Source organism: Pannus brasiliensis CCIBt3594 (assembly GCF_036688125.1).
Taxonomy (GTDB): domain Bacteria; phylum Cyanobacteriota; class Cyanobacteriia; order Cyanobacteriales; family Microcystaceae; genus Pannus; species Pannus brasiliensis.
On the sequence record NZ_JBAFSM010000011.1, the window covers coordinates 1 to 115,343 of the forward strand.

Consider the following 115,343-nt stretch of genomic DNA (forward strand, 5'->3'; position numbering starts at 1 on the left):
GACTCCTGACTCCCGACTCCCGACTCCTGACTCCCGACTCCCGACTCCTGACTCCTGACTCCTGACTCCTGACTCCTGACTCCTGACTCCTGACTCCCGACACCCGACAACTCAATCCCGCGCTTCACGGATTACCTACCGGGAGTAGGATAGAATGGATCGAGCCGATAGGTATCGATCGCCGATTCCCCCTGTTTTCGATCCTCGTCTACTAAATCCGATGACTTCAGAAGACTTTAACGTTTTACCCCCGAAAATGCCGTCAGAACCCGTGGAATCTCTCGCCGACCCTTTCACTTTCGACGAGCTTTGGGATGATAAGCCCGCGGAAAAAGCTGACGAACCCGAGAACGCGGCTACGGACGAACCGGTTCCCCCGCCGGAAGTAGAAACGGCGCGAGGGGAAATCGCGGATCTAGAGAGCCAGAAACAGACCCTGATCGCCGAGATCGCCGCTTTGAAAGCGGAAAAAGAGCGGTTAATCGCCGAAGACGTGGCGGATATCAAGGCGCACATCGAGCGGATGATCGGGGAGGGGGTGAAGGAACTGGAAGGACGAAAACAGACGTTAGAAGCCTCGATCGAACAGTTAGAACGCCGAAGAGAGCGAATCCGTCAGGAAATGCGAACCTCTTTCGCGGGAGTCTCTCAGGATCTCGCGGTTCGGGTACAGGGATTTAAAGATTATCTGGTCGGTAGTTTACAGGATCTAGCGGCCGCCGCCGAACAGTTAGAACTCTCCCGTTTCGAGGGCGATCGATCGCCCCGTCCACCGATCCCGTCGGAAACCGTTTCCCCCCGTTCCTACCGTTCCGGAGAAGACGGGGAAAGAACGAGCCGAACCGAACCCCGTTCCTACCGCTCTAGTGAAGAGAGCGAACAACGGAACCGAACCGAACCCCGCTCCTACCGCTCTAGTGAAGAGAGCGAGCGACCGGCGAGACAACCCGGCGAACCCCGTTCCTACCGCTCTAGTGAAGAGAGCGAATCCCGGAATCGGAGCGATTTCACCCCCCGTTCTTACCGATCGCGCGAGGAGAGCGAACGACCGAACCGCGAGCGCGGGGAATCGCGTTCCTACCGTCCCGGTGAAGATACGGGCAGATCGGGTCGATCGAACTACGAGGCGGAACCCGCGCGGACGGGCGCGCCGGAACGGGGATTCCAAGACCAGAAACAGAGAATTCAGGCGTTACTCGATCGCTATCGTACCCGTCCCGATTACTACGGCCCCCCGTGGCAATTACGGCGCACTTTCGAGCCGATTCACGCCGAACGCGTGCAACAGTGGTTCTTCAAACAGGGAGGCCGGGGCGCGATCCGCGGCATGGGTAGCCGCTTACAGAATATTCTCGTGGCTTCGGCCATTATTTCCGTTCTCGCGGAACTGCAAGGCGATCGCTTCCGTTCTCTCGTTCTCGCCAACAGTCCCGAACGCTTAGGAGAATGGCGACGGGGATTACAGGATTGTCTGGGCATCTCCCGCGCCGATTTCGGACCCGATCGCGGCGTGGTTCTGTTCGAGTCCCCGGAGGCATTGATCCAACGGGCCGATCGATTGATCGAGGAAGGTTTCTCCCCTCTAATCATTATCGATGACACCGAGGAACGCCTGAATTTCGCCCTCCTTCAATTCCCCTACTGGCTCGCTTTCACCCCCGATCCCCAGCAGGGTTCGAGTTATTGGTATTAGGGCAGGAGATGGGGAGATGGGGAGGTAAGAAATTCTATACCGTCTCCTGTCTCCTGCCTCCTGACTCCTGTCTCCTGCCTCCTGACTCCTGACTCCTGACTCCTGACTCCTGACTCCTGACTCCTGTCCCGACGAGAGATTTTTGATGTCTGCCAGAGGTCTATGGATATTGTCAACGCGATCGGCATCGTGGCCGGAACCTTGACCACCCTTTCTTTTCTGCCGCAGGTGGTGAAAACGTGGCGGGAGCGATCGGCGAAAGACCTCTCGCTGTCGATGTTTCTCGTTTTCTGCGCGGGGGTTTTCCTGTGGATTATCTACGGCTTTTGTGTGGGGAGCCGACCGATCGTGATCGCCAATAGTTTCACGTTCTTACTCGCGGGAACGATTCTCTATTTCAAGCTCAAATACGGTTAATCGTCCCAGGGATCGGCGGTGAGGGGAGAATCTTTGAGCGATCGATATTGGGGCTTAGTTCTTCTATCCAAACTCCATTTACCCGCGCCGTAAGTGACGAGCGTTAACAGGCCGCCCATCAAACCGAGATTTTTCAAAAAATCGATCTCTTCTTCCGGAAACCGGGTATGGAAGATCAACGTCGCGGGAACGAGGAAACCGATCAGTAACCAGGCTCCTAATTTGGCTTTATACCCGAGTAATACCGATAAGCCCCCGGCTAGTAGCACCCCGATCGTCGGGATGATGAGAATATTCGCGAAGGGGATTCCTTTCGCGCTCATGTACTGTACGGTCGAATTCGGATCGAGCAATTTATCCCAACCCGATTTGAGGAAGATCGCCGAGAGGAAAATCCGACCGAAAAGGGAAGTGTAGTTATTCATAACGCCATCAGGCAACGATCGTCGATTTGAGGTCGCGACAAAAACGCTCGATCGATTGTAATCCCTGAGCGGGAGAATTTTCCGCCAGACGTTTGACGATGGCACTACCGACAATCACCGCGTCCGCGCCCCATTTTTTGACCTGTAGGGCTTGTTCGGGGCCGGAAATGCCGAATCCTACCCCGATCGGCTTATCGGTCACGGAACGGATAGAATCGAGCAATCCCTCGACTCTCGTGGCCACGCTCGCTCGGGTTCCCGTCACGCCGGTAACACTGACGAGGTAGATAAACCCCCGCGATTGCCGGGCGATCGCCTCGATACGCTCGATCGGGCTGGTGGGGGCGATTAACAACGTTACCTCGATCCCGCGTTCGTCGGCTGGTTCGAGAAGATTGGCCGCCTCCTCTAGCGGGAGATCGGGAACCACTAGCCCCCGCACCCCGGCGGCCGCGACCAGATCGAGAAAGGCTTCGATCCCCCGATAGTGAATGGGATTGTAGTAGGTAAAGAGAATAATCGGCGCTTTTATCTCGTTTTTCGCGTCGCGGGCGATTTCCAAAACCTGTTCTAATTTCACTCCCCGAGCGAGCGCGCGGGTGGCCGCGGCCTGGATCACGGGTCCGTCGGCGAGGGGATCGGAGTAGGGAACGCCGAGTTCGATCAGGTCCGCGCCCGCTCGATCGAGAACCCGCAAAGCTTTAGCCGTCGTCTCTAGATCGGGATCTCCCGCGGTCAGGAACGGGATCAGGGCGCATTCCCCCCGTTGACGGAGGGTACGGAAACAGTCGGAAACAGAAGTCATTAACTCAACCAGGAAGGGCGATGACAGGAATAGACTATTATCTCACGTCTCGGAACGGCGCACCTACCCTCTCTCGCGACAGAAATCGACAAGACCTAAAGAAATTCTAAACAATATCTAGAGTTATCGGCGAATCAGCGGTAAAATAAGCGCGATTTTCTCTAGCCCGATCGCTCGATCGGATTAATTACGGCATAACTTCCCATCTCCTCTATCTATGGTACAAAATTGATTTACTTCCCTCTCCAGATTCCCGATTCCGAAGACCGTATCATAAAAAACCCCTTATCCCTATGCTCTCGATTTATATCCTGACCCATAATGAAGAAATCGATATCGCCGATTGCATCGAATCGGCCCTGCTGTCCGACGATGTGATCGTGGTGGATTCCTTTAGCGACGATCGAACGGTCGAGATCGCGTCCCGCTACCCGGTTCGCGTCATCCAACACAAATTCGAGAGCCACGGGAAACAAAGGACGTGGATGCTGGAGAATATCCCGACCAAACACGATTGGGTGTATCTGCTGGAAGCCGATGAACGCATGACTCCCGAACTGTACGCGGAATGTCTACAGGCGACCCGACAACAGGAGGCGATCGGTTTTTACGCGGCCGAGCGGGTGATCTTCATGGGAACCTGGATTCGTCGGAGTACCCAATACCCCCGCTACCAGATGCGTTTATTCCAAAAGGGCAAGGTTTGGTTTACCGATTACGGTCACACGGAAAGGGAGGTATGCGAGGGAAAAACGTCGTTTTTGAAGGAAACCTACCCCCACTATACCTGTAGTAAGGGATTAAGCCGCTGGATAGAGAAACACAATCGTTATTCGAGCGACGAGGCCGCCGAAACCCTCCATCAGTTAGCCACCGGGGACGTGAGTTGGACGCGGTTGTTCCTCGGTCGATCGGAAGTCGAGAGACGGAGGGCCCTCAAAGATCTCTCGTTACGCTTGCCTTTCCGTCCCCTGCTGAGATGGCTGTATATGTACTTCATCCTCGGTGGCATTCTAGACGGTCGCGCCGGTTTCGCCTGGTGTACGTTACAGGCTTTTTACGAGTATTTAATCCTGCTGAAAGTCGAGGAAATGCAACAGGGACTCCCGACTCCCCTGGAACCGATCGAACGTTTAAACGGCAAAAAAAATCGACTTTCCACGTCTTCCGAGACAAAACTCGTTTCCACGAGAAACCGCGAGTCGGAGTGAAGGGGACGGGGAGATCGGGAGATGGGGGATTTTTGGGGGAAAAGGTGGAAAACTACGTTTCAGTCCTTCACCTTTACCCTTTACCCTCTCCTCCTGACTTTCTTAATAACGGACACGGGGATCGATATAAGCGTTGATCGCGTCGATGAGAATACTGGCGAAAACGACGATCGCCGCGAAAAAGGCCATCAATCCCTGTACCGTCGGGTAATCCCGTAACGAGATCGCCCGGTACAGTTGGTTTCCCAAACCCGGCCAGGAAAAGGTTACTTCCGTCAGTACCGCCCCCCCTAAAAGAGTGGCGAAGGTTAAACCTAAAACGGTTATCACGGGAATTAGGGCGTTTTTTAAGGCGTGGGCGATGAGAATTGTTTTTTCGGGGATTCCTCTCGCTCTGGCCGCGTCCACGTAGTCCGCCTGTAGGGTTTGTTGGAGATTGACCCGAACCATCCGCTCGAAAATCCCGCTTAATAGAAGTCCTAACGTGAAACTGGGTAGGGCGAGATAGTAAAGCGCGGTGAGGAATTTTTCTGGCTGTAGAGCCAGGATACTATCGATCGTGTATAGACCCGTGAAGGACTCGGGCGGGGTGTCATCGAGGGGAAAACGGGTTCCTAACGGGAACCAGCGCAATTGTACGGCGAAAATCAACTGAAAAAGCATCCCGACCCAAAAAATCGGCAGGGAATAGGTAATCAAACTGAAGAGACGACCCCCCGCGTCAAGACGGGTACCGGGACGGGACGCGGTTAGAATGCCGAGACCGATACCGATCGCCACGGCGATCAACATCCCGTAAAAGGACAGTTCGACGGTGGCGGGAAAATGTTTGCCGATAATCTCCCAAACCGTGACCCCTTTACTGGTCAGGGAGGAACCGAGATCGAGGCGCAGGAGGCTAAAAATATAATCTATATACTGGAGAAATAGGGGCTTATTTAGCCCTAATTGCTCTCTCAGGGCATTTTTGGCACTTTCGGGCGCGCGGTTGCCTAAAATCGCGTCGGTGGGATCGCCGGGAGCTACCCGCATCAACAGGAAAACGACGGTCACGATCGTCCACAACATTAAGGGGGCGAGTAGGCAACGAACGATCAGGTAGGATTGCAGGGCCGAACGACGGGACATGAAAGATTAGACGCGGTAGAGATCTCTTACGCCAGAGTATAGAGGGAATCTTTTCCCTTCACAAGACTTTTCGCGCTTAGGAGGCAGGAGTCAGGAGTTAGGAGGTGAGGCAGGGAAAAGGTGAAAGGGTAAAGGTGAAAAGAGTAAGAAAGCTCTTTTCCCTTTTCCCCTTCCCCTTTTCCCCGAACAATCTCCCTCATCTCCCCATCTCCCAACCCAATCGCGTGGCCTGTTCGTAGACCTTTTTTAAAGTGTTCACGTCTCGCGGGGAAATCGAGGGGATATCGCGGGTTTGGGAAAAATACATCACGTCCGTTTCCGCGGGACTGTGACCCCAGATTCCCAGCGCGTGACCGAATTCGTGACGGATCGCCGAGAGTGCCGAGGGATCGCTCAAATTCGGGCTGATCTTTACTGTCATGCGATGATGCAAGAAATTATCCTTGACAAAAATCTCGTATTGTGTTACAGCCGATCGAACCCTGGGGATCTCTAACTTCCGGGTTTCCGGATTGAAACGGACTCCGGAGGGGGGAAACTCGCGCGCGATGACGATATCGGCACTTTCCGGTTGACTGACTTCCTGTAGCGGGAGATAGCGATTCCACTCGCCGATCGCCCCCCGAACCAATTCTACCCACGCGGGTCGATCGGAGCGCGTATATACCGTCACCGGAAAGCGCGACCACACCAGCGCCCCCACCTCGCTTTTTTCCAGCGCGTCGAAATAATCCCCGCGATTTTCGGTATCGCGCCAACTCGCCAGCGTCGCGGGTAACGGGTGAACCCGCGAGGGGGGTAGAGATTCGCCGATCGAGCGGGTGGCGATGGAGAAAATGAAAAGACTCGCGATCGTGGCGAGTCCTACAAGGAGAAAATCAGAAAAAAGCTTTTTTTTCATCCTTACCGAGCCAACCAGCCCGCGCTGAGAACGATCGTCAGGGCGATAAAGGTCGTTCCTAACGCCCATGTCACCTGATTGAGCGTTTTTTCGGCGGTTTTCGCGCTGGTGAATAACTGCGCTTGGCCGCCGATGCCACCGATGCCGTCTCCCTTGGGACTGTGTAACAAGACTAAAACGACGAGAAAAGCCGCCGAAATCGCCCAGATAATTTGTACGAGTTGCACGATCGTCATGATAATTCGTCTCTTCGTCCTACTTATAAAGAGATCCTAACAGGTGTGCGACTGGTTTTGAGTTCCAATTCCGAAGGTTGGATGAGCGATCGACCGGTCATTTCTTCCGGCTGGGGAAGTTGTAAAATTTCCAGGATCGTCGGCGCGATATCCGCTAACCGGCCGTCGTCGCGCAATTTCACATCGCCACCGTGGCCGGGGATTTTTCGGCCTTCTCCCTCGATCAGGATCAACGGGACGGGATTCGTCGTGTGCGCCGTCCAGGGATTGCCCTCCTCGTCGCTCATCGTCTCCGCGTTGCCGTGATCGGCGGTAATTAACACCGTACCGCCCATTTTATTGACACTGGCCAATAAACGGCCCAAACATCGATCGACCGTCTCGATCGCCCGGATAGCCGCGTCCAGAAAGCCCGTGTGTCCCACCATATCGGGGTTCGCGTAATTCACCACCACTAGGGAATAGATCCCTTTCTCGATCGCTTTCGTCACCGCGTCCGTCACCGCGTCCGCGGACATGGCGGGCGCGAGATCGTAGGTGGCGACCATCGGACTCTGGATTAATTCCCGATCCTCTCCCTCGAAAGGCTTCTCTAAACCACCGTTAAAAAAGTAGGTAACGTGGGGATATTTTTCCGTTTCCGCGCAACGGAACTGCAATAATCCGGCGCGCGCGACCACCTCGCCGAGAATATTATCGAGATTCTGCGGCGCGAACGCGACTTTAACCCGTAATCTCGCGTCGTATTGGGTGAAAGTGACGAAACTGAGGGGAACGATCAGATCTCGATCGAACTCGTCGAAATCGGGATCGGTGAGCGCGTAACATAACTGTCTGGCTCGATCGGGCCGGAAATTGTAGAAAATCACCCCGTCTCCCGGCTCGATCGCCCCTTTTTCGATGCGAGTGGGCGGGATAAATTCATCGGTGATATTCTGGTCGTAAAAAGCCTGTAAAACTTCGGTAATCGGTCTTCCGTCGATATTATCGTCGCTCGTCATAACCCGGTACGCTTTTTCTACCCTATCCCAGCGTTTATCGCGATCCATCGCGTAATAGCGACCGCTCAGGGTAACGATGCGTCCGGTGCCGATTTTCGCGATATGTTCTTGAATTCGCTCGATCGCCGGGAGACCGTCGGTAACGGGAGTATCGCGACCGTCGGTGATCGCGTGAACGCAGACATCGGCAACGCCCTGTAGTTTCGCGAGATCTAACAGACCGAGGAGATGATCGAGATGGGAGTGAACGCCCCCCTCCGAACACAGGCCGATCAGGTGTAATTTGCCGCCTCTAGAACGGACTTCCTCGCACACCCCCACGAGCGCGGGGTTTTGAAACAGCGAGCCATCCTCGATCGCGTCGGAAATCCTGACCAATTCCTGGGGGACGACACGCCCCGCGCCGATATTCAGGTGTCCGACCTCTGAATTCCCCATCTGCCCGTCGGGAAGACCGACATCTCTCGCGGAAGTGCGGATCAACGTTCGCGGGTACACTTCCCAGAGACTGTCCATCACGGGGGTTTTGGCCATGGCGATCGCGTTGGCCGATCGTTGCGGGCGATAACCCCAACCATCTAGAATAACTAGCACCACGGGCGATACAGGTGCTTGGGTCATGATAATAGTCCTATCAATATTGGATTTCCACGCATTAAGATAATACCACCGAACTTTGAAATCGATCATGATTCCCCGTTCGTAGTCTGGCGAAATGTCACCGATCTCTCGAAAAACCACGCTTCCCGACCCGAACTCGATCGAACGCTTGCCATCCTCGTTTCCGCCCCGATAAACTTGAGGAAAATGCTAGTACCCTTTGCCGGACGACAGGTTATAAGCTCGAAAAATTAGAGTTCAAGGAGATAAACCGGTATTGTATCCCGTTTTAAAATCTAAACTTCTTGATTTTTCTTCCTAACTTCTTTAGGCGTGAATTTCGTATATCTACCTATCTCCTGAATCAACCGCGAGCTTTTATGTCTTCCAAAAACGAAACGATTCCTTTATTAGTGGCCCTTCTCACCACCGGGGCCGTTCTGGGCGGCGGTTTTCTCCTGCTAAAAAATCGGTGTACTTCCGGCGGTTCCTTTTTCCTTTGCGGGGGCGCTTCGAGCCGGACTCCCGCGCCATCTTCCCCCGTTTCCTCGCCGTTACCCCCCCCACCGTCCCCGCGAGAGGTGGCCACGTTTCCCGTCCCGACCGAGATTCCGAGCGGCACGAAAATTCGCGTGGATGGCTCGACGAGTATGGTACAGATTAATAGCGCTTTAAAACAGGCGATCGAGCGAAAATACGCGGGGGTTTCCGTATTGACAAACGGAAGAGGGAGTGATAAAGGAATCGAGCGAGTGAGCGACGGCTCGATCGATATCGCCGCGATCTCCCGGCCCCTGACGGAAGCGGAAATCGCGCGAGGATTGGTCGCCACGCCGATCGTCCGCGATTCGATCGCCATCGCGATCGGCGCGCGAAACCCGTTTTCGGGGAAACTTACCGCGGCACAGGTGAAAGACATTTTCACGGGAAAAACCACGAAATGGTCGGAAGTGGGGGGATCTCCGACCGAAATCCGGGTGATCAACCGTCCCGCGGGCAGTGGAACCTATCAAACTTTCCGAAGCGAGGTTTTAGGGGGCGCGGAATTCGGGACGGGGCCGAATTTCGTCACCATGCCACGGGACGCGACCACGCCGATCCTGCGAGAACTCGGCCTCGACGGTATCGGTTACGCGACCTACGCTCAAGTGGAGAAGCAAAAGACCGTGAGGACGATCTCGATCGACGGTATCCCCCCCGGCGATCCGAATTATCCGTTCCAGCGAACTCTCTATTACGTGTATAAAGAACCCGCCAATGAAGCCGTGAAAGCTTTTCTCGGCTTCGCTATCTCCCGCGAGGGGCAGGAGGTGATTCTCCGGGGAAACGAAGATTTACAGTAGTTTTTTCGGGGAAAAGGGCAAGGGAAAAGAGCTTTCTGACTCTTTTCCCCTTTACCCTCCCTCACCTCCTGCCTTTTGTCTCACTCGATCGTTTTAAATTTCCCGAAGGCGCGGGGATGGCCGCCTTTTTTGGCGTGGAGGTAATAGCGGGGGGGTTCGTAGTGGTGTTCCGCGGTGTAGGGTTCACAGAAGCGATCGCCGACTAGATCCTCGCGCACGAAGAACGCGTTCACTCCCGCGAAAGTACAGTTGACCAATCGATAGCCTTTTTGCCAGCCGAGTTTTTCCAGCGCCTTGAGACTCGCGCCCATGTAACTGTCGTATTTCCATTGATGTTCCGGGTTGTATTGCATCACCCAAGCGCATTCCGGGGGATAGATGGCGTTATATTCGAGGATGACGACCCGAGGGCGGTAGTTGGCGATCGCCTGCCAGACCCAGTAATCGTTACCGTCGATATCGATCGAGAGTAAATCCATCTCGATCGGCACCGATCCCTCTTGAAATAATGACTCGATATTTTCGGCGGTAATAAACGTGTTTTTTAGGGTTAATTGTCCCGATTCGATCTGTTCGGAAAACGACGATTGAATACTCTTACAAAACTTCGGGCTTCCCTCGATCCAGTAGCCTTTCCATCCTTTGATTAACAGGTACGCGGTATTATTTTCCAATCCGTTCCCGACCCCGAATTCCACGAAAAATTGATTGGTAGTGCCGATCCGCTGGAAGATCTCGCTAATAATCCCGTCCTCGCCCCCCTGAGAGAATACTTTCTGTTCGTAACGGGTGAGTTTGCGGGAATCGGCGTATTTGGGATTATGATAGAGATGCTCTTGGAGAAAGTTATCGATCTGTAGTTCCCCGAGAGATTTTTGATACTTCAGGTGATCTTTATTTAACTGACGAATCACGCTCAAGTTATCTTGAACCGATTGGAAACGAGCGATGAAATTACTAATAAATTTTTTCATGGGTTTTCGGGAACACTAACGAAGGTTTCTAGATTCGATCGGTTGTCGGGAGATCCCGCGTTTGTAGCGGAATTTGAGAAGGATATTTTTCAGCCAATGCTGTAAAACCTTAATTTTCTGGCGCTTCGTGGGCAAACGCAAAATATACACGAATCTTCGCGTGATATCCGCCAATCTTCCCCCGATATTCAGTCCGAAACTGGAGACGAGCGCCCGTTTCCGTCCGAGGGTGAGCATATCCCCCAGATGCAGGTAACGATAGGTTTTCAGCGATCGCTTCTCGATCGCTCCGACGAGATTGCTCGCGACGATCGCCGAGGCTTGATAGGCGGCCTGCGCGGTCGCGGGAATCCGCTGTTTCCCCCCGTAGATCTCCGCTATATCTCCCACGGCGAACACTTCCGGATCGTCGAGTAATTGCAGGGTCGGCCGGACGAAAAGTTGACCCCGATCGTTTTTCGGGCGATCGATCGCCGCGATCCAGTCCCGCGCCTCGGTTCCGGCCGTCCAGATCACCAGATCCGCGTCGAGGATCTCCCGGATATCGCCCTTGACCGCGACGATCGAGTTCGCCGTCACCTTTTCCAGCGCCGTGTTCAGGTAAAGCGTAATATCTCTCGCCAATAGAGAGCGATAGGAAGCCACGCGTACCCCTTTCGAGAAATTTAATAAAATTTCCGAATTGCGCTCGATTAACGTAACTTTTCCCCGATCACCCAATCGATCGGCCACCTTACAGGCTAACTCGACCCCGTTGGGGCCGCCGCCGATCACGGCCACCCGCGCGGGCGCTCTCGTCTCGGTTTCCAATAGGTGGAGCGTGTTTTGCAAGCGTTCCACGTCCTCTAAACTCCGGAAGGTGAGCGCGTGTTCGGCCAGTCCCTCGATCGCGGGAATCCGGTTCCGGGTTCCCGCGGCCAGCACGAGATAGTCATAGCGAACGCTCTCGCCGTCATCCAGGCGAACTTGACGGTTCGGGAAATCGATCGCCCGACAAGCGCGGTTTTCCCAACGGATTTTCGTTCCCGCCAACAGTTGTCGGTAGGAGGGCGCGATCTCCCAGCGTTGCAGTTCCCCGGTGATCAGTTCGTATAACAGCGGGGTAAAGAGAAAATGATCCTTCGGTTCGATCAGGGTGATCCGCCACTGTCCCGAACGGACGGCGGGGCGACCGCTCAGGGAGAGCGCGGTGTATAGCCCCCCGAACCCGCCACCCACGATACAGATCTCGATCGGTTCTTGATGCATGGGATTATTTTTCCGGTTGTGGGGTAACGGTCTTCGTCGCGGACAGGAGCGGCTTGAGTTCGGAAATTAACTGCCGGCTACGGGTAATCCGGGCCGGGGGCAAGAGATGGTAGTGCGTGTCGGCGAACAGGCTAGAATCCGACTGGATATTTAACGTCTGTTTGTCATAGATCGTCGGGACGATTTTTTCTAGCTCCTCCGCGGATTTCCGGATACTGGCTACCGTTTTCGGATCGGTATGGGCGTAAACCCAGGGCAGGGCGACGATCAGGTTCGCTCCTTTCGCTTCGAGATCTTTCCGTAGTTTGGCGATCACCTCCAGACAGTGGGGGGAAGCGGGGGTTTGGAAACCGAGTTTCCACCATTTGCCGGTACGTTCCTTGACCACGGTGGGATCGCCCTTATCGGTGATCGGGTCGGAAAGATAACCGGTCATCCGGCCCTTGGTAAAAAGATCGACGGTGGATTTGGTCAGCGCGCGCATTCCGGGGATTCCGAGGAGCCAGGTATCCTCGATCATCGTTTTCGGGGGAACCCCGCCCAATCCCGGTTGGCCGATCGCGATCCCGAAAGGAGCCGAACCCCATAACCCCTCGCCCCGTCCGAAGCCGTCCTCGTCCATCAGCATGAGATATTCGGGAATCAGCAGGATCGTGTCTCCCGGTCGGGCTTGTTCGAGGATCATGGCGGAGATCACGTTGAGTCCGATATCGCCCTGTAAACCGAAGTTGACCACCGGGATACCGAGTTCTTTCTGCATGAGATCGGAATTGATGCTGTAGTGCGCTCCCGATCCCGCGGTGACGATCAGGCGATGGGGGCCTTGAATCGAGGCGGCGATCGCTTCTTTCTCCCGGTACATCATTCTCAACCAACTGAGATCGCCACCGTAAATCACGTTATAGACGAATCCCAGCGACCAAGCGATCCCGACGGAGGCTAACCAGGGAAAAATGTTAAAGGATTTACTCATACAAGCTCCGCTCGTTAGAATTCAAAATAGATAAAATCGCCGGTATTCGTGGACGCGAGCAGGATGGTTAATCCGAGTAAGGTTCGCGATACCCACGGGGAGAGAAGGAGTTCGTATTCGGGTTTCTTGTTAGCCACGGCGAGATGTTCCAGGATCAGAACGATAATGCCGAGAACTAGGGTGAACGTTAAAACGGCTCCTTGATTGAGAGTATAGGAAGTAAAAATTTCCCCGATATTGCCGAGAGAGTAATTAAAAGGATTCAATAGGATCATCACCTTACCGATCAGTCTCCGGGTATTGATTTCCATGAAAAAGAGACAGCCGAGAATCACCGCTAACTGCGTTAACGCCCAGGATACCACCTGCGGCCGCGACACGTACTTACCGACGAACCCGTAAAAAGGTCGCCCGAAGTAGCGCAAGATGAGCAGTAACGCCCCGTGGTAGGCTCCCCAGAGGATGAAGTTCCAGGCCGCACCGTGCCAGAAACCGGAGAGGGTGAAGGTGATAAACAGGTAGAAGGGGGCCCAGTTTTTATTAGAACCCATGAGCGGGAGAAAGACGTAATCGCGAAACCAGGTACTAAGGGTGATGTGCCAGCGTCGCCAGAACTCGTTGATGCTCTGGGACATATAGGGGGCGAGGAAGTTGAGTTCCAGGCGAACCCCGACGAAATAGGCCAGGCCGACGGCGATAAAACTATAACCGCCGAAATCGAAATAGATCCGCAGGGAGAACAGAAACGCCTCGAACCAGATATACCAGGCGTTATCGACCATCTTATCGAGTTCGATGTAGGGGGCGAGGTTATCGGCGAGAACGAATTTCATAAAGAGGCCGAGAGAGAGCCAGCGTAGACCTTTCTCGAAGTTTTCCCCGCTGAATTTCAGGCGGAAGGACTCCATCTGGGGGAGAAGGTCGCGACGACGCTCGATCGGGCCCGCGACGATCTGGGGGAAGAAGGAGATAAAGTTCACGTAATCGATCACGCCCAGGGGTTTTTTCTTTTTTTCTCGCAGGGAGTCCACCACGAAGGCGACCATCTGGAAGGTGTAGAAGGATACCCCCGGCGGGATGCGATCGGGGACGGGAATCGGCGATAACGCTTTCCAGTTCTCGGGGATCGGCACCACGAGACCGATCACGTCCTGCACGAAGAAACCGAAATATTTAAAGTACGCGAGGATCGCGATATCGAGGACGATCACGATCGTGGCGACGATATTGGCCTGTCGGGAAGGCAGTTTCAGCACTAGCCAGACCATGATGTAGTTGAAAACCAACTGCACCATGAACACGGTGAAACTGGTACGACTGGCGAAGTAGAACAGGATTAGCGACAGCGCCATCAACCCCACGCTATCAAAAATCCCTCGCCAGAGGTTGAGGGACTTCGCGACGTGGCGCGCCGTAAGGAAGGGAACGCTAAAGAGAATTAAGATCCACCAAAAAATAAAATCTGAGTAATTCACGAGGATTCGATTTTAGATAAATTCAAGGGTTTCTGGTGGTCGGCCACTGGCTAGAAGAAGAATTTCCCCGAGCGAGCGGCAAGAAATTTGATAACGGATAGCAATTATAGAGGATGAAGTTATTTTTGACAAGGTTACGACAATTATTCCCTCCTTTTCGGTCAATAAGTACAGATTTAACCCGATTCGATCGGGGGATTTCCTCCTTAAAAATCAAAATAAATAAAGTTACCGCTACTGGTAGAAGCGAGGAGAATCGTTAGACCGAGTAAGATCGGCGATAAGCGAGGCGATAACAGCAGGTCATACTCGTATTTTTTTTGGTTTATGGCTATTTGTTCCAGAATGAGAACGGTAATCCCCATCCCTAACGCGAGCGCTAACACGGAGCCTTGATTGAGACTGTAGGAATGGAAAATCTCCCCGAGATTAGCCAGGGAGTAATTCGCGGGATGGGCGAGAGTTGCTAATTTTCCCAGCAATCGTCGGGTATTGGTTTCCATGAAAAAGAGACAGCCGAAAATTACCGAGAGAAAGGTTAACGCCCAGGAGACGATCTGCGGACGGGACACGTATCGACCCACGAAACCGTAAAAAGGCCGTCCCAGATAGCGGAGAATTAGCAGTAACGCCCCGTGATAGGCTCCCCAGGCGACGAAATTTAGGGAGGCCCCGTGCCAGAAACCGGACAGGGTAAAGGTGAGGAATAGGTAAAAGGGCGCCCAGTTTTTGTTCGCTCCCATCAGGGGAATGAACACGTAGTCCCGAAACCAAGTGCTGAGAGTGATGTGCCAGCGCCGCCAGAACTCGTTAATACTCTGGGAGGTATAGGGAGCGAGAAAGTTAACCGTTAGTCGTACCCCGAGGAAGTAGGCGAGACCGACGGCGATAAAACTGTATCCCCCGAAGTCAAAGTAGATTCTCAGGGTGAAGAGAAAGGCCTCGAACCAGATATACCAGGCGTTATCGACCATCTTATCGAGTTCGATATAGATAGCTAGATTGTCCGCGAGAACGAATTTCATGAATAGACCGAGCGAGAGCCAGCGCATTCCGTTCTGGAAGTTTTCCGCCGTGAATTTCAAGCGGAAAGGGGAGAGTTGGGGTAATAGATCGCGGCGACGCTCGATCGGGCCGGCGACGACTTTCGGGAAAAAGGCGATAAAGTTGATGTATTCGAGAACGGCGATCGGTTTCTTTTTCTTCAGCGCCAGGGAATCCACCACGAAGGCGATCATCTCGAAGGTATAAAAAGAAAGCCCCGGCGGGATTCGATCGGGGACGGGAACGAGGAAGGTTTCTTTCCAATTCGGGGGGAGAACGGTTAATCGACCGATTATTTCCTGGACGAAAAACCCTAGATATTTAAAATAGGCGAGAACGGCGACGTTAATAACGATGACGATCGTGGCCGCGAGTTTCGCTTGCCACCCCGACAATTTCAGCACCAGCCACACCATTATGTAATTGAACACCAGTTCCACGATGAAAATGAGGAAACTGGTTCGACTGGCGTAGAAAAACAGGAGTAAGGAGACTACCATCAGCCCCACGCCATCGAAAATGTCTCGCCAGAGGTTGAGAGACTTAGCGATAGAGCGTACTGTTAAAAAAGGTACGCTGAAGAGGAATAATATCCACCAAAAACTAAAATCCGAGTAATTCAAGGCTATCCGTGTTGAACGTGTGAGGTTTGATCGGGATTTCTCTCGGTTAATCCACCCTAGAGTACGGTCAGCCCGATGGGGATAACCGAGTCAAGGGGTGATAATGGGGAAACATTATAGAGGAGGCTGAATTTCTTGACAAGGGTATCAAACTTTGCCAAACTTGTCCGTAAATTCGTTCCTGTCAATCCTAAAGAATCGAGGAAGAGCGATCAATGCTTTATCAAAGACTGCTAGAATTTCATAAGTCATATCGAAAACTCAAAAATTATTCTCACATCTCTGATAATTACTGGTCTAGCCGATTGGTAGAGCAAAATATCAGTCCAACTCAGGTAGAATTGGACGCGAAAACTGGCAAACTCCTGTATAAACCGTTCGCCCTACATCTAACGAAAGACAAACAAGATTTTTTATTGAACGCTAAACTTTCTAACAAGGCGAAAGCTTTGAAAAAATCAGGAAACGCTCGATTCGAGATTAGCGACGCTGAAGAGTTAATTCTCGATATCGACGGGGTGCGATTAATCATCGAGACGGGACAAGAATTAGAGATCGCTCACGAGATTTTCCTGTTAGGGATTTATAATTTTGTCTACGATAAGCCTTGTGTCGCGATCGATATCGGCATGAATACCGGTTTCGCCAGCCTCTTTTTCGCGAACCGGCAGAATGTAGAGGTGGTGTACTCTTACGAACCGTTTAAAGCGACTTACGAGCAAGCGCTCCGAAATATCGCCCTGAATCCGCGATTAGCCGGGAAAATAAAAGCGTTCGATTACGGGGTAGGAGCGCGGGAAGAAACGATCACCGTCGAGTACGATTATAAGGTGAAGGGAAGCGTGGGAATTTCCGGGATCGATGAATTATGGAAATCGGCCGATTCGAGTTCGATCGCCCGCGCGGAATTACCGATTAAACCGTTCAGCGAGATCTTTACCGGTATTCTCGCCGCCCATCCCGATAAAGATATCGTGGCGAAAATCGATTGCGAGGGTTCCGAGTACGGGATTCTCGATTCTCTCGCCGAAAACGGTCAATTGGAGAAAATCAAAATTATCATGATGGAGTGGCATAAACAAGGCCCCGATCCCCTGGTTAAGCACCTACAGAAAGCGGGATTCGCTATTTTCTCCCGTCTCCCGCTCAGTGACAACGTGGGAACCCTATACGCGGTTAGAACCTGATAATAGCGATCGGGAGGGATTCACTCGATCGAGCGATTTTCTCTCCCCGTTTTTAACGGTAACTAGCCTACTGACCCTTACAATACGCGTTAAAGGAATCGCCGGTTTCCTGTTCTAATTGACCGGCTTTTCTCACTTTTTCTTGAGCCGCTCTAGCGGCTTTTTTGTCGCGTGTATCGAAGACTTGAATGATCTCGCGGGTAGCGTCGGCGTAATCCTGATAGACTCTGGCGAAAGAGTCTTTATATTTGGTCAGTTCGGGATCGTTCACCTCTAACTTTTTCATATTTTCCGCGCCGCTCTCGATTTTATCCGCCGCGAGTAACCAACTTTTTTTATCGATTTTTTGACTTTGGTTCTCGGTCAAGGATTTGGTTTCTCTAGCTACCTCGTTGGCGATCCGATAAATTTTCTGACATTGAAAGGTTTTGGTTTCCGCGCAACTTGTTAAAAAAGTCAATCCTAAAACGAATAAAAACGCTCTATTATTCATCTTTTCTCTTTCCGTGAGGATGGCGTTAAATTCCGAACCGGGGTTCGATCGGGAATCCCTTCTAAATAGCTAAGATACAACATCGGGCCGGAAGTCGGGGTTTCCCCGTCTCCCCGGCCCGATCGATCACTTCGTCGCGTGTCGTTTCTGGTGCCAGTTCCACGCGTGGGAGACGATCGTTCTCAAGTCCGCGTATTCCGGATTCCAGCCGAGAACGCGTTTGGCTTTGTCGCTACTACCGATGAGAATCGGGGCATCTCCGGGGCGCCGGGCGCTCTCGATCGCCGGGATCTCTTTTCCCGTCACCTGTCGGGCCATCTCGATGACCTCGCGTACCGAGAAACCGTTGCCGTTGCCCAGGTTGAACACGTCGCTCGCTCCCCCGTTCAAGAGGTATTCCAAGCCGAGAACGTGCGCCATCGCCAGATCGTTAACGTGAATGTAATCGCGAACCGCCGTTCCGTCCGGAGTTTCGTAATCGGTGCCGAAAATGGACAGAGACTCCCGTTTTCCGAGAGCGGTTAACAAGGCGAGGGGAATTAAATGGGTTTCCGGTTGGTGATCTTCGCCGAGTTCGCCGCTCGGATCGGCCCCGGACGCGTTGAAATAGCGGAAAGCGACCGATTTTAACCCGTAGGCGGGATCGAAATCCGCGAGAATCCGCTCGACCATATCCTTACTCGCGGCGTAGGGACTGAGGGGATCGCGCGGGTGGTTTTCCGTCATCGGGACTTCTTTCGGGTTGCCGTAGATGGCGCAGGTGGAGGAGAAGACGAATTTTTTCACCCCGAAAGCGAGCATGGCTTCGAGTAGGGTGAGGGTTCCGCCGACGTTATTCTGATAGTACATGGCGGGTTCGGCGACCGATTCCCCCACGGCGATAAACGCGGCGAAGTGCATGACGGCGGCGATCTCGCGGGTGGAGAAAAGATGGTCGAGAAGCGATCGATCCCGCGTGTCGCCGACGATTAACTCGACTTTTAACACATCCTTAACGATCTCCGGATGACCGTAGGATAAATTATCGAGTACGATCACGGAATAGCCGGAGCGTTTGAGCGCGAGAACCGCGTGGGAGCCAATATAACCCGCGCCGCCGGTGACGAGAATAGTAGGTTTTGTTAGAGACATCACGCCTCGATCGAGTAAAGCTTTCTTGCTCTACCTTTATACCTTACTTCTCGTCTTTTTCGCCTCGACCGTCGAGGAGATCGATCGCCCGGAGTCTGGATCGAGCGTATTTTTCCATCAGCCATCGGAAATTTCATGTTAAGTCCCCTAGATTTATCGGTATCTTTAGACAAAGAAATTTATCGGGCGCGGATCGAGGATCTGATGCGCCAATTGCGATCGCTACAACAGTCCTGTCGGGAATATAAATTACCGGTGGTGGTGGTTTTGGAAGGATGGGCGGCCGCGGGCAAGGGAACTCTCGTTAGGAAAATGATTAACTATATGGACCCGCGGGGATTCGCCGTGCATCCGGTGCTGGCCCCGTCGCCACAAGAGCGAAGTTATCCGTTTCTCTGGCGTTTCTGGCAGAAACTCCCCCCGAAAGGCAGTCTCGGCATTTTTTACCACAGTTGGTACACGCATCTGTTAGAGGATCGTCTGTTCGATCGGGTGTCGGATACAACGATTCCCCTCGTCACGCGGGATATCAACGCGTTCGAGCGACAATTAGCCGATGACGGGGTAGCGATCGCTAAATTCTGGATTCATCTGAGCCAAAAGGAACTAAAAAGCCGTCTGAAAAAGTACGCGTCCGATGAACTGGAATCCTGGCGCGTGCGTCCGGAGGATTGGCAACAGGCCAAGCGTTACGGGGAGTATTCGGCGCTCGCGGAGGAGATGCTAACCTATACCAGTACGGGAAACGCCCCCTGGACGCTGGTGGAGGGGGATTGCGAGCGTTGGGCGCGGGTGAAGGTACTGTCGCAGTTGGTGGCGACGATCGTGCAGGCGCTCGATCGCAAGAAACTGCCGAGCGCGCCCCCTCCCTCATTACCCCCCCAGGAAAAACTGCAACCCACCGAACCGGATTTTCTGGCCGGGGTCGATTTAAGCGCGCGGTTGGAGAAGGAGGAGTATAAAAGTCGTCTGCGATCGGAACAGGTGGAACTGAGAAAATTACAATTAAAAATTTTTCAGGCCGATATCCCGGTGTTGGTGTTATTCGAGGGATGGGACGCGGCCGGCAAGGGAGGGGCGATTAAACGCTTAACGGATACGCTCGATCCTCGCAGTTATCAAGTGACCGCTTTCGCCGCGCCGACGAGCGAGGATTTTCAGTATCATTATCTCTGGCGTTTCTGGCGGAAATTGCCCTCGGCGAGATCGATCGGGATTTTCGATCGTAGTTGGTACGGCCGCGTATTGGTGGAACGGGTGGAGGGTTTCGCGAACGAGACGGAATGGCGACGCGCCTATCAGGAAATTAACGAGTTTGAAGCGCAACTCACGAACGCGGGTTACGTGTTGGTAAAATTCTGGCTTCATATCAGTCCGGAAGAACAATTACGACGTTTTGAAGATCGCAAAAACGATCCCTATCGCGCCCACAAACTCACCGATGAGGATTGGCGCAATCGGGACAAACACGATCTTTATTATGTCGCGGTCAATCAGATGATCGCCCGCACTAGCACCCCCACGGCTCCCTGGACGATCGTTCCGGGAGATGATAAATATTTCGCCCGTCTCAAGGTTTTGGATACGGTTAGCACTGCGATCGAGGAACGTTTGAAACGGAAGTAGCGATCGATCTTTCCGAACTCGGCTTTATTTTGCCTAGCCGAGTTCTCATGATATACTGAGGGTGTCGATCGAGTCCCCTTATGGGGATTGGGTTTTGGGAAAGAGCCGTACCGAGCGGGGAAAGAATTTTGTTCGGTTCGATCGGGCGATGCAATTTCTGAGCCTTAATCTAGTGATTTCTAGGAGAAAAACGATGATTCAAGAGATCGCGGAGCAGATAAATAAAGAGGAAATAAGACAGTATTGGTCGTTTTTAGAATCAATGCCGTTTTCTATCGATAAAAAAGAACTTATCGAACAAAAAATTAGAAACGCGTTAGATAAAGTTCAAGATACGAGAGAACTGGATACTATTATAGCAATTTTTGAAGATTTACAAAAAGAAGTTGACTCGATCGTTCGATCGATTCCCAATTTCGAGAACAATCCCACTATCATTTTACTGCTGTTAGCTCTATTAATGTTACGAGATTTTTATTATGGAGTACAATCGTTAGAGGATTTGGAAAACGCGAAAGCAACGCCAGAGATTTATTGGTCGGTACTCTATAACTGTGTCGATCGTTTAGAAGGTGTTTTAGCGAGAATCAAACAGATTCAAAATATAATTCCGCTCAACCAAAGGAATGAGTTAGTAACTTTTATTGAAATTATTTTTCAAAAAATTCTACTGGAGATAGATAGATATCCAGAAGAAGAACAATTCCATAATGAACAAGTAGCGATTAGAAGAACTGTATTGTCAGGATTCCAGTTATCGCAATGGATTCGAGAACAATCTGAAGTTACTCGAAAAATGCAAGCGAGAGAAAAAGCTTTGCAAAAACTCAAGCAACGTGTAGAGTCCAGAAAAAATCAAGAACGGCAGGAAACCCGAGGCGATCAAGATCTGCAAGACGATTTTTATCAACTCATGGATAGTTTTCGACCGAAAGGCTGGAAACTTTATACAAATGAATAAATTGTAGAGACGATGATAATTTTACTAGATTCGGGAGTTTTAGGGGCTTTATCCAATCCCAATGAATCAGAAATCAATGCTAGGCTTGAACAGTGGCTCTTTAATAAAATCAAATGGGGGAGTCTAATAACTTCACAAGTTTGTAAGTATGAGGTAAAAAGAAGCTTATTGAAGATTCAATCGAAAGGAATTAATAAATTAGCGGATTTGGAAGAGTTGATCGATTTTATACCGATTGTAGATAGAGATATTGAAATCGCTTGCGAGTTATGGGTAAAATCTATCACTGAAGGAATACAAGTAGCCCCCGAACGAGATATTAATTTCGATATCATTCTATGCGCTCAATGGCAAAGGCTACAGGAAGAGAACCCCGGTAGAAAAGTGATTATCGCAACAACGAATCTTCGGCATTTGAGAAGATTCGCGGAAGCGGAGTTATGGGAAAATTTATAGGCGAAAAACTTACTCGCTCTCGTTAATCGCTCCCGTCGCGAGAATCGGCAAGGCTCTTCATTATCCGGACGCGGACGGGGAATACCGATCGATAAAACCGGGGCGCTGTTGGCCGGACAATCCGGCACAATGTATCGAGAGCGGGATCGATCGCTTCCCGCGGTGCTACATTCCCGAATTCCGACAGAAATCGCGCTCGATCCCCGATCCTATCCGCCTATCTGCCCTATCGCTCGGTTTTTCGCGAGGGGAAACACCGAAACACTCCAGAGAATACAATATGTCGCCATTCTACCTCTCCGCGCTCGCGGGGATCTCCATCGGGGATTTCCCGTACTGGCTATTTCTCGTCCTCTCTCTCGCGTCGCTGGTGTATTATGGCTACGCGATCGTCGCCGCGCTCCGATTCCGGTCGCGCTCGATAGCGATCGATCCCGATTTCCATCCCCCCGTCAGTATCCTCAAACCCCTCTGCGGTGAAGGGGTGCAGTTATATAAAAATCTCGCTTCTTTTTGCCAGCAGGATTACCCCACCTATCAGATCGTTTTCGCTGTCCGGGATTACCAAGATCCCAGTGTATCGATCGTCAAGCAACTGATGGAAGATTTTCCCGATGTCCGGACGCGCTTAGTCATCGACCCCAACGTTGTCGGCACGAATCGCAAAGTCTGCAATCTAGCCAACGCTTTCCCCGCGACCGAACACGAGATTTTAGTGTTAGCCGATAGCGATGTGCGGGTGGGAAGCGACTATCTAACACGCGTCGTCCAACCGTTACGCGATCCCGCGGTCGCGGTCGTTACCTGTATGTATCGTTCCCTGACAAGCGGTTTCGTCACTACTTGGGAAGCGATCGGAACCGCGACCGATTTTCATCCCGGTGTTATCGTCAGCACCTATCTGGAAGGGATTAAATTCGCGATGGGACAGACGATTGTCATCCGAAAATCCGTTTTAGAAGAGATCGGTGGGTTTGAATCGATCGCCGATTATCTAGCCGATGACTTTCAATTAGGCTATTTACCCGCGCGCGCCGGCTATCGCGTGGTTCTCTCTACCTATATCGTCGAACACGTCCTCGGATCGAGTAGTTTTTTCGCCTCCTGGCAACGTCAAACGCGTTGGACTCTCTGCGTCAGGGTTTCGCGGATCTGGGGCTATATCGGCTTGATTTTCACCCACGGAACCGTTACCAGTCTATTATTTCTCATCGCCAGTCGGGGATCGATGCTCGGCTGGACTCTGTTGGGATTGGTTTGGACGAGTCGCTTACTGATGGCTTGGTTGGTGGGAGTGGCGATTCTCGACGATGCTACCGTGAAAAAGTGGCTCTGGCTCGTGCCGGCGCGCGATATTTTCAGCTTCGCGCTGTGGTGTTACTGTTTTATCGGCGATACGGTGGAATGGTCGAATCGACGGCTGAAAATCACCAGAGACGGGAAACTCGTACCGGTAGAGAATCTCGTGAAATCGTGATGGGAAAGCGACGGGTTACAAACTTCCCGACAAAAACCCACCTCCTGCCTCCTGCCTTCTGCCTCCTGCCTCCTAGTCACGCGTGGCGAATTCATCGAGTTCGTGCGGATCGCCTACAATACAAGAAACCGCACCCGACGATGAATTATGCCGGAATCTACGCCCGATCGCATCTGGATTATTACCAGCGAGGAAACCGCTATCGAAACCGCGACGGGATCGCGAGGTGGCGGGAGTAAAGGAGCGAGTTATTTCGATTTTGAAGAGGAAAGGCTAGAAATTGTCGGAACGAACCGCAAACCGGTAGAAGTCGCTAAACTGAAAGCGGAAATGAAGGGATTTTTGCAAGCGATGCGGGAAATGCTCGACGAGGCCGATCCACCGAACGCGAAAATGCGATTGGAAGAGGTAGAGTTATCGGTGGAGATTAACGGCGAGGGACAGGTAAGCCTATTCGGAACCGGCGGGAAAATGGGCGGAAAAGGGGCGATGACCTTTAAATTCAAGCGGAAAGATGGCTAGGAATTGGGCGATCGTTATCGGCATTAACTCCTACAGTAACTTACAGGATCTGCAATACGCCAAGGCCGACGCGGGGGCGATACGGGATTTCTGTGAGCGAGCGGGATTCGAGCGTATTTTCCTGTTTACCGACGATTCCGAGCCGATTTCCGCCCGACCGAATAATATCGACACGCGCCCCACCTACGGCAACCTGAGACGCTTTTTTCGGGCGTTATTCGAGGAAGCAAAGCTAAAAGCGGGCGATAATCTCTGGTTCTTTTTTGCCGGTCACGGAATTCGCCACGAGAATCGGGATTATCTCATGTTATCGGATAGCGATCCGGAAGATGTGGGAGCTACCGCGCTTTCCGTCGGTTACATCATCGAGAGATTGCGGCGCTGGGAGTCGGATAACGTGATGTTGTTTCTCGATGCCTGTCGCGACGAGGGAAGCCGCGACGGTTTAGGAATCGGCGAGGAAACGCATCAGGGAGTGATTACCTTTTATTCCTGTCGTCCGAGAGAGAAAGCGTGGGAAATCGAGAAATTAAAACGGGGTTCGTTCACTCACGCGCTCTTAGAGGCGCTGGAAAATCCCATCGAGGGCAATTGTGCCACGGTCGCGAGATTGGATCATTATCTCGGTCGTCGCGTTCCGAGAATTAACACGGATCACGGAAAACCGTTACAATCGCCCTACGCGAGCGCGGAACCCGCCCATAAAATCCATTTTATCCTCTTACCCCACTACATTCGACCGAATCCGCAGGATTTAGCCGAGTTAAAAATGCAAGCGTGGCGCGCCGAAAGTCAGGGAAAACAGGACGAGGCGCGACGGCTATGGATACGGGTAAATCTAGCGTCCGCGGGAACGGATGAGGACGCGATCGAAGCTTTATCTAGACTCCCGCGGGTACAACAACAACCCGCGCCAACCGTTACCCCGACAAGGGGAGGACGGGAAGGAAATCTACCGCGAGATACAGGGGTTAGCGCGGGAAAGGATAAGGGCGAAACAGGCACTTTTCCTCGAATTCTGGAAATACAACCGCCACCCGCACCACCCGTTACCCCGCCACTAGAAGAAACGGAGATTAGTGCGCTAAAAACCTTTTCTTTCGAGGTGGTGACGGTTAACTCGAAAGGCGGGGTGATTCAGCGAGAAGAGAAGTCAGCCCGCTATTTTGTCGAGGATTTGGGAAATAACGTCGCGTTAGAGATGGTGTATATTCCCGGTGGAACCTTCTGGATGGGGACGGAATACGAGGAAATCAAGCGACTGGTGAAAAAATTTCGCTGGAACCATTTTAGTCGGGAAAAACCGAGACACCCAGTAACGCTAGAACCTTTCTACATGAGCAAATATCCCATCACCCAAGCGCAATGGCGCGCCGTGGCCGCTTTACCGAAAATAGGGATAGATCTGGAATCAAGCCCGACGAGGTTTAAGGGAGAGAAAAGACCGGTAGAAAGCGTTACTTGGCTAGAAGCGGAAGAATTTTGTAAAAGGCTCTCGAAAAAGACGGGAAAAGACTATCGATTACCGAGCGAGGCGCGCTGGGAGTACGCCTGTCGCGCGGGAACTACCCCCCCTTTCCACTTCGGGGAAACGATAACGGGAGATTTAGCGAATTACGGTGCGAATTATACCTACGCGGAGGAACTGATAGGAGTTTATCGAGCAGAAACCACGGAGGTCGGCAAATTCCCCCCGAATGCGTTCGGATTGCACGATACGCACGGGAATGTCTGGGAATGGTGCGAGGATGACTACCACGAAAATTATCAAGGCGCGCCCGATGATGGGAAGGCATGGATTGATAATGATAATTGTTCTCAAAACACTAAAATACTTCGGGGCGGTTCGTGGCTCAATCTTCCCTCGGATTGCCGCTCCGCCGTCCGCTACGATATATCGCCCGCCGATCGCAACTACAATTGCGGTTTTCGGGTGTCGCGTAGCGTAACCCACCCTACGGGTGGATCGGGGGTTATTGGGGTTATTTTACGGGTTTTTCGGGGAGGAGGTTGGTGAGGAGAGCGCGGGGGATTCGGCGGCCGTGTTTGAGGAGTAATCGGGCGAGGTGTAGGGGATAGGAGAGGAAGGAGAGGGTCTTCGGGAAGCGGAATCGTCGATCATCGACCTCGTTGGGCAAAAACGCGGCGCGGGTGCATACTTTCAGCCAGTGGAGGCAGTATATCCATCGGTCTCGCGGTCGCTCTCTCATTTGCCAGTAAAATCGGTGATTGTACGACCAGAAAAAAGACCATAAACTCGGTTCATCGGGTAATTCGTCGGGTTCTTGCCAGAGTCGCGAATGGATGTGATGGGCGAGGGATTCGATAGCGGGGTCGGCTTTTATGGTTTCGAGAACTGTTTCCGGCAGGGAGGTTCCGAATAATTGGTGAATTAGGGAAAGATTTAGCGATAACATTCGTTCACAGCCGGATTCGATCGCCCTATCCCGTACTCGCGCCCAATCTAGTTTAGGATAGGCGCGGATCAGTTCGGCACTATCGCACAACTGAATCAGACGGACTTTCCAATGACAACAATCTTTTCCCAACTGCACCGCGAGAAGTAAGAGTAATTCTTCCGGGGGGATAGTCCACACCCGCGCGTCCTCGATGAATAAAGGCACGAGACGGGATCGATCGAACTCCAGTCGCAGATTAAAATGATCCGGTACGATCGCGCGGTGAAGATCCACGTTGATCCTACCCTCTCGATCGACGAAATGACACTCCCAACCGATGTCCTGTTGCTGGTGGTAGCCGCGCGAGAGGAGGAGTTTTTTCGCGGTGAGAATGTCGCGTGGATTCACTAATAGATCTAGATCGCCGAACTGCCGTAGGGCGAGATTCCCGTAAACGGAGGTCGCTAGAACCGGCCCTTTGAAGGGAATGGCGAGCATTCCGTGACTCTCGAACAATTTCAGGATTTTTAAGAGTTCTTTCGTCAGGAACGAGTTACGCGCAACGGTATTCTGGAAATGATCGCTCAATTGAATCCGCAGGGGTTCGGGAACGGATTCCGGACAGGTAGCCTGTAAGCTGTGAGAGAGAAGGGGAAGAATTCCGTGACGGGCGGCCGTTTGTAGGAGGTAAATCCAGTCGATATTTTCCCGGATCGATCGCCGGATTCGTTCTTCCGTTCCCGCGTCGATCGTCGTTCTGGCGCAATTTAATAATAGTTCGATCTCGGGGCGGCTCACGCGAACTGACCCCCCGTAGAACAGAGCGAAAGAAATCGTTTCATCATGGCGATCGAAATGGTGATCCCGATTGCGGGGAGGCCGGCGAGCGGGAGGGAAAAGCCTCGCCCCCGCGTCAACCGGCCGGCGATTCAAGCGATCGAGAGCGGTATTCGCGCTTTTTTACCGATAGAGTCTAGATCGGGCTTCCTCGATACGTTTTTGGGCTTCCTCCTGGGCTTCCTTGATTCTCGCGCGAGCTTCCTCGACGCTATCACGAATTTCCGCGTCAGCTTCCAGGAACCGCGGATGGTCTTGCCACGGTTTGCTCGCCTCTCCGCCTTGGGGGGAATGCGGTGGGGGGGCAGAACTCGCCATCGCCGGGGTGGGGGCGACGATCGATCGAATGCTAGGGGATAGGGCGCCGAGCGCGAAACCACCGACTAAAACCGTATTTTTCAAGGCTTTCCGTCGGGAAATCCGCGCGGTATTACGGTCGGGAGATTGATATTCTAATAGTAAATGACGGCTTTCTAACTCGTCTAAAACCTGCCGGACGAGATCCTGGATCTCGATCGGTCCTAGGGATAGATCCGGTCGATCTTGTCCGAGTTTTTCGGCGATTTCCGGGATCGTGTGTTGACCGTCACAGGTTTGCCAGACTCTCGCGGCGATCGGATTGAGACAGTGGGAAGTAGACCGTTCTCGATCGTATACGAGGAGTTCTTCTCCCATTTCTTGCAGGAAAAGTTCTTCTTTCCGCGCGATAGGTTTCATCGTTTTCACACTCCTTATTCAAGGTCAAAAATGTTTTCGATCTGCTGGAGAATTGCCGCAGCTCCCTCTTCGGCTTCTCCCCGTTCTCCCTCGATCGCTCTCGCTCGGGAGACCGATCTCGCGAGAGTGGATAGGGCGAAACTCGATCGGGTTCGAGCGGCGATGGTATTTTCTAGAAGGGCGAGTACCGCTTGTCCCGGCGAGATCTCCCGCGAGTTCCACGAATGACCGGCCCCGTATTTCGTGTGAACTACTAAACCGACCGGCAAGGGTTCAACCCCCGATTCACCTCCCAATTTTTCAACCGAACATTTTACCCGTTCGTTTTCTCCTTTTCGGATGGACAATTCCCTAGCGTAAGGATGAACGAGTCCCTGACGGTCAAACACGGCGTATTCATCCGAATAATAGATCGCGCCCGCTTTGACCAATGCCGTTACTAGCGTGGTTTTCCCGCTGAAACTCCGCCCCGGAATGACGATCGCTCTACCTTTCCAGCCGATCGCTCCCGCGTGAACGAATAAATACTCCGGGGATAATAGCCCGATTTTAATCCGTAAGTCGGTATCGAAAATATCGAGAAGTTCCGCTAAAGATCCCGTTCTAGCTATTTCTATATCACGACAAAAAAGCCGATAGTTTTGCCGGTGATCGCTCGGACATGAAAACGAGTATAATTCATCGAACTCGGGCGATGTTAACTCCTGTATTCCCGGCGGGAGATAATCGAGAGCGCGCCGCAAAACGTCAACACGATCCGCTCGAATACCGACCCGCGCGCCGTAGCTTTGAAAAGCGAATCCCCCCTCCAGGAGAGAGCGGCCGAATAGTTCTGGGTCTTTTTCCCTCTCGATCGAACGGTTCGATCTCGGCGCGAATAAAGTTTCCATTGGCGGAAATTAAAGGTTGTTAATTTTATTTTTCTAAGAAAAAATTTCTCAGGTTTTTATCTCTATCAGAGAAGTTTTAAGAAGTAGGCGAATTCACTTTCCCGATGAGTTTCATTCACTATAGCAAGCTTTGGACAAATCGGGAAATATTTCCCGAACAATCTATCTTGAGTGGTAGAAAAAAAAGAACACCACGCGTATCCATTAGATCTCTAGCGGAAATCAAAAATCTCTCGCGGGGACGGGAGCCGGGAGCGAGGAAGTTCGCTTCGCTCCTACTCTCCCTTCGATCGAGAACAGGAGTCAGGAACCGGGAGTAGAAAAGAGAGATCGAAAACGTATCACAACGTAAAAACGTTCTGTTTTCAGGAAATATTTCTGAAAATATGCGTTTCGAGTTGAGTTTATATTGCCGCACTCGCTCGTAGAGAATCGAACCGTTAACTCGGCACTAGCTCGATCGAGAGTCCCTCGCGAGCGAGAATGGTACGGGGGAAAGCGAGGGTGGCTTCCTCGCCGACGCGATCGAGAAAATCGTCATCGTGGGACGGATCGTGATGGAAGAGAACCAACTGTTTCACCCGCGCGGCCTTGGCGATTTTGACCGCTTCCTGCCAGGTAGAGTGTCCCCAGCCGACGCGCGACTGTTTCGGGTCGTTGTATTCCTCGTCGGTATAGGTGGCATCGATCACCATCACGTCCGCCGACCGCGCCAACCAGAGAACGTTCTGGTCGAGGCTATCCGGGAAATGTTCCGTATCGGTGATGTAGGCCGCCGAGAGACCGCGCCAGTTGACGCGATAACCCACCGCTTCCCCCGGATGGTTTAATCGGCGCGTCTCGATCGTGATATCCCCGAAATCTAAGGTTTCCCCGGCTTCTAGGTCAAAAAATTCCAAATTCGCCTGCATGATCTGTAAGGGAACCGGAAAATTGGGATGGAGCATCTGATCGTGAAGTCTCTGCTTCATGGTGGCCCCGTTCGGCGAGGGGACGGCGTAAATCTTGAAGCAATTCCCCTTGATAAAAGCGGGCGTGAAAAAAGGAAAACCCTGGATATGATCCCAGTGGGAATGGGTGAATAAGAGCCGCGCCGTGACGGGGTTCTCGTTCAGTAGGGACTCTCCCAACATCCGCAGTCCCGTCCCCCCGTCAAAGATCAACCGTTCCGTCCCTACGTGCATCTCCACGCACGAGGTATTACCCCCGTACCGAACGGTTTCCGAACCCGGACAGGGAATACTCCCGCGGACCCCCCAAAATTTGATCTGGAATCGGTGGTGTAACATATCGCGCGCGTTTCGAGCTTGGCAGTCCTTAAGTAGTTTACGGCCGGAGTAACCTTCCCCGATCGAGAATCGGCAAGGATAAGCGGGATTCGACAACCGCCGGCCGATCGATTATAAAGGATGTGGCGGGATGTTCACGAGCGTCGAGCATGGATTTACAGAAATTTTTCGAGAAGTTACCCGGCGAGTATCGGGATTGGGGTTCCCCCTTTATGACCCCGCTTTCGGACACGCTCTCTTTCGTCGCCGAGAAAACCGAATCCACCGGCGATCGCTCGCTGTTCCCGGCGCTGAACCTCGCGGTCGAGTGTCTGGAATCCGGAGAGGTGTACTGTCAGATCGGCTGTTTCCGCCGCGGGGCGCTGGTGAGCGCGTTGGTTGACCGGCCCGATCGATTCGGCTACGGGGTCGAGGCGTTTTTCCAATACGACCCGTCCGGCGATCGATTGGCGGTGGTCGCGGGAGATATCGAGGAATTCGGACTAGAAGACCGTATTTTTCTAAGCGATCGGAAAACGGAGGATTTTTTCGCCGATTTACGGGAGTTAGAAACGGAAGAGAAAATCGGCGTTTATTTCTACGACGGGCCCGAAGACTATCGATCGCTGTTGATCGCCCTACTCCACGCGAGGGACTATCTGGCCGAGCGCGCGCTGATCGCTATCGGCAAATGCGATCGTCCCGCCATTCAACAGGCGATCGACGATTTCCTCGCCACCGAAGCGCACGCGACGGTACTGCTCGATCGACAATTGGCCGTACACGGGATTCTCGGATTAAAAGATCTCTGTCTTCTCGCGTGGAACGCGCCGTCCGGGGATCTGGTGTTGCGATCGCCGAAAAAACTCGTCCTGAACGTCGGTTGCGGTCCCTACAACCCCGACGCTTTACCCGCGCATTTTCGCGACGGCAACTGGCAGGAAATCCGCCTCGATATTAATCCGGCCGTTCGACCCGATATTCTCGGCACGATCACCGATCTGAGCGCGGTTCCCGATAACTCGGTAGACGCGATCTTTTCCTCCCACAACCTAGAACACGTCTATAACTACGAGGTACCGAGCGCCCTGGCGGAATTTAAACGCGCCCTCAAGCCCGATGGTTCTATCCTGATGATCGTTCCCGATCTGCAGACCGTCGCGGAACGGGTCGCGCGAGGAGATATCGAGGAAACCCTGTATATCTCTCCCGCCGGGCCGATACGCTCGTTATTGGTGTTTTACGGCATGGCCACCGATATTCCGGGTATCCCTTACATGGCGCATAAGACCGGTTTTACCGCCTCCAGTCTCACCGCGAAGTTACAAGAGGCGGGATTCGATCGGGTTCAAGTCACTCGATCGGGATTTGACCTGATCGCCCGCGGCTTCAAATAAAAGGAGCGGGGAGGTGAGGGAAATGGCGAAATGGCGGGATGGAGAGATAGGAAGATAGGAAGATGGGGGGATAGGGAGATGGGGTCGATCTGTCTCAAAAAACAGAAACTTTGTTTCTCACAAAAAAGGGCGAGAAAACGCTACCTCTCTACTTCTTACACCCTTCCCTCCCACCTCCCGCCTCCTGACTCCTCTTCCCTAACAAACCGTGATTTTCGCGTGGAGGTCGTATGCACCGAGTTCGATGGCCGGTTCGATTATTTTTTCTAGGATTTCTCGCCTTTCTCCTCGCCGAGTTCATCGGTTTCCTGCACCTGAACGCGACCGACGCTTTCGCCAACCGGTGCTATCAACGGGAGCGATTATCGCCCGCGACGCGACAGACGATCGAGGCCGTTCTAGAAGTGACCCGAACGAAGCGATGCGCCTCCGCGGCCCGTCAATTGGCGACCACGACCACGCTGATGCTCGGCGGCAAAGATCTAACCGATCTCTCCCCCCTATCGAGCCTAACCCATCTGAAAAAGTTAGTTCTCGCGGATAATCAGATCGAGGATCTATCCCCGCTCTCGAATTTAACGCGTCTCGATGAACTGGATCTCTCCAACAATCTCGCGCGGGATCTCGCTCCCCTGGCTTCCTTGAAAAACCTACGCGTTCTCTGGCTATGGAACAATGGAGTGAGCGATCTCGGGCCGCTATCGTCCTTGGAAAAGCTCGATCGACTGTATCTAGCCCAAAATCGGGTGAGTGACCTGCGACCGTTGGCGCGTCTAGCCCGACTGACGAAACTGTTACTCGATGAAAATCAGATCGCCGATCTAACCCCGCTCTCTTCGCTCCACGGTTTATCCGGTCTCTCCCTATCGCGCAATCGGGTTCGCGATCTCTCTCCCCTCGCGTCCTTGGTCGGCCTCAACATCCTGATCGCCCTCGATAATCAGATCGCCGATATCGCCCCGATCCGGGAGGTACGCAATCTGGAGTTACTGATCCTTTCGGGCAACCGGATCGCCGATCTTAGCCCGCTAACCGAACTCACCCTGCTTACCGGCCTGTATCTCGAAAATAATCGTCTCACCGATGTTAGTTCCCTTGCCAGCCTGACGAATCTGCTCGAATTAGGCTTATCCGGCAATCAAATCACCGATATCGCCCCGTTAAAGTCTTTGATTAATTTGAATAAATTGGGAGTGGCCGGCAATCCGCTGGCGAGTCCGGTTTGTCCTTTGCGTCCCTCGGTGTGTCAGCTTTGATCGGGGGGATGATCGGCGGGAGCGGGGGGAATCTCCGTTTCGGAAGAATTTTCGGGGGCCGGGGAGTCCTCTTCCAAGATCGCGGTAATTTCGGTCAAACTAGCCACTGACCCTTCGGGGGGAGCGGGTTCGATTTCCTCGATCGGGGGGACGGGTCGGAGCATCGGTTCGGTAAGATCGTCGTCGCGGGTAATCTCTCTCTCCCAAGTTTCGGTCTCGTTGCCCTCGAACTCTAGCTCTTCGTCGAATTCCAACTCCTCGTCGAATTCCCGAAAATCTTCGTCAAAATCAGCGGAGATCGGCGTTTCCGGGACTTTATCGAGCGTCGGTTCCCCGGTTTCCGCGACGGGGGGAACGGTTTCCGGCACCTTTTCGGTCACTTTCCCGATCGACGGTTCCGGCGCTTTCGTCACCGGGGTTTTCGCCGGTTTGAGGGGGGCGACTTTGCCGAGACGGGTTCCCAGCCAATCGACCACGGAGAAGAGAAGAACGGGTTTGTCCGGGTAGAGAAGGGCTTGCCGGAGTTGAAGAGTTTGCCAACCGAACGCGAGGATGAGGGCCGACGCGGCGACCTGACCCAGTAGGAGCGCGCCGGTCACTCGATCGGCGGTCAACCACAGCACCAGGGCGTAAAAGAGTCCCACCGCGCCCCAGAGGAAATCATCTTCGCGATGCCGCTCGACGGCGTTAAAGGCGGTGGAGAGAAGGTAGAGACTACTTAGCCCCACGACGAGTGCTAGGATATCGGCCAGCATTTACGGTTCTCCTTTGACGTATCCATCTTCAATTGTGCGGTATCTTGTCTCGATCGCGCGGACTATTTCCGGACGGGATGGGGAAAGCTTGTTACTTTTAAGGTCGATTTCGGGAATTCTAGGGCGAGATAGTTCCTTTGGTCTTCATGAGTCCCCCGCACCACTATTACGAGGTTCTCGGACTTCGATCGAACGCTTCCGCAGACGAGATTAAACGAGCCTATCGCTCCCTCGCCAAACAATGGCATCCCGATCGATTTCCCGGCGACCGACAGTTACAGGAAGAAGCCGAGGAGAGGTTTAAAGAGATTACCGCCGCTTACGAGTTCTTGAAGAACTTTTTAGAGAGCGGTGTCGGCGAGGGGGAAGAGGCCGGGGAACCGGAACCGCTCGATCGACGGGCTTACGCGTTCGTATTCTATCATCAGGGCGAGGGTTACATCGATCGGGGGAAATACCGGGCGGCGATCGGCTCGTTTTCCCTGGCGATCGAGTTCGATCCCGAATATATCGAGGCCTATCGCTATCGGGGTTTCGCCTATTCCCAACTCGGCTCGGAAAACCGGGCCCGCGCGGATTTCCAGAAAGCGGAATCCCTGAAAAAACGCTCGGGATACCGGCCGAACCCGGAGGAACCGACCCCCGAATCCCGCGTGCCGGGAATCGTCTATCAGAGGACGATCCGCTATTTCCAACCGATCGCGAGTTTGGCGATCGATCGCCCCGGCGATTTACTCGCCTACAGTAGCCACAATTACACCATCCAACTACAGGATCTCCTGCTCGATCGTACCGGCGCGACGTTACGCGATTCCTTTCCGGTACGTTGTTTGACCGTGGACGCGCGCGGGGAACGCGTGTTCAGCGGTCACGTCGATGGAACGATCCGCGTCTGGCATCTAAAAGCGCGGCAAACGGAAGCGCTCGGCGCGAAAAACACGGGACACGCGGGGAAAGTGTTCGCTCTAGCCTTGACTCCCGACGGCGCTCGGTTAATTAGCGGCGGTTCCGATCGAACCGTTAGAATTTGGGCGTTAAACGGTCGTTGCGAGCCGCGGGTTTTAACCGGGTACGCGACCGCGATCGCCTCGATCGCTATCAGTTCCGACGGGAAATATTTTGTCGCGGCCGGACTGGAACCGCGCTTGAGAATTCGCGAGGTGGTGACGGGACAGATCGTTCGATCGATGAAAACGGAGGCCGGGATCGTCTCGATCGCTTTCAGTCCGGATAGTCAACTGTTGGCGACCGCGGGGGTCGATCGATCGTTACGTTTATGGCACGTTAAAACTGGCCGGGAGATCTGGAATTTTACCGGTCATCTCGATCGGGTTTCCTCGATCGTTTTTACCCCGGACGGACAGACGTTAATTAGCGGCAGTTGGGATACAACGATTAAATTCTGGTCGTTGGTAACGAAGGAAGAAATCGGTTCTCTTGACGGGCATTCGGATAGGGTTTTATCGCTGGCGATGAGCGCCGACGGGACGATTTTACTGAGCGGCAGTAGCGATCGAACCGTGAAGATCTGGAAAAACGAGCGATCGTGAATCGGGAGTAAAAATGGTGATTTCGGCGATCGATTCATCTATCCTCGGAATGATTTATAGTGGAGGAGAGCGACGGCTCGATCGGAAAAATTCGCCGTAACTCCGGGGGAGCGATCGGATTAACTGGTCGTCCGGTCGAGCGATTATCAAATGAAGCTAGTCTACAGCCGATAACAAGCCTATGGATCGGTTAAACCGACCGTATTTATCCTAGATAAGCGAGGAAAGACTGGAATGCCTGTATTGTCAAGCGGAAACGCGACGCGGGAGCGCTCCCTTGTCGATCGATCGAGATGGTTATCGAGTCTCGTGGGACGCGATTCCGGGGTGGGCGCGCGACCAATGTGGCGAGGTTTGATTGGAAGCGAGAGAAGTTGATTTACTTCAAGATGCCCTCGCGAAATTAGATCGACAAACCGCCACGCTCACGGGTCAAATATCGGGATAGTTTATCGCGAATCGTTCGGCGAGATCCCCGCGCGATTCACGTCGAGAAGCTTTTCTGATGGCTAAGAATCGGGATTTCTAGTCCTTTCTCCCGATAATCTTCCTTGACCAACTCCCACGCGATTTTTAACTCTTCCAATGCCTGTAGAGGATCGTCCCCGAAAGCGGAAATCGTCGGCATTTCGAGGAAACGAGCTAACCAATCTCCCTGTTCGTCTAGCGATAACTCGATCGACAGTCTATCCAAATGATAGTTTTCTAGGGTCATTCTTCAGCCGATCTTTTTTTGACATGATACGATCGTATCGGTTCCGAAAGTTTTGTCTATCGACCGAGATAAAAACCTCGCGCCCTCTGTTCTAGAGTAGGAAGGGACGGAACTCCGAAGCGGCCGTTCCCTTCCCGTATAACGGCTACCTCTGATTGGAAATTTTTTCGAGATTATCCCCCATGACCGAACAAGAACGAGAACGCGAAGAAGCTCGGCGGCGGATGGCCGCGTTAGCTTTAGAAAGTCAGAAAAAAGGCTCGAATACCGACTGGTTCGAGGAAGTATACGCGAGGGCCGCGGGGGATAGCGATCGAATTCCCTGGGCGAAATTAACCGCGCACCCGATGTTAACGGACTGGTTAACGCGGAAAGCGATCGACGGGACGGGAAAAACCGCGCTCGTGATCGGTTGCGGACTGGGAGACGACGCGGAAACCCTCGCCGGGAAAGGGTTTCGAGTGACCGCGTTCGATATTTCCCCGACGGCGATCGAGTGGTGTCGTCAGCGCTTCCCCGATTCTCCCGTCATCTATCTCGTGGCGGATCTTTTCCATCTCGATCGATCTTGGGAAAAAGCTTTTGACCTCGTTTTCGAGTCGCGAACCGTTCAAGCGTTACCCCTCGATGTCCGGGACGAGGCTATAGAGGCGATCGAGCGTACCGTTGCCCCCGCGGGAACCCTATTGGTAATCACCCATCTCCGTCCGTCCGAAAACGCGCCGGAAGGGCCGCCGTGGCCGCTATGCGATCGAGAACTTTCGCGCTTCACGGAGTTAGGATTACAGGAGATCGAGCGAATTCCCTTCGATCTGCGAGAGATTCCCCAGCTTTTCCTAGAATATCGCCGCGGGTAGGGAGATGGGGGAGGTGAGGAGATCGATCGCGTTCTCGCCGGTCGATCGCTATACAATCAAAAAATAGAGAGTGAATCGCCGGTGAACCGATGAATCCAGAACAAATCGAAGAAATTAAACGCCTACGCGCCTTAAACCTATCGCCGAAACAGATCGCCCGGAAATTAGGGGTACGTCCCGCTGAAGTGAGTGAATATCTCCAAAAAACGGCGGAAGAAACGGCGATCGCCAGCGCGGAAAAAGGTGAATTACCTCCCCTAGAACGCTGTCTGATCAACGAGAACGCGGCGATACGGTTATTGGATACCGGTAAAAAGGGATGGTTCGGACAGGAACGTAAACAGAAGCTAGAGAACGATGGAACCGAGGGGATGGCGCAGATTTTCGTGATCCGCAAGGAGAAAAGTCGCTATCTTCTCTGTAGTTTTCTCGTGGATTATTGGTGTCTGGGAGTGAAAGAAACGATCGGCCCGCGAAAGGTCGATCGATTGGAAATCGAGTTCATGATCGAACAATGTTCGTCCGGTTTCGAGCAGAAATTCCGGGAAATCGGCTTAGAACAGGCGCGGGGGATCGTTTATAGCGCGGTAGAATACGCGGCCGGGTTGGGATTGCAACCCGCGCGGGATTTCGAGAAAGTGAAAGACTATCTCGGACAACGGGAGGAAAGCGATCCGAAAATTGAATGCGGACGCGACGGGAAACCCTGTTTCATCTGCGGCCCTTACGATAATCAGATGAAAATTCTCGGGAAACTTCGAGAGAGCGTGGGAGAGGGGAATTTTAGCTATATCCTTCCCGTTTAAGAAGCCTGTTGGTGTCCCATCTTCAGGAAAATACTTTCGAGATCCTCGCGGACGGTGTGGAACTCGGTGATGGCGATCCCCGATCGAACGAGCGATTTTAGCAATTCCGCGCTATCCTCCTCGTTACCGGCGAATTTCACCCGTAGGCAATTGGTTTCCGGCAGGATCTCCCATCCCTCGACGTGGAGGGACTGTTTTAACGCGTTTTCCAGTTCGGTTCGATCACCCAGTGATCGCACGAGGATATATTGACTCGATAAACGTTGGTACAGTTCGCTTAGAGACGCGCTTTCGACGAGAAAACCGAGTTCCATGATGCCGACGGAAGTGCAGAGTTCGGCGAGATCGCTGAGGACGTGGGAGGAGATGAGGATCGTCATTCCCGCGGCCTGAAGGACTTTAATAATCTCGCGGAATTGCATCCGCGCGATCGGATCGAGTCCCGACACCGGTTCGTCGAGAAGCAGTACGATCGGTTCGTGGATGATCGTCCGCGCGAGGCCGAGACGTTGTTTCATCCCGCGCGATAGAGTGGCGATCGAAGCGCGCGTTTTACTCGTCAATCCCACCAATTCTAAAACCTCGTGAATCCGACGACGACGGTGGGGTTGCCGCAAAAAATACAGCCGCGCGAAATAGTCCAGATAATCCCATACCGTCAGATCTTCGTACAGGGGATAATTATCGGGCAAATAACCGAGATATTGCTTCAACCGCGGGTTACTATCATCGCGGAGAAGACGTTCCCCGTGAAGGTAAATTTCCCCCGTCGTCGGTTCCTCCGCGGCCGCTAACATCCGGATCAATGTCGTTTTCCCCGCGCCATTCGGCCCGATCAGTCCGTATACCTCTCCCGCTTCGATCTGTAAATCCACCCGATTCACCGCGACATGGCGATCGAATTGTTTCGTGAGTCCGTTAGTAGCGATGGCGAATTCTTGAGTCATAACAGGAGGAGGCAGGAGTCAGGAGTCAGGAGTCAGGAGTCAGGAGTCAGGAGGCAGACAAGATATTTCTTCTTCTCTATTTATAATCTAGCTCCCTCATCTCCCTCATCTCCCGATCAAGCGGCCTGTAAAGCGGCTAACTTATCCTTCTCGTCCGGGGTTAACTCGTCCGGTTGGCCGGTGATCTGCTTGTAGACTTTCAGGTATTCTAGGGACGATCGATACCAACTGAAATCCTGCTTCATGGCGCGTTGTTGTAGTTTCTGCCAGTCCGATTTATAGCGGAAACTCTCCCACGTCCGGATCAGACAGGTAAAGAGATCGAGAGGTTCGTAGCGGTTGAAGGTGAAACCGGTTCCCGTTTCATTGACGGGATCGTGGAAAGATACCGTATCTATCAATCCCCCCGTCTCGCGTACCATCGGGATGCAACCGTAACGCATGGCCATTAATTGGGAGATCCCGCAGGGTTCAAAGCGCGAGGGCATTAAAAACGCGTCGGAACCCGCGTAAATGCGACGGGAAAGGGCATCGTTATAGAGAAGGTTGAGGGACATCCTGCCGGGGAAACGCGAGGTCATCTGCCACAGTTGACTCTCGTAGTAGCGATCGCCCTTACCGAGTATCACGATCTGCGCGTCGGTGTAGGAGAGAAATCGATCGAGGATCTGCATCACCAGATCGATCCCCTTCTGTTCCACCAACCGCGTTACCATCCCGATGACGAAGGCTTTGCGACTGACCTGTAAACCGACCTCTTCCTGTAGGGAGATCTTATTGGCGATGCGTTTCTCTAGATTATCCGGGGTGAACCGTTCTTTGATATAAAAATCGGTCGCGGGGTTGTACACGTCCGTATCGATGCCGTTGACGATACCGACGAGATTACCGGAGATGTAGGAGAGTAATCCCTCTAGATTTTCGCCGTAGGTGGGGGTTTGAATCTGCCGCGCGTAGGTGGGGGAAACGGTGGTCACTCTATCGGCGTATTGCACGGCCGCGGACATGGTATTATCGCCCTGCATATACCAGGGACACCAGGTAATCTTTTCCAGATACCCGCGCCACGGCCCCTGATAGGCGAGGTTGTGAATGGTGAAAACGGTACTAATATCGGGATCTTGGTGCATCCAGACGGGAATCATCCCCGTATGCCAGTCATGACAGTGAATGATCTGCGGTTTCCAGTAATTCCAAGCGAATTCCGCCGCGCCGTTCGCGAACAGGGTAAAGCGCCACGCTTCGTCCTCTCCCCCGTAGATATCCCGTCCCGAAAACGCGAGGTGTCCGAACAGATACAGGGGGATATCGGTATCCGGCAGGACGGTTTCGTACACGAGGAAGTCTTGGAACATGGCGAATCCAGACCAGATCGGCTCGCTGGGGATGTCCATTTTATCGGGGAGAAAGCCGTAGTAGGGTAAAAAGATGCGGACATCGTGACCGAGTTGACGCAATACTTTCGGTAAAGCGCCCACCACGTCTCCCATCCCTCCCACTTTGGCGATCGGCGCGGCCTCGGCCGCTACAAATAGAATTCGCATACAATCCCCGCTTTCGTTCGATCGATACAAGCAATGTAGAGATTATAGGGGACTCGATCGCCCGATAACGAAATTTTCTTCTTTCTGTCGTTTTTCGCGGCGATCGCGGGCCTGCCGCGCGCGGGGAACGCTTCGAGATCGCGGCCCCGAAGAATTCTCGCGGGATTTTCTTCCTTTTGCCGTGGATTTCCGAACCGATCGAATCTCTCTCGGGACGGATGAAAAGCGTTTTCGCTCGACGGACTCCCTCGAAACGACGCGATTCTAGACAAAGATGTATATCCGAAGATGTACGGACTAAAAGAGGAAATTGTGATAAAAGTTGTACAGCGAGCTTTTTGAAATCCTCTATGAACGATCCCGCGGAAAGATTCTGTTTCGCCACTTTAGCTTTGGGCAAAAAATATCGAGACTTGGCTTCGATTTTGGCGAAAGACATCGCGAAATATTCTCCAGGCACTCCTTTTCTTATCCTCACCGATCGAGTTCGAGATTTTCAAGAAGAAACTAATGTTCTCGCCTTTTCGCACCGACAAGAGCTTTGGTGCGATAATGACAAAAGCTTTCTGATCGAGAAATCCCTATCTTTATTCGATTACTGTATCTGTATCGACGCGGATATGCGAATTCTCGCCCCTATCCCTCAAGATTTACGCTGGTCGCCCGGAATAACCGCTTGGAGTTGCTGTAGTCTGCTCAAACATCACACTCGGAAAGGTATAACAAGTCAGGCTTTACCCTATCTCCAAAAGATAATTCATCGACTCGATCTGGATTCGGAGTTCGAGAGTATCAAATGGATTCACGAATATATGTTCGTGGTCAAGAAAGACTCGGGGAAAGAAAGCGAATTCGTGAGACTCTTTGAAAAAATTTCCCGGTATTTAGAAATAAACGGCATCGAGATCGGCGCGGGTAGCGCGATGGGAGTCGCCGCGCGAAAAGTCGGTTTTCCCGTTAGATGGAGTCCGGAGGAGAGGATTGTTTTTTTTAAAGATCGGATCGTGAAATATAAAATAGAACGGGAGAGATTTCAGCCGGATAAAAAAATACAGGCCTGTTTGCAATTACAGGGAGAACTAGAATTCCCTCGGTATTCTTGGCCTCAAAAAATATTAACAAAACTCAATAAGATAAAAAGAGAGAGCGCGCGTTCTCTTCGCCTAAAAATTAATAGTTTAAGCGATCTAGAATTTTATTATTTCGTTCAGGAGATAGAGTCAGAATCACCGCTCAACCTGTCTCGCCCTTTTTCGGAATAAGATCTCCCTTATTCGCCAGCCAATCTAGATTTGTTAATCGTTCGAGATCGATTTTTTTGACAAGTCGTAAACAACGAAATTTATTCACTCGATCGCCGATGATAAAACTTCGAGTTCGTCGCTTTTTTTGCGAAAAGTAAACTATGAAAGAAATACAAGAACTGAAACAAAATTTACGCGCTTCTCTGGAAGAAGCCCTTTCTTCCCTGAAATCCTTTCAAGAGTGCGCTTTATTGTCTTATCCCGATCACTATAATATCGGCGATCATCTTATCTGGTTGGGTGAGATCCTGTATTTAACCGATGTTTTGGGAATACGGCCCGAGTATTGCGCTAGTGTCGCCTCGTTTTCCGATCGGGAGATGGAAGAAAAGCTCGATCGAAAACAACCGATATTGATTCACGGAGGCGGAAATCTCGGAGATCTATGGGGTTACTATCAGAACTTTTATGAAAAAATTATATCGCAATATCCCGATCGACCGATCGTGATTCTATCCCAGAGTCTGATTTTCCGATACGAGAGTAAATTAAATAGAGCCAGAGAAATCTTTAACAATCATCCCGATCTTACCCTGATCGCCCGAGAAAATCAAAGCTATCGATTAGCCTTACAGTATTTTCCGAAATGTAAAGTATTTAAAGCCCCCGATCTCGCCCTCCAGTTAATCGATCTTCCTTCTCTTTCCCTCCCTCCCGATCGAAGTGATACCATTCTTTACCTACGCCGGCAAGATCAGGAACTGAATACCGCTTCTTCTCCCGATATTCTCGATCTCCCCAACCTCGTCGTCGAAGATTGGTCTTCCTATCAAAATAAAGGCAAACCCGCGCTAAACTCGATCGGGGGACTGACGGTACTTTTTCAAGAAGGTTGGCGAGAGGGAAGCTTACTCCCGCGAGAATGGGTATCCCGACAACTCTGGAAACAATTCCATCCTTATACCGCTAAATTCAAAAATCTCGACAATTCCTCGCTCCATCTTACTTCCTGGAACTACGCGCACAACGGCATCTATCAGTTTAGTCCCCACCGTCTCGTGATTACCAGTCGATTACACGGCCATATTCTCTGTATCATCCTCGGGATTCCCCACGTATTTCTCGCGAACGCCTATCATAAAAACGAATCCTTTTACGAAACGTGGAGTCACGGGATTCCCTTCTGTAAATTCGCCAGAGATCCATCCGAGGTAAAAGAAGCGACGCGAAAACTGTTATCCCTATCACCGGCCTGAAAAATTAGCCGGGAATTCCGATCGAGACAAGGATTCGATACAATCGAACCGTCCCGATCTGCCTCCGTCCCCTTGTCCAGCCATCCTCTCCTCCGTCTCCTCCGCTACGGTCGCGCCTACCGTCCGGCGATCGTCCGCGCTAGTATCTGTTCTATCCTCAACAAACTCTTCGATCTCGCCCCTCCCGCGCTGATCGGGATCGCCGTCGATGTCGTCATCGCCCCAGAAAAGTCCGTATTCGCCCGCTTCGGTATTTTGACCGTTTTTCCTCAATTATTAATTTTAACGGGGCTATCGGTCATAATTTGGGGCTTAGAATCGATTTTCGAGTACGCCTACGAGCGTTTATGGCGCAATCTCGCCCAGAATATCCAACACGATCTACGTCTGGAAGCCTACAGCCATATTCAAGATCTCGAACTGAGCTATTTCGAGGAACGATCGACCGGCGCGTTACTCTCCGTCCTCAACGACGATATTAATCAACTCGAAAGATTTCTCGACGTGGGCGCGAACGAGATCCTACAGGTACTCACCACCGTCGTCGTCATCGGTTCCGCCTTCTTTATCCTCACCCCCGATACCGCGTGGATGGCGATGTTACCGATTCCCTTTATCCTTTGGGGATCGATCGCCTTTCAGAATTTCCTCGCCCCCCGTTACGCGGAAGTCCGCGAAAAAGTCAGCCTCCTCAATAGCCGTCTCTCCAATAATTTAAGCGGCATTCTAACGATTAAAAGTTTCACCACCGAAGCCTATGAAACCGATCGATTACGGATCGATAGCGAGGCTTACCGTCAGAGTAACCGGAAAGCGATCGTCTACAGCGCGGCCTTTATTCCCCTGATCCGGATTATTATCCTCGCGGGATTCTGCGCCATTTTACTCTTCGGCGGGATGTCGGTAGCCAACGGGAAACTGGCGGTAGGAACCTATAGCGTCCTCGTTTTCCTTACCCAGCGCCTCCTGTGGCCGCTAACCCGTCTCGGCCAAACCCTCGATCTCTACCAACGCGCGATGGCTTCCACCAATCGGGTGATGGATCTGCTCGATACGCCGATCGCTATCCATTCCGGCGCGATTTCCCTCCCCGTCAACCAGATTCGCGGCGAGATCGACCTAGATAACGTTTCCTTCGCTTATAGTAACGGTTATCCCGTTTTAAAAGATCTTTCCCTACATATTCCCGCGGGAAAAACGATCGCCATCGTCGGATCGACCGGATCGGGCAAAAGTACCCTCGTTAAGCTATTACTGAGACTGTACGAGATCGAATCCGGACGGATCGCCCTCGACGGCATCGATATCCGCGATATCTTCCTCTACGATCTGCGTCGGGCGATCGGTCTCGTCAGTCAGGACGTGTTTCTCTTTCACGGGACGGTGAGGGAAAATATCGCCTACGGAACCCCGGACGCGTCGCCGGAGGAAATTATCAACGCCGCAAAAATCGCCTCGGCTCACGAATTTATCGAACAACTCCCCCACGGCTACGATACGATCGTCGGGGAAAGGGGACAGAAACTCTCGGGAGGACAGAGACAGCGTTTGTCGATCGCCCGCGCTATCCTGAAAGATCCCCCGATTTTAATCCTCGATGAAGCGACTTCGGCGGTAGATAACGACACGGAAGCGGCGATCTCGCGTTCCCTAGAGGAAATTACCCGTCACCGTACCACCATCGCGATCGCCCACCGTCTCTCGACGATCCGCCATAGCGATCGGATTTACGTCATGGAATACGGAAAAATCGTCGAAGCCGGAACCCACGAGGAATTACTGCAACTATCCGGGATTTACGCTAACCTCTGGCGCGTGCAAACCGGGGAGAGAGCGATCGAACCCTTCCTCGGGTCGTGAGCCGTATTTTGCTATCTCCGGTAAGATCTTTACTATCATTCACTGCCACAAGGAACGGTTCAATTATGGGTGATGTAGGGTTTATTCTGACGATTCTAATTAACTTCCTGCAAATCTATTCGGTTTTGCTCATTATTAGGGTTTTACTCACCTGGTTCCAAAGCGCGGGCTGGGCCGAACAGATTATCTCGTTTCTTAGCCCGATCACCGATCCCTATCTGAATCTCTTTCGATCGATCATCCCCCCGCTAGGAGGGATGGATTTTTCGCCGATTCTCGCCTTTCTCCTCCTCAACGTGGTACAGAATTTACTGGTCGCGGGGGCGAGTAGTCTGATCAGCAGTGGCTTCTAGATCGTGGGGTTGACACTACTGGTAAAACCCGACGCTTTGAATTGTTCCAGTTTCAGCGGGGTCGGCTGATTTTCCGAGACGGAGATCCGGATCTCGAAATCGCTGACTCCCGGCGGAACTTCCGGGATCGAACCCACGCGACTCCGATTCTGTAAAACGGGTTCGCCGTTCGCGTCGTAAACACGGCCGAACACGTCGGCATCGTAAACGGTTTTCCCGGAATTATTTTTCGCTTTTCCGGTGATGAGAAAACAATAGGCGGGATAACTGGTTCCCCCGCTAGTAACGCTTCCTTCCGCTAACTCCGGCGGACAGTCTTTGTAAGAAATATCGGTGAGTTGAATCGAGGTCAGGGCTAGGGCGAACGGGACGAACAGCCAACCCGACAGCCAGAAGAGAACGGAAAGCAAACAGACGATAATCGATCGAGATCTCATAGGTGAACGGTTTTACGGTATGATTTCCCCATCCATCAGATTATCGTGAATCGTCTTCGTCGCGGATCGCTTTTTCGGGGAACGCATGGAACGAGCAGAGATCGAAACCGCCCTTAAAGCCGCTTTTCTCCAGTGCGAGAACCATCTAGTGCCGTTAAACGAACAACAGAAAGAAATTTTACTGCAAGCATTTCTAGACACCGAAACCCTCGCGGACGGTAATCCCCTCGACGAGTTATCCGCGCGAGAACGAGAGACGTTACTGGAATTCATCCGCGAGCGAGAGAGCGAGAATCTTTCCTGGAAAGGGAGTATTTTGAACGATTGGCTCAACGATCGCCCCTCCGGAACGGTACAATTTATCCGCGATCGCTACGGGTTGAGTTGGTTGAATCGGGTTCAGCCGATCCACTGGCAGGAATATTTACAACGGGTGGGATTGACGCGGGAGAAACTACAGATCGGTGATTCGATCGAGGTTTCCAACGGCCTCTGGGAATGGGTGCGCGAGGACGATCCAGGTAGCAGGGAATGGTATCCCTGTCAAGTGATCGGCCTGCGCGACGAGGACGAATCGGAGACCGCGAGTTGTACCGTCCGCTTCGAGACCGGCGAGGAGTTCGAGATTCAAGGGATCTACCAGTGGAATCGGGTGAACTGGCGCTTTCGATCGATCGGTTAGGGAAATCGTTCGAGATCGGCGAGTTACCGGGAAACCCCTTTTTATTCAACTATCAATCGGCGAACGCGGAGAGAATCGCCATCCCCGACGGGGGGAGATCGATCGAGACCGTGGCGCGTCCGTCGGTGTGATAATCTACGACAACGGTTTCTTTCGGGGGCGAATCTTTTAACTGCCCTTCATTCCAATCGCCGCGATAGAGATAGGTGAGATGGGAACCGCGTGGATGGATAGAAGCATCGATCGTCACGTCCGCGCCGCGATTTTCCAGGCTATGACTGTTGAAAACGATAAGAACTTCCGTATTGTAATGTACCATCGACCAGGCGATGACCTCGCCGCTCGGGGGTAACGCGAACGGATAACCCGCGTAGGAAGTCTCGCGGGGATAGAGAAAACCGCGCCGTAGGGTTCGCCCGATCGATTTCCGACCGTTGCGTAAACGAGCGATCGCCGCGATCCTGACATACGTGGGATGATCCGGGTTAAAAAAGTGACAGCCCGCGGTCGCGAAAGCCCCGAAAGCCCCCCCGAACATATCCTCGCGCACGTAGCGATCCTCCGCGAAACGACGCGGTTCGACACTGTAATCGTGATAGCCCTCGTTGCCGTCGAAAGCCTGTTCGGTTCCGTAATAGATCGAGGGAATGCCTGGGATCGTTAGCTGGATGCCGACAACGTGCGCCACCTGTTGATAGAGATCCACCGCGGGATTATTCGCGGCGAAACGCTCTTTTCTCGCCCGCGAGGACATATCGTGATCGTCGAGGACGTTGACCACGAACTGCCCCGTTTGCAGTGCCAATCCGGTCGCCTGCTTGTCGTCGTACATGGCGAAGAAATCCCGCGAACCGATTAATCCTTTGGCTAATCCGGTCAATAAACCCGGCCCCCGGTTGATTCCCAGTACCGCGTTAAGATTACGGCCGAAAAGATCCACGTAGCTAGGGGCGATACTGGCATCGGTGATCTCGCCGGTGATAAAGAAATTCTCCTTACCGATCGATTCGGCGAACTGATGGATGGCGCGACAGAAAATACCGCAGGCCGCCGGGGAAATGTGTTTCACCGCGTCGAGACGGAAACCGTCGCAGTCGGTGAGCGCGATCCAATACTCGTAGGCTTTAATAACGATCGGTAGGGTAACGGGATCTTCTAAATTTAAATCTTTCAGGTCGTAAAAGTCGCCGCGGCGGTACTGAACGAAGGGACTGAGCGGATCTTCCCACGGCGCGACCCCCCAATCGCCGATCTCGCCGGATCTCGTGTAAACGTCGATATTTTGAAATTCTTTCGGCCAGGCCCCATCTTCTAGGGTAATCGGTTCGGGAATACTTTTGCCCTCGCTCGATCGCCAGCCGTGGACGGGATAGGGAGGCGCGAAACGATAGGGCATGGTGCTTTTCGGTTCCGCGGTCAATTCATCGCGATAGAACCAATTATTGCCCGAATGGTTGAAAATAACGTCGAGAATGACGTACATTCCCCGATCGTGCGCCGCGTCGATTAAATCGCGCAGATCCTGCCGCGTCCCGAAACGGGGATCGATCTCCAGAAAGTTCTGAATCCCGTAGCCGTGATAGGTTTCCAGATCGACGCGCTGTTTCCACGGCGGATTGATCCAGAGGGTAGTCACTCCCAACCCCTGTAAATAATCCAGTTTGCTGGTGATGCCGCGAATTTTCCCGCCGGTAAATCGATCGCCCGCGGCCATCCAGGTGGCCTTATCGTGGACTTTATAGGTATCGGGGTGACGGTAATCGAACATCGGTCGATCTCCCTCGTTCCCGTCACTGAATCGATCGGGTAATAATTGATAGAAGATCTGATCGCGCCAGGTACGCGGACTCGGATACACCCGGCCGCGGGGGGTGAGATCCACATCCTCCAGCGAACGCGGCGATTCGCTATCGATCGGGGTTTTGGTGGCCATAATCTTGAATTTGAAAAAATTTTCTCCGTTATTTTAAGGGGCGATCGAGAGAGAACCCTGTAAACTTAAGCAAGTCTCAATTTGTAGAAACGGCTACCGAAAATCGATCGATCTTTCCATCATGCGAACGCTGTATTTTCTCTTACCCGGTACAACCAAACCCTTCGGGGGCGGGGGACTGTGGGCCGAATTAAAAACCGTGAACCTCGCCCGTCGGATCTGTCCGGCGGAAATCGTTACCTACCGTCAGCGCGAGGCGGATTGTTTATTTTTAAAGGACATTATCGACAAAATCGATACAGAAGATAGTATTTTCGTCGTAAGTTGGGGTTTTGACGTTCCGAAACTGGTGAGGGAACTGGGATCGCGAAATCTTCTCTATCACGCCCATAGTGCCGGGTACGGTTTTCGTCTTCCCTCCCGTATCCCGATCCTCACCGTCAGCCGGAACACGATGGGCTACTGGGGCGAAAAAGCCCCGAATTCGCTGATTTATTACCTCCCTAACCAGATCGGCGAGGAGTTCCGTCCGCTGGGTTTGGAACGCGATATCGATGTGCTGGTACAGGGGCGAAAATCGTCGAAATATTTACTCGATCGATTGGTTCCCGCGCTTCGTTCCCGTTGTCGCGTCAAGGTTCTCGACGGTTTTGTAGACGATCTCGCGGGATTATTCAACCGTAGTAAGATATATCTCTACGATTCCGCGGAATACTGGGCGGTAAGCGGTGTTACCGAGGGTTTCGGACTACCGCCGATGGAAGCGCTCGCCTGCGGGTGCGAGGTGTTTTCCAGTGTCAATAGCGCCCTCGCGGATTATCTCGATCCGGGTTTCAACTGCCGGAAAATCGGCGCTTACTCCCTACAATACGATGTCGATCGAATTCTCGCGGCGGTGAGTGATTTTCCCTCCCGTCCCGTTCCCGAGAGCTTTTTCGAGGAATATGGGGAAGAAAATCTCGTTAAACGCTTATCGGTTATTTTACAGGAGATTAACGAGTTTTTCGATATTCAATCCCGCTATCGGGGCGATATCGAGGGGTTAGATTTCTGGCGGCTGAAACAATTGTGGCTGGATCGATCGCTGGCCAAAGTCAAAAAGAAATTTTTAAAATAGACGAAAAACCCTATGTATCACGTTATCTACGACGGGAATTGCAACCTCTGCGTTACTTTTACCCGATTACTGGAACAGTTCGATCGAGGGGAAATTTTCACCTATATCCCCATGCAAGAGGTCGCCATCTTAGAAAGTTTCGGCATCACCCCGAAAGATTGCGAGATGGGCATGATCCTCATCGATGGTGATAACCCCGCGCGACGCTGGCAGGGAAGCGACGCGGCCGAGGAAATTATCCGTCTGCTACCGGTGGGCGAAATGTTCGTCCTCGCGTACCGCGCGTTACCGGGGGCGAAATGGCTGGGCGATCGCACCTACGAACAGATCCGCGACAATCGTTATCAATGGTTCGGTAAACGTGCGGAAACCTATCGCCCCGCGTATCCCTTCGGTTGTTCGGGGCAAGATTCGGGAGTGAGAGGTTAAAACCGGATTTCCGCGCGTTCGGGAAAATCGCTCGCCTCCCGACAATCCGGGGTATCTAGAACCGAAAGTGACCGCTATCTCCGGCGCCACCATGTCACCCCGGCCAGGGTAAAACCGAGTAGGGGCATAAACACGATCGAGATCCAGAAAACCGCGTTCGCTTGCAGGGGAGTGAGATTCAGCCGGCGATTTTCCGGTTTCTTAGGACGGATGGAGAGCGTCGCGTTATCTCCCGCGGTTAACCACGCCACGGAATTGAGAAAAATATCGCCGTTTAACTGCTCTTGGAAGAAACCATCGAGGGCGAAGGTGGAGTTGCCGATCACGATTAATTTGCTGTCTTTTTTCGGCGGTTTGGCGGTTCGCGTTAGGGCGACTCCCAGATCGAAGGGGCCGGGAACATCTCGACCGGCATCGAACTGAAGAGTCGGCGAACTTAGGTCGCTTTCGGCCCACATTTTCTCGTTGGTAATTAATAGGGATACCGCTTCCACACCATCGACGGGAACGGTAGCGATCGGGCGCGCGTTCGGGAAAATCGAGATTCCATTGCCGAAATCGCGGGTAATCGGATGATTCCCGTAATCGGTGATAATCGGCGACGCGGGCCCGAGTTCGAGCAGTCTGCCCGCACCCGATCCGTCGATGATTAAACGTTTATCGAGTTTTACGCCCCATTCCTTGAGAAGATCGTCTAATCCCGCGTCGGTTTGCGGATCGAGAAGTAGGAATAATTTCCCGCCTTTATCGGCGTAGTTTTTCAGCGCGGTCACTTCTTGGGGGAAAAGTTTTCGGGTCGGCCCGGCGATGATGATAACATCGGCGTTATCGGGAATGCCCGATCGCTGTACCAGATTTAACGGTTCGACTTTATAGCCTTTACTTTCTAAATTGTTCACCGCTTGAACGAGGCCGCCCTCGGGTTTGCCGATCTCGGGTTCCCCGTGGCCCTGGAGGAAATACGCGGTCAGGGTGCGGTTCGATCGGATCGTTTCGATCGCGTTACTTAATTTCGCCTCGGTTAAGGTTTCCCCCTCGACGAGCGTTTTAATCGGTTGTTTTTTATCCCCGTATTGTAGATAGGCTCTATAAAGGATATTGTCCGAGAGTTTTTTAAATTCTCCGGCGATGTTGGGCTTTTTTTCGGGGTCGATAAACTCGTACTCGAACCGGGAATTTTCGCGGCGATAGTTGGTGAGAAGTTCCTCTTCGTTCGGATCATTACCTCCCTTGGAGAAGATGAATACTTTGACCGGTTGTTGTAGATCCGCGAGGAGTCGATCGGTCTGCGGGGAGAGGCTATACAGTTGTTTTTCGGTGAAATCGACGCGGACGGGATCGCGGGTGGCGAGAAAGTTAATCAGACCGACAAGTGCCAGAACGATTAGCGTGGTAATCAGGGTATGGGTTCCCGCACGGGTCGATCGTTTCTGCCAGAATCCCCGCGGTAACGCGAGAAATAACCAGGCGATTAAAATGATAATCCCGATCGAGGCGAGAGCGATCGGGACGGGCGACCATTGCCCCGAAACAAAACCCGCGACCAAACCGGCACTGATAAAAATTAAAGCGGGAATATAGAGAAATTTACGGTAGGTTTTGAACTGCATAAGGATTAGTTTCTCTGAAAGCGGGAGGCTTCGATCGCCTGGGAGGTTAAAAAGATGCCGAGAAAGATATAACTGAGGAATAAAACCAGACTGCTACTATCGAAAATTCCTAGAACGAAGTTATTGAACGACTCGAACCAAGACAGATGAGAGAGAATTTCTTTGCAGAAAAATCCGATTCTTTCCCCCAAATCCCCGCCGATTCTATCCCGAAAGAAGGATTCCACGTTCCCCGCGATCACGTCGAGAAGCCAGGCCACGAGAACGACGATAAAGGTGACGATATACGATATAATATTGTTACCCGTGATCGCGGAAATAAACATCCCGATCGAAAAAATCGACGAGGCGAGAAGAAGTAATCCGAGATGGGAAAGTAAAATTCCTTGGAGATTCACCGGGGGACTCGCCGCGCTGAAAATCACGATCTCGTAGATCCAGAAAGGCACGATCATCACGGTAAATAGAGCGATCGTTCCCAGTAATTTCCCCAGCGCCACACTCCAATTGGTTAACGGGGAAGTGGCTAGTAATTCTAAAGTTCCCTGTTTCTTTTCATCGGTATATAATCCCATCGATAGCGCGGGCAATAAAACCAATAATAGCGAGGGCAAAAGCGAACCGATAAAAGTGGTGAGGAATTCGTAAACCACATCTCTAGACACGGGTAAGCCCGATCGTTCCTGATTGGCGATAGCGAGAATAATCCCGTAGAGCAGAGAATTGAAGAAAAAGCCCGCTATCAACCAGAATACCGCCACGATAATGTAGGCGGTAGGAGAGGTAAAATAACCGAGGAATTCTTTCCGAAAAATCGCCCAAATGTTATTGATCATGATTCTGTTCCTGTCGATCGATATCGTGACCGATTACCTCTAAAAAGACATCTTCCAAGGTGGGACGTACCCGACGCATTTCTTCTAACCCCAAGCCGCTATTGACCACGATCGAGGCGATTTCCGAGCCGATATTCGCGCCCGATCGACAGCTAATCTTCAAAAAAGACGGACGGGGATTCTCGACCCTTTCCACGTCGGGAATATTAGAAATCATCGGGATAATCTCGCTCACGTCCCCCTCGACCTCGATTTCATAGCCGGAACTTTTCGGGATTTCCGTATCGATATCGGTGGCGACAACGCGGCCGCGGTTAATAATCGTCGCCCGATCGCAGGTGATACTAACTTCCGGTAAAATGTGCGTCGAGAGAATAATCGTGTGCTCTCCCGCGAGACTTTTAATTAAATTTCTCACCTCGATAATCTGTTTCGGGTCGAGGCCGACGGTCGGTTCATCGAGGATAATTACCGGGGGATCGTGAACGATCGCCTGCGCGATACCGACGCGTTGTTTATAGCCTTTAGAAAGCTTGCGGATAATCACTTTCCGCTTATCGAGAAGTTGACAACGATCGAGGACGAAATCGACCCGTTTGCCTCGATCGCCCGCGGCCACTCCCTTGATCCGGGCCACGAAATCCAGAAACCCCTCGACGGTCATTTCCGGGTAAAGGGGCGGATTTTCGGGCAGATAACCGATATTACGGCGAACGTCCAGCGATCGATCGTGTACATCGAATCCCGCGATTCTTGCCGTCCCGGAGGTCGCGGGGATATAACCGGAGAGAATTCGCATGGTGGTGGTCTTTCCCGCGCCATTGGGACCGAGAAAGCCGAGAATTTCCCCCTTACCGACGCTGAAACTCACATCGGCGATCGCGGTCGTCGTCCCGTAGATCTTGCTGAGGTTTTCGACTTCAATCATGGAGTACCCGCGTGAATTCAGTGATCCATTATCCCCCGATCGGGTAACTTCGATCGGGCGGGAAATCCTCTGAGCGGCCGAGATCCCTCAACCGATCCCGCTAATATGCACGACGATCTCGCGCTGGTGACGACCTTTCCGATGTTCCCAGAGATAGATTCCCTGCCACGTTCCCAACACTAATCTACCGTTAGAAATGGGGATCTGTTCGGAGGTGCGCGTTAAGACCGATCGAATGTGCGCGGGCATATCGTCCGCTCCCTCGGTCGTGTGGAGATATAAACTCGGATCTTCCGGGACTAATTTCGCGAAAAAGTTGGCCAGATCGGTTAATACATCGGGATCGGCATTTTCTTGAATAATCAATGACGCGGACGTGTGACGGATGAATAACGTACATAATCCCGTTTTCACTCCCGATTCGGCCACGATCGATTCGACTTGGGAGGTGATTCGATGGAAATTTTTCGGGCTGGTTTTAACGGTGAGGTTTTTTTGATAGTGTTTCATGGGAAATGTAGACAGGATATCATCACTTCAATCACGCGGGATCACGGCTGATTTTCTAACACTTCGAGAAATTTTTCCTCGATCGAAGTCAGGAACGGGCGATCGATCTTTCCGAGAGTTTCCAGAAAATTCCGCACCGATTCGTCGTGTTTGGCTTTAGATAGACGGTACAATCGTTCCCGTAATCGGTACAATTCCTCCCGATGACGCGGAGAATAATACACCTCCCGCAAATTCTCGATCTTCACCTGAATTACCGCGTCCCAAGTGGCGACGGAACAGGAAAAGGTGTGAACTTCCACGACGACGCACCATTGTCCCGCTCGTTTCCGTAAATCGGGATTGCCTTTCGGGAGAAGGGTACAGATATCGCCCGCGCGGTAGGGATTGGGAACGGGACAGCGTTCCCGAAGGCGATCGAGCGCGCTAACGTCGGTTTGCCGTTGATTTTCTTTACTTCTCGTCGGTGTGGGATTTTTTCTCATTCTCTCGATCGACTCCTTTCGGGAACGGTGAACAGAACTCCCGCTCCCTTCAAATAAAGGTGATTTTTCCATATTTTCCGTACTTTTTTAGCTAGAATCAATCGATTTAAAAACTCGTTTTTTTTAGCGATTTTATTGAGTTTTTAAGCTTTGGAAAAATAGTCAAAACTCAAGCGTTTAATAGAGGATTAGATAGTCAGAAAAATTACTATATCATGAATGGTGCAGTTTTTGTAATTAAAATTTTCTTAAAGCGATCGAGCGATTTTTTTCAAAGAACTCCTGTATTTACTAGCGATTAGTTAATACTAAATTACTGTGAAAAACCAAGGATAAGCTGTGGAAAAAGCCCGAACAACGCGGGGAAAATTCCGGGGAAAACTTTCCTCGATCGCCGTGTCCGAGAAGGCAGGAGGGAAACCGGGACTCCCGGCGAATATTTTCCCCTTTAAATGCCGTGACTTTTGCCGATCACCCAATGACGGCGGAAAAAGCGAGCGAGAGAGGTTTCTTCTAAGGATAGATAAATCGGTCTTCCGTGGGGACAGGTGCGGGGATTTCGAGTATTCTGCCAATCTTCCAGTAATTCCTGCATTTTTTCGATCGATAGCGGGGTTCCGTTGCGGATCGCGCTCCGACAGGCAACCGCCACCCGCGCCGTTTGTAAGTCCCCTCCCCAGCTTAATTCCAGTAACGCGTCCGATCGATCGTCCCGTTCGGCTAAAAGCGCGGGAATACTGCGAATCGCCCACGATCGCTCGCCGAATTCGTCGATATCGATGCCGATTCTCTGCAATTGCTCGATCTGTTCCGCGGCGAGTCGATCGACAATTACCGGACTCTCCAGCGGAACGATTTTCCACTGATCCTCCAATCGCTCGAAAAGAACCCTTTCGTGCGCGATATGCTGTTCCACCAACCACAGCCCATTCGGGTGTTCGGCGACAATATAAGTATTGTTCACCTGCGCGACGGCTTTGAGATTCAGTAAATTATCCCGCGGGCGATCGGGTATCTGATAGGGCGTTTTTTCTTCCGCCGCCTTGAGAACGCGAGTTACCCGCTGATTATGAGCTTTTTCGGGAATCTGTTCGCTATGGAGACGGAAAGCCCGTTCGATCGAGCCGATCGCCTGTTCCTGCCAGAAGGGGAGCGAGTGCAAGTATATCTCCGCTTTCGCTGGGTGACGGTTCCAATCGATCGCGCTCGGATCGGTGTGCAGGTGTAGGAAACCGACGGGATAGCGATCTTTCGGCAGTGTACGGGCGAAACCCTGACAGAGTGACGATTCTAGGTCGGGACAGCGCACCACGCGACCGTTTACCGCGACTTTTACCCGATCGGGCAGACGACGGGACACTCGATCGGGTAGTCCGATCGCCAGTTCCAGGGTAGAAAGATTATGATCCGGCGCCTCGATCTCGGTTTGTAAGTACGCGAGATCGGATAAATGCAAGGATTTGATAATCTGCGGCAGAATATGCTGGCAACCGCTACCGGGGCTAATTTTAAACCAGTCTTTGCCGTCGAGAACCGTTTGCCAGGTGATATGGGGATGACAGAGGGCGATATCGTGAATGAGTGACTGTATATCCTTAATCTGGCGGGATTTCGGCGGTAAACCCTTACGCCGAACGGGAAAATCGCGAAAAATATGTTCCACCGTGACGATCGTGCCGGTGGCGATGGCGATCGTTTCTAACGATTCTAATTCCCCGTTCGTATTGTACGTTCCCCGCCAGCCCATTTCCTCGGAATTCCGACTGGCGATACTCAACCGCGCCACCCGCGCGATGCTGTGTAGCGCCTCCCCCCGGAATCCCAGACTGGTAATCTTCCACAGATCCTCGCGACGGCTGATTTTACTGGTGCTGTGGGGACGGCTACACAGTTCGAGATCCGCTACCGACATTCCCCTGCCGTTATCGGTGACACGTATTCGCCAGAGTTCGGGGGAGAGGGAAACGGTAATTCGATCGGCCCCCGCGTCGATAGCGTTCTCGACCAATTCCCGCACCACCGCCGCTAGAGAGTCGATCACCTCTCCCGCCGCGATCAGATCGATCACGTCTTTCGGTAAAACTTGTATCGGCACGTAAGGAAGGTAACGAGCGGTGAGGTTACGAAAGGTAAAGGCCGTATGTAGCTGGATAGCCTTCGATCCGATCGATTTCTTTACAGTTTACTACGCTTTTCGGTAGTTGCGGGCTGGATTTGCCTCTCATATCCTATCGCGTCACGGGCGATCGATCCGGTTATCGAGCGTAACGGGTCGGGAGACAATACTTCTCGGATAGCGAGATTTCCCCATTCACGAGGATACTGAAACTCTTGGGATTGCGTAGGTGAGAAGCCCGGAAAAATCCATCAATTCAGTCGAGGTAGTTGCGACAAAATTGCTGATCGATCTATAATGGTTTTGTCTTCGAGATAGTTCTGGTAGCAGCGATTGCGTTTAGAATTCGTTCAGGGGACTAGATGGTCATTGTCAGGTAGCGAGTACAGGCAATTTCCACGTAGGCGCGATGCCGCGGTCTAGCACAAAATTTTTGGAAATTCAATGAAAAAAAATTCACGCAACCGATTGCGGCGGGAGATTATTATACTGCTGCTGAAGTGCATCATCTCGCTTGTTCTGCATCCATTTCTCTCAATGAGTTCCGTGGATCGATCGACGATCGATTGCATTCCGAGTCCGGGAAATGATCCGAATTTTCCAAGAGAGATTCGCCAACTTCCTGATCAGGGGTAGGGTAAGTGTTTCGGGACGGCTTCACGGTCGTCCCGCAATACTTCTCGGATAGGACCATTGACCCGTTCACAAAGATACTGAAACCTTCGGTCTGCCGTAGGCGAGATCCCCTAAAAAATCCTTAACCGAGAGGTATTGGGTCGGGAGACTTGACAAACAACTTCGCGATTTGCTAAGTTTAGGGTCTATGCCTGTACATTGGATTGGGAGATTGGGTATGCACAATACGAAAAATTGTAAGAGGAAAATCATCGATGAACGTTATTTCGGAATCCGCCCTCAAAAGATTTTGGGAAATCCATTCAGAATCTAAAATCGGACTGAAACGCTGGTATACACAGGCTAAACAAGCTAACTGGCGGAGTTTCCAAGATGTTCGCGATACATTTCCTTCCGCCGATCTGGTAGCGAACTTCGTAGTATTCAATATCGGCGGTAACAACTATCGGTTAATCACCTTTATCGACTTTCAAGCTGGTAAACTTTTTATCCGAAATGTGTTAACTCACGCGGAATATGATAAAGAGCGATGGAAACAAGATGACTGGTACAAATCTTAAAAATAAATTCACCTATGCTCGTAACAGATGACTATTTAGCGTTACTACATAAGTTTCCCCCTCGTCCGATCCGTAACGACGAGGAACTAGAAGCGACACAGGAAGTTGTGAACTCTCTTTTAGATAAACCGAGTTTGACGGTAGAAGAACGAGATTATCTAAATGTTCTCGGTACTTTAATTTATGATTACGAGCAAACTCTAGATCCGATCATTGATGTTCATGGTGTCGAGCTTTTAAAGTTTTTAATCGAAGCGGATAATCTCCGGCAGAAAGATCTCGTACCGATTTTTAAAACCGAGTCGATCGTCTCCGAGGTTTTAAACGGAAAACGGGATTTAACCGCGAGACATATTCAGGAATTAGCGGAGTTTTTTCAAATTTCTCCCGCTCTATTTTTCCCGCTCGATAAAAAGGAATAAAATCTATCGATCGAGCCGCGCGAGTTCTTCCCGAACCACTCTCCGTAAAGTTTCTTCTAAAGGTTCGCGTTCTCGATCGATATGTTGTCGTAGTGCTTCATTGATCAACGTCTGATAGTTCCCACCGTTCGCGATATGAACCCGTTCGCGAAACCAAGCCAGAATATCATCATCTAATCGAATCGTGATCCGGGTTTTCCCCGGTGGTGTCGGTTCGATCGCCCCGCGTTTTCCCTGACTAAAATCGTATTCAGATTCCATCTCGTATTCTGGTTCCATTTTTAAAATTCTTCCTCATATTGTTTTCGCTCTTTTCGAGTCGCTGTACGGGCGGAAATAAGCCTGATCTCATCTCCACGCAACGTATATACAACTACCAAGACTCTACCGAAAGCATCTATCCCGATGGTAATAAACCGTTCCTCTTCAAACCGATTGTCGGGGATGGTAATTGCCAGATAGTCCTCGAAAACCGATACAGCATCCGCGAAGTCGATACCGTGTTTCCGAAGATTGGCGATCGCTTTATCGGGATTCCATTGATAGACCATCTCGATTATAGTATGCACATCCGTACATACTACCAAGAATCGAGCTTATAACCCCGATCGCTCGGCCCGCGAATTCCAGAGCTAGAATAGGGAAAACGACTCATCATTAACCGCCATGAGTAAGGGATTCCATCACGAACTCAAAACCCAAGGATTGATCCTCGGTTCTTTCGTCGCCACTTTCTGGATCGTCGAAATCCTCGATCGATTCGTTTTTAACGATCGACTAGATCTTTTCGGCATAATTCCCCATAATCTCGTGGGACTGCGGGGAATACTCTTCGCTCCGTTCCTACACGCGGGATTCCCGCACCTGATCGCCAATACCGTCCCTTTTCTCGTCCTCGGCTGGTTCGTCATGCTCCAGGAAACCAGCGATTTCTTTATCGTCACCGCGCTAACCATGCTCGTCGGTGGTTTGGGAGTCTGGCTGTTCGCGGTGCCGGGTTCGATTCACGTCGGCGCGAGTATTCTGATCTTCGGGTATTTAGGATTTCTGTTATTTCGAGGGTATTTCCAGCGAAATATTCCCTCGATCTTGCTGTCGCTTCTCGTCGGTTTTCTCTACGGGGGCGCGATCTGGGGCGTTTTACCTACCCAACACGGCATTTCCTGGCAGGGACATCTTTTCGGCTTCCTCGGAGGGGTTCTCGCCGCTAAATTAATCGCCACCGAGAAAAAACACTATTCCTAGACGGGCGATCCCTCGATCTCGCTACAAACCTCGTAAAATTCGGTCACGGGAGGTTTGGCGAATAGGGGGGCCATCGACTTCATGATCAGTTCGTGAGCCTCGGTTTTATTGGCTTCCATGTCCTCGATCCGATCCCACATGATCACCGCGATTCCCTCGTCGGTTCCGGGTTTTTGTAGGAGAAAAGCGCCTTTAAAGCCGGTGGAATAGCTGGAAACCGCTTTTTCGTAGAGTTTTTGGGCTTCCCCGAAACAGCCTGGCTTAAATTCACCGATCGCCACGTAAGCGTATTTATGTTTGAGAAAATCTAAAAATTCGCGCATGATGATGGAGGAAAAATTAAGTAATTATCACTACTTATTATTAAAGCTCGGATCGATCGACTCCGGGAGAATACGCAATATTTTTTGATGTTCTAAAATCAAACTTAACTTGTACTCGGATACTCGGTTTCTGTCGCGTTCGTTCCCGTTTCGATGGCGAATAGCCGTAATTCTTGCCCGTAATAGCGCTCCGTTATTCCCATCGATCGCATCCCTAACCTTTCCGTGACCCGAATCGAATTCCGGTTATCGGGATGAATGACGGCATAGATAATCGGTAATTGTAACGTTTTAAAACCGTATTCTAGAATCACTCGCGCCGCTTCGGTGACGTATCCCCGTCCCCAACAATCGCGCCGCGAATGCCAGCCGATCTCGATTTCTTCCGTAAGATTTCCCGCGTTATCGGGTAAATTTTGCAAGATAATCGAACCGATCGCTTCGCCGGTTTCTCGATCGATCATCGCCCACCAATCCAATCCATTCCCTCGCTCGCGGAGGGTTCGTAACTTCTGACCGAAAAAATCGCCTAAAGATTCAGCGGAGGTAGCTAAACGGCGGATCGTCGGCAGAAATTCCGTTACTTCCGGCTCTCGATAGATCGCGAAAAAAGCTTCCCTATCCTCGGGAAATAACCAGGGACGGAGAATCATTCGATCGCTTTCCAGAACTTTACTCATCGCGTCGTTGATCGGGGAATCGATTTTCATTTCTTACCGTCTCGAAATCCCCAAAATGATCACTTTACAAAATACATCTAATCTGGTGGTTAATCCTTCGATCGATTTCGTGATTTCTTCTCAAACCGGTTCCGATAAAGCTTCTTTAATCGTCGCGAGAACCCGGCGATCGCGCACCATCCACGCGTGAAGGAGGACGGGAATAATAATTTCTTTCCCCACTCCCAAACAGGAACCGTGAGCGGGGACAATCATCATATCGAAGGGAGTCCAGATAATCGTCGTTTTAATCTTACCGAGAATCTGCCGGCAATCCCGATCGAGATCGGCGAGGAATTGGCTATCCGGACACATTTGCCGGATGCCCATCAACGGTAAACTATACGCGGTTAAAGTTCCGCGATTGGGCGCGGAAATATTGATATAGCGTTGAACCCGATCGATCCCCCCGAGTCTCTGTAAATAATATCGCGTCACCAATCCGCCCATACTAAAACCGACCAGATCGATCGCCGTACCGGGCGCGAAATGGTTATCGATATAATTCGCCACTTGAGAGGCGAGAACTTCTAACTTTTCGTAACCGTGATTGGGGACGAGGTTGAGACGATGCACCGGCCAGCCGTGACCGGTCAGATACTCGGTCATCGGGTCGAAAACGGCGATCGTATCGAGAAAGCCATGCACGAGGACGACGGGATTCATGGAAGTACAGGAGTCAGGAGTCAGGAGTCAGGAGTCAGGAGGAAGAACACAGAATATTATTGTTAATAATTTCATCAAAAAGCTATTTATCCGGTATAGCTAATTACCACTTTTAAAATTTTTAGACCTTTAAAAACGAATTGTGTGAGAGGTCTAGGAGACGGGATCGTAAAGAGTGATTACGGGGCCGGAAACGAAAAGGGAGGGGAGTTTCGCGATCGCGTCCCGGATGTGGGGACTGGCGAGATGCGCGTCGAGACTGGCTTGATCTTGCCATTCCTCGATAAAGGTGAATTCCGCGGGATTTTCTCGATTTTGAAATAAATCGTAGCGAATACAGCCGTTTTCCCGACGGGTCGGCTCTAGTAAACTTACCATGAGTTCTCGCGTTTCCTCGATTCGATCGATCGAGGCGATCACGCGGGCGATAACATACAGTTTCGAGTCAGACATAAGCGAGGGTAGGAGGCTTTTAGCTATCAGCGTTCAGCTATCAGCTATCAGCTTTCAAGGCGCGAGTTAAGGGTCATCGGCTGACGGCTGATAGCTAACGGCTTCTACTATCTATTGTACGGCTTCCTTTTAATTTCCGATCCCTAAACGGCCGGCTAAACTCGGACTTAACGGGATCAGCGTGGCCAACATTAAAAAGAGAACCAATAACCCCCAGCCGGCGCGGGTGTCGTCCGGTTCGGTCAACTCGTTCAAACTGGGGCGTTCTAATTCCCGTTGTAGGAACGCGACGAGAACCGTCCAGTAGAGAGGGATGGGATTCGCGGGGTTAATTAGGGCGACAATTCCCAATAAAACGAGGGTGGCGAGGGTGGTGCGTCGGGCGATTTTGCGACCGTAGATCGCCTGTACGATGCGACCGCCATCTAATTGACCGGCGGGGAGTAAATTGAGCGAGGTGATCACCAGACCCAGCCAACCGACGATCGCTAACGGATGGATGGAAATGACCGCGTTTTGCAGTTCCTCGCCCAAGATCACGCGCGCGAGGGAACCGACGAGGATCGACCCCTGGAAAAAGCGGCTGGGAATCTGGAATAAACTTCCCGAGTTCGAGAGAATTAAGCCCGCGAGCAAGAGTAAGAGGGACATTAAGCCCCCTAGAGCCGGCCCCGCGAAGGCGATATCGAATAAAGCGGTACGATTGGCTAATAAAGACTCGAAACGGGTGATCGCGCCGAAGGAACCGATCTGCCAGGTGGGGAGGAAATAGGGCCAACTTAACCGGACTTTGTAGCGTTTGGCGAGGATACGATGACCGACCTCGTGGGCGATGAGAACGGCCCATAAGCCTAAACTCAAGGGAAGCGCCTCCCGGACGCGTCCCCAGTTCTCGAACAGGTCGAAGCCGAGTAAAATACTGGCCGCTTCGAGACTGGTGACGACGGTGGCGACGAAGAGAACGAGGGCGAGGTTTTTCTGCGCGAGGGAGGCGGGTTTCGGGTCGTCGGTACTGGGGAGGACGATGACCACGGGTTTTTCATCGGTTCCCTCGACGAGAAATAAACGGTATTTGTCGGGAAAATGTTCTTTTAATTTAGCGGTTAGGCGGTTGTGGACTTCTTCCGATTCGCCGCGCAGGTTTCCTTTAAAAATCGCTCCCTCTTGAAAGGAGATCGTTTCGGTGGCGAAAAAGGTGTCACTCCCGAAGATACTTTGAATGACTTTGAGATCTTCTTCGGGGATGGGAATCACTTCGGGAACGATCGCCGGGACGGGGTTTTCGGTCGGGGGTTCCGGTGTTTCCGTCGCGGTAACGGGTTGAACGGTTCGGCGATCGATCGCCGCGTTCTGTCCCTCCACCCGGAGACGTTTCCCGAGATAGATGTAGAGAATGACGGAACCGACGATTAAAAACAGGATAGCGACGAGATTGATATAGATTCCCGCCGCGAATAGCCCGAAAAAGATCAGCCAGGGGGCCATCAAAACGACCGATTGTAGCCAGGCGAGAATGCCCAGTTTGCCGTAGGGTCGCGCCCGGTAAAAACCCCAGCCCAAGATCCCCACCGCGACCGAAAGAATCAGGGCGATCGTGCCGATTTCTGAAGAAACGTTAACCATGAGAGGATATCAAAGGGAATAATCTTTATTTATGGATAAATTCGATTAAAAAGTTCGTGAAGTAAAAAATTGTGAGAGAAAGCGATATTTCGGACGAGTTTCTGGGTAGATTCGGTGGATTACGCTTCGCTAATCCACCCTACGCTCTGTTTATGGATTTTTGTAGGCGTTGAGGGCGGCGCGGAGTTGACCCCGATGGGTTTGGAGAAGTTTTTCGCCCTCTTCGGGAGTTAATCCGGTCTCGTGGATTAATAGCGCTAGTTTAACTCGTTTGCCACTTTTTTCGAGTAGGCGGGCGGATTCCTCGCGGTCTAACCCGGTGAGATCGCCGATAATCCGGATGGCTCGATCGAATAGTTTCCGGTTCGTGACCGCTACATCGATCATACGATTGCCGTAGACTTTGCCCAAACGCACCATCGACCCCGTGGAGAGGATATTCAGGGCCATTTTGGTGACGGTTCCGGCTTTTAACCGCGTCGAACCCGCGAGAATTTCCGGGCCCGTGAGGAGACGGATATCCACGTCCGCGTCGATGGGAACCTGTTCGGCCGGGACGCAACTGATCGCGACGGTCTTAGCGCCCCGCTTTTTCGCCTCTTCTAGCGCGCCGTGAACGTAAGGGGTTGTTCCTCCCGCGGTAATGCCCACCACCACGTCTAACGGGCTAATTTCCCGTTCTACCATCGCGGCCGCCCCGTCGTCGCGGTTGTCTTCCAATCCCTCGGAACTTTTCAGTAAAGCCGGCGCGCCACCCGCGAGAATTCCCTGGACGAGTTCGGGGGGGGTGCAGAAGGTGGGGGGACATTCGGCCGCGTCGAGAACTCCCAGCCGGCCGCTAGTTCCCGCGCCGATGTAGAAGAGTCTACCGCCTTGAGAGAGGGAGTCGGCGATCAGTTCGATCGCTTTGGCCAGTTCGACGCGGGCCCGTTCGATCGCTTCCAGGGTTCGCGCGTCCTCTTGATTGACCAGATCCACGAACTCCAGCGGGGTTAATCGGTCTAGATCCCGACTTTTCGGGTTAATCTGTTCGGTTAATAGGTGTCCCCGGCTTTCCCACGGTTCCATAACGGTTCGATCGAGTGATAAATTTGGATTACGTTTTAGTATATAGCGGATAGTTGCGGGAAAAGCGTTGACATTCGCCCGCGCGATCCGCGATGATAGTAAATTGTGTCAATTCCTGCTCGGATCAGGTGGAGACATTTACAAAAGCCGGAATCGTCCGGCTACCTGTACGGCAATACCGATCGAAGAAAACTATGAGTTACGCGATTATTGAAACCGGCGGCAAACAATTACGGGTGGAACCCGGCCGCTACTACGACATCGAACTACTGCACGTCGAGGAAAGCGCGAGTCACACGATCGATAAAGTTCTTCTCATCCATCACGAGGACGAGATCAGCGTCGGTCAACCCTTTATCGAGGGCGCGACGGTGGAGGGAACGGTCATGCAACACCGTCGGGGCAAAAAGATTCTCGTCTATAAAATGCGCCCGAAAAAGAAAACCCGCAAAAAACGCGGCCACCGTCAAGAGTTAACCCGTTTTATGATCGATTCGATCAATTTTAACGGCACGACGATCGAGGCTCCGAAAGCCGAGACGGTCGTGGAAGATAGCGCGGCCGAAGAAGAATAACGTTTAAAATTAATACAGAAATCAGGAGAGAATTATGGCTCATAAGAAAGGTACGGGGAGTACCCGCAACGGACGCGACTCTCGATCGAAGCGTCTCGGGGTTAAAATTTACGGCGGCCAGGCGGTTAAAGCCGGCGGTATTATCGTCCGTCAACGCGGTACGAAAGTTCATCCCGGTGTGAACGTCGGTCGCGGTGGGGACGATACTCTATTCGCGCTGGTCGATGGGATCGTTACTTTCGAGTACAAGGACAAAAGCCGTCGCAAGGTGAGCGTTTATCCCGTGGCCGCGGAAGCTGTTGCCGGTTAATAGCGATCGATTTCCTTAAAAATATCCCCCGCTCTTTTTCACGAGACCGGGGGACTATTTTTAACGTCAGTTCGGGTTAAGAAGTTGATGATTTCGCGAGTGGAAATCCGAGTCTTTCCGCGCGCCGGGGAGAGCGAGGGGATAAATCCCCGGAGAGAGAATTATAACGGGTTACTGATTTCTTCCGTTGCCGTCGCGGGAGAGAAGGTAAGGTAATCGTCGATCTGTTGCCTCAACCATCGTCTCTCGTCCGGGGTTAAAAGTCGGCAAAAATCACGATCGATCATTTCTATTAGGTTCTCGGAGTAATCTTTATGACTGGAGAAAAATAAAAGTTTCTGCCGAACGCGAAGCTTTAGGTCTGGGGTAATTTCCAGAATAGTATCCGTCAAAAATTCTCTCACTACGGGTTGCAAAGATTTTCCTACAATGCTTTCCGATGCAAAAACAGAAAACGAAAGCAACACTGTAAGGGCTAAACCGCCATAATTATTACTTACCAAACTTGGCACTACTATCAAAAAAACATAAGCAAATATAAACAAACATCCTACTACCTCCTTCCCTCTGCTTTCATTAATGGTTCGTAAAGACAAAATTCGATTAATGAGTAGTAAATAAAATATAATAACAAACCAACCAAAGAAAGCCCCCCCGACTATTCCCAAGATCGAAAACAGAATTGCATACCACAAAATTCCTCCTACTAATTCCAAAGAATAATCATAACGTTGGCGACTGGAAGCAGAGGGAATACGAATAATTAATTTTTCGGGAGACTTCACCAACTTAAGGGAACTATAAGTCGGTTTCTCGAATCGAGAACTCGAAAAAGCTTCTAATCTTGTATTTCCTCGCAATATATTTAAAGCCACTCGCGCGGAAGGTAAGCGATGCTGATGGTTAGGCTCGATTAATCGATCGAGCCAGTTTCTAAAATCGGAGGATAGGGTTACTCGATCGTGAAAATCAATTTTCAGTTTTTTAACCGGTAAATCGACGGGATGTTCCCCGGTCAAGAGATAGATCGAGGTCGCGCCTAATCCGTATAAATCCGTCGAGAGATAGGTTTTCCCTCCTCTCAACTGTTCGGGGGACATATAACCGTAGGTTCCCACCACGCTACTGGCTACGGTTGTCTGTCGAAATCGATCGCGCACCCCGCCAAAATCGACGAGAAAAATCTCTCCTCTTTCCGTCCGAATTAGGTTTTGTGGTTTAATATCTCGATGGGTGACGGGGGGAATTAAGTCTTGTAAATAGACGAGAATATTTAACACTTGGATAGCGATCTGTTTTACCTCTTCTTCGGTAGGCTTCCAGCCATCCTCGACTAAACTGGAGAGAGTTTGTCCCGTCACCAGTTCTTGCACGATGTAGAATTCATCCGGTTCTATCCCTCGATCGACTAAATCGCTTACCGTATCGTCCGGCTGTGGTTTATCATAAAGATCGCCCTTATTATCGTGAATAAAATAATCTATATATTTCGGAATTCTCGGATGATCTAGTTGTTGTAGGATACGGGCTTCCCTTTCAAAGAGATCGATCTGTTTCCAATCTTCCACCTGTCGAAGGGAAAGAATTTTGATGGCGACTTCCTCGGAGGTTTGCCCGTCTTTAGCCTTGTAAGTGATGCCACTACCTCCTTCTCCTAGGGGTTCGAGAAGTTGGTAGCGGTTAGCGATCAAGCGGTGGGGGTGGGAAAGTTGAGGTTCCATCTTGTTTAATCCTTCGCATCCTGTTTTTCGAGTGATTTTTTCGTTTATCGGTTACATTGCTGGTTAAAAGGAGGTAGCGAAACTGGATTTTTATGTGGAATATTAACACTAGCTCCCTTAGAGACTAACAAATGTATTATCTCTTTATTTCCTCGACTGATTGCCTCTGCTAAGGGAGATGTAAAGCGAGTATACTCAGGATTGTAATGTGATGGATAATTATACAAACAGAACAAAAAAGTGTTTTCGCTCGTCGGAGGAATTAGGTTAACACTAGCCCCCTTCGAGATTAACAATTCTACTAATTCTTTAGAGTCGGCGCGCACCGCCTCAAGCATTGGAGTCGTCCAATGCGAATCCTTTTCACCGTTGCCACGGTACTGTCGCAAATAATCGAGATTTATCTCCCGATCGATGATCAATTCTACGAGTGCCCGATCGCGTTCCGCTATCGCCCACAATAAACAGTATTCAGCAGTTTTCACGGCTGGTGATATAAAATGATGCGATAAGCGCCCCCCGGATGATAGATAGTCCCACGTAACCCCTCGATCGGAACACATTCCATAGGGCTGGGGAAAGCCTAACATAGTCAGAATCCCTCCTTTATAGTTCTGAAAAAACAGAACCCCGGTCAGACTGAATATTCCTAATCCCAGCCAAGCTAACCCTCTTCTTTTCGCTAACCCTTTATCATCCATAGAACGCGGATTTCGCAGTGCCGTTAACGCCTCCCTCGCGGACGCGAACCGTTCTTCCACATCCGGTTCTAGAAGTTTCTCTAACCAATCCGCGAACCCTGCCGATACCGAGATCCGAGACCGAAAATCTAATGTTAACCCGTCCCAAGATAATTCTCCTGGAGAACGATGGGTGAGCAAAAAGACGAGGGTAGCCCCTAAACTGTATAGATCGGAAGCGGGAACGGCCTGTCCTCCGGCTTGTTCTAGGGGCATATAACCGAAGGTTCCCACCGTCGTCCTTCCCCCGGCGAGGGTGCTGTAGTAGGCGTTCTGTACCGCTCCGAAATCGACGAGAAAGATCTTTCCCTCCGGGGAACGAACGAGGTTATGGGGTTTGATATCGCGGTGGATAATCGGTGGGGTAAATCCGTGTAGATAGTCGAGAATTTCCAGGACTTGTCGGGCGATATTTTTAAGTTCCGTTTCCGTGGCGCGCCATCCTTCTTTTACCCAGCGATCGAGGTTTTTTCCCGGCGCTAATTCTTGGACGAGATAGAAGATTCGATCGCCTTCTCCGTCCACTTCAAAATAATCGAGATAGCGGGGAATTCCGGGGCGATCGAGTTTTTGTAAGATTTCTACTTCCCTTTCTAACAGATCGAGTTGTTTGGGATCTTTTAGTTGCCGCAGGGAGATGGCTTTGAGGGCTACCGTAGTATCGTCGGCGAGGTTTCGCGCCTCGTAGGTGGTGCCGATCCCCCCCTTTCCCAACACGCGCAGGATTTGATACTGTTGGTTGATCACGTTGCCCGATCGCTGTTCTGCCGGCATCGCTGTACTCTCACGAGAATTTCTACCTATTTCCAGTTTGGCCGCTCTTTTCGGTAACGTCAAGTCTGCCGAGCGGGTCCGCGGGGGGGCGATATCTTGATAATTTAGCGGTATTTCTGCCGTTGAGCATCCGGATAGTCCGGGGTTTATCGATCGAGTAATAACGTAAGTTGCTAGTTATAGATCCTAGCTGGCGATCCCCCTAAATCTCCCTTAAAAAGGGGGAATTTCTCTCCTAACCCCCCCTAAAAAAGGGGGGTTAGGGTCTAATGATGAACGGGACAGCCGCCACCGCTCGTTAGTTTGGTGAGAAAATGATTCGTATCGAAGAAATGTTCTACGGATTCGAGCTTGAGATCCTCCGTAACTTTCGCGATACTCAATCCTATCACCTCGATCGTCTCGCCCGTCGGTTGGTGATTTTTGTAAGGCCCGCTAAAAGTTCCCCAGTGTCTCCACTTAAAAACCACGTTCGGCGGCCCGGCGACTACCTCGATAAGTTCCCAGTGAAAACCATCGGGAAAAGCCGTATGAAATAGATTATAGGACGAGTCGAAATCCTCATCGGAAGCGCGGTAATGTTCCGAATCCTCGAGAAAAAGATTATAGGTTCCCCGATCGACTATATCTTGGGCGGTGTATTCCTGTCCGCCGTTGGTACTCATCCGAAATTTATCCGCTACTACCGAAAGCCACTGCTTGGCATCCGTTTTGAAGGTTGCCTCCATTTCAAATGTTTTGACTAGATTATGGGCGATCGCGTTGAGAGAACCTTCCGCGTGATTACACTTACGTTCGCGTTCTAGATTTAGATTCGTCCTAGAATAGTCGGGACGATTTCCATCGCGCCATTGCACCCCGTTATCGTTTTCGAGAACGGTTTCCCGATCTTGCACCCAGAGGGGTAAAGTTGATTCAGTGGTCATAATGCGGGCAATCCTAATCGTGTGAGTGTAAAAATCGGTAGATTTTCCGGAATCATATCAGAAATCGATGACCCCGACAAGTCGATCGCCCCGTAAAATATTTATAAAACAACGAAGCTTTCCTTATAGGAAAGCCTCGCGCGAATTGTCGATCGATGGGTAAAAATGCCTACGATTTTTTCTCCGTTTCTAACTTCATCAAACGGTTTTTCAAGTCCAGATTTTCCTGTTTGAGTTTATCCAGTTCCTCGCGGATCTCTTTGATCGCTTTGTCGGAACCGACTTTTTTCTGAACTTTACCGATCGCTTCCTCGGCTACCCGGCGAACCCGTCCGTCGGGAGTTCGATCGGCCAGCGCTTGCAGGACGGGGATCGCTTTCGCGGTTTCCATCTGTCCCAGCGCGTTGGATACCGCGACCTGGGTGAGGAAAAAGGTTTCGCGCGCGATGGTTTCCAGTCGATCGAGAATTACCGTCACTTTATCGGGAGTCTGTCCGGTCGAGATCGCTCCCAAAGCGCGGATCGCGGCCAGTCGTAAGGGTTGCGGGACACCGAGGACGGTATACTCGATAATTCGATCGACCGCTACCGGCGAACTTTTTAACTGACTCAATCCCCCGATCGCCCCGGATCTTACCACCTCGTTCCATCCCGATCGCTCTTTGAGAACTCGATCGAGGGTTTCGATAATTTCCCCCTCTTTTTCCTGCAAAAGTCCGATCGCCATCCCTCCCAATCCCCGCGCGGCCGCGGCCTCGACGAAGTAACTCGCGTCTCCTTTTTCTACTAAAGATTTCAACGCGTGATAACTTTCAGAAGTTTTAATCTCGGCCAATCCCTCGACGATCGCCCGGCGAACTTTCGCGTTAGAGTCGGATAATCCCGCGATTAACGCCGTTACCGCCGGTTCTAACTGTAAAGTGGCTAATTGCTTGGCCACTTCCAAGCGGACACCCCAGAAAGCGTCGTTTTGGAGGGAGTCGGCTAAGGCTTCGATCGCTTCTAAACCGCCTTTTTTCGCGATCGCCGTTGCCGCGTAGATGCGGGAGATCGGATCGGGATCGTGTTTTAACTGCGCTTTTAATTCGGCGATCGGGTATTCGAGGGTAACGGTTTTTAGGAAATAATTCCCTACGTCGAACTTGATAAAATCTGGTTTTTGTGCTAATGGGAAATAAAAACTCTGTTCTTTCCCGTTAATTCGGAGGGTGTAGGACTGATCGGGGGAGTTGATATATCCGAAAGCGATCGGGATTTTCAGGTCGAAAAGTTCCTTCTCGTCTTGGGTTTGGGTGACGGTTAATTTCGCCAGATTACTATCCCCGTCCCAACTGTAGGCGACTTTATAATCCGGGTGTCCCCCGCGATAGACGTATTGATCGAAGAGGAACAGTAAATTGTAGCCGGTCGCTTTCTCGATCGCCCGCAATAAATCCACCGTTTCCACGGTTTTATGCGCGTTATCGTTGACGAAGGTGTGAATCGCCCGATCGAACAATTCCTCGCCCAGAATGGCGCGGATCATGTGATAGACACAAGCGCCTTTCTCGTAGAGATGTCGATCGTACAGTTCGATCGCCTCGCGGTAAACGTGGGTGACGATAGGACGACGGTAACGCGACGCGTCTTCTTCGAGATAATTTCGCGCTTCATTGAGTAAGTAATAGGCCGCGTCTTCCTTGCCGTATTCCGCTTCCGTCCACAACACCTCGGAATAGGAAGCCATCCCCTCTTTGATCCACGCGTGCGACCAATGTTTAATCACTACCAGATCGCCGAACCATTGATGCGCTAACTCGTGCGCGACGAGGCTTTCCGTCCAAGTATGATCGATACTCGCGCGTTCGTCCACCAGACAGCGATCGGTCAGGATCGTGGTCGAGGTATTTTCCATTCCCCCGAAGATAAAATCATCCACACAAACCTGCGCGTATTTGGGAAAGGGATAGGGATAGCCGAATTTTTTACTGAAAAACTCGATCATCCGCGGGGTTTTCCCCATGCTTCTTTTTCCCTGATCTTCCCGTCCTTTCTCCACGTAATAGGTGACGGGTTTCCCGTTCCAATTGTCGGTGATTTCGGTGAAATCTCCCACCGCGAGGGTCATGAGATAGGTGGGATGAATTTGTTTTTGCGACCAATGATAGATGATGTCGTCTCCTGCGTCCTCGGTGGCGATTAATTCCCCGTTGGAAATGGCGCGGTAGGGTTTGGGGACTTTGACGCGGATCTCGGAAGTGGCCAGTTGTCCGGGGTAGTCGAAACAGGGAAACCAGAAACGCGAATCCTCGTCCTCTCCCTGCGTCCAAACCTGGATCGGTTTGTTCGGGTAATGTTCGTCCGGTTGAATGAAATAGAGTCCCCGTTGTGGTTTTTCGACTTTATATTCGATTCGCAGATCGATCGATTTTTCGCCGGTGGGGTTGAGGAGATGGACGGTGAGGAGGGATCGATCGTAGTCGAAAGGTTGACTGATACCGTCGATGAATACCGAGAGAATCTGTAAATCTACCGCGTCGAGGGTGAGTTTGGTGATTCCGGGACGGACGGGAGTTAGGGTGATCTGACAGCTTCCCCAAAAGCTTTGATTGGGAATATCGAGGGTTAGATCTAGGAAAATATGGTTGACCTGGCCGGGTCGATCGGGGTTGTAATGGGGTTTCGCGCCGGGCAATTCAAAGGGTTTACGGTTATTATTCTCGGTATCGAAGGTGAGATGCGGCATAAGGACGATATCGCATTTTCGTGGCTTTCTTTCCTATTGTAGAGACAAAAATACTCCCCGGAGTTGGGGAGTGAGGAGATGGGGAAAGGGGGAGACGGGAAGATGAAGAGTGGGAAATCAAGATGACGAGGGGATAGTTCCGGCAAAAAATGGAGAGTTTCGAGAAATTTACTCCTCTACCCCCTACACCCGCATTCCGATTAGCCGATCGTTACCTGGCTGGTATCGACCTCGGTAGCACCGTTGACTCCTCGGGCGATCGAGACCATTTTATCGAGGGTGGCCTGATCGGAGACGGTTCCTTTGAGGACGACTACGCTTTGGGTTTGGGCGACCCATAATCTATCTTCGTCCGCGACATCGGGATCTTCATCGAAAGCTAAAACGACGCGCTTGGCTAGACCGCTCTCGTCGAAAGTCCCGTCTAGTCCTACTTTGTGCGGGGGAATGTCCGAGGAAGTCGCCTGTCCGGCGATCGCCGCCGCGGGGTTCGCGGGTTTGTCCATTCCGAAAATTCTTTTCAACCAATTAGCCATCGGTAAATACTCCTGGTTAAGTCCGTAGTAATTTTACAAGAATTCGATGAATTCGCTAGATATTTAATAACTATTTTAGCTTTTCCCCGCGATTCATCGAAAATCAGGTTAACGCTTAATTTGTATAAATTTTTGTCACATCTTCTTTAGGGAAGAAATTTTAAATTCTTTTTCCGAACCTAGTCTATTTACCCCGCCCCCGTGGTCATTATTCGTTTATTCTGCCCAAAATCAGCCTTCCTCGCCGCTAAATTCGACCTCTTCGTAAATTTCGGAGAGAGAGAGGGTGAATTCGATCGAACTCAGATTCAGGATCGCTCCCTCTCCCTCGATCTCCCGCAATAACCACTCGTTGGAAGAACGCTTGCTAAACTGCTCGACACGAGATCGATATTGGTCGATGAGAATGTATTCCTCGAAACTCGGGATCGATCGATAGTAGTCAAATTTATCGCCCCGATCGTAATTCCGCGTGGATCTAGAGAGAACTTCGACAATAACCGTAGGATTCACGAGAATGGTTTTCCGATCATTCTCGTAAATCGGTCGCTCGCGAACGAGCATTAAATCGGGATAGGTATAAAAACCGTAACGGGGGATCGCCAACCGCATATCTCCCACGAAAATCCGATATCCCCGTCCCCGTGTCGCCATTTTGAATCGGCTACAGAAATTCACGACGATGGCGTTGTGGTCGCTGGTAGCCCCGGTCATCGGTATAATCTCCCCGTCGCGATATTCACTTTTATACTCGGCCGTTTCCTCTCGTTGTAAATACTCTTCTCGGGTGTAGTGACGTTTCTCACCGGCGATCGACATGACGCGATCCCTCCTTCGGGTTCGGACGGTTACTCTTAGTGTAGGGGACGAGCGGGAGACGGGGGAACTTTCGATCGGGATCTCCCAAAGTAGGGATCGATCCTTGTATGCTGGGAATATAGATTATTAGCGGGTAAAGACTGTCTTTCCATCTACTCATCAGGACACCGACCGATCGAAGCAGACTTTACCGCTTCCGATTCTCACCGCTCAAGCCTCACGGAAAGATGGTTTTATGTCGAGAAGAAAGAAGAAGTTTCCCTGCGGTCACAAGGGCTACGGACAAGTCTGTCACCACTGCGCTCAACTAACCGCCGCGTGGGAAGAGAAAAAGCAACAGAAAAACGCTTGGGAAGCCACGTTTAGCGAAGATCCCATCGATTTACGGGAATTGCCGAAGAACGTGGTACTAAAAGCCCGAACGATCCTGCAAGGACTACAAGAACATCGGGATTACCGGGAATTTCACGGCAAGCGTCTCCGACACGATCGATTTATTATCAGTATCCCCGTGACGCGGAACTACCGGCTGATCTGTCGCGATCACGGTAGTCTCTTGGTTCCGGAGGCGGTCATCTCCCACGAGGACTATAATGTCTGCAAACCGGGTAGGTGAAGCTTTCAGCGGTCAGCTTTCAGCGGTCAGCTTTCAGCTACGCGGATAAATAAGATAGAGATAATATCCGTAAAATATTCGCTAAAAGTTTATTTATTGTTTATAAGTTTGAATTTTTCGGTTTTTACACGCGGGGGACGGGAATCGATCGGGCGCTCGACCCGAAAATCCCGTCAACCCCGATACTCGCGAACTCCTACAATAGAGGAGAACCGCTCGCGAGAGCGAGTACCGCCCCATTGTAAAAGAATGCAAATTTATCTTGACTATAGTGCCACCACTCCCCCTCGATCGGAAGTGGTGAAGAAAGTTCGGGAAATACTCACCGGACATCCGGGCAACCCGTCGAGTTTACATAGCTGGGGGCAGGACGCGGCCACGATCGTCGAGATCGCCCGCGAACAGGTAGCGGGGTTACTAAACGCCTCGGCGGACGAGATCGTTTTTACTTCCGGGGGGACGGAAGCGGATAATCTGGCACTGATGGGAGTGGCGCGACAGTACAACAATCCCCGTCATCTCATTATTTCCAGCGTGGAACACTCGGCGATCGAACAAACCGGTCAGTTTTTGGAAGCGTCCGGATGGCGGATTACCCGTTTACCGGTCGATCGACGGGGGAGGATCGATCCGCGGGATCTAGAAACGGCGATCGAACCCGATACGGTGTTAATTTCCCTGATTTACGGACAGAGCGAGGTGGGAACCCTGCAACCGATCGAGGAACTGGGAGCGATCGCCCGAGATCGCGGGATTTTATTCCATACCGACGCGGTACAGGTGGCCGGGAGATGCCCGATCGACACGCGACGACTACCGATCGATCTCCTCTCCCTCTCCAGTCACAAAATCTACGGGATGCAGGGTTCCGGGGCGTTGTACGTTCGCTCGAAAACCGATTTACTGCCCTTATTCGGGGGGGGAGGACAGGAGAGGGGACTTCGATCGGGAACCCAAGCGGTTCCGGCGATCGCCGCGTTCGGATTGGCCGCGGAGTTAGCCACGCGGGAGTTAGCCACGGAAACCCCGCGATTAATCGCCCTACGCGATCGTCTGTTCGATTTACTCGCCGATTGTCCGTATCTCGTTCCCACCGGCGATCGATTATATAGACTCCCTCACCACGTTAGTTTTATCCTCGTCGATCCCGACGCGGGGGAACGTCCCAATCCCGTCACCGGAAAAACCGTCGTCCGTCAACTCAATCTCGCGGGCATCGGCATCAGTTCCGGTTCGGCCTGCCATAGCGGGAAACTGTCCCCCAGTCCCGTCCTGAAAGCGATGGGTTACAGCGACACGGAAGCGTTAGGGGGAATCCGGCTAACGTTGGGACGGGAAACGACGATCGAGGATATCGACTGGACGGCGATGGTATTGAAACAGGTACTCGATCGACTCCTGCCGAAAGTTACCGTGAACACTTGGTAAAAAAATTTTTTTTTCGGGAAATCTTGGAGGGCTTTTCCCGTCATCCCCTTGGATAATCGAGGGCCGTTGTTGTAGGTGGGGTGAGTGGCGAACCATGATTCTGAAGGGGAATTCTTCTCGCGAACGTTCGGAAACCAAGGCTCGATCGGGCAAACGTCGGTTATTTAAATGGCTCGCCCTTCCCCTGGCGATCGGCGCTCTAGGGTGGGGATACCACGATTTACAACAGTATTGGGTGAAACCGGAGGCGATTTTCGTTCTCGGGGGACACGAGGATCGAGAGCGTTTCGCCGCCAAACTCGCCCGGAAATATCCCGATCTACCGATCTGGGTTTCGTCGGGAAGTCCGCGTCCTTACGTTAAAAAAATTTTCCAACACGCGGGGATCTCGCTCGATCGACTACACCTCGATTACCGGGCGAAAGATACCGTCACCAACTTCACCACCCTCGCCGACGAGTTAAAAGCCCAGGGCATCGATAGCGTTTATCTCGTCACTTCCGAGAATCACATGGGACGCGCCCGCTTAGTCGGGGAAATTATTTTCGGTAGTCGCGGCATCACCCTTAAACCCGTATCGGTTCCCTCGAAATCTCCCGACGAACCGATCGAGAAACGTCTCCGCGATAGCGCGCGGGCGATCCTCTGGGTCACAACCGGCTCGACCGGGGAATCCTGGTTAGATCACCGTTAAAGAAAGAATCGGGAGATGGGGAGATGGGGAGATAGGGAAGATGGGGAAGATGAGGAAGATAGGGAAGATGAGGCAGATAACGAAGAAATAAGGTATCTAAACTCCCTCACCTCCCTCACCTCCTGCCTCCTGCCTCCTGCCTCCTGCCTCCTGACTCCTGACTCCTACCTCTACGGCATCCATTGGGGACGGATTCCGGGGAGGGGTAATTCTAGTAAATCCGGTTTGCTCATTTTCCGATCGTCGGCGATCGGGGGGATCAGCATCCAGAGACGGCCGCTGACGATCGCCTCTCCCGAATCGGTGGATAGGGGATTAGAACCGGTCGCGTCGTAACCGGCGATCACCTGATCGAAGAGTACGGCTAAACCATCGGGAGATACGCCCATCTTGATGTCCCGATAATCGGGTAATTCTAATAAAGGAGTTATCTTCGCCGTTTTTATATTGATTTTGGCGAGATAGGGTTTTTCCTTGTACTCTTGACTATCCGTTTGTAACTGCGTGAGTAAACAGTATAGGTGAGTGCCGGGGGCGTTGAAATGACAATCGACGATCGATCCCCGCGCGTCGAGTAACCGTTTCCGCGTTCCCCGATCGTCCACGTAAAAAAGCGATCGCACGTAGCGGAGTTTCGTGTCGTTCGTATTAAAATCCACCATCGCCGCCGCGGTTCCATCCGGGGAAAAACTCAACACCCGCCCGAATCTCGGCAGGAAATCCAGGGGTTTCGCGTCGGTTTTCAGGGGTAGGATCGCGATTCCCTGTCCTTGCGCCACCGCGAGCGTTTGTCCGTCCGGGGCGATCGTGAAATCCCCGCCTTTCGCGTTCAGTCGTCTCGGGGGATCGTTTCCTTGAATCATCCACAGATCGAAATCGGCGGGATTGTTCCGATGGATTCTCTGCACGACGATCGTTTGTCCGTCCGGGGAGAGATCGAAACGATTGTTCTGATAGGTTTCGTTGTCGAGAATCCGATCGATTTTCGGTTCTCCCTCGCTCTCGGTATCGCTCTCGGTCTCTACCGTGTACAGTTCTAATTCCCGGATCGCCTGAACCCCGCGATCTTTCGCCGCCGCCGAAAATAGGATCTTTTTGCCATCTGGATAGAATTTAAACGCCATAACGGTCAAATTCGGGGGCGTGAGAAGCTTTTTCTTCTCGCGGGTAAGGTTGTAGACAATCAATCGCCCCTGTTCCTCGCCGTCGGTGCCGATATAGGCGAACGCCCGATCTCTGCTCTTGAATTCCGCCGAAAAACTTTGTAAAACCTGTCCGACTCGATCGCCGGAGCGGAAATGCTCCCGCGCGCCGTCGATCTGTACCTCGTAGTTTTCCCCGTAGGGAATCGGCGCGAGAAGCGTGTAAGCTAACCGTCGTCCCGCCCAACTGAATTTACCCGGAAGGGGCGGATCGATGACGAGATTTTTCTCGACACTGACGCGATCCATCGGTCGATCGAAGGTGAGAATAAACGCTTTATCTTCCGCCCCGATCGCTTTCCCGGCCCAGCTAAACTCCTTCACCCGCGGCCCGGTTTGCACGAGACAATCGCTCCCGCAGGAATTCCCCGCCCAAACGATCCCGCCGATCGCCAAACCCAACGCCAGGATCAACGAGATAGCCAGTTTATCGATCGGTTGTAGTCGCTTCATGCGGCCTTGTAGGGATGTCATGATATGTCGTCGGGACAGAATTCAGGAGTCAGGAATCAGGAGTCAGGAGGTAGGAAGCGGGAGGCAGGAGGAGATGGTAAAGGTGAAGAGTCCAAAAGTAATTTTTTCCCTTTTCCCCTTCCCCTTTTCCCCGAAAACTCCCCATCTCCCTAATACCCGTAGGGATCGGCGGGAGTGGGGATCGGTTTGACGGAACGCGCGGCGATCGCCAGTTGCCGTCTCGTATCGCTTTTCCCCACTTCCAACGGTAACGCTTCGGTGAACATTTCCCCTTCGATTTCCAACCAGGTATCCGGGGGGTAACTGTTCCGACTACCCGTTAGTTTCACCGGTAGCCCCACGGGGTACGCGTCCACGGCGCAACAGGTGAGGATAAAACGACTAATTAACAGGTAATTGTCGGGTAATTGGGGCAAATGGACGACGAAACCGCTCACTTTCGCGGGTTGTCCGGTGTACTCGTCCGGTTCCGGGTAAGCGTTGAGAGTGCGTACCCAATCGATCAGGGTTTTCTCCTCCGGTTTCACCACCGCTCGAAAGGATTGCGCTTGAACCCGAGTGACGGGCAAAGATTCACTAATTCCCCGCTGTACGGCGATCTGGCTATTCAGCGGTCGCGGGGCGATGAGTAAGCCTAAAATCGCGGCCAGAAGTAATAAACCCGTCCCTAACGATTTCGGAAGAAGGGTGATGTGTCGATCGCTTTCCGGTTCGATCGAAGCGCTATTCCCTTGCCATTGCTTCAACACCATCCGGATTTTCCAGATCCCCAGTACGAACAAAACGATACTGGTCGCGAACACGAGACCGAAATAATTCGGATGGATCAACAAACTTAGTTGACCGGTGATCCAGTATTTAAACAGCAAAGCCGCCCAACCGATCAGGGCGAAAATATCGAGAAACTGGAAAATTACAGTTTTCAGTCGGGACGCGTTAACCATCGGGAATCAATCGATTGTAAAAAACGGAATTCTTAGAAAGCGGGAGTCAGACCGTAGGGTGGGTTAGCGAGCGCGTAACCCACCCAGAATCAGGAGGTAGAAGGCAGGAGATGAATCATATTTATCATCTCCCTCACCTCCCCCATTTCCCCATCTCCCCATCTCTCTCACCTCCTAAAACACATAACTATGAACTAGGGTGAGTAAAAAAGTCAACTGCGCCGCTAGGGCGAATAAATAGATTAACATCCTCGGCTTAAAGATAGATAGCAGTAAACCGATCGCCTTGAGATCGATCATCGGGCCGAAAACCAGGAACGCGAGGAGGGAACTACTGGTAAAACTGGAGGCGAAGGAAAGGGCGAAAAACGAATCGACCGTGGAACAGATGGAAACGATGACCGCGAGTAACATCATCGCGACGATCGAACTCACCGGATCTTGTCCCAGATTCAAGATCAACTCGCGGGGGACAAATACCTGTAGACAGGCGGCGATCGCGCTACCGATCACCAATACGCCACCGAGTTCCTGAAATTCCCGCAGTACGTTATCGACGAAGGTACGCCAACGATGTTTTATCGGTAGAGCTTGCACGGCGGGCAGAACGGCGGTGACAGCGAAATTTTCATCGAGACGCAGGGTTTGTCCCCCGTTGCCGAGCAGGAACGAACCCGATTGTAATAACACGGGTTTATCCTCTTTATAAACAGGTTTCGTTGTTCCTTGGAGATTTTTGGCGAGGGAGGTTTGTAGGAGGGGACGGGGATCGCGCTGGACGCTGAAAACACAGCCGATAACAGTGGCGATAAACAGGGAGAAAATAACGCGATAGACCACGATTTCGGGCTGATCGCGAAAGGCTACCCAGGTGGACCAGATGACGATCGGATTGATCGTCGGCGCGGCCAGTAGGAAACTCACCGCGACCGCGTTCGGGGTTCCCTGAAGTAGTAAACGTCTCGCCACCGGGACGTTCCCGCACTCGCACACGGGAAACAAAAAGCCGATACAACTACCGACAAATGCCCCGAATAGCGCGTTTCGGGGCATCAGAGCGATTAATTTCCGTTCGTCGATAAAGATTAACAGGGTGCTGGAAAGAATCACCCCGAAGAGTAAGAAAGGGACAGCCTCGACCAGTAAGCTTAGGAATAGGGTGAAGGCATTTTGTAATTGACTCATCATCCACGCCTTCTCTGATAGGCTTCAGGGATAAAGACGGGGGATGACCCACAAAAGGTTCACCGCGTTTTTCCTGTCTTATCGGTTTCTTATCTTTTTTACTATATACTACGGGGCGCGATAAATCTCAGGAAACGATGACTTGATTGAGTTTGCCGCTCCGATAGCCCTCCAGATCGAGGGTGACGTAAACGAAGCCTAATTCTTGAAAAGCGGCGACTAAGGTAGGAAGATCGGTATTAATAATAAATTCGCGGATCTGTTCGACGGGAAGTTCGATCCGGGCGCTATCCTCGCTCGATCGAACCCTCAGATTCCGATATCCCATTTTTCTCAAATACATCTCGGCGCGGCCGACTCTCTGCAATTTAGCGAGGGTGATCTCTTCGCCGTAGGGAAAACGAGAACTCAAACACGGTTGCGCCGGTTTATCCCACCAAGGTAAATTTAAGTAACGAGATAGTTGACGAACTTCGGCTTTTGTGATTTGTAGTTCGGCGAGGGGCGATCGGGCGCCGCGTTCTTTAGCGGCCTGGATTCCGGGACGGTAATCGCTCAGGTCGTCGGCGTTCACGCCATCGATAACGTAATGATAACCCCGCTCGATAGCGAGGGGTTTGAGAGTGTCGTGGAGTTCGCTTTTACAGAAATAGCAACGATTGACGGGGTTGCTGGTGTAGTCGGGATTCTCCATTTCCGCGGTCTCGATTAATTCGTGAGCGATACCGATGTGGTCGGTCTGGGTGATCGCTTCTTCGAGTTCTTCCGGCAGGAGGGAGGGAGAAACCGCGGTAATCGCCAGCGCCCGGCTACCGAGGACATCATAGGCGACTTTGGCCACGAGGGTACTATCTACCCCCCCGGAGTAAGCGATTAGGGCTTTTTCCATCGAGCGAAATAGGGTTCGCAATCGATCGAGTTTTTCGAGTAACGGGGAATCCACGCGCACGGTTTTCGGGAGTCGGTGTAAGGGCGTTTCCTATTATAAACCGTCTTCGATTTCGTTCTCCCGATAAGTTCGATCGGTTTACAATAGATCGATGGTGACATCGCGAATTTCTAAAGATTAATCTTATGTCATCCCCCGTATCAGGCCTAGCGAATCATTGGGAATTTACAGAAATCCGGGTCGATCCGACCTCGATCCCGCCCTACGTTTTAATGCTGTTAGGGGACGAGGGAGGAAATTACTGTATTTTCGATCCCTCGGAAAACTATAAAATTGTCTTCGCCTCTTCCTCCTATAAGGAAGCGAAGTTATGGTTTTTAGAAGACGAGTACGAACGGGTAGAAGGGAGATTAACCGCGGAGAAAGCCGCCTGATTGTATCGAAGTAATTGTAGCGATTTTATCCGGAAAATCAAACGCTCGAACCTTATCGGTTAAATAAATAACCGTAGTAAATCCCGCGAAAAGCGATCGAACCCGGCGGAGAAATTCCCGACTTATCGAACGGGACAACCGCTCGTCGATCGCTCTGGCGATCGACGATTCTCGGTGATATCGGGACTATAGGCGGTTAATACCACCTCTCCTCGATTGTTGTACGCCCATCCCCGCGCCGGGAGGACGGGGTTTTCGGTTTTCGTTTCTTTACTGCCGCGGTCGATAGTGGGGGTTTCTGGCGATCGAGGGTTGGCCGGAGTGGGAACCGGTTCGATCAAATTCCCCCCGATCGCGGGAGAATCGAGGTCATCCGCAGGACCGGTGGGAACCCCTCCCCGACCGATTAGGGTTAATTCGCTTCGCGTGCCTTTTTTGCAGGAGTTTTGGGCGATGAGCGTATCGGGATCGACCACGGTGGTCGGGAATTCGATCGCCCCCTGGTCGGGATCGAGTTCCGGGGTGTCGAGGGTGATCGCGCCGTCGAGGGTCGGTTGTAGTAACGAGAAGGCGGTGATGTCGTTATCGGGGGTCAGTTCCTGGCGAACTGCCGTTCCGAAAATGCCGAGTGCGGAGATCTCGATCGCCCCCCCGCGTCCCCCGAAGGCGTTGGCGGTGATGTCGCTGTTCGCGTCGGGGAAAGCCACGAGAAAACCGGTATCGATGGTGATATTGCCGCCGTTCCCCGTACCGCCCGCCGTGGTGCTAATGGTGCTATTGTCCCGCAGTAACAGGAGATCTCGCGCGGTGAGAGTGATATTCCCCCCTTCCCCGGATTGACTGGTCGCGGTGAGGCCGGCCCGGTTATCGAGGGTTAAGACATTCGAGAGGATTTGCAGATCGCCCGCGTCGCCGGTTCCCAGACTACCGACATTGATTTCGGCGGAATTTTGCAGGGTCACTCGCGGGGATTGTAAGAAGATCGAACCGCCAAGACCGGAAGATTTCTCCCCGGTACCGGCGAAAATACCGCTATTCGCCCCGAGATTGGGGATATTCTTGGAGCCGAACCGAGCGACCCGATCGCTCAACCCGAGATCCCGACCCGATAGCAGGATACTGTCGCTCGCGTCGATCGAGAGATTCCCGGCTTCCCCGCCGGCCGAGGTCGAGGAAATGATCTGCCCGCCATCGATCAGCGAGAGAGTCCGGGTAGCGATCGAGATATTCCCCCCGCGTTCGCTACTAGCGGTCGCCGCGCTGATCACCGCCCCGTCACTCACCCGCAGGCGATCGGTACGGATGGTAAGATTTCCCCCCGGCGCGGTCGCTCCCGTTTCAGAACCAACCAAAATCACGCTCGATTTCCCATCACGGGCCGAGAACCCGGAAACCTCGATCGAGGTAGCATCGATCGTGACATTCCCCCCCCGACCGCCTCCCCCGGTAGAGGCGGAGATCTCCGACCCTTCGAGAACCCGTAAGTCCCGCGCCCGTATTTGTATATTTCCCGATCCGCCTGTCCCGTAAGAAATGGTCGTGATAAAACCCCTCCCGGGCATCTCGATCGATTCGGTAGCCGAGATGGAAATATTCCCCCCTTGCCCCGAAGAAACTTCCTCGGCCTGGGTGCTGATAGCCGCCCTATCGGCCAGTTTTAGATTTCGGGCCGATATTTCGATGTTTCCCGCCCCGCCAGACGAGAGAGCTTGATTGGCGATGGCGCTTTGCTGGCTGGTATTCGCTCGCCCGCTCATACTGAGAGTGTCCGAGGCTCTGACAGTAATTGTCCCCCCGGCTTTTGTCCCGAAATTCGCGGCAATAGCTTGAGCGCCGTCTCGAAACGAGACATTTTTGCCTTGGATTTGAATCGCTCCACTGCCAGCGTCCGAACCACCGTTCGCGTTGATAACCGCGTCCCGCGTTAGCTCGATATCCGCGAACGAACCGACGTTTTCATACCCGAGTTGCCATCCCCGCGGGATCGATTGTAGACTCACCCGCCCGTTCGGCCCGACCCCTCCGAGTTCGAGCCGCCCCCCGACCCCAGCCAGAGAACCCGCCAACAGGACTGATTCCGGTTCGATCGTTACCTCCCCTCCCGCGAGCGCCAGGGTACGTCCCGCCCCCACGGCTAATCTAGAAGATGCCGCGCGGATCGCGCCGGGGGTAGCGCGATACTGTAGACCGATCGGTATATTCACGCTTAACAAAGCGGGATTCCCCGGATTCCCGGCGCTAAATTCGCTTCCTCCATCAAAGAGGATACTATCGGCGGTAGACGCGAGGAAGGAACCGCCGATAGCGAGCCTAGCGTTCTGGCCGAACACGATCCCGTTAGGATTGATAAAAAATAAATCCGCTTTGCCGATCTGCCCGGTGATGCGGTCCCAAACTCCCAGCGTTCCGAGAATCGTCGAGGGATTATTCCCCGTAACCCGGCTAAAAATACGGGTAACTCCCTCGGGATTGGCAAAGTAAACTTTTCGATCGAGTTCGATATTAAATTCTTGAAAACTATGAAATAAGTTATTTCCCCGACGCGCTCCCCCGACGATTAAATCTCCAGGGCTATTGTTATCGCTTTCTCCTGGAAGAAGAATACGGGAAGATTCATTTCCTAATGTTGTATCGGATCGAACCTGCGCCAAGGTTAGACAAGAATTTGTCAAATTCGCTATCGTCAAGGCACTTACAGAAAACAATATTTTAATTGATTTTTTTTGTTTTTTACAAGACATAATTTCTTATTTTTTAGGATAATAAAGAGTTCTTGTTTTCTAAAAAACTTTCTTTGAAAAAATTTAGATGTTTAACAGTGTTTAACAGTCAATTTATGTCTTTTAAAACCGATAAACTACTGATCGCAATATAAGTACAGTCAAGCTCTATTGTGCCATATCGCCCCTTGTTTTCAAAGGGGCGGTACAGGATTTGATCGTCTCGCCTATTCCCCAGAATTAATCTTTAATCTCCTCTGTACATATTACCCTACATACGTCCCCCTGGCAAACAATGTAACACACGTATGGCTTGTCCATGGCTCCCGAGCTTTTAGGCTTGAACTCCAGGGTGATGTCTCCTTGATAATTAGCGAGTTCCGCTATTTGGGAAATAACTTGGTTCATTCGGTTAATCGTATCCTTAAATTCTTCTGAAGGCATATCCCGATATTCTCCGTAAATGATTGGACGATGGTTTTCGGCTAGTACGGCCCTTGTTCGCTACTACATTTCTAGGTAGTGAAAAGATAGCCATTCGGAACAATCTGAATTTTACAGATAGCGAAAAGTGGGGTGCTTAGAACGCTCTCACTTTGAAAACTCTTATCTAGAAAGAGTTTCAACGATTGATTGTCCTAATCATCTTTACCTTTGCTATATGACTTCTGTAGAAAAGGTTAGCACATTTTTAGGCGATCGCCGATCGCCTTACAGAATTTCTACAGAATCCGCCCCCCGCTAGAAAAAGCGGTAGTTAATCGAGAAGAAAATATTCTGCTGGGTGATCGCTCCCCCGTTAGGAGATCTAAGCTCGAAGAGGGGAATCCCCCAATCGAAACGGGCGGAGAAATTATTCCCCATCCGATATTGCAGTCCCAAACCTACAGCCAGTAGGGTATTGGTATCGGGAGTGGGAATCGGATTACCCGACGCGTTCCAACCGACCCCGAAATCGACAAAAGGAACCAATTGTAAAACACCTTTATCCTTATCCAAACGGAGGATCGGCAAACGCGTCTCCACCGAGGCGAAAAACGCGTTATCGGTGAGGAGCGCGTAGGGGGAATAACCCCGGACACTATACAGTCCCCCTAAACCGTATTGTTCCAGGGAAAGGAGCGGTCGATCGGCTAACTGGAGATCGAAACGGAACACGAATAGCGTATCGGGGGCCAACTGTCGCGCGTACTGTCCCTGAGCCAGCCAGGTGAAAAACTGACTATCGGGGGCCTTTTCGTTAATCGTGGCGTTGAAGAGATCTACACCGATGCTGAACTGCGATCGCAGGGCGAGAACATCCTGCTGTCCCCGCTCCGTCCATTCCTGAATCAAGCGCAGGGCCGAAACCCCGGTACGCCCCCGATCGCTCGCCCCCGGAGATAGGGGAAACCCTTCTCCCAGTAACCGGTTATAGCTCTCCTCGTTGGTTAGGGTCGCGCCTAAAGCTACCTCCCGCGTCGGGGACTGTAGGATCGGTTGGCGGATATTGACCTCGTAATAATCCGCGTCCCCCTCGATATCGAGTCGATCGAACGGTTCCTCGATCACCTTGGTAAAATTCCATTGGGCCGACAGGGAAATCGTGCCGTTATAGGGGTTGATCGGCACGGTGTAGCCCGCGGAAACGGCGTTACTACCGTCGGTATTGGCGTAGCGAATATTCAATCGATCGCCCAATCCCGTCACATTCCCCTGATTAAGCTCGATTCCCCGCTCGAAATTGCCGATACTCGACACCCGGTTATTATCGGCGAAAGCTTCTAGATAGAACGTGTCCGCTTCCTTCACCCGAACCGTCAGAATACTCGATTCCGGGCTGGTTCCCGCCGATAACTCCGCCGATATGGTCTCGATCAGGGGATCGAGTTGGAGTAATTGTAGGGCTTCGAGTAACCGATCCCGATCGAGCGGTCGGGTGGTGGCCAGCGCCAGACGACTCCGCACGTAGCCCGGATTCAGCCGTCCATCCACCGTTACCGCGATTTCCTCGACCCCTCCCTCGATCACGCGGATTTTCACGACCGCGCCCTGTCTCCGAAAGGTTTGTCCCGCGGGAATGACCGCGCCGGAATTGATATAGCCCGCGTCGGTGTACAGTTTGGTAACGGCGGCCTCGGCTTGAAGCAGTTCGGAGAAAGCGATCGGACGGCCGGTAAACGGCGCGGTCACTTCCTGTAATTGCCGGTTACTGAACGCGGTATTGCCCTCGAACTCGAAGCGAGTCACCGTGATACTCCCCGGTACGTCCGGTGTTTCCGGCGCGGGAAACGACGGGGAAGGCAATTCTAAGGGCGCTTCCGGGGCCGGTCGCGGCAGGGGAACCGGTTCCGGAGTCTGGGGGGGTAACGGGAAACGGGGAACGATTCCGGGGCGAACCTGCGCCGAGATCTTCCCCCCGCAGAGGGATAAACACATCTCGATCGCTAACAAAAGCTTTACGGAGCGGGCGATACACCTACTGTCAACCAACGATCTTCTAGACATCCCTCACCTGACTTTTCCTGTTTTTTTCCCTAAATCATACCCCCATTCTCGGAATTTTCCAGCCCCGTTCGTTACTGAAAATACTCGATGGGAAGAAAAGAAACGCGGAATGTTAACTTTCCTCGCGTCGGGAGGGAACGGTATCGATCGCTACATCGCGATTTTTTTCCCCGACCGTAAGCTAAGGATCGTCGGCCCGTTGGCTCGGGAGATGGGGAGATGGGGAAATGGGGAAAGGGAGACGAATGAACCCCGAATCCGAATTCCTAGACGGAATTTCGAGTTACAGTAGGGGGGAACGGGGGGAATTCAATTCGTACCGCATGAGATCAATGATCATTCGCGAGGCAAAAGAAGCCGATTTACCGTCCATTGTCGAGATTTATAACGCCGCCGTCCCCACGAGACAGGCAACCGCCGATCTCAAGCCGATTTCTGTCGATAGTCGCCGAGAATGGTTCAAACAGCACGATCCAGAACAGTACCCGATCTGGGTGGTGGCGATCGAGGGAAGGGTGGTCGGTTGGTTGAGTTTGCAGATGTTCTACGGTCGCGCGGCCTATCGGAAAACCGCGGAAGTGAGTTTATATATCGCCCCCGACTATCAAGCGCGCGGCCTCGGCAAGCTGTTGGTGGAACACGCGATCGATCGCTGTCCGAAACTTCAGATTACCACCTTGATCTGTATCATTTTCGCCCACAATCAACCGAGTATCCGATTATTCGAGAAATTCGGCTTCCAGAAATGGGGCTATCTTCCCCGGATCGCCGAATTAGACGAAATTCAAGCCGACGTAGCGATTTTAGGCAAACATTTGTAGGTAGGAGTCAGGAGTCAGGAGGCAGGAGTTAGGAAGTGCGGGTAAAGGGTAAAGGTGAAGGGATGAAAAGTAGCCTTTTCCCTTTCCCCTTTTCCCGCAAAACTCCCCCATTTCCCGATCTCCCCACTCTCTCAACTATCTAAAAACTCCTCCTCGATCGAACCGTCCTCGCGAACCCAGGCCAGACCGCGGATTCCCCGATCGCGCGCCCGGTCGCGGATCTCGTCGGGGGAACCTCCCCCCAGATCGATCGCCACGCGGGAATTCGTTTCCCGATCCCGGAAAATTTGCGCCTTGACAAAAACAGCGTTTCGTGCTAGTTCCGTCACGGGGATCACCAACCAATCGATCGCCGGGGCTTGTTCGGGTAAAGTGGTTCCCGAGAGTAAACTCTCGTGGAGATCTTCGATATTGAGCGAGAAACCGATACCGGGGGCGGATTCTCCCCGCGGGTGGTACACGCCGAGCAATCGATCGTAGCGTCCTCCCTGCCCTAAAACCCGCGGTCGTCCGTCTCCAGAACTGACGGCTTTAAAAACGATTCCCGTGTAGTAATCGAACGTCTGCACGAGACTGAGATCGAGAACGAGGGGAAAGGGTCGGGAACGGGATTTTTCCAGCAGTTCCATCAGGGATTCGAGGTTAGCGATCGCCGTTCGATCGCTCTCTTCGCGGGCTAGGGGGGCGACTTTCGCGAGAACTTCCGCCGGTTTCCCGCGCAGGTGAAACAGTAGTAATGCTCGCTGTCGGAGTTCCTCGTCGGGATAGGGGAGGTTTTCTAGCGTGACCCGATCGAGTAGGGCTAGACAATGACGGACCCGCTCTCGAAGCGGTTCGGGAAAAGGAGATAACAGCGAGCGCGTCAATCCCGCCTCGCCGAGAATCATCTGCCAATTTTCCAGACCGAGAGTATCGAAACAATCCGCCAGTAGGAGTAAAATCTCGGCATCGGCTAATAAACCGCCCGCGAAGAGTAATTCTACCCCCGCCTGGTAAAATTCCATCGGACGGCCGTGATAACCGGCGGGAGGACGGCGGAACACGTTGGCGCGATAACAGATCCGTTGGGGGTAGGATCGATCGCTCATCCGGGTAACGGCCGCGCGGGCGATCGAGGCGGTTAACTCCGGCCGCAGTCCGAGCGCCCCGGAGCCGGTATTCTGGAGTTGGATCACGGTCGCGGGATCGATCGTTCCCCCGGCGACTAGCGTATCCAACCATTCGATCGTCGGGGAAACCACGCGCTGATAGCCCCAACCTTGAAACACCTGTTGCAAGCGATCGTTAATCCAGCCTTTTTGCGTGACTTCGAGCGGTAATAAGTCCCTGGCGCCCGCCGGGGGTTGATGGATCATAAAGGTTCCGTCCTGAAAATCGGTCGATTCGGCGCGCGTGTCGGTCGGCCCGATCGAGCGAGTCCCGCTTTTCGGGGAATTCTCTCGCCTCCGGCCGCGCCACTTTCGCCCCGGACACTTTTTAACTTTATAATCAAACGACCCTCTAGAGATCCGTCCCCCGATCGAGCGTTAACAACAGGGTGTAGGGTGTAGGGTGTAGGGTGTAGGAGGTAAGGAAGACAGTAGACCTCGAAGCGCGATTCGTTTTCGAGGGGCTAAAAACTTCAAAAATCAAGATCGTACAAGATAAATAGAATTTTTCTAAACTTTTACCATAAAATTCCTTTATTCTTCCACCTGACTCCCGATTCCCGAGCCGAACGACAATTTTTGAATTTCACGCGGATGTCTATGATAAATGTACCCGATCGCTCCCCGCTCGATAACGTGCGGATTATCCTCGTCGAACCCGCGGGGCCGTTGAACGTGGGGTCGGTGGCGCGGGTAATGCGGAATATGGGCTTAAAAACACTGATTATCGTGAACCCGCAGTGCGATCCGCTTTCGGACGATGCCAGAAAAATGGCCGTTCACGGGATCGAGGTTTTAGAAAATCACCGGCGGGTAGAAAGCCTCGCGGACGCGTTGGAGGGATGCCATCGAGCGATCGCCACCACCTCGAAACCGCGCCACCTGAACACCCCCTTAGAAACGCCCCGCGTCGCGCTTCCCTGGCTGATCGATCGAACCCTACAGACCGCCCTGATTTTCGGGCCGGAAGATCGCGGCCTCAGTAACGCCGAACTGAACCACGCGCAACGCTTCGTCGGCATTCCCGCGAACCCGGAATATCCCTCCCTCAATCTCGCCCAATCCGTCGCCGTCTGCTGTTACGAACTCTATCAGAGCGTCGCGACAGAAACCCTAGAAACCGCGCCCGAAATCGATCCGCCCGCCCCCATAGACCAACTAGAGGGGTACTTTCGCCATTTAGAAAGCGTTTTGCTGAAAATCGGCTATCTTTACCCCCATACCGCCACCGCGAGAATGGAAAAATTCCGTCACTTCTACCATCGCGCCCGGCCCACCCGCGAGGAGTTAGCTCTCCTGCGGGGTATCATCGGGCATATCGAGAGTATCTGGCAACTTTTTCCGCCCCCGGAGAGTCTCAAGGGCAGGAAAAAAACACCACCGAACGATCGATAGTACATTTTGCTCTATCCGAGGATAGCCGTGACCCGTACCGTCCCCCCCCGCACCCCGAAAGCCCGCCGCGACCGTAAACCCGCCAACGCGGTCGTCCCGACCGATCCCAAACGCCGTCCGCAACGAAAACAGCGTAAACCGAACCCGATCGCCACATCTTTCCTTCTTTTACTCCGTTTCGCGATTTTAGGGGTCGGTTTCGGAGCGATCGCCGGAACCCTCTTAACCGTGATCGATCCCGACAAAATCCCCTTCCCCAAATTCCAGTCCGCCGTCACCCCCGCGACCCCGCTACCGGTGGCGGGACGACCCGTGGCGGAACGACCGGCCGCCCCGCGACCGGCGACCCTCGCTTTCCAACAGGAGCAAGCCGCCCTGACGAAGAAATTGCAAGATCTAACGGCGAAATCTCCTAAATTACAGGCCGCCGCTTTATTTATCGACCTCGATAACGGTTCTTATTCCAGTTTACAGGGCGATTCTCTCTACCCCGCCGCCAGTACCATTAAAGTCCCGGTTCTCGTCGCCTTTTTCGAGGACGTGGACGCGGGCAAAATCCATCTCGATGAACCCCTCGTCGCTTCTAAGGATGTTTTGGCGAGCGGTTCGGGCGATATGCAGTATTTAGGGGAAAACAAGACCTACACCGCCCTGGAAACCGCCACCAAGATGATTATTATCAGCGACAATACCGCCACGAATATGCTGATCAAGCGTCTGGGAGGCAAGGAAGTTCTCAATCAACGTTTTAAAGCGTGGGGATTAACCCACACCGCCATCAATAACGCTCTACCCGATTTAGAGGGTACGAATACCACCTCCCCGAAAGATCTGGTGACGATTTTAGGCCGCGTGAGTCAGGGGGAATTGATTAGCTTGAAATCGCGCGATCGGATGTTGAGCATCATGCGAGAAACGCGGACACGGACTCTCTTACCTCCGGGGCTAGAGAAAGGCGCGGAAATCGCCCATAAAACCGGGGATATCGGTACGGTATTGGGAGACGCGGGGATTATCGATATGCCCAACGGGAAACGCTATCTCGGCGCGGTCATGGTGAAGCGTCCCCATAACGATCCGGCCGCGCGTACCCTGATCCAACAGATATCCCGTACCGCCTACCAACATTTCAAATCGTATCAAACCAAACCCGCCCCCCCGAAACCGAATCCCCCCGCGGCGAAAACCCAACCCAGCCCGACTCCTAGCCCCCAGAAAAGCCCGGAAAGAAAACCGTAAAACCGTAGGGTGGATTAGCGAAGCGTAATCCACCTGACCGAAGCGTAATCCACCTGACTGGGCGATCGCCGGCGCGACCCTTTTTCAAGCGCTCTTGACAACGATCGGAATCCGTTCGATTCGGGATTCGGATACCTCGATCGTATCCCGATCGATTAGCCCCTCTAAACTGTAGCCATTTTCACCGTCGGGGGACATCGGATAAGATTCGACGATCGTACCGATCGCGCCTTTTCTCAAGCCGTATTCCGGAATATCTTCGGTCAAAGCCACTCTCGTAAATACAGGAAATTTCATCTTTTCCTCCTAATCGGGAAACAACGTCAGACGAGGCAGGAGGCAGGAATCGGGAGGCTAGTATTTCCCCCGACCCCGAGACTCCCCGGCTCTCTTCTCGGGCCATCGGTACGGTTATCCACATCGGGAAGTCGGGCGATCGCTCCCGTCTCGATCGCCCCGCGGCGGTAGACAATAAGAGAGTCAGAATAGCCAAGCTCTCAATCTAAGCGTATGACGGTACTGGAAAAAGGCAACATCACGATTCATACCGAGAATATCTTCCCGATCATCAAAAAATCGCTCTACACCGACCACGAGATCTTTCTGCGGGAACTGATCTCCAATAGCGTCGATGCCATCTCCAAGCTGAAAATGGCCTCCCTCGCGGGGGAAGTGTCGGGGGAAGTCCCGGAACCGGAAATCACGATCGAGATCGACAAGGACAAACGTACCCTATCGATCGCCGACAACGGCATCGGTATGACGGTCGAGGAAGTCAAAAAATACATCAACCAAGTGGCCTTTTCTAGTGCCGAAGAATTCATCACCAAATATCAAAAAACCGCCAACGACCTGATCGGTCACTTCGGACTCGGTTTCTACTCCGCGTTCATGGTGGCCAAAAAAGTCGATATCGATACCCTCTCTTACAAAGAAGGAGCGACCCCCGTACATTGGTCGTGCGACGGTTCCCCGGAATTTGAACTCACCGACTCCTCTCGAACCGGCATCGGTACCACCGTCACCCTCACTCTCCAGGACGAGGAAGGGGAATATCTCGAAGAAGCGCGAATCCGGCAATTAGTCAAGACCTATTCCGATTTCATGACCGTCCCCATCAAACTCAACGGGGAAGTCATCAACAAACAGCGCGCCCTCTGGAAAGAATCGCCGCAAAACCTCACCAAAGAGGATTATCTAGAGTTTTACCGTTATCTGTACCCGTTTCAAGAAGAACCTCTGTTATGGGTACATTTAAATACCGATTATCCTTTTTTACTGAACGGGATACTCTACTTCCCGAAACTGCGTCCCGATGTGGACGTGTCTAAGGGGTCGATTAAACTATTCTGTAATCAGGTTTTCGTCAGCGATCACTGCGAGGAAATTATTCCCGATTTCCTGATGCCCTTGCGCGGGGTGATCGACAGTCCGGATATTCCCCTGAACGTGTCCCGGAGCGCGCTGACCAACGATCGCACGGTACGCCGCATCGCCGATTTTATCGCCAAAAAGATCGCCGATCGCTTGAAATCTCTCTACAACGAGGACGCGAAAGAATACATCCGTTGTTGGGAGGACGTGGGAACGTTCGTCAAATTCGGTTCCCTCAAAGAGGATAAATTCAAACAACAGGTAGAGGATATTTTAATCTACCGTACCACCTACAAACCCCAAGCGGACGCGCCGAACGTGGAGGTACAAACCGAGGGTGATGAAGTGTGGCAAGAGGTGGGAAGCGCGAAAACTCCCCTAGAGGCGATCGAACAGGAAGGCTACACCACTCTAAAAGCCTATCTGGAGCGCAATAAAGAACGCCACGAGAACCGCGTTTTCTACTGCACCGATCCCAACACCCAAGCGACCTACGTTAGCCTCTACAAAAATCAGGGGTTAGAAGTTCTCTTCTTCGATTCCTTTATCGACACGAATTACTTTATTCCCTTCCTCGAACGGGAATATTCCGACGTGAAATTCACCCGCGTCGATTCGGAACTGGATCGAACCCTACTCGAACAGGATAAACCCACCGAGATCGTCGATCCGACCACCAATAAAACCAAGAGCGAATTAATCAAAGAGATCTTTGAAAAAGCGCTCGACAATCCGAAGATTAACATCAAAACCGAGGCGCTGAAATCCGACGATCCGCAAGGGACTCCCCCCGCGATGGTATTGCTCCCGGAAGCCGCTCGACGGATGCAGGAAATGCTGGCGATGATGCAACAGCAAACGGTCGGTTTCCCCGAGGAACATATTTTGATGATCAATACCGGTCATCCCTTAGTCCAGCAGATCGCGCAGATCTCTCAGGGAAGTATCGTCACCGGTAGCGGGGAATCTCCCTCGTCGGAACTGGCGAAAATGCTCTGTCGGCACGTCTACGATCTGGCACTGATCGCGCGGAAAGGATTCGACGCGGAGGGGATGAAATCGTTCGTCGAGCGATCGAACCGCGTCTTAACGAAATTGACGGAAAAAATCTAATCCGTTTACCGCTTTGGCTGTTTCGATAAGGAATAGGATGTGTGAAGAACGCGTCCTATTTTTTTTGGCGGGGCGCTCTATTTGAACGAGATTTCTAGGGAAGAGCTAGAAAATCTCACTTCGAGTTAACCGGAACGCGAGGATCTCGATTCCGATCGATCCCGAACCGAGGTTAAATAGTAGGGGCGCTTCGACCGAAGCCCCCCTACTCGCGCGTTAAACGCTGAACGCTGACAGCTACAAGCTTCCTTTCTCTCCCCGAAAAAGACTGTTTTCTAGAGGGAACTCGCGTCGAGGCTTTGGGCTTCTCCGGGGGTGAGGGGGAGATGGAGGCCGCATTCTTGTTTTAAGCCCTTGAAACGGGTGTCGCGCTCGTTGGTATCGTCCGCGGTTAACGGACGACTGGAATGCCAATCGCCGACGGAAACGTAACCGAGGTCGAAATAGGGATGGTAGGGGAGATCGTGCGCGGTGAGGTACTCGTATATGGTTTTGGCGTTCCAGTCAAGTATCGGTAATACTTTGTAACGATCGCCCTGTCGATCGAGCGGGCGTAAATTCTTGCGGTGGTCGGTTTGGTCGCGACGTAATCCGGCTAACCAGGCGGTGGCGTTTAACTCCCGGAGCGCGCGTTGCATGGGTTCCACCTTGCGGATCTTATCGTAGCGATCGAGCGATTCCACGTCATCCTGCGCCCAGAGTCTGCCGTAGAGGGCTTCCATCCGCGCGGGACTGAGGGACGATTGATAGACTTTCAGGTTTAAATCGAGACGTTCGGTTAATTCTTGGGCGAATTGATAGGTTTCCGCGGGGAGATATCCCGTATCGACCCAAATCACCGGTATATCGGGAATAACGCGGGTGACGAGGTGTAACATGACCGCCGCTTGAATGCCGAAACTGGTACTCATCACCAATCCCTCGCCGAAGGTTCCCGCGGCCCAGTGAATAATCTCCTCGGAACTGGCGGATTGAAGATGCCGGTTTTCCGCTTCGAGATCGAGGTCTAGGAAGGCGCGGAAATGTTTTTCGGAAACCGGAACGGGAGGATTTTCTAGGGTGCTTCGGTGGGAGTTCATCGGGCTTAAAGGGGGCATTCTGGCTATCGTTACGGATCGGGAGAATGATACGAGAACCGGCGATCGATGGGGTCACGATTCGCGCGCGAACTCTCATTATAGGGCGATCGGTTACTCTCCCGCTATGGTATCGTCCCGTCGCTTTTTCCCCACGATAGGCGGTATCGGGCGATCGAAACCGCGAGAAAAGTTACGGATTCCCGCTCGAACGTCAAGCTTTATTTTAAATTTAGAAACTTGTCCAACGCGTTGACCATCTCCGGCGGCCACCGGCGAACACTTTTCACCCAGTCGAGATCCTGATAGCGATTATCCATCCCCACGGCGGCCACCCAATTACTCTCGGCTTCCCCCTGTTGTCCCCGCGTCCATAACACGGCGGTTAAGGCCGCTCTCATGTCGGGAAACATGGGATATTTTCGGGCGATATTCCGCATTTTTTGCAAGGCTTCTTCTTTTTGTCCCAACTCGTACAGGGAAAGCGCCACGTTCGCCCGCGCCCAGGCGAAATCGGGGGCGAGTTCCACCGCTTTGGTATAATCCGCGAGGGCGGCTTCCCAATCGCCGAGACCGCCTTCGGCGTTGGCCCGGTTATTATAGGCCATCGCGTCGCCGGGATCGAGTTCGAGAACTTTATTGTAGTCGGCGATCGCCTCTTGATATTTTCCCTGTCCCTCGAAGGCGGTTCCCCGGTTCAGGTAGGGATCGGTCGCGTTCGGCGCGAGTTCGATCGCCCGGTTGAAATCCCCGATGGCGGCCTCGAAATGACTCTGGCTGACGCGCGCGTTACCCCGATTACTCCAGACGGCGGGATTGGTGGGAAATTGTTCGATTAATCGCGTCCAGTAACTTTCCGCGGTCGCGTAGTCGCCTTTTTTCGTGGCTTCTAACGCTTTCACGGCGATCGCTTCCCCCTGTTGTAGTTGTTCCTCGGTAAAGGTGGGGGTGTCCGCGCGGACGGGGACGGGCAGGGCTAAAAATACCAGTAAACTCAATACGCAAGCGATAATCCAACGCATAACCCGTTCGTTTTTTCGATTTTATTATTCCTTACTGTACTGTTTTTATCGGTTGTCGTGTGGGGAAGAGAACGGTCTAAAAGCTCGATAATTCGCATTTGTCGCCAGAAAAGACTTATTTACTACCCGAATCTTGAAGATAGGCGCGATAGCCGATTTTCTCTAGGGTTGACTGTTTTTCTAAAACGGACTCGGTAAGCGATCGACGGTAGGCGATGACTTTTTCCAACAGATCCGGATTACCGGCCGCGAGAATCTGTACGGCGAGAAGTCCGGCGTTTTTGGCGTTACCGATCGCCACCGTAGCGACGGGAATTCCCGCGGGCATCTGGACGATCGAGTAAAGGGAATCGACTCCCTGTAGGGTTCGGGTAAGGACGGGAACCCCGATGACGGGTAACGGGGTGAGGGAGGCTACCATCCCCGGCAGATGGGCCGCGCCCCCCGCGCCGGCGATAATCACCTGAATCCCTCTCTCGTGGGCGGTTTTGGCGTACTCGAACATTCGATCGGGGGTTCGATGCGCGGAGACGATCGCGACCTCGTGGGAAATCTGGAAATCTTCGAGGACGGCGATCGCGTCTTTCATCGTCGGCAGATCGGAATCACTGCCCATTATTACCCCGACTCGCGGGGAATCATTCATATTCATCATCGGGCCTCTTCGTAAAATTCAAAATTTATCGCGTAGGGTGGGAGGCAGGAGTCAGGAGTCAGGAGGCAGGAGGCAGGAGGCAGGAGGCAGGAGGCAGGAGGCGATAATACTGTAATTCCATCTCCCCATCTCCCTATCTCCCTATCTACCCATCTTCCTAACATTGAATCGAGGGCAGATAAGCCCCGGAAGGCGCGGTAAACTCACCGTAGGACATATACGAGAGAACCCGAGTCGTCCGGTGTCCGGCCGCTAACGCGCTTCGGTAAAGGTGCGGATTACTCAAGGGGCAGATACAGACCGCGAGTTCGCGGGGAACGTGACGACCGGAGTGGGCGATTAACGCGAGTAAATCCTCGTTGGTTTCCGCGCTGGCGTGTCCGAATAGGCTAGAGATAAGATAACCGACTATTCGCCCGTTTTTTTCCCGCGCGAAGCCTGGGATTCCCGCGACGAGGAGTTGTTTCGCGTCGTTCGATCGAGAGAATCCATAGGTTCGCGAACTCAGATCCTCGATCGCCCCGATATCCTCCCCGGTGAGTGGACGGATCGAGGGATCGTCATCTATCGCGGGAGTGATTTCTAATGACGCGGCGGAGTCCCGCCACGCGAAACCGACGGAGGTGTACAGGGAGAGAGAGGTGGTGTTTAAGGCTTCTTGGAATAAACGGATCTGGCGGATCTCGCGTTTTTTCGCCTCCTCGACGACCCATCGCATCAGCGCGCGACCGATGCCGCGGGACTGCACCTTCGGATCGACGGTAATCGGCCCGACACCGGCGACGAAATCGCTATGAAGTAGGAAATTCGAGCCGATCGCGCGGCCTTCGAGAGTAGCCATAACGCCCGTATAGTCGGGACGGGTGGCGACCATCGAGAGAATTCCCATCGCGGTCTCGACATCCGGGATACCGCGCTCGACAGCGTGGCGATCGTGCAGGGCCGCGAACGCGTCGTGACAGATCCGGGCGAGTTCGGGAATGCGATCGGGGTGCGGGGGGATAAGTTCGAGCGACATCGGGCGATCGGGTGTTTTTTTCGATGGTATCACGTCGATCGGCTCCTCACTTCGAGATAGGTTATAAACCTCGGACGGGCAAATCTCAATACTTGAACGATCGATCGCTCCCCGATTGTCCGTAGGGGAAGGACGCTCGTTCGGCTACCAACCCCAGGTGTTTGGCGGTCGAGCGATCGGGTTCGTAGACCCCGTTTTCCCACTCGCTGATCGTCTGCCGTCTGACTCCCATTTCCGCCGCGAATTCCGCTTGCGTTAAGCCCAGATGTTGCCGTAACGCTTTGATCGCCTCGTGATTCCAGATCACCTCTCCTTTTTCCCGTTGAATGTTGTAGGTGGTTGAAAATTTCCGAAAGGTGATCGTTTGATGTTCTAGATCGATCTCCCTCGCGTGATAACCCGCTAAGATCCAAGCCTGTGCCTGTAACGCGCCTTTCTCGCGATTACTCCACCACGCTTTACGGTTTCGGGCGGATTCGGGTAAGTTTCCCTCGATTCTCGCTTCGATCTCGTCAATGGTCAGGGTGATTTCCGATCGCCGGCTATCCCGAAGATACTCGTAAAGGGGGTAATATTTACTGCCCTGTTTCATGGTGAACCGAAGTAAAACGTGTCGGGGTCGGGAGCGGTGGCGTGACGCGGACGCTCTAGAAATCCATGTACTCCCAGTATGACGGGAAAGTGGCCCCGACGCTCGATCGGATCGGTCCCGAGCGCTCTCTCGTGTTTTTTATCAATTTTTTTCCGGGTTTAGAAGAAAGGTTAGGGATAAAAAATTTTTGTAAAATAAAATCCGGGAAACGGGTTACATTTAAAAATATTCGATCGTACAAAATAAGCCCCCGCGAAAAAGGGAGCCTCTTCTTGCCCCCCCGGAAAATTTTCCGTTCGATCGAACCCTCGTCCCGCTCCCATCAATAAATATCTTAGAAAATAAAGGGTTCATCGTCCGCGATCAAGCGAGAGAGCAGATCTTGAAATTTTGACAGGGAAGGGATCTCGATCGAGATCTGATGTAGGGTTTTTAGTACATCGGGATCTTCGATCGCGTTAATCCTCTCGATCGCGGAAATCGGCACATCGGCAAAACGAACGGCTAAAACCTCGATGACATCCTCGCGTCCTCGTTGGAGAAGACCCCGCTGATAACCGATACGCTCGAAACAGGCGATAAATGGCATAAAATCTCCATTCTCGAAGTGAAAGAAAGTTAAACGTTTCGGTTAGGGTCATCTATTAAAATTATGAACGCTAAGCGGACAAATGTCAATAAGCTCGCGCTCGATCCGAATCTTCACTCCGCTGTCCCCGTCCGTTGCCGGGAACGCTTCCCGACGCGGGAAAACTCCCGCTATGATCCCGAACGACGAGGGAGATCTCGATCTACGAGAGCGCGTCGAGATTCTTCATTTCCCGAGCGCGAGCTTGGTAAGGAAAACTCGGGTTCGCTAACCCGTTTTTTTGGCGGGAACTACCGATGCCGGGCGAGCGACAACCTATAGTAAATTATAAAAAAATTTTCCCCGATCGACCATGCTCACTCTGATTAACGCCCGCGTACCGAACTATCGCGACCTCCAACAGATCGATATCGATCGACGGGGGATTATCGATCGGATCGAATCCATGAACGCGCCGGTAATCGGCGAAAAAACGCTCGATATCGCCGGGGATTGGCTCTCGTTGGGAGGGGTGGATTTACAGATTAACGGGGGATTGGGGTTAGCGTTTCCGGATCTCGAAGAAACCGATCTCGATCGACTCGACGCGATTAGCGATTATCTCTGGTCGCGCGGGGTGGACGGTTATTTACCGACGCTGGTAACGACCTCGATCGAGAAATTCCGGAAAGCGTTATCGGTGATCGATCGCTTTCTCGATCGACAGAAACAGCAAAATAAAAACACCGCGAGAGTGTTGGGAGTGCATTTAGAGGGGCCGTTTCTCAACCCGCAAAAACGGGGAGCGCATCCCGCGGAATATATTTTATATCCTAGCGTGGAAGCGATCGAGGATATTTTCGAGGAATATTTACCCCTCATTAAAATTGTCACGCTCGCGCCCGAATTGGATATGAACGGGGAAGTGGTTCGCTATTTGAGCGATCGGGGAATTATCGTTAGTTTAGGACATTCCGAAGCCAGCGATATTCAAGCGAAAAAAGCCTTTGAAAACGGCGCGAGAATGGTCACTCACGCGTTTAACGCGATGCCTTCCTTACACCACCGCAAACCGGGATTATTAACCGAAGCGATCTTACATCCCCGTGTCTATTGTGGACTGATCGCCGACGGGAAACACGTTAACCCGAATATGATTCAATTATTATTACGGGCGAGCGATTATGAAAAGGGAATTTTTCTCGTCAGTGACGCGTTAGCCCCGATCGGTTTAGAAGATGGTTTGTATCCGTGGGACGATCGACAGATTCAAGTCGTTCACGGAACCGCGAAATTATTAAACGGAACGTTAGCGGGAACGACGTTACCGTTATTGCAAGGAGTGGTGAATCTGGTCAAATGGGACGTTTGTGATGTGCCGAGAGCGATTCTTCTAGCCACGGAAGCGCCGCGAAAAGCGATCGGGATTCCCGGCTTATCGGTGGGACAACCCGCGACATTATTACGTTGGAACGATGACGATGGATTACGCTGGGAGAGGATCGATCTCGCTGACCATCTCGGTTTCTAACTGTTGGATCAGGGTATCGAGATCGATCGATAGATCCTCGAAACAATCGCGGGGAGATCGATCGGGTTTATAGTAAATTAATTTAACCTGTCCGTGTCCGATCGCCACGATCGCCACCTCGTCCTCGCGGGAATAGCGATCGACGATACCGAGAATTTCTTGAATCTGGCGATCGACCCGACGATTTAACTTCTCCAGAGCCTCGCGAGAACAACGGATAAAATGGGGACTCGGTTTCAGATCGATGCCCAATATATCTTTACTATCCTCTCCCCATTCTTGCAATAATCCCCACAGTAACCCCGCTAATTTTTCCCGATTGTCCTCGACAAAGCGATCGACCTGATAGCGCCAAAGATTCGCTTGATCATCGGGGATAGACTGACCGAATTTCATCATAATTACTTCCGATACTCGTCGCCACAATCGCCGATCGCTTGAAATAAATCGCGGGATTTATCCAGAACCGAGTTAATTTTTTGATGGTCTTCCGGGGAGAGTTGAAAATCGAAGACTTTTTTATTTTCCGCGATATGTTCCGAGACCCCGAGACGCGTGCCGACGATCGCCCCGGCCACCATCGGCTGTTCGAGAACGTAACGAACCGCCACGTTCGGCATAGAAACATGATAGCGATCGGCGATCGGTTTGAGAACCCCTAACAATTGTTGGAAGAGTTTCCATCCCCCCCACGCGTCGATCATGTTCTTGTATTTGCGGAGACTGGCCGTATTTAAACTCACGAATCCGGGTTCGGGATGATTGAGATATTTGGCGCTAAATAAGCCCCCGGTAACGGTTCCGTAGGCGAGGAGATAGATATTATGTTCCTTGCAGAAATCGACCATCTTCACGAGGGGACGACGATCGATCAACGAGAACTGTACCTGATTGGAGACGATTTTAACGCCCGCGCCGGTGATAATTTTCAGGTGTTCGGTGTCGAAATTGGTCAGGGCGAGGTGTTTGATCTTGCCTTTCCCTTGGAGTTCCGCGAGAAAATACAGCGCGTCGAGGTAGTTTTTATCGCGATAGTCCCACCAGTGGAATTGCAGGAGATCGAGACTGTCCACGTCCATCCGGCGCAGGGAGATATCGATATTTTTCTCGACGATATCGAGGGTCATTTTTCCCGGACGGGGAACCCATTTCGTAAAAGCTTGCAGGTTCTGTAACGCCTCCGTACCCCGTCGCGCCACCAACTCGCGACGGAACTCGCCGATAAAATCCTCCGCGGGACCGTAGTGATCGGCGAGATCCCAGGTGGTGAAACCCGCGTCCGTGTAAGCGAACATACTCTCGATCGCTTTTTTCGGGGCGATCGGCCCGTGGGCGCCGGATACTTGCCACATCCCGTTGAGGACGCGGCAGATATTCAGATCGGGGGTGAACTGGAATCGATCGATCGCGGACATCGGTATAACAACGGTTTCTTTCCTACTCGTGCATTGTAGCGTGGATAGTCCGGTCTCCGGTCGCGTCTTGTCGGCGAGATCTGTGACATCAAGTTAATTCTCGCCGGGACTCCCCGCGTTTTTGTAAAGATGGGCTTACCATGAAGGGAGGGAAAAGCGATCGAACGCGGACGCGAGAAGATTTCCCGCCGGCCCTCTTGACCGGATTCCCGCTCTCCCGGATGAACGATGTCTAGCGATTGTAGGGTGTTATTAATAGAAGACGAGCTTGAGAGAGTGAAATTACTGCGAGAATTACTCTTATCGGCTTCTTCTTGCTCTGTAGCGAAGGATTTATCGTTCCAGGTCTCGCCCGCGAGCGATATTCGCGAAGCGGTGGAGAAATTAGCGACCGAAAAAATCGATCTCATCCTCCTAGGGTTAGAGATCTCCCCCCCCGACGGATTGAACCCGTTGGTTCGGTTACGGGAACTCGCACGGGAGATCCCGATCGTCGTGCAGACGGCGAGTAAAGACGAGACATTAGTAGTAAAAGCCTTTCAAGCGGGCGCGGACGGTTATATCCAGCTACATAACCTCGATCGGAACCTATTAGCCTATCAGATCCGCGTGGCGATCGAGCGTCAACAGTACATTATCAATCTCGGACGGAAACAGCAGGAACAACAGCGGGAAGCGGAATTTCTCGGCCTCGAACACCTGATCGGGGATACGAAAACGAGCGTCACCGCGAAAATGTTCGGTTCCGAGTCCCTACGCGAGAGCGTTCCCGATATTTACGCCCAATTAGTCCAAGAATACGGGGAATTATTGGATCTAGCCCTAGAGGAACGCAGTTATAAAGTGGAATATAATCTATCGGATCGTTCTCGATCGATAGCCGATAAGTTAGGATTTCTGAAGGCGAGTCCCCGAGATGTCATCGATATCCACACCACCACCCTACGGAACAAGAGTCGGGATGTCCCCCTCGCGAGGGCGCAAGCTTACGTGGTCGAGGGTCGTCTTTTGGTTTTGGAGTTGATGGGCTATCTCACCTCGTTCTATCGCAAATATTACATCGGTCTTAGCAATATTAACCTGTTTAGCGATCCGAAATCATGAGTCAGTATCTTCTCAAACTCTACATCATGGGGAATTCTACCAAATCCCAACGAGCGATCGCCAACTTATTTCGGATCTGTCGCGAAGAACTCAGCGATCGCTACACGGTGGAGATTATCGACGTGTTAGAACAGCCCCAGGTGGCCGAACAGGATCGGATTCTCGTCACCCCCACCCTCGTCAAACAACTGCCTCCCCCCCTCCAGAGAATTATCGGCGATATGTCCAACACCCAGAAAGTCCTCCTCGGTCTCGATATTATCGCCAAGGACGCGAATGTGAATTAGGGGATCTAGAGAGCGTTTCGGGCCCGGGAAAAATCGGTTCGGACTAGCGGCTCGATCGTTTCCCCCCCGCGGGTACCGTCTTCTTTTCTCTCGTCCGCGAGTACAATATTCCGAACCCCCTCGGTTTCGGGAGTTCGGAACACTTTTCTCATCGATCGCCGGGGATAGAAACGCGCCGGTACTATTCGCGGCGGGATAGACATCTCTTCCCGACCCCGAAGATTCCCAAACCGATTAAACCGAAAGCTAGACCCGGTTCGGGAACCGCGGTGGGAGCTCCGATTTCCGCGCCGAGTTTGATGGCGAGCGTTTCTTCGTAGACGCTAGCATCGGCCGCCGGGAAGATGTGATTCGGATTCCCCGATAAATTATTCCCGTAAGTGATACTCTGTAGGATTATTTGATTGGCAAAAGGTAAAATCGCGATGGCGTTAATGACATCCACTCCTCCCGGCGCGACGATACTCTTGGTCGGATCGCTCACACAGGTGGTATTGGTTAAACCTTTACACCGAGCGTAATTGGAGCCGGTTCTCGGTGTTAAACCCGCGGGGATAGTCGGGACATTCTGACCGTCACTCGATATATCGATCACCGAATAGATGGGGTCAAACGTGTTATTGAACATACTGTCCGCGGTCGTTTGGAGCGCGTCCCCTATAGGGGTACGTCCCCCGACATAGGAGAGTTGGGCGGCAATTTGATTCGCGAAGGCGGTAGCGTCCGCTTGGGAGGCGATTTCGGCCCAGCCGACATTACGGACGACAGTGGTACTCGGGACAACCGTACCGAAGGTAAAGATATTGACCGCGATCCGACCCGTTCCCACCTGACCGGGTTTCAGGGTCACTCCATTGAGCGGCGCGACGAACTGATTATAAAAATTATTACTGAAAGTGTTGATGTAAGCCTGCCTCTGAATGGCGTACTCAGAAGGAGGAACACTACTGGAAGTGTCCATTAGGATGGCCAACTCTATATCAACCGCGGCACCCCAAGCTCGATCCGCCCAACCGACTAGGGCGGTAGAAAGAAGCAGAAGGCAAAGTTTTTTCATCGTTTTATCCAGGCAATTGTATCGATAGGATCGGAATTGGATATTTTTCTGGAAAGGCTCGGTAGAAAAGAGACTTCCTGAAATTGGTTTTCGAGATATTCCGGGGATAAGCGAACCAATCCAGAAATTGTGGCGTTCGACTCTCTATTTCAAAAATAGCAAAATCTTTTCTACTAATTCCATCATTTTGTTTTAAGCTTAATGTCGATTCGCAACAATTCTGTTTCCAATAATTTTCAATCAATACGATTAGTAATTAACTGTTTTTAAATGTTGTATTTAATAACGAAAAAGTAACACCGCTCATATTTAGCAAAACTTGGTAATAAATGGTAACGATCGACCGACCCGTTCCCTCGCGCTCGCGCCCCGAATCCCCCGGCGGTCGTTCCCGCGAGCGGCGAGCCTCTAGAGAATCGTTCGGCGATCTCCCCGGTCGATCGATCGCCGCGCCGCCTACAATAGAGAATCGTTCGCGGATCATCACGGGAGAACCGAAGTGACCACCCACCCCTCGATCGGGGAAACCCACTACCAGCAAGCCCGCGCCAGCCTACAACAAGCCTTCACCTGGTACGCGAGTTTCCGTCGCCACTGGAATTACCCCCCCGACCCCGAACTACAAGCCGCCGTCAAATCCGACCTGCAATCCCTCAAGGCCGCCCTGGATAAACTAGAGGAAACGGTGATCCGGGTCGCCGCGTTCGGTCTGGTCAGTCGGGGGAAATCCGCGGTCGTCAACGCGCTCGTCGGTCAGAAAATATTGCCTACCGGGCCGCTTCACGGGGTCACGCGCTGGCCCCGATCGATCCGTTGGACTCCCCCCACCGGCAAGGTCGATATCGAGTTCATCGACACGCCCGGACTCGACGAGATCGAGGGGGAAGCGCGGGCGAATATGGCCCGGGAGGTCGCCCGGAGCGCCGATCTAATTCTCTTCATCGTCGCGGGAGACATCACCCGAACCGAATATCGAGCTTTGTGCGAACTGCGAGCGGCGAAAAAACCGATTATTCTCGTTTTTAACAAAATTGACCTGTATCCGGACGCGGATCGCCGGGAGATCTTCCACCAACTCCAGAAACTCGGAACCCCCGGCGACGGACAGACGTTAGACGATCTGTTATCCCCCGAGGAAATCGTCATGGTGGCCGCCGAACCGCAACCGATCCCGGTGCGCGTCCGCTATCCCGACGGACGGGAGGCGGACGAGTGGGAAACCCCCCCGTCGCGGATCGGGGAACTCCAGGATAAATTGCTCGCCATTCTCAATCGCGAGGGACGTTCCCTGTTAGCGCTCAACGCCCTGGTACAGGCGAAAGAGGCCGAGGAGAATATCGCCCGCGTAACGATCGAACTGCGGGACGGTCGGGCCGAGGAAATCATCTGGCAATACGCGAAATATAAAGCGCTGGCGATCGCCGCCAACCCGATCGCCCCCCTCGACCTCCTCGGAGCCTCCGCGGTCGATCTCCTACTCATCCGCGCCCTCGCCCGTTTGTACGGTTTGCCGATCACCTCCCGCGAGGCGGGGAAACTCTGGCGAACTCTCCTCGTCAGTAGTGCCGGTCTTCTTCTCGGCGAGATCGCGTCCGTCGTCCTGCTCGGCTTCGGCAAAAGCGCGGCGGCCGCGGCCAGCGTTTGGGAAAGCCCGACCTCCCTAACCCTCTACGGTAGTACCGCGCTCCTGCAAGGGGGGATCGCGGCCTACGGAACCTACGCCATCGGCAAAGCGGCGAAAATCTACCTCGAACGCGGCTGTAGTTGGGGCGCGCTGGGGCCGGGGACCGTGATCGAGAAGATCCTCGCCGAAGTTCCCCCGCGAACGATCTTGTCTCGTTTACGGCAGGAATTGGGAACCTGAACGAGCGATCGAGCGTTCTGAAGCAGTGTATAGTGAAAAGTTATTCGCGGGTACCCGACCCCGGCGAATTGTTACCGACAGCTTAACGAGAAAACCTATGTCCGCGGCAGAGAAATCGTATACCCCCGTCCCGCGAGCGCGCTTGCCCCGTCGCTCGAACGCCCGGCCCACCCGACCGAAGGCCGAACCCGTCGTTCGATCGAAAAGCCCCGACGACTCCGCGACCCCGAAAAAACCGTCCGTCCCCCCCGGGCCCGGCGCGCTCGGTTTCATTCAGAAGGTTACTTCCGCGATTACCTTCTCGTTGTTGGGCGCGACCCTGGGGATCTACGCCTGGACGGTGTATATCCCGAAAGTGTGGGATAAAGAGTACGGGAAACTGGAAACCCTCCAGCGTCACGAGCGCCATCTACTCGCCACGAACGAGACCCTCAAACATCAACTCGCCGAACAGGCGGAACGCCCCGAGACCGGATTCGGGAATCCCCGACCGTTTCAGACGATCTTTTTACGTCGATCGCCGGACGCGAAACTTCAACCCGTTTCCTCCGATCGGCCCGGGCCGTCCGAGAGCGCTTCCCGCAAAGCCTACTAGATTCTCGATCGAATCCGGAACTGTCTTGTCCGGGCGGGAGAGCGGCGGCGGGATCTCGCCTCGAAAACGAAACATAGAAAAAAATCGATACATAATTCTCGATCGAAACTTTTTTTAGCCTTTACATCCGGCCGCTATCGAAAATTCTCTCGCTCCCGGACACCGAAGCTCACTCCTTACGCAAAACCCGAATGACTGTAGTGAAACGACCCCGCCCCTCTCGATCGAACCCGAAAAAACCCAGAACCGTCGCCACGGCAAGGGTTCGGCCCAAGAAACGCGCCAAAGTTCCCCGCGTGGGCGCCGGCCGCCCGATCGCGGTCTGGTTCGTGTTAGTGCTGGGGATGCTCGGGCTGGGGTGGCGTTTGTATCACCTCCAGATCGCGCGGGGGCAGGAGTTACAGAAGAGGGCGCGCCAGCAACAGACCACCAGTATCCGCCCCTATATTCCCCGTCGGGCGATCGTCGATAGTAAGGGGAACGTGCTGGCCACCGATCGCCTGATCTACACGCTCTACGTCCATCCCAAACTGTTTAGCTTACCGCCCGAAGAAGTGGCCGAAAAACTCGCCGGAGCGCTCGATCGTCCCAAAGAATCCCTTTTACAACAGTTCAAGCAGAAAGAAACGGGAGTCCGGCTGGCCGATGGCCTGACGGAATCGGTCGCCCGAGCGGTCAAACAATTATCCCTCGATGGATTGGAACTCGAAGAGCGCTACGCCCGATATTACCCGCAAGATGAAGTGGCCGCCGACGCGATCGGGTACGTGGATAAAGAGCATCGCGGACAGGCCGGCCTAGAGCGGGGATCGAGTAAACTGCTCGAACGCGATCCCTTCTCCGTCACCGCGCGACGGATGGGCGACGGGCGTATCCTACCCGCGTTCGTACCCGACGGTATCTTTCAATTCGATGAATTACAGGTAGAGGTGACGCTCGATCTCCAGTTACAGCGCGCCGCGCGATCGGCCCTGCGGGAGCAGTTGAAGAAATTTAACGCCAAACGCGGCGCGGTGCTGGTGATGGACTCGCGCGACGGCTCCCTGTTAACGATGGTCTGCGAACCCACTTTTAACCCCAACGAATACTATAAATCGAACGTTTCCCTGTTTAAGAATTGGGCGATCGCCGATCTGTACGAACCGGGTTCGACGTTTAAACCGCTCGTCATCGCCCTCGCGCTGGAAGCCGGGGTAATCAACCCGAACACGATTATCTACGATTCCGGCGCGATCAACGTCGGCCCCTGGACGATTAAAAACGCCTCGAAACAGGGAAACGGCCCGCTCGATATGGCGAGGGTCTTGCAGACATCGAGTAACGTGGCGATGGTCCAGATCGGGGCGAGAATGAATCGGAAAGATTACTATCACCGACTGCTCGGCCTGAAAATTAACGAGAAATCCGGGGTGGATCTGCCCGGTGAAGCGGTCGGACACCTGAAATCCGAGGAGGAATTCGAGAAAAACCCGATCGAGTCCGCCACCACTTCCTTCGGTCAGGGATTCTCGCTCACCCCGTTAAAACTGGTACAATTGCACGGGGCGCTCGCCAACGGGGGAACCCTCGTCACCCCCCATATTATTAAAGGATTGGTGGACGATCGGGGTCGATCGCACTGGGAACCGGATTACCCGAAGAGTAAGGTTTTTTCGCCGACGGTAACGCGTCAGGTGGTGGAGATGATGGAAACCGTCGTCAGCAAAGGTACGGGAACCGCGGCGAAGATCCCCGGCTACCGTATCGGCGGCAAGACGGGAACCGCCCAGAAAGCTAGTCCCACCGGCGGTTACTTGCCCAACGCCAAGATCACCAGTTTCGTCTCCATTTTTCCGATCGAATCGCCCCGGTACGTGGTTTTAGTCGTCGTGGACGAACCGAAAGGCGCGAACACCTTCGGCTCGACGGTAGCCGCTCCCGTCGCGAAAACGGTGATCGATACGCTGATTTCCCTCAAGGGCATTCCCCCAAGCTCCAAAGTAAGCCCCGAGGAAGCGGAAAAAGAATCCGCCCCGCGACACGATTGATCGGGTGATAAAATTCGGGAGCTTTACACTCGGGGCGATTCCGATAAGAGCCGGTAAACGATCGGACGAACGGCTCGATCGTTTAATTTTCAACGAACACTCTCGTTATTTTTTGCAGAAGGGAGGATGTACTATTCTCCCCGAGCTTTAAAATATCCTGGGTCAAGGTACTGAAATGTAGTTCCGTAAGAGGATGCTTAATAAGTTCAGATGTTGGAACGGCTTCCCCTCCTCCCTTATCATAGCGTTTTCCAATTAAATGATACACTCTAAATCCTCTTTTAATCTTTTTGTCAATAGCTTGCGCTGGCGGAATAAAATATTGAATAAAGCTTTCATTATGCTGGTCTAAACAGATGAGATCATGAATGATATTCATCGGCTTAAGTTTTCCATTATAACGAGAGACCAAAGACAGAATTCTAGAACTGTTTTCATCTTTCGCCGAACGATTAATTTCTAGAGTTCCGTTGTTCATCTCTTCCAGAATTCCCTCGCGTCCGATCAGGGTTGGGGTATACAAATTATCCGTATACCAACGGATATAAAAACTTTTCGATTCATCCACTAAATATTCTTGATCGTTGATTAATTGTTCGGGGTTGTTTTTTCTTCTTCTTAAAAATTTAAATTCTTCCTCGATTCGCTTAATATCTCGAATCACATTCTCTATATATATAAAACTATCTTTATATAAAAATTCTACCGCGACCGCTCTTACTTCCCCATCCTTGGGATTCCGAACATATAAAGCAAAAAAGCGTTTTTCAGAAAATGATGGAGGAACGATCTGTAATCCTATATTGGGGTTCGTTAAACTTTTTGCAATCCAATCTTTTATTTCTATTTCCATAAATATTTTTTTGAATTCAGGAGAAAAATCTATTTTAAATTTTTGCAAAAACTTTTCTATTTCTTGCCCATCATTTTGCTGGCTTAAATAACGATAAATAGATTCTTTTATATCTAAAAATTGTCCATCTTCAAAATCTCTTGTATCGGATAATAGATCGTTTTCATCAAGTTTACCTTCCGTGTACTTGAGAAGCGAATCAGCCTCTTTTTCTTCCCCGAGAACCTGAAATATCTCCACATTTCTCCCTTGCATACTCAAAAAATTGCCCGTATTTAAATAGTTATATTTTCTTTTTAAATATGAGTAAAAATCGACTTTTTCCTTGTTGTCTATTTGATCAAAAGAATACCAAATCTCATCTTCTGCTTGATAAGCTACCGATCCAGATTCTTCTTCTAAAATTTTATTGAAAACCAAATAATTTGTTTCTTGATTTAATTTGATACTATCCCAAGAAACAGCTTCCATGATTTTCCAAGAAACATCATCATTATTTTCATTTTCGGCTACTTGCTCGTAAAGAGTAATGGTTTTGCCAGAATTATAAAAGGTAAGATCGATCTCCTTTCGATGTTTCAAGATTTTTCTTAAAACTCGTTGTTCGGTCTCGTTTATGTCCACTCCAGTATTATTAATGATCTCTACCTTCTTGAAAGCTTGCCAGTTAACACCTGTCTCTATTTTGGTAACGAAAGGTTTTAGTAAATAGTGATCGGCCTGAAAATCAAGGGTGCGATATTCTATTTTACAATCCCGCAAGAAACTCTCCAGCTTATCCATCAAATTATGATAATGATAAAGTTGTGTTTTCTGGAATTTCTCAAAATTCTGGTCATCTTTATCAAATCTCATGAAATTAATATCGTTTTTGTGACGGGCATCAAGATCCCGTTCAAAATAATAGTTTTTCTTTTTAAAAACTACTAATTCTCCCAGGTCATCCCCGTCTACAGTTCTGTAGCGATTCGGCAAAGGCAAAAATCTTCGTCTTTTTCGAGACAAGGTCAAGGTAAGTACATTGTGATAATTGTATTTAATTAATAAATTTTGTCCCCAAACTATAAGGGCTTTTTTGTCTTTCGTCAAATTTTTAGAGTGAACTAAAAGCAATTCTTCAAATCCTTTCAAGCTATCGGCCGACAAATTTAAAGAGAGAAGATAAAATTTAAAAACAAGGTTTAAAATTCTTTCTCTATTGTCCTTGAATAAATCTTTCCATCCCGAATGATTTCTGGTTGCTGATTTCGGAGATAAAAAGAAAACTATTGGTTTTCCATAGGCAAGGAAATATTGAATATCGGAAATTTCTTGCTGAATTCCTTTGTGTAATAGTCGTTTTTGAATTTGTTTCTTGATATACTGATGACGTTTTTTGTAAAAATCATCTCGATCGGGACTTTTATAGTCAAGAGTAAAACACTCGATTTCTTTATCTATATCCCAAAGATACTGATAAATTTTTTCGGCGATTTGCTCGGGACTTAGCAATAGCTGTATCTGATTGGTTCGAGAGATATCAGATAATTCTGGAATCATTCTGTCTCGCATTTTAGTTCTCCTGTAGAATCAAAAAGTTTCTGAGTGTATGGGATTCAATAGGGAAGTTATCACTCCCAAAATAAATTAAATTTCCAGACGACAAATTTGGTGAATGCTGATTCTGTTTATCTTGAGTCGCGTGTAAGTTTAGAAGTAACCCCTTTACGGAGCTAAATTCTGGATAAGCCAAAGCAATAGATTGTAATTTGCTTTGCGTTTTTGTGACTACATTTTGAGCGAGATTGCGATCGGCTGTTCTACACCACGCTTTAACATCAATACAGAATAGTGTGTTTTCTTTTCTATAGTATAGATCGAATCGCTCGTATAGTTTATTATATTTTGTAAAGTCGCATAAGCGCTCGAAACCATAATGATTTTTGATTTTAGCTCGATCTTCGTATTGAAAAATTTCCTTTTGAATCCATAGGTCTACAAAATTTTCAGCGAAGGAAGGGTACAAGACATCATAAAAAAAGTCAAAACGAGGAATGTAAGTTCTAAAAATTTCTGGACGCGGAATTAACTCATTGTATAGCCGATAGATAGGATTAATTTGGAGAGGTTGTAATTCAAGCTCATCCTCTTCAGGATCATCGTATCTAGCGTTCATTTTGAGATTTTCAGGATACAGTCGATCGAGATAAGAATAAACTTCTGTTCCATTCAGGCTATCACTAATAATTTTAATTTCTTGACCGTATTCATCTTCTAAAGCTAAGTATGGCGTGAAGTCACATCGTTCTGGAGTACGATAAAATAAGGAGTCAATAAATTCATTCGTAAATAATTTTGATTTTCGCAATTTGTTTAGATATTGTTCGGGATCTTTAAAAACCAATCGATCTCGTACTGCTTCCCATCGCTCTACAGCTTTGAAAGCTTTTTTGTCCTGGCGAAAGTTCTCGATCTGCTTTAGCATTTCTTTTCTGTCTTTTTGAAAATCATGATAGGCTTGTACCTCGTGATAGGCATGATCTTCATAATCGACGATCGCTTGTTTTTTTTCTTCTTCTAGTACCTGTAAGTAAACGGCATAATTATTTACAGAGAGTTTGCGAATCTCGTCTGGTTCTTCTCGATTTAAATAGCCGTAGAAATTTACTAGATTTTTTCGAGTTTCCTCGTTGATAAAAATTTTAATGATTTGATTCGGAAAATCGCGTCTTTCCGATCGGCCGATCGCCTGTAGAATTTCCTTGCCCAACAGAATTTTGTGTTGCAGAGTTCGGAAAGCTTGAGCATCCGGTTTACTCAGGTATTCGTTGAAATCTTTGATTTCCAGATCGCTATCTCCAAAATGTACTAGGTTTTTCATTAAAGTAAAATGATAAAGCGGAATAAATTTTTCAGAATCTTTCGATTTCTTACCTGGTGGTTTCATTACGGTATAGTAACTATCCATTAATAAAACCAAAGAATCAAAATCTTTTTCGTGACCCTCTTGATTTTTTAGGATAGGATTCAAGCCTTTTGATGCCGACTGGTAAGCCGAGATGAAAAATATTTTTTGTCCTTTTTCTTCTACCAGTTCATCTAAATAAGTTTTTCGCTCGGTTTGATCTTGATAGTGATTGTTAAAAGATGCTTCGTACAGTATAATCTTTATACGTGTAGTGCTTTTATAGTTTTTATGATCGATGGTCAGATAATAAATATTCTTATTGTCTAGCAACTTTTCAAATACAAAGTTAGCGTGATTAATATCCTGACAATATTGAATTAATTTCGTAATCCAGTGTAGAGATTGAGTAAGAGCGAAAATTTCTTGAATTGAATCTTCTTCACAAAGGTAAAATAGAAAGCGAATAAATCTTTTTAACTCTTGTATTTTGTAAGGGCCGATCCAAGCACCATTGTTTTTGGAAAAATCTACAAAAGTTTTTAGAGTATTTTTTTCAAATCCTTCTACAACTTTTTGAGTTTCTCTATTGGGAAAAGATGACAGAGTTTCGTTAAAAAAGTTTACGGTAATCTGTCGTTTCAATTCTCGCTGTCTTCTAATCTCTTCACAAATAGCTATCTCTTTATCATTCATTTTTTGCAACGAACTTGTACCCGATCGATTGCGTAGACTATCTTGTAAGTAGCGAATATCATAACTCGTACTTAAATCGCCAATGATTCCTCCGGTTGCCGATATTAAAAAGACCACGTTACGACTATTAGCCAATATAGATTGAATTCTATACTCGGGAGATTCATTTATAGACGTGCTACCGATCGATACCTCTCTCAATGGATAGTTAACCAGATTATTCTTGGGATGTTGATAGCGAAAAATCTCTTTGATATTTATCATTGATTTATAGCTTTCATAAACATAAAGACGCTCTACATATTTGAATACTTTATTTTTTGATGCACTCTCTTCAATTTTCTTTTGAGCTTCGGTTACTTGTGTAGCCCAAATCTCTAAAGAACGAGATTGAGAGTCTTCCGCATCTAAAACATTGGCTAAAATCTTTTTGATGTCTTTGATTCGGGATCGAATTGCCAAAAGAGTATAGACTAATTCTGCTACAGAGGTCTTATCTCGCACTTTTTTATCTATAATGTGAACATGACCATCTGGAGATCTTTGTAAAAATAGTTTTTGTAGAGGCTCAAGATTATAAATATATAAATTGTTATAAGAAAAAATATTCATTAAATCATGACCTATTCTATTGTAAAGATCATGAGCTATCAAGAGACTTCTATTATTCTCGAATTTAGAAAAGACTCTAGATAACATTTCAAAATCGAGTGCGACGAGCTTATCTTTATCTTGATTTTTATAAATTTCTATAATTTTATTCATTTCTATATCTATACTCTTCTTTACACCTAAAATCTGCTTTAAAAAATTAATAGAATTTCCTTCTTGGTAAACTAACCGATAATAAGTAGACGCAAACTTCTGTAGAGAAGATTCGATCTCTTTTCCTTTTTCAAAATGTTCTTCAAATTCATGAAATGCCCCTTGGTTTTCTTTGAGAAAATCTAAAAAATCTATATTTTCTTTCTTTCTCTTTGAAAAGAAAATCGAAAATTCTCGTTTGATAGACGATAGGGCATTATTAATCGCTAGTTTCTGAGGAGAGATAATATCGATCTTCTCTTCTAGCATGATTTTATAGCCTTCTTCTTGCTCGTCAAAAGCGAAAATAAACTTTTTCTGATGATTGATACTTTCTAGGGAATACTGATCGAGATAACTATCTCTTCGTACCCACTGGTCAGCCTGGTTAGCTTTTTGTACAAAATAAGGTATTTTTGTCTCGAATTTTTTATACGTTGCCATTACTATTCCCGATCTATCTCGCAAAAGGTGAAGTGGGAAAAAAATCTCTACTAAATTTAAACACTCGGTCGTCCAAAATCTTTCATCTGGGTTGTTCTTTATAAAAAACTCTAAAAATTTTTCAAGATCGCGCTCGATCTCCTTTTTGAGGGTGTCGCTCTGATCTTTTTTTGATTTTTGATCTAAAAAATCGATTATCCGAATGTATTCAAGATTCTTGATTCTGTCTAGTGATTTTTTTAGACCGTTCTGAAGTTCTTGAACTTTTTCCTGTGAATTTCCTTTTAAGGTTGTTTGCCAAAGATTATTATTTTTAACAATTGAAGGTATCCACTTTCTATATTTCTCTATATTTTCTTCCTCCATCCTCATTGCCGATGAATTTAAAGTATAGACAGGAACATTCGGGTATTGATTTTTAACGGAAGTAGGAATTTCTAAGTGCGCTCTCAATGGAGCTATGTATATCCCGATTATTTGAGTATCGGGATGCTCCTCGATCGATTGACAGATCGCTTTAAATAATTGATGGGTTTTTCCCGAACCCGTACCGTAGTTAACGAGTTTAAGTTGGGGACGATTCTCCCGAAAACTATCGTTAATCGTTGTCAGATACGATTCGATAATTTTTTCCCGAGTGATTTCTAAACTTTGTTCGGAATTGTTGGTGTCCTCTCGCATCGCGTATCCTTTGTTTATTTTAAATCGATGATAGCGGAAATTTTTAGACCGATCGAGCGAACAAAACTTGGGCGATTCAACCCGATCGCTCACTTCTTTGTCTGCCGATCTTTTTATCGCTCTCGTTCCTAGTATCTATCTACTATAGCATGATTGTTCTAGTGACGCGCTCGATGAATCATTAAGAATTGATAAGTTAGCTTTCACGATCGACCGATCGAACATACCTTAACCGAGAGTGACATAGTTTTAGGCGTTGTGGACGAACCTCGTCCGCCCCGAAACACGATTAAAAAATCTCCCCCGACCATAAAGCCTCTAGAGAAATTGCAATATCGGGAAAAGCGATCGAACTAACCATTCCGCTTGTATACACTTCTCGATATTGATAATCCCCATCTACCGGCTGACGGAAGATATAAAGCTCCTGTTTTCTAATCGCGATCACCCAATATTCCGCGATACCCGCATTAGCATAAATCCGTCTTTTTTCTGTTAAATCTTTAGGTAGAGTCGAATCGGAAATTTCCAGAATCCAGAAAATTTCCGGCGGGTTGGGGTGATGATTCCGGTAGCGGGAGCGGGGAGGTAAAACAACCGCTATATCGGGTTCGGGTTCGGAAGTTTCTAGGGTAACGGGGCCGACCGCTCTTACCCACGCTCTCCCTTCTAAACGCCGACGGAGAAAGTTCACCAATCCCTCGTCACTATCTTTATGTAACGGGCTTTCCGAACTCATCTCGACAATATCTCCATCGAGTAATTCTACCCGACGATCGATGAGGATTCCCGCCTCGATCATGGCGTGATAATCTTCTACAGACTATTTCGCGAGAGTGATACCGGTTTTCATCGCTACCTCCACGGAAATAACGCGGGGCGCGAATTTCGCGCCCCGAATCCACTCTATCTTAGCGACACAACGCCGCGCCCCGATCGAACAGCGTCCGCGCGTAATCCGTCCAGGTTCCCTGTCCCCAGTACCGGAAACAACTCGTCTGAACGAGCAGATTGTAAAGTAACGCTTCCTGATAATCCGGTCGTCGCGTGAAACTCGGATCGGCCGCTACCAGAGAATCGTACTTCTCGTGGAACAGCGCGCTTAACTGGTTCATCGGTTCGAGAACATTCTCGTAGCCGTGTACCCAACTGAGATCGTTCGTCCACGAGGCACCGTCCATACTGAACCGGTGATCCGTGGCTTTCAATTCGGCGATCGCTTTTTCCACCGCCTCCGGAGTGGCCGAATTCGGATCGACCATCTGCCAGATTTTATGCTGGTGTACCGCCTGAATTTTCGGGTAATCGTTCGGATTCACGCCCGCGGCCTCGATTAACTCGATATACTCCGTCCCGTTAAATCCGGCCACGTTCGATCCCCCGCGGATCTCGTACCACGGATTCGGGAAGTCGCGCGGGAATTCGTTCATCATCACGCCACCATTTTCCCCGTCGGCGATCTGGGAAACCAGCGAGGGAACC

108 protein-coding genes and 1 pseudogene (1 of these 109 running past the window's edge) are annotated in these 115,343 nt (G+C 51.3%); 44 read left to right on the forward strand and 65 right to left on the reverse strand.

Annotated elements, in window-relative coordinates; all coding sequences use genetic code 11:
* Window positions 1-220 precede the first annotated feature (220 nt).
* Window positions 221-1,693, forward strand: coding sequence for a DUF3086 domain-containing protein (locus tag V0288_RS25095; RefSeq protein WP_422661926.1), 1,473 nt, complete (start codon window positions 221-223; stop codon window positions 1,691-1,693).
* On the opposite strand, the gene V0288_RS07040 is transcribed toward V0288_RS25095, so the two are convergent.
* A complete protein-coding gene (locus tag V0288_RS07040; RefSeq protein ID WP_332864346.1) occupies window positions 1,690-1,869 on the reverse strand; it encodes a hypothetical protein in 180 nt (59 codons plus the stop codon). The two genes, V0288_RS25095 and V0288_RS07040, sit on opposite strands and share 4 nt — an antisense overlap.
* Here V0288_RS07040 and V0288_RS07045 point away from each other — a divergent pair.
* Window positions 1,856-2,110 (forward strand): SemiSWEET transporter, encoded by a 255-nt coding sequence (locus V0288_RS07045; RefSeq protein ID WP_332864347.1) that lies wholly within the window; start codon window positions 1,856-1,858, stop codon window positions 2,108-2,110. The genes V0288_RS07040 and V0288_RS07045 overlap by 14 nt on opposite strands.
* On the opposite strand, the gene V0288_RS07050 is transcribed toward V0288_RS07045, so the two are convergent.
* Complete coding sequence (locus V0288_RS07050) at window positions 2,107-2,535, reverse strand: DoxX family protein (RefSeq protein ID WP_332864348.1); 429 nt, start codon at window positions 2,533-2,535, stop codon at window positions 2,107-2,109. The two genes, V0288_RS07045 and V0288_RS07050, sit on opposite strands and share 4 nt — an antisense overlap.
* A gap of 7 nt (window positions 2,536-2,542) precedes the next feature.
* Window positions 2,543-3,340 carry a tryptophan synthase subunit alpha gene (gene trpA / locus V0288_RS07055; protein WP_332864349.1) on the reverse strand — a complete coding sequence of 266 codons (798 nt, stop codon included), beginning with the start codon at window positions 3,338-3,340 and terminating at the stop codon, window positions 2,543-2,545.
* A gap of 293 nt (window positions 3,341-3,633) precedes the next feature.
* Between trpA and V0288_RS07060 the strand changes: the two genes are divergently transcribed.
* Complete coding sequence (locus V0288_RS07060) at window positions 3,634-4,551, forward strand: glycosyltransferase family 2 protein (protein WP_332864350.1); 918 nt, start codon at window positions 3,634-3,636, stop codon at window positions 4,549-4,551.
* A 102-nt stretch (window positions 4,552-4,653) separates the two neighbouring features.
* Here V0288_RS07060 and V0288_RS07065 read toward each other — a convergent pair whose 3' ends face one another.
* From V0288_RS07065 to gpmI, 4 genes are all read right to left on the reverse strand, one after another.
* Complete coding sequence (locus V0288_RS07065; protein ID WP_332864351.1) at window positions 4,654-5,679, reverse strand: ABC transporter permease; 1,026 nt, start codon at window positions 5,677-5,679, stop codon at window positions 4,654-4,656.
* A gap of 196 nt (window positions 5,680-5,875) precedes the next feature.
* A complete protein-coding gene (locus V0288_RS07070) occupies window positions 5,876-6,580 on the reverse strand; it encodes a peptidase (RefSeq protein ID WP_332864352.1) in 705 nt (234 codons plus the stop codon).
* 2 nt (window positions 6,581-6,582) lie between these two features.
* A complete protein-coding gene (secG, locus tag V0288_RS07075; protein WP_332864353.1) occupies window positions 6,583-6,816 on the reverse strand; it encodes a preprotein translocase subunit SecG in 234 nt (77 codons plus the stop codon).
* A gap of 23 nt (window positions 6,817-6,839) precedes the next feature.
* Window positions 6,840-8,438 (reverse strand): 2,3-bisphosphoglycerate-independent phosphoglycerate mutase, encoded by a 1,599-nt coding sequence (gene gpmI, locus V0288_RS07080; RefSeq protein WP_332864354.1) that lies wholly within the window; start codon window positions 8,436-8,438, stop codon window positions 6,840-6,842.
* A 359-nt stretch (window positions 8,439-8,797) separates the two neighbouring features.
* Here gpmI and V0288_RS07085 point away from each other — a divergent pair, with 359 nt between their 5' ends.
* Window positions 8,798-9,760 (forward strand): phosphate ABC transporter substrate-binding protein, encoded by a 963-nt coding sequence (locus V0288_RS07085; RefSeq protein ID WP_332864355.1) that lies wholly within the window; start codon window positions 8,798-8,800, stop codon window positions 9,758-9,760.
* 80 nt (window positions 9,761-9,840) lie between these two features.
* Here the strand turns inward: V0288_RS07085 and V0288_RS07090 are convergent, their stop codons facing one another.
* The 5 genes from V0288_RS07090 to V0288_RS07110 all read right to left on the reverse strand — a co-directional run bounded on the left by V0288_RS07090 (window position 9,841) and on the right by V0288_RS07110 (window position 16,097).
* A complete protein-coding gene (locus V0288_RS07090; RefSeq protein WP_332864356.1) occupies window positions 9,841-10,734 on the reverse strand; it encodes a hypothetical protein in 894 nt (297 codons plus the stop codon).
* A gap of 15 nt (window positions 10,735-10,749) precedes the next feature.
* Window positions 10,750-11,982, reverse strand: a complete 1,233-nt coding sequence (locus V0288_RS07095) for an NAD(P)/FAD-dependent oxidoreductase (RefSeq protein WP_332864357.1) — start codon at window positions 11,980-11,982, stop codon at window positions 10,750-10,752.
* A 4-nt stretch (window positions 11,983-11,986) separates the two neighbouring features.
* On the reverse strand, window positions 11,987-12,955 hold the full coding sequence (locus tag V0288_RS07100) for a hypothetical protein (RefSeq protein ID WP_332864358.1): 969 nt from the start codon (window positions 12,953-12,955) through the stop codon (window positions 11,987-11,989).
* Between the two features lie 14 nt (window positions 12,956-12,969).
* Window positions 12,970-14,430 (reverse strand): MBOAT family O-acyltransferase, encoded by a 1,461-nt coding sequence (locus tag V0288_RS07105; protein ID WP_332864359.1) that lies wholly within the window; start codon window positions 14,428-14,430, stop codon window positions 12,970-12,972.
* Between the two features lie 206 nt (window positions 14,431-14,636).
* A complete protein-coding gene (locus V0288_RS07110; RefSeq protein WP_332864360.1) occupies window positions 14,637-16,097 on the reverse strand; it encodes an MBOAT family O-acyltransferase in 1,461 nt (486 codons plus the stop codon).
* 305 nt (window positions 16,098-16,402) lie between these two features.
* Here V0288_RS07110 and V0288_RS07115 point away from each other — a divergent pair, with 305 nt between their 5' ends.
* The gene (locus V0288_RS07115) at window positions 16,403-17,284 is read left to right on the forward strand and encodes an FkbM family methyltransferase (protein WP_332864361.1); all 882 of its coding nucleotides are present in this window, start codon (window positions 16,403-16,405) and stop codon (window positions 17,282-17,284) included.
* Window positions 17,285-17,351: 67 nt separating this feature from the next.
* Here V0288_RS07115 and V0288_RS07120 read toward each other — a convergent pair whose 3' ends face one another.
* A complete protein-coding gene (locus tag V0288_RS07120) occupies window positions 17,352-17,777 on the reverse strand; it encodes a hypothetical protein (RefSeq protein ID WP_332864362.1) in 426 nt (141 codons plus the stop codon).
* 126 nt (window positions 17,778-17,903) lie between these two features.
* On the reverse strand, window positions 17,904-18,908 hold the full coding sequence (gene galE, locus V0288_RS07125; protein ID WP_332864363.1) for a UDP-glucose 4-epimerase GalE: 1,005 nt from the start codon (window positions 18,906-18,908) through the stop codon (window positions 17,904-17,906).
* Window positions 18,909-19,043: 135 nt separating this feature from the next.
* On the opposite strand from galE, the gene pap reads away from it, so the two are divergent.
* The 6 genes from pap (at window position 19,044) to V0288_RS07155 (ending at window position 25,967) form a co-directional block, all read left to right on the forward strand.
* Window positions 19,044-20,534 (forward strand): polyphosphate:AMP phosphotransferase, encoded by a 1,491-nt coding sequence (gene pap / locus V0288_RS07130; RefSeq protein ID WP_332864364.1) that lies wholly within the window; start codon window positions 19,044-19,046, stop codon window positions 20,532-20,534.
* Window positions 20,535-20,727: 193 nt separating this feature from the next.
* The gene (locus V0288_RS07135; protein WP_332864365.1) at window positions 20,728-21,495 is read left to right on the forward strand and encodes a hypothetical protein; all 768 of its coding nucleotides are present in this window, start codon (window positions 20,728-20,730) and stop codon (window positions 21,493-21,495) included.
* 12 nt (window positions 21,496-21,507) lie between these two features.
* Window positions 21,508-21,951, forward strand: coding sequence for a hypothetical protein (locus V0288_RS07140; protein ID WP_332864366.1), 444 nt, complete (start codon window positions 21,508-21,510; stop codon window positions 21,949-21,951).
* A gap of 280 nt (window positions 21,952-22,231) precedes the next feature.
* A complete protein-coding gene (gene hpnI / locus V0288_RS07145; RefSeq protein WP_332864367.1) occupies window positions 22,232-23,428 on the forward strand; it encodes a bacteriohopanetetrol glucosamine biosynthesis glycosyltransferase HpnI in 1,197 nt (398 codons plus the stop codon).
* Window positions 23,429-23,575: 147 nt separating this feature from the next.
* Window positions 23,576-23,950: a Pepco domain-containing protein gene (locus tag V0288_RS07150; RefSeq protein ID WP_332864368.1), complete on the forward strand. Its 375-nt coding sequence runs from the start codon at window positions 23,576-23,578 to the stop codon at window positions 23,948-23,950.
* Window positions 23,943-25,967: an SUMF1/EgtB/PvdO family nonheme iron enzyme gene (locus V0288_RS07155; RefSeq protein WP_332864369.1), complete on the forward strand. Its 2,025-nt coding sequence runs from the start codon at window positions 23,943-23,945 to the stop codon at window positions 25,965-25,967. Before V0288_RS07150 ends, V0288_RS07155 begins: the two co-directional genes overlap by 8 nt.
* Here the strand turns inward: V0288_RS07155 and V0288_RS07160 are convergent.
* From V0288_RS07160 to V0288_RS07175, 4 genes are all read right to left on the reverse strand, one after another.
* Window positions 25,933-27,147: a nucleotidyltransferase domain-containing protein gene (locus V0288_RS07160; RefSeq protein WP_332864370.1), complete on the reverse strand. Its 1,215-nt coding sequence runs from the start codon at window positions 27,145-27,147 to the stop codon at window positions 25,933-25,935. The two genes, V0288_RS07155 and V0288_RS07160, sit on opposite strands and share 35 nt — an antisense overlap.
* Before the next feature lie 162 nt (window positions 27,148-27,309).
* A complete protein-coding gene (locus tag V0288_RS07165) occupies window positions 27,310-27,903 on the reverse strand; it encodes a PqqD family peptide modification chaperone (RefSeq protein WP_332864371.1) in 594 nt (197 codons plus the stop codon).
* A 14-nt stretch (window positions 27,904-27,917) separates the two neighbouring features.
* Window positions 27,918-28,793, reverse strand: coding sequence for a hypothetical protein (locus tag V0288_RS07170; RefSeq protein ID WP_332864372.1), 876 nt, complete (start codon window positions 28,791-28,793; stop codon window positions 27,918-27,920).
* Between the two features lie 440 nt (window positions 28,794-29,233).
* Window positions 29,234-30,082 (reverse strand): MBL fold metallo-hydrolase, encoded by an 849-nt coding sequence (locus tag V0288_RS07175; protein WP_332864373.1) that lies wholly within the window; start codon window positions 30,080-30,082, stop codon window positions 29,234-29,236.
* A gap of 149 nt (window positions 30,083-30,231) precedes the next feature.
* Between V0288_RS07175 and V0288_RS07180 the strand changes: the two genes are divergently transcribed.
* Window positions 30,232-31,458 (forward strand): class I SAM-dependent methyltransferase, encoded by a 1,227-nt coding sequence (locus V0288_RS07180; protein WP_332864374.1) that lies wholly within the window; start codon window positions 30,232-30,234, stop codon window positions 31,456-31,458.
* 230 nt (window positions 31,459-31,688) lie between these two features.
* Window positions 31,689-32,714, forward strand: coding sequence for a leucine-rich repeat domain-containing protein (locus tag V0288_RS07185; RefSeq protein WP_332864375.1), 1,026 nt, complete (start codon window positions 31,689-31,691; stop codon window positions 32,712-32,714).
* Here V0288_RS07185 and V0288_RS07190 read toward each other — a convergent pair.
* Complete coding sequence (locus V0288_RS07190; protein ID WP_332864376.1) at window positions 32,705-33,469, reverse strand: Ycf66 family protein; 765 nt, start codon at window positions 33,467-33,469, stop codon at window positions 32,705-32,707. The two genes, V0288_RS07185 and V0288_RS07190, sit on opposite strands and share 10 nt — an antisense overlap.
* A 146-nt stretch (window positions 33,470-33,615) precedes the next feature.
* Between V0288_RS07190 and V0288_RS07195 the strand changes: the two genes are divergently transcribed.
* On the forward strand, window positions 33,616-35,019 hold the full coding sequence (locus V0288_RS07195; RefSeq protein WP_332864377.1) for a DnaJ domain-containing protein: 1,404 nt from the start codon (window positions 33,616-33,618) through the stop codon (window positions 35,017-35,019).
* 484 nt (window positions 35,020-35,503) lie between these two features.
* Here V0288_RS07195 and V0288_RS07200 read toward each other — a convergent pair whose 3' ends face one another.
* Window positions 35,504-35,734: a type II toxin-antitoxin system HicB family antitoxin gene (locus V0288_RS07200; RefSeq protein WP_332864378.1), complete on the reverse strand. Its 231-nt coding sequence runs from the start codon at window positions 35,732-35,734 to the stop codon at window positions 35,504-35,506.
* Between the two features lie 182 nt (window positions 35,735-35,916).
* Between V0288_RS07200 and V0288_RS07205 the strand changes: the two genes are divergently transcribed.
* Complete coding sequence (locus V0288_RS07205) at window positions 35,917-36,591, forward strand: class I SAM-dependent methyltransferase (RefSeq protein ID WP_332864379.1); 675 nt, start codon at window positions 35,917-35,919, stop codon at window positions 36,589-36,591.
* Between the two features lie 89 nt (window positions 36,592-36,680).
* On the forward strand, window positions 36,681-37,397 hold the full coding sequence (locus tag V0288_RS07210; protein ID WP_332864380.1) for a DNA-binding response regulator: 717 nt from the start codon (window positions 36,681-36,683) through the stop codon (window positions 37,395-37,397).
* On the opposite strand, the gene V0288_RS07215 is transcribed toward V0288_RS07210, so the two are convergent.
* Window positions 37,394-38,344: an ABC transporter ATP-binding protein gene (locus tag V0288_RS07215; RefSeq protein ID WP_332864381.1), complete on the reverse strand. Its 951-nt coding sequence runs from the start codon at window positions 38,342-38,344 to the stop codon at window positions 37,394-37,396. The two genes, V0288_RS07210 and V0288_RS07215, sit on opposite strands and share 4 nt — an antisense overlap.
* Here V0288_RS07215 and V0288_RS07220 point away from each other — a divergent pair.
* Window positions 38,336-38,539 carry a hypothetical protein gene (locus V0288_RS07220; protein WP_332864382.1) on the forward strand — a complete coding sequence of 68 codons (204 nt, stop codon included), beginning with the start codon at window positions 38,336-38,338 and terminating at the stop codon, window positions 38,537-38,539. The two genes, V0288_RS07215 and V0288_RS07220, sit on opposite strands and share 9 nt — an antisense overlap.
* Here V0288_RS07220 and glgA read toward each other — a convergent pair.
* Entirely contained in the window at window positions 38,461-39,888 is a 1,428-nt protein-coding gene (gene glgA / locus V0288_RS07225; protein WP_332864383.1) for a glycogen synthase GlgA, read from the reverse strand. The genes V0288_RS07220 and glgA overlap by 79 nt on opposite strands.
* 350 nt (window positions 39,889-40,238) lie before the next feature.
* On the opposite strand from glgA, the gene V0288_RS07230 reads away from it, so the two are divergent.
* From V0288_RS07230 to V0288_RS07245, 4 genes are all read left to right on the forward strand, one after another.
* Window positions 40,239-41,150, forward strand: coding sequence for a hypothetical protein (locus tag V0288_RS07230; protein ID WP_332864384.1), 912 nt, complete (start codon window positions 40,239-40,241; stop codon window positions 41,148-41,150).
* A gap of 143 nt (window positions 41,151-41,293) precedes the next feature.
* The gene (locus tag V0288_RS07235; RefSeq protein WP_332864385.1) at window positions 41,294-42,388 is read left to right on the forward strand and encodes a polysaccharide pyruvyl transferase family protein; all 1,095 of its coding nucleotides are present in this window, start codon (window positions 41,294-41,296) and stop codon (window positions 42,386-42,388) included.
* A 72-nt stretch (window positions 42,389-42,460) separates the two neighbouring features.
* Window positions 42,461-44,248 (forward strand): ABC transporter ATP-binding protein, encoded by a 1,788-nt coding sequence (locus V0288_RS07240; RefSeq protein ID WP_332864386.1) that lies wholly within the window; start codon window positions 42,461-42,463, stop codon window positions 44,246-44,248.
* Between the two features lie 65 nt (window positions 44,249-44,313).
* Window positions 44,314-44,601 carry a YggT family protein gene (locus V0288_RS07245; protein WP_332864387.1) on the forward strand — a complete coding sequence of 96 codons (288 nt, stop codon included), beginning with the start codon at window positions 44,314-44,316 and terminating at the stop codon, window positions 44,599-44,601.
* Here the strand turns inward: V0288_RS07245 and V0288_RS07250 are convergent.
* Window positions 44,598-45,038, reverse strand: coding sequence for a hypothetical protein (locus V0288_RS07250; protein WP_332864388.1), 441 nt, complete (start codon window positions 45,036-45,038; stop codon window positions 44,598-44,600). The two genes, V0288_RS07245 and V0288_RS07250, sit on opposite strands and share 4 nt — an antisense overlap.
* Window positions 45,039-45,123: 85 nt before the next feature.
* Here V0288_RS07250 and V0288_RS07255 point away from each other — a divergent pair, with 85 nt between their 5' ends.
* Complete coding sequence (locus tag V0288_RS07255; RefSeq protein ID WP_332864389.1) at window positions 45,124-45,720, forward strand: tudor domain-containing protein; 597 nt, start codon at window positions 45,124-45,126, stop codon at window positions 45,718-45,720.
* A 52-nt stretch (window positions 45,721-45,772) separates the two neighbouring features.
* On the opposite strand, the gene V0288_RS07260 is transcribed toward V0288_RS07255, so the two are convergent.
* Window positions 45,773-47,653, reverse strand: coding sequence for an alpha-amylase family glycosyl hydrolase (locus tag V0288_RS07260; protein ID WP_332864390.1), 1,881 nt, complete (start codon window positions 47,651-47,653; stop codon window positions 45,773-45,775).
* A 121-nt stretch (window positions 47,654-47,774) separates the two neighbouring features.
* Here V0288_RS07260 and V0288_RS07265 point away from each other — a divergent pair, with 121 nt between their 5' ends.
* Both V0288_RS07265 and V0288_RS07270 read left to right on the forward strand, forming a co-directional pair.
* Window positions 47,775-48,770, forward strand: coding sequence for a glycosyltransferase (locus V0288_RS07265; RefSeq protein ID WP_332864391.1), 996 nt, complete (start codon window positions 47,775-47,777; stop codon window positions 48,768-48,770).
* A gap of 12 nt (window positions 48,771-48,782) precedes the next feature.
* The gene (locus tag V0288_RS07270; RefSeq protein WP_332864392.1) at window positions 48,783-49,199 is read left to right on the forward strand and encodes a thiol-disulfide oxidoreductase DCC family protein; all 417 of its coding nucleotides are present in this window, start codon (window positions 48,783-48,785) and stop codon (window positions 49,197-49,199) included.
* A 74-nt stretch (window positions 49,200-49,273) separates the two neighbouring features.
* On the opposite strand, the gene V0288_RS07275 is transcribed toward V0288_RS07270, so the two are convergent.
* The 6 genes from V0288_RS07275 to mutL all read right to left on the reverse strand — a co-directional run bounded on the left by V0288_RS07275 (window position 49,274) and on the right by mutL (window position 55,663).
* Complete coding sequence (locus V0288_RS07275; protein ID WP_332864393.1) at window positions 49,274-50,809, reverse strand: GldG family protein; 1,536 nt, start codon at window positions 50,807-50,809, stop codon at window positions 49,274-49,276.
* Between the two features lie 5 nt (window positions 50,810-50,814).
* A complete protein-coding gene (locus tag V0288_RS07280; protein ID WP_332864394.1) occupies window positions 50,815-51,645 on the reverse strand; it encodes an ABC transporter permease in 831 nt (276 codons plus the stop codon).
* Window positions 51,635-52,573, reverse strand: a complete 939-nt coding sequence (locus V0288_RS07285) for an ABC transporter ATP-binding protein (protein WP_332864395.1) — start codon at window positions 52,571-52,573, stop codon at window positions 51,635-51,637. The genes V0288_RS07280 and V0288_RS07285 overlap by 11 nt, the downstream gene beginning before the upstream one ends.
* An 87-nt stretch (window positions 52,574-52,660) precedes the next feature.
* Complete coding sequence (locus V0288_RS07290; RefSeq protein ID WP_332864397.1) at window positions 52,661-53,083, reverse strand: secondary thiamine-phosphate synthase enzyme YjbQ; 423 nt, start codon at window positions 53,081-53,083, stop codon at window positions 52,661-52,663.
* A 41-nt stretch (window positions 53,084-53,124) separates the two neighbouring features.
* On the reverse strand, window positions 53,125-53,568 hold the full coding sequence (locus tag V0288_RS07295; RefSeq protein ID WP_332864398.1) for a hypothetical protein: 444 nt from the start codon (window positions 53,566-53,568) through the stop codon (window positions 53,125-53,127).
* A 448-nt stretch (window positions 53,569-54,016) separates the two neighbouring features.
* Window positions 54,017-55,663, reverse strand: a complete 1,647-nt coding sequence (mutL, locus tag V0288_RS07300) for a DNA mismatch repair endonuclease MutL (protein ID WP_332864399.1) — start codon at window positions 55,661-55,663, stop codon at window positions 54,017-54,019.
* A 911-nt stretch (window positions 55,664-56,574) separates the two neighbouring features.
* Between mutL and V0288_RS07305 the strand changes: the two genes are divergently transcribed.
* Together V0288_RS07305 and V0288_RS07310 are read left to right on the forward strand one after the other, a co-directional pair.
* A complete protein-coding gene (locus V0288_RS07305; protein WP_332864400.1) occupies window positions 56,575-56,880 on the forward strand; it encodes a type II toxin-antitoxin system HigB family toxin in 306 nt (101 codons plus the stop codon).
* Between the two features lie 14 nt (window positions 56,881-56,894).
* Window positions 56,895-57,302, forward strand: a complete 408-nt coding sequence (locus V0288_RS07310) for a helix-turn-helix domain-containing protein (RefSeq protein WP_332864401.1) — start codon at window positions 56,895-56,897, stop codon at window positions 57,300-57,302.
* Between the two features lie 3 nt (window positions 57,303-57,305).
* On the opposite strand, the gene V0288_RS07315 is transcribed toward V0288_RS07310, so the two are convergent.
* Window positions 57,306-57,563, reverse strand: a complete 258-nt coding sequence (locus V0288_RS07315) for a BrnA antitoxin family protein (RefSeq protein WP_422661927.1) — start codon at window positions 57,561-57,563, stop codon at window positions 57,306-57,308.
* A gap of 20 nt (window positions 57,564-57,583) precedes the next feature.
* A complete protein-coding gene (locus tag V0288_RS07320; protein WP_332864403.1) occupies window positions 57,584-57,853 on the reverse strand; it encodes a BrnT family toxin in 270 nt (89 codons plus the stop codon).
* A gap of 115 nt (window positions 57,854-57,968) precedes the next feature.
* On the opposite strand from V0288_RS07320, the gene V0288_RS07325 reads away from it, so the two are divergent.
* Window positions 57,969-58,547, forward strand: a complete 579-nt coding sequence (locus V0288_RS07325) for a rhomboid family intramembrane serine protease (RefSeq protein WP_332864404.1) — start codon at window positions 57,969-57,971, stop codon at window positions 58,545-58,547.
* Here V0288_RS07325 and V0288_RS07330 read toward each other — a convergent pair.
* The 6 genes from V0288_RS07330 to murQ form a co-directional block, all read right to left on the reverse strand.
* Window positions 58,544-58,870, reverse strand: coding sequence for an antibiotic biosynthesis monooxygenase (locus tag V0288_RS07330; protein WP_332864405.1), 327 nt, complete (start codon window positions 58,868-58,870; stop codon window positions 58,544-58,546). The two genes, V0288_RS07325 and V0288_RS07330, sit on opposite strands and share 4 nt — an antisense overlap.
* Before the next feature lie 104 nt (window positions 58,871-58,974).
* Window positions 58,975-59,580 (reverse strand): GNAT family N-acetyltransferase, encoded by a 606-nt coding sequence (locus V0288_RS07335; RefSeq protein ID WP_332864406.1) that lies wholly within the window; start codon window positions 59,578-59,580, stop codon window positions 58,975-58,977.
* Between the two features lie 90 nt (window positions 59,581-59,670).
* Window positions 59,671-60,255, reverse strand: coding sequence for an esterase/lipase family protein (locus V0288_RS07340; protein WP_332864407.1), 585 nt, complete (start codon window positions 60,253-60,255; stop codon window positions 59,671-59,673).
* Window positions 60,256-60,408: 153 nt separating this feature from the next.
* Entirely contained in the window at window positions 60,409-60,708 is a 300-nt protein-coding gene (locus tag V0288_RS07345; protein ID WP_332864408.1) for a putative quinol monooxygenase, read from the reverse strand.
* Window positions 60,709-60,837: 129 nt separating this feature from the next.
* On the reverse strand, window positions 60,838-62,331 hold the full coding sequence (locus V0288_RS07350; protein WP_332864409.1) for a site-2 protease family protein: 1,494 nt from the start codon (window positions 62,329-62,331) through the stop codon (window positions 60,838-60,840).
* A gap of 150 nt (window positions 62,332-62,481) precedes the next feature.
* Window positions 62,482-63,399, reverse strand: coding sequence for an N-acetylmuramic acid 6-phosphate etherase (gene murQ / locus V0288_RS07355; protein WP_332864410.1), 918 nt, complete (start codon window positions 63,397-63,399; stop codon window positions 62,482-62,484).
* A gap of 194 nt (window positions 63,400-63,593) precedes the next feature.
* Here murQ and rplU point away from each other — a divergent pair, with 194 nt between their 5' ends.
* Window positions 63,594-63,974, forward strand: a complete 381-nt coding sequence (gene rplU, locus V0288_RS07360) for a 50S ribosomal protein L21 (RefSeq protein WP_332864411.1) — start codon at window positions 63,594-63,596, stop codon at window positions 63,972-63,974.
* Window positions 63,975-64,008: 34 nt separating this feature from the next.
* A complete protein-coding gene (gene rpmA / locus V0288_RS07365; protein ID WP_332864412.1) occupies window positions 64,009-64,284 on the forward strand; it encodes a 50S ribosomal protein L27 in 276 nt (91 codons plus the stop codon).
* Window positions 64,285-64,445: 161 nt separating this feature from the next.
* Here rpmA and V0288_RS07370 read toward each other — a convergent pair whose 3' ends face one another.
* The 6 genes from V0288_RS07370 to V0288_RS07395 form a co-directional block, all read right to left on the reverse strand.
* Complete coding sequence (locus tag V0288_RS07370; RefSeq protein WP_332864413.1) at window positions 64,446-66,005, reverse strand: serine/threonine-protein kinase; 1,560 nt, start codon at window positions 66,003-66,005, stop codon at window positions 64,446-64,448.
* A 44-nt stretch (window positions 66,006-66,049) separates the two neighbouring features.
* Window positions 66,050-67,519 (reverse strand): protein kinase domain-containing protein, encoded by a 1,470-nt coding sequence (locus tag V0288_RS07375; protein WP_332864414.1) that lies wholly within the window; start codon window positions 67,517-67,519, stop codon window positions 66,050-66,052.
* Between the two features lie 266 nt (window positions 67,520-67,785).
* Complete coding sequence (locus V0288_RS07380; protein WP_332864415.1) at window positions 67,786-68,445, reverse strand: ester cyclase; 660 nt, start codon at window positions 68,443-68,445, stop codon at window positions 67,786-67,788.
* Window positions 68,446-68,614: 169 nt separating this feature from the next.
* The gene (locus V0288_RS07385) at window positions 68,615-71,170 is read right to left on the reverse strand and encodes a M1 family metallopeptidase (RefSeq protein WP_332864416.1); all 2,556 of its coding nucleotides are present in this window, start codon (window positions 71,168-71,170) and stop codon (window positions 68,615-68,617) included.
* Between the two features lie 200 nt (window positions 71,171-71,370).
* Window positions 71,371-71,706 carry a BON domain-containing protein gene (locus V0288_RS07390; protein ID WP_332864417.1) on the reverse strand — a complete coding sequence of 112 codons (336 nt, stop codon included), beginning with the start codon at window positions 71,704-71,706 and terminating at the stop codon, window positions 71,371-71,373.
* Window positions 71,707-71,937: 231 nt separating this feature from the next.
* Window positions 71,938-72,525 carry a Uma2 family endonuclease gene (locus V0288_RS07395; protein ID WP_332864418.1) on the reverse strand — a complete coding sequence of 196 codons (588 nt, stop codon included), beginning with the start codon at window positions 72,523-72,525 and terminating at the stop codon, window positions 71,938-71,940.
* Between the two features lie 235 nt (window positions 72,526-72,760).
* Between V0288_RS07395 and V0288_RS07400 the strand changes: the two genes are divergently transcribed.
* From V0288_RS07400 to V0288_RS07410, 3 genes are all read left to right on the forward strand, one after another.
* Window positions 72,761-73,141, forward strand: coding sequence for a DUF7682 family zinc-binding protein (locus V0288_RS07400; RefSeq protein WP_332864419.1), 381 nt, complete (start codon window positions 72,761-72,763; stop codon window positions 73,139-73,141).
* A gap of 249 nt (window positions 73,142-73,390) precedes the next feature.
* Window positions 73,391-74,569 (forward strand): cysteine desulfurase family protein, encoded by a 1,179-nt coding sequence (locus V0288_RS07405; protein ID WP_332864420.1) that lies wholly within the window; start codon window positions 73,391-73,393, stop codon window positions 74,567-74,569.
* A gap of 94 nt (window positions 74,570-74,663) precedes the next feature.
* Window positions 74,664-75,263 (forward strand): YdcF family protein, encoded by a 600-nt coding sequence (locus V0288_RS07410; RefSeq protein WP_332864421.1) that lies wholly within the window; start codon window positions 74,664-74,666, stop codon window positions 75,261-75,263.
* Window positions 75,264-75,433: 170 nt separating this feature from the next.
* Here the strand turns inward: V0288_RS07410 and V0288_RS07415 are convergent, their stop codons facing one another.
* The 4 genes from V0288_RS07415 to larE all read right to left on the reverse strand — a co-directional run bounded on the left by V0288_RS07415 (window position 75,434) and on the right by larE (window position 80,011).
* The gene (locus tag V0288_RS07415; RefSeq protein ID WP_332864422.1) at window positions 75,434-76,939 is read right to left on the reverse strand and encodes a hypothetical protein; all 1,506 of its coding nucleotides are present in this window, start codon (window positions 76,937-76,939) and stop codon (window positions 75,434-75,436) included.
* 149 nt (window positions 76,940-77,088) lie between these two features.
* Window positions 77,089-77,883 (reverse strand): TIGR03943 family putative permease subunit, encoded by a 795-nt coding sequence (locus V0288_RS07420; RefSeq protein ID WP_332864423.1) that lies wholly within the window; start codon window positions 77,881-77,883, stop codon window positions 77,089-77,091.
* Between the two features lie 174 nt (window positions 77,884-78,057).
* The gene (locus V0288_RS07425; protein WP_332864477.1) at window positions 78,058-79,068 is read right to left on the reverse strand and encodes a permease; all 1,011 of its coding nucleotides are present in this window, start codon (window positions 79,066-79,068) and stop codon (window positions 78,058-78,060) included.
* Between the two features lie 127 nt (window positions 79,069-79,195).
* Window positions 79,196-80,011, reverse strand: a complete 816-nt coding sequence (gene larE, locus V0288_RS07430; protein ID WP_332864480.1) for an ATP-dependent sacrificial sulfur transferase LarE — start codon at window positions 80,009-80,011, stop codon at window positions 79,196-79,198.
* Between the two features lie 131 nt (window positions 80,012-80,142).
* Between larE and V0288_RS07435 the strand changes: the two genes are divergently transcribed.
* A complete protein-coding gene (locus V0288_RS07435; protein WP_332864424.1) occupies window positions 80,143-80,391 on the forward strand; it encodes a hypothetical protein in 249 nt (82 codons plus the stop codon).
* Between the two features lie 122 nt (window positions 80,392-80,513).
* Here the strand turns inward: V0288_RS07435 and V0288_RS07440 are convergent, their stop codons facing one another.
* Both V0288_RS07440 and V0288_RS07445 read right to left on the reverse strand, forming a co-directional pair.
* Entirely contained in the window at window positions 80,514-83,063 is a 2,550-nt protein-coding gene (locus tag V0288_RS07440) for a two-partner secretion domain-containing protein (RefSeq protein ID WP_332864425.1), read from the reverse strand.
* A 789-nt stretch (window positions 83,064-83,852) separates the two neighbouring features.
* Window positions 83,853-85,598 carry a ShlB/FhaC/HecB family hemolysin secretion/activation protein gene (locus tag V0288_RS07445; protein WP_332864426.1) on the reverse strand — a complete coding sequence of 582 codons (1,746 nt, stop codon included), beginning with the start codon at window positions 85,596-85,598 and terminating at the stop codon, window positions 83,853-83,855.
* A gap of 332 nt (window positions 85,599-85,930) precedes the next feature.
* On the opposite strand from V0288_RS07445, the gene V0288_RS07450 reads away from it, so the two are divergent.
* Window positions 85,931-86,419 carry a GNAT family N-acetyltransferase gene (locus V0288_RS07450; protein WP_422661928.1) on the forward strand — a complete coding sequence of 163 codons (489 nt, stop codon included), beginning with the start codon at window positions 85,931-85,933 and terminating at the stop codon, window positions 86,417-86,419.
* A gap of 131 nt (window positions 86,420-86,550) precedes the next feature.
* Here V0288_RS07450 and V0288_RS07455 read toward each other — a convergent pair whose 3' ends face one another.
* Window positions 86,551-87,774, reverse strand: coding sequence for an ATP phosphoribosyltransferase regulatory subunit (locus V0288_RS07455; protein WP_332864428.1), 1,224 nt, complete (start codon window positions 87,772-87,774; stop codon window positions 86,551-86,553).
* A gap of 393 nt (window positions 87,775-88,167) precedes the next feature.
* Here V0288_RS07455 and V0288_RS07460 point away from each other — a divergent pair, with 393 nt between their 5' ends.
* Complete coding sequence (locus V0288_RS07460; protein ID WP_332864430.1) at window positions 88,168-88,962, forward strand: RNA methyltransferase; 795 nt, start codon at window positions 88,168-88,170, stop codon at window positions 88,960-88,962.
* A gap of 27 nt (window positions 88,963-88,989) precedes the next feature.
* Window positions 88,990-90,201 carry a serine hydrolase gene (locus V0288_RS07465; protein ID WP_332864431.1) on the forward strand — a complete coding sequence of 404 codons (1,212 nt, stop codon included), beginning with the start codon at window positions 88,990-88,992 and terminating at the stop codon, window positions 90,199-90,201.
* An 84-nt stretch (window positions 90,202-90,285) separates the two neighbouring features.
* Here the strand turns inward: V0288_RS07465 and V0288_RS07470 are convergent, their stop codons facing one another.
* Window positions 90,286-90,498 (reverse strand): DUF4926 domain-containing protein, encoded by a 213-nt coding sequence (locus V0288_RS07470; RefSeq protein WP_332864432.1) that lies wholly within the window; start codon window positions 90,496-90,498, stop codon window positions 90,286-90,288.
* A gap of 213 nt (window positions 90,499-90,711) precedes the next feature.
* On the opposite strand from V0288_RS07470, the gene htpG reads away from it, so the two are divergent.
* On the forward strand, window positions 90,712-92,688 hold the full coding sequence (gene htpG / locus V0288_RS07475) for a molecular chaperone HtpG (protein WP_332864433.1): 1,977 nt from the start codon (window positions 90,712-90,714) through the stop codon (window positions 92,686-92,688).
* Window positions 92,689-92,963: 275 nt separating this feature from the next.
* On the opposite strand, the gene cysH is transcribed toward htpG, so the two are convergent.
* The 6 genes from cysH to V0288_RS07505 form a co-directional block, all read right to left on the reverse strand.
* Complete coding sequence (gene cysH, locus V0288_RS07480; RefSeq protein ID WP_332864434.1) at window positions 92,964-93,785, reverse strand: phosphoadenosine phosphosulfate reductase; 822 nt, start codon at window positions 93,783-93,785, stop codon at window positions 92,964-92,966.
* A gap of 200 nt (window positions 93,786-93,985) precedes the next feature.
* Window positions 93,986-94,786 carry a tetratricopeptide repeat protein gene (locus V0288_RS07485; protein ID WP_332864435.1) on the reverse strand — a complete coding sequence of 267 codons (801 nt, stop codon included), beginning with the start codon at window positions 94,784-94,786 and terminating at the stop codon, window positions 93,986-93,988.
* Between the two features lie 115 nt (window positions 94,787-94,901).
* Window positions 94,902-95,432, reverse strand: a complete 531-nt coding sequence (gene purE, locus V0288_RS07490; protein WP_332864481.1) for a 5-(carboxyamino)imidazole ribonucleotide mutase — start codon at window positions 95,430-95,432, stop codon at window positions 94,902-94,904.
* A 166-nt stretch (window positions 95,433-95,598) separates the two neighbouring features.
* Window positions 95,599-96,459, reverse strand: coding sequence for a GNAT family N-acetyltransferase (locus tag V0288_RS07495; protein WP_332864436.1), 861 nt, complete (start codon window positions 96,457-96,459; stop codon window positions 95,599-95,601).
* 85 nt (window positions 96,460-96,544) lie between these two features.
* Window positions 96,545-97,051, reverse strand: coding sequence for a helix-turn-helix transcriptional regulator (locus V0288_RS07500; RefSeq protein WP_332864437.1), 507 nt, complete (start codon window positions 97,049-97,051; stop codon window positions 96,545-96,547).
* A gap of 334 nt (window positions 97,052-97,385) precedes the next feature.
* Entirely contained in the window at window positions 97,386-97,640 is a 255-nt protein-coding gene (locus tag V0288_RS07505; RefSeq protein WP_332864439.1) for a hypothetical protein, read from the reverse strand.
* Window positions 97,641-97,992: 352 nt separating this feature from the next.
* Here V0288_RS07505 and nagA point away from each other — a divergent pair, with 352 nt between their 5' ends.
* Complete coding sequence (nagA, locus tag V0288_RS07510) at window positions 97,993-99,150, forward strand: N-acetylglucosamine-6-phosphate deacetylase (RefSeq protein ID WP_332864440.1); 1,158 nt, start codon at window positions 97,993-97,995, stop codon at window positions 99,148-99,150.
* On the opposite strand, the gene ccmS is transcribed toward nagA, so the two are convergent.
* Together ccmS and V0288_RS07520 are read right to left on the reverse strand one after the other, a co-directional pair.
* On the reverse strand, window positions 99,106-99,546 hold the full coding sequence (gene ccmS, locus V0288_RS07515; RefSeq protein ID WP_422661929.1) for a beta-carboxysome assembly chaperone CcmS: 441 nt from the start codon (window positions 99,544-99,546) through the stop codon (window positions 99,106-99,108). The two genes, nagA and ccmS, sit on opposite strands and share 45 nt — an antisense overlap.
* Window positions 99,547-99,551: 5 nt before the next feature.
* Window positions 99,552-100,565, reverse strand: a complete 1,014-nt coding sequence (locus V0288_RS07520; protein WP_332864443.1) for an aldo/keto reductase — start codon at window positions 100,563-100,565, stop codon at window positions 99,552-99,554.
* A gap of 228 nt (window positions 100,566-100,793) precedes the next feature.
* Here V0288_RS07520 and V0288_RS07525 point away from each other — a divergent pair, with 228 nt between their 5' ends.
* A complete protein-coding gene (locus V0288_RS07525) occupies window positions 100,794-101,669 on the forward strand; it encodes a response regulator transcription factor (RefSeq protein WP_332864445.1) in 876 nt (291 codons plus the stop codon).
* The gene (locus tag V0288_RS07530) at window positions 101,666-101,956 is read left to right on the forward strand and encodes a circadian clock KaiB family protein (protein ID WP_332864446.1); all 291 of its coding nucleotides are present in this window, start codon (window positions 101,666-101,668) and stop codon (window positions 101,954-101,956) included. Before V0288_RS07525 ends, V0288_RS07530 begins: the two co-directional genes overlap by 4 nt.
* 181 nt (window positions 101,957-102,137) lie before the next feature.
* Here the strand turns inward: V0288_RS07530 and V0288_RS07535 are convergent, their stop codons facing one another.
* Window positions 102,138-103,013, reverse strand: coding sequence for a DUF1194 domain-containing protein (locus V0288_RS07535; RefSeq protein ID WP_332864447.1), 876 nt, complete (start codon window positions 103,011-103,013; stop codon window positions 102,138-102,140).
* A 329-nt stretch (window positions 103,014-103,342) separates the two neighbouring features.
* Here V0288_RS07535 and V0288_RS07540 point away from each other — a divergent pair, with 329 nt between their 5' ends.
* From V0288_RS07540 to V0288_RS07555, 4 genes are all read left to right on the forward strand, one after another.
* Entirely contained in the window at window positions 103,343-103,516 is a 174-nt protein-coding gene (locus tag V0288_RS07540; protein WP_332864448.1) for a hypothetical protein, read from the forward strand.
* Window positions 103,513-104,877, forward strand: a complete 1,365-nt coding sequence (locus V0288_RS07545) for a GTP-binding protein (protein ID WP_332864449.1) — start codon at window positions 103,513-103,515, stop codon at window positions 104,875-104,877. Before V0288_RS07540 ends, V0288_RS07545 begins: the two co-directional genes overlap by 4 nt.
* A 97-nt stretch (window positions 104,878-104,974) precedes the next feature.
* Entirely contained in the window at window positions 104,975-105,472 is a 498-nt protein-coding gene (locus V0288_RS07550; RefSeq protein ID WP_332864451.1) for a hypothetical protein, read from the forward strand.
* 191 nt (window positions 105,473-105,663) lie between these two features.
* Complete coding sequence (locus V0288_RS07555; protein WP_332864453.1) at window positions 105,664-107,499, forward strand: peptidoglycan D,D-transpeptidase FtsI family protein; 1,836 nt, start codon at window positions 105,664-105,666, stop codon at window positions 107,497-107,499.
* An 82-nt stretch (window positions 107,500-107,581) separates the two neighbouring features.
* On the opposite strand, the gene V0288_RS07560 is transcribed toward V0288_RS07555, so the two are convergent.
* The 4 genes and pseudogenes from V0288_RS07560 to V0288_RS07575 all read right to left on the reverse strand — a co-directional run.
* Entirely contained in the window at window positions 107,582-109,891 is a 2,310-nt protein-coding gene (locus V0288_RS07560) for a hypothetical protein (protein WP_332864455.1), read from the reverse strand.
* Window positions 109,892-109,904: 13 nt separating this feature from the next.
* Entirely contained in the window at window positions 109,905-113,861 is a 3,957-nt protein-coding gene (locus V0288_RS07565) for a DEAD/DEAH box helicase family protein (protein WP_332864457.1), read from the reverse strand.
* A gap of 289 nt (window positions 113,862-114,150) precedes the next feature.
* Window positions 114,151-114,714 (reverse strand): annotated as a pseudogene (locus V0288_RS07570) (Uma2 family endonuclease).
* Window positions 114,715-114,772: 58 nt separating this feature from the next.
* Window positions 114,773-115,343, reverse strand: partial view of a glycosyl hydrolase family 57 gene (locus V0288_RS07575; RefSeq protein WP_332864459.1) — the end only. It continues 914 nt past the right edge of the window; only the last 571 of its 1,485 coding nucleotides appear in the window; its start codon lies beyond the right edge, outside the window; the stop codon is at window positions 114,773-114,775.

Bases quoted from the DNA above. Each gene is read 5' to 3' on its own strand.
- V0288_RS25095 (WP_422661926.1), top strand. From the start codon at position 221: ATGACTTCAGAAGACTTTAACGTTTTACCCCCGAAAATGCCGTCAGAA.
- V0288_RS07045 (WP_332864347.1), top strand. From the start codon at position 1,856: ATGGATATTGTCAACGCGATCGGCATCGTGGCCGGAACCTTGACCACC.
- V0288_RS07050 (WP_332864348.1), bottom strand. From the start codon at position 2,535: ATGAATAACTACACTTCCCTTTTCGGTCGGATTTTCCTCTCGGCGATC.
- trpA (WP_332864349.1), bottom strand. From the start codon at position 3,340: ATGACTTCTGTTTCCGACTGTTTCCGTACCCTCCGTCAACGGGGGGAA.
- V0288_RS07060 (WP_332864350.1), top strand. From the start codon at position 3,634: ATGCTCTCGATTTATATCCTGACCCATAATGAAGAAATCGATATCGCC.
- V0288_RS07065 (WP_332864351.1), bottom strand. From the start codon at position 5,679: ATGTCCCGTCGTTCGGCCCTGCAATCCTACCTGATCGTTCGTTGCCTA.
- V0288_RS07070 (WP_332864352.1), bottom strand. From the start codon at position 6,580: ATGAAAAAAAAGCTTTTTTCTGATTTTCTCCTTGTAGGACTCGCCACG.
- secG (WP_332864353.1), bottom strand. From the start codon at position 6,816: ATGACGATCGTGCAACTCGTACAAATTATCTGGGCGATTTCGGCGGCT.
- gpmI (WP_332864354.1), bottom strand. From the start codon at position 8,438: ATGACCCAAGCACCTGTATCGCCCGTGGTGCTAGTTATTCTAGATGGT.
- V0288_RS07085 (WP_332864355.1), top strand. From the start codon at position 8,798: ATGTCTTCCAAAAACGAAACGATTCCTTTATTAGTGGCCCTTCTCACC.
- V0288_RS07090 (WP_332864356.1), bottom strand. From the start codon at position 10,734: ATGAAAAAATTTATTAGTAATTTCATCGCTCGTTTCCAATCGGTTCAA.
- V0288_RS07095 (WP_332864357.1), bottom strand. From the start codon at position 11,982: ATGCATCAAGAACCGATCGAGATCTGTATCGTGGGTGGCGGGTTCGGG.
- V0288_RS07100 (WP_332864358.1), bottom strand. From the start codon at position 12,955: ATGAGTAAATCCTTTAACATTTTTCCCTGGTTAGCCTCCGTCGGGATC.
- V0288_RS07120 (WP_332864362.1), bottom strand. From the start codon at position 17,777: ATGAATAATAGAGCGTTTTTATTCGTTTTAGGATTGACTTTTTTAACA.
- galE (WP_332864363.1), bottom strand. From the start codon at position 18,908: ATGTCTCTAACAAAACCTACTATTCTCGTCACCGGCGGCGCGGGTTAT.
- pap (WP_332864364.1), top strand. From the start codon at position 19,044: ATGTTAAGTCCCCTAGATTTATCGGTATCTTTAGACAAAGAAATTTAT.
- V0288_RS07135 (WP_332864365.1), top strand. From the start codon at position 20,728: ATGATTCAAGAGATCGCGGAGCAGATAAATAAAGAGGAAATAAGACAG.
- V0288_RS07140 (WP_332864366.1), top strand. From the start codon at position 21,508: ATGATAATTTTACTAGATTCGGGAGTTTTAGGGGCTTTATCCAATCCC.
- hpnI (WP_332864367.1), top strand. From the start codon at position 22,232: ATGTCGCCATTCTACCTCTCCGCGCTCGCGGGGATCTCCATCGGGGAT.
- V0288_RS07150 (WP_332864368.1), top strand. From the start codon at position 23,576: ATGCCGGAATCTACGCCCGATCGCATCTGGATTATTACCAGCGAGGAA.
- V0288_RS07155 (WP_332864369.1), top strand. From the start codon at position 23,943: ATGGCTAGGAATTGGGCGATCGTTATCGGCATTAACTCCTACAGTAAC.
- V0288_RS07165 (WP_332864371.1), bottom strand. From the start codon at position 27,903: ATGAAACCTATCGCGCGGAAAGAAGAACTTTTCCTGCAAGAAATGGGA.
- V0288_RS07170 (WP_332864372.1), bottom strand. From the start codon at position 28,793: ATGGAAACTTTATTCGCGCCGAGATCGAACCGTTCGATCGAGAGGGAA.
- V0288_RS07175 (WP_332864373.1), bottom strand. From the start codon at position 30,082: ATGTTACACCACCGATTCCAGATCAAATTTTGGGGGGTCCGCGGGAGT.
- V0288_RS07180 (WP_332864374.1), top strand. From the start codon at position 30,232: ATGGATTTACAGAAATTTTTCGAGAAGTTACCCGGCGAGTATCGGGAT.
- V0288_RS07185 (WP_332864375.1), top strand. From the start codon at position 31,689: ATGCACCGAGTTCGATGGCCGGTTCGATTATTTTTTCTAGGATTTCTC.
- V0288_RS07190 (WP_332864376.1), bottom strand. From the start codon at position 33,469: ATGCTGGCCGATATCCTAGCACTCGTCGTGGGGCTAAGTAGTCTCTAC.
- V0288_RS07195 (WP_332864377.1), top strand. From the start codon at position 33,616: ATGAGTCCCCCGCACCACTATTACGAGGTTCTCGGACTTCGATCGAAC.
- V0288_RS07200 (WP_332864378.1), bottom strand. From the start codon at position 35,734: ATGACCCTAGAAAACTATCATTTGGATAGACTGTCGATCGAGTTATCG.
- V0288_RS07205 (WP_332864379.1), top strand. From the start codon at position 35,917: ATGACCGAACAAGAACGAGAACGCGAAGAAGCTCGGCGGCGGATGGCC.
- V0288_RS07210 (WP_332864380.1), top strand. From the start codon at position 36,681: ATGAATCCAGAACAAATCGAAGAAATTAAACGCCTACGCGCCTTAAAC.
- V0288_RS07215 (WP_332864381.1), bottom strand. From the start codon at position 38,344: ATGACTCAAGAATTCGCCATCGCTACTAACGGACTCACGAAACAATTC.
- glgA (WP_332864383.1), bottom strand. From the start codon at position 39,888: ATGCGAATTCTATTTGTAGCGGCCGAGGCCGCGCCGATCGCCAAAGTG.
- V0288_RS07230 (WP_332864384.1), top strand. From the start codon at position 40,239: ATGAACGATCCCGCGGAAAGATTCTGTTTCGCCACTTTAGCTTTGGGC.
- V0288_RS07235 (WP_332864385.1), top strand. From the start codon at position 41,294: ATGAAAGAAATACAAGAACTGAAACAAAATTTACGCGCTTCTCTGGAA.
- V0288_RS07245 (WP_332864387.1), top strand. From the start codon at position 44,314: ATGGGTGATGTAGGGTTTATTCTGACGATTCTAATTAACTTCCTGCAA.
- V0288_RS07250 (WP_332864388.1), bottom strand. From the start codon at position 45,038: ATGAGATCTCGATCGATTATCGTCTGTTTGCTTTCCGTTCTCTTCTGG.
- V0288_RS07255 (WP_332864389.1), top strand. From the start codon at position 45,124: ATGGAACGAGCAGAGATCGAAACCGCCCTTAAAGCCGCTTTTCTCCAG.
- V0288_RS07260 (WP_332864390.1), bottom strand. From the start codon at position 47,653: ATGGCCACCAAAACCCCGATCGATAGCGAATCGCCGCGTTCGCTGGAG.
- V0288_RS07265 (WP_332864391.1), top strand. From the start codon at position 47,775: ATGCGAACGCTGTATTTTCTCTTACCCGGTACAACCAAACCCTTCGGG.
- V0288_RS07270 (WP_332864392.1), top strand. From the start codon at position 48,783: ATGTATCACGTTATCTACGACGGGAATTGCAACCTCTGCGTTACTTTT.
- V0288_RS07275 (WP_332864393.1), bottom strand. From the start codon at position 50,809: ATGCAGTTCAAAACCTACCGTAAATTTCTCTATATTCCCGCTTTAATT.
- V0288_RS07280 (WP_332864394.1), bottom strand. From the start codon at position 51,645: ATGATCAATAACATTTGGGCGATTTTTCGGAAAGAATTCCTCGGTTAT.
- V0288_RS07285 (WP_332864395.1), bottom strand. From the start codon at position 52,573: ATGATTGAAGTCGAAAACCTCAGCAAGATCTACGGGACGACGACCGCG.
- V0288_RS07290 (WP_332864397.1), bottom strand. From the start codon at position 53,083: ATGAAACACTATCAAAAAAACCTCACCGTTAAAACCAGCCCGAAAAAT.
- V0288_RS07295 (WP_332864398.1), bottom strand. From the start codon at position 53,568: ATGAGAAAAAATCCCACACCGACGAGAAGTAAAGAAAATCAACGGCAA.
- V0288_RS07305 (WP_332864400.1), top strand. From the start codon at position 56,575: ATGAACGTTATTTCGGAATCCGCCCTCAAAAGATTTTGGGAAATCCAT.
- V0288_RS07310 (WP_332864401.1), top strand. From the start codon at position 56,895: ATGCTCGTAACAGATGACTATTTAGCGTTACTACATAAGTTTCCCCCT.
- V0288_RS07315 (WP_422661927.1), bottom strand. From the start codon at position 57,563: ATGGAATCTGAATACGATTTTAGTCAGGGAAAACGCGGGGCGATCGAA.
- V0288_RS07320 (WP_332864403.1), bottom strand. From the start codon at position 57,853: ATGGTCTATCAATGGAATCCCGATAAAGCGATCGCCAATCTTCGGAAA.
- V0288_RS07325 (WP_332864404.1), top strand. From the start codon at position 57,969: ATGAGTAAGGGATTCCATCACGAACTCAAAACCCAAGGATTGATCCTC.
- V0288_RS07330 (WP_332864405.1), bottom strand. From the start codon at position 58,870: ATGCGCGAATTTTTAGATTTTCTCAAACATAAATACGCTTACGTGGCG.
- V0288_RS07335 (WP_332864406.1), bottom strand. From the start codon at position 59,580: ATGAAAATCGATTCCCCGATCAACGACGCGATGAGTAAAGTTCTGGAA.
- V0288_RS07340 (WP_332864407.1), bottom strand. From the start codon at position 60,255: ATGAATCCCGTCGTCCTCGTGCATGGCTTTCTCGATACGATCGCCGTT.
- V0288_RS07345 (WP_332864408.1), bottom strand. From the start codon at position 60,708: ATGTCTGACTCGAAACTGTATGTTATCGCCCGCGTGATCGCCTCGATC.
- V0288_RS07350 (WP_332864409.1), bottom strand. From the start codon at position 62,331: ATGGTTAACGTTTCTTCAGAAATCGGCACGATCGCCCTGATTCTTTCG.
- murQ (WP_332864410.1), bottom strand. From the start codon at position 63,399: ATGGAACCGTGGGAAAGCCGGGGACACCTATTAACCGAACAGATTAAC.
- rplU (WP_332864411.1), top strand. From the start codon at position 63,594: ATGAGTTACGCGATTATTGAAACCGGCGGCAAACAATTACGGGTGGAA.
- rpmA (WP_332864412.1), top strand. From the start codon at position 64,009: ATGGCTCATAAGAAAGGTACGGGGAGTACCCGCAACGGACGCGACTCT.
- V0288_RS07370 (WP_332864413.1), bottom strand. From the start codon at position 66,005: ATGGAACCTCAACTTTCCCACCCCCACCGCTTGATCGCTAACCGCTAC.
- V0288_RS07375 (WP_332864414.1), bottom strand. From the start codon at position 67,519: ATGCCGGCAGAACAGCGATCGGGCAACGTGATCAACCAACAGTATCAA.
- V0288_RS07380 (WP_332864415.1), bottom strand. From the start codon at position 68,445: ATGACCACTGAATCAACTTTACCCCTCTGGGTGCAAGATCGGGAAACC.
- V0288_RS07385 (WP_332864416.1), bottom strand. From the start codon at position 71,170: ATGCCGCATCTCACCTTCGATACCGAGAATAATAACCGTAAACCCTTT.
- V0288_RS07390 (WP_332864417.1), bottom strand. From the start codon at position 71,706: ATGGCTAATTGGTTGAAAAGAATTTTCGGAATGGACAAACCCGCGAAC.
- V0288_RS07395 (WP_332864418.1), bottom strand. From the start codon at position 72,525: ATGTCGATCGCCGGTGAGAAACGTCACTACACCCGAGAAGAGTATTTA.
- V0288_RS07400 (WP_332864419.1), top strand. From the start codon at position 72,761: ATGTCGAGAAGAAAGAAGAAGTTTCCCTGCGGTCACAAGGGCTACGGA.
- V0288_RS07405 (WP_332864420.1), top strand. From the start codon at position 73,391: ATGCAAATTTATCTTGACTATAGTGCCACCACTCCCCCTCGATCGGAA.
- V0288_RS07410 (WP_332864421.1), top strand. From the start codon at position 74,664: ATGATTCTGAAGGGGAATTCTTCTCGCGAACGTTCGGAAACCAAGGCT.
- V0288_RS07415 (WP_332864422.1), bottom strand. From the start codon at position 76,939: ATGACATCCCTACAAGGCCGCATGAAGCGACTACAACCGATCGATAAA.
- V0288_RS07420 (WP_332864423.1), bottom strand. From the start codon at position 77,883: ATGGTTAACGCGTCCCGACTGAAAACTGTAATTTTCCAGTTTCTCGAT.
- V0288_RS07425 (WP_332864477.1), bottom strand. From the start codon at position 79,068: ATGAGTCAATTACAAAATGCCTTCACCCTATTCCTAAGCTTACTGGTC.
- V0288_RS07435 (WP_332864424.1), top strand. From the start codon at position 80,143: ATGTCATCCCCCGTATCAGGCCTAGCGAATCATTGGGAATTTACAGAA.
- V0288_RS07445 (WP_332864426.1), bottom strand. From the start codon at position 85,598: ATGTCTAGAAGATCGTTGGTTGACAGTAGGTGTATCGCCCGCTCCGTA.
- V0288_RS07450 (WP_422661928.1), top strand. From the start codon at position 85,931: ATGATCATTCGCGAGGCAAAAGAAGCCGATTTACCGTCCATTGTCGAG.
- V0288_RS07455 (WP_332864428.1), bottom strand. From the start codon at position 87,774: ATGATCCATCAACCCCCGGCGGGCGCCAGGGACTTATTACCGCTCGAA.
- V0288_RS07460 (WP_332864430.1), top strand. From the start codon at position 88,168: ATGATAAATGTACCCGATCGCTCCCCGCTCGATAACGTGCGGATTATC.
- V0288_RS07470 (WP_332864432.1), bottom strand. From the start codon at position 90,498: ATGAAATTTCCTGTATTTACGAGAGTGGCTTTGACCGAAGATATTCCG.
- htpG (WP_332864433.1), top strand. From the start codon at position 90,712: ATGACGGTACTGGAAAAAGGCAACATCACGATTCATACCGAGAATATC.
- cysH (WP_332864434.1), bottom strand. From the start codon at position 93,785: ATGCCCCCTTTAAGCCCGATGAACTCCCACCGAAGCACCCTAGAAAAT.
- V0288_RS07485 (WP_332864435.1), bottom strand. From the start codon at position 94,786: ATGCGTTGGATTATCGCTTGCGTATTGAGTTTACTGGTATTTTTAGCC.
- purE (WP_332864481.1), bottom strand. From the start codon at position 95,432: ATGAATGATTCCCCGCGAGTCGGGGTAATAATGGGCAGTGATTCCGAT.
- V0288_RS07495 (WP_332864436.1), bottom strand. From the start codon at position 96,459: ATGTCGCTCGAACTTATCCCCCCGCACCCCGATCGCATTCCCGAACTC.
- V0288_RS07500 (WP_332864437.1), bottom strand. From the start codon at position 97,051: ATGAAACAGGGCAGTAAATATTACCCCCTTTACGAGTATCTTCGGGAT.
- V0288_RS07505 (WP_332864439.1), bottom strand. From the start codon at position 97,640: ATGCCATTTATCGCCTGTTTCGAGCGTATCGGTTATCAGCGGGGTCTT.
- nagA (WP_332864440.1), top strand. From the start codon at position 97,993: ATGCTCACTCTGATTAACGCCCGCGTACCGAACTATCGCGACCTCCAA.
- ccmS (WP_422661929.1), bottom strand. From the start codon at position 99,546: ATGAAATTCGGTCAGTCTATCCCCGATGATCAAGCGAATCTTTGGCGC.
- V0288_RS07520 (WP_332864443.1), bottom strand. From the start codon at position 100,565: ATGTCCGCGATCGATCGATTCCAGTTCACCCCCGATCTGAATATCTGC.
- V0288_RS07525 (WP_332864445.1), top strand. From the start codon at position 100,794: ATGTCTAGCGATTGTAGGGTGTTATTAATAGAAGACGAGCTTGAGAGA.
- V0288_RS07530 (WP_332864446.1), top strand. From the start codon at position 101,666: ATGAGTCAGTATCTTCTCAAACTCTACATCATGGGGAATTCTACCAAA.
- V0288_RS07535 (WP_332864447.1), bottom strand. From the start codon at position 103,013: ATGAAAAAACTTTGCCTTCTGCTTCTTTCTACCGCCCTAGTCGGTTGG.
- V0288_RS07540 (WP_332864448.1), top strand. From the start codon at position 103,343: ATGGTAACGATCGACCGACCCGTTCCCTCGCGCTCGCGCCCCGAATCC.
- V0288_RS07550 (WP_332864451.1), top strand. From the start codon at position 104,975: ATGTCCGCGGCAGAGAAATCGTATACCCCCGTCCCGCGAGCGCGCTTG.
- V0288_RS07555 (WP_332864453.1), top strand. From the start codon at position 105,664: ATGACTGTAGTGAAACGACCCCGCCCCTCTCGATCGAACCCGAAAAAA.
- V0288_RS07560 (WP_332864455.1), bottom strand. From the start codon at position 109,891: ATGATTCCAGAATTATCTGATATCTCTCGAACCAATCAGATACAGCTA.
- V0288_RS07565 (WP_332864457.1), bottom strand. From the start codon at position 113,861: ATGCGAGAGGACACCAACAATTCCGAACAAAGTTTAGAAATCACTCGG.